Source organism: Blastococcus brunescens (assembly GCF_035320885.1).
Taxonomy (GTDB): Bacteria; Actinomycetota; Actinomycetes; order Mycobacteriales; family Geodermatophilaceae; genus Blastococcus_B; species Blastococcus_B brunescens.
In genome coordinates this window covers 1,426,230-1,534,874 of the sequence record NZ_CP141261.1, presented here as the reverse complement: position 1 = coordinate 1,534,874, position 108,645 = coordinate 1,426,230, and the positions used below count along the sequence as shown (strand labels likewise).

The window sequence follows — 108,645 nt, the reverse complement described above, 5'->3', positions numbered from 1 at the left end:
TGCGGCTGTACCGGACAGCGCTGCTGCCGCGCGCGGCCGTGCTCACCCCGACCTGCGCGAGGCCGAGGTGCTGCTCGATGGCCCGATCCACACCCTCGCCGACCAGCGGGAGGCAGCCCGTGCCCTCGGCGCCCTCGGCCCCGCCACCGTCGTGGTCAAGGGTGGCCACCCGGTCAGCGACGCCGCCGGCGAGGCGATCAACGTCGTGTGGGACGGCAGCTCGGTGCACGAGCTCCGCAGCCCGAGAATCGACACCCGCAACAATCACGGCACCGGCTGCACCTTCGCCGCGGCAACCGCCGCCTGGCTGGCCCGCGGGCTGGACGCGGCCGCGGCACTGCGCGCGGCCAAGGCCTATGTGCTCGATGCCGTGGCCGGCGCGGCCGTCTGGCGCCTCGGCGGCGGGCATGGCCCGCTCGACCACTTCGGCTGGATCGCCACGCAAGCAGAGCCCTAGGTCCGCGACCGTGCCGAGTAGCCGCAGGAAGGGTCGCGTCACACTGCACGCCGCAGCACCTACGACGACAGGAGACCGCCGACCATGAGGATCACCGTGGTCGACGTCCCCAACCTCGCCCGATTCGAACTGCGCATCGAGGACGAGGTGGTCGGGCGGGCCAGCTACCACGTCACCGACGACGCCATGACCCTGCCGTACACCGAGGTCGATCCGCAGCTGCACGGCCGGGGCCTGGGCACCATCCTGGTCCGCGGAGTACTGGCCACGGCTCGCCAGCGCCACCTGCGGGTGCTGCCCTACTGCCCCTTCGTCCGCCGGCATCTGCGCACCCATCCAGAAGAGCTCGACCTCGTCACCGAAGCCGACCGGGCGCTCTTCGGGCTACCGACCGCCCAACCGAACCAAGCCTGACCACATACCCGGAGCCGACGACCGGGAAGACCGAGGGCAAGCAGCCGCCCATCGTTATCCGACCCGGGAAACAGGACCTGGAAGATTCCGATCGACGTCCGCGCCACCGCCGGCGTCGCCTCCGCCTCCGCCAAACCATGCGCCTGCACGGATCCGACCTGTAGACAGCGGCTGGCAAGCACAGCCGCCGTCAGCCAGGCGGACTCAGCTCATCGCCGAAATGGCCTGTCTCCCCGTCCCGGGAACTTCCCGCTTCGTCGAACCTTGGGGCCTGGCCGTGGCCAGACCCCAAGGTTCGACGAACCGCGCTGCTCCTGGCGTGGGGCGCCCACGCCGGTACGGCAGAACGGGAGCGCGGCGCGTGGGAACCGTGGAGGCGATGCCACTCCCGGGGATCACGCCGGCCACGTCGATCGCGACGATCAGCTCGCCAGCCGGCTGGCGAGCATCTGCTTGCCCTGCTCGGCGCCCTTGCGACTCTCGCCCTGGGCGCGGCGGAAGAAGTCGGCGAGCTCGTTGTCCCCGTCCCGCTCAGCGTCTTGGATGTAGGTCTCCAGGCGCAGCGCGTTGCTCAGGCACACCTCGGTGAACCAGATGATGTTGTAGTCCTTGTCCTTGGTACCGGTGACGTCACCGGCTTCGCCGCCGCTGGTCATGGCGCTCCTCCTGTTCGACGGACGATCGCTGCTACTGAGTCAGTGCCCCCGCCGTTCGGCTCCTGCGGCACCTACAGTTGTCAGTCCAGAGCATCAACCGCGCCTTCGCCACACGGCCCATCCGGATTCGTGCTATCCGCCAGCGGCCTCCGGTGCCGCGTGATGGAAGGCCGTGGATCTGCCTGGACTCTGGCCGCGGAAGGCGCCGCCCGGATGTCCGACGCCCTCGCCGACACTGTCTGGGCGCACCGGGCTGGGCGCTGACGTCGCACGCCGCCGTCCTCGCCCGGCACGTGCGGGGCCGATCGGACAACGCCCGGCCGTCGCCTTCGGCGTCCTGGCGCTGAGTCCGGCTGTGTCACACTGCCGGCCGACAGTCCACGGTCACCGTCCACTCGAGCGTCACATGTCCGTGGGTGTCGCTTCGCTTCATCGGACCGACGACGATCAGCGTCGCCCAGTCGGGCATCCCGTCCTCGGCGCAGCTCTGAGCGTCGAGGTCATCCCATGGCAAGAGGAGCGTCGGCCGAAACTGCATGGACAAGGGTGGCGCCGATTCCGGTGGCGCCGGAACGGCGGCGGAGAACAGCTCATCCTGGCGAGTGAGGAGCGATCGGTCCCCAGGGCTGGCTTCCCCAGCCCGGAGGCTGCCTGGCGCGAGCTACTACCCCGTCATCTCGATCCCGCACTTCGGCCGCGCAACACAGCTGCCGTCGTGGTGCGCCGCTGGGCGCGGTGGGCCCGTGCACCTACGGTGTCGGCCCCCAGGTGGATGACTGCCCGCTTCTGCAGTGGGGGTCAGGCAGGGAAACCGCGCAGGGGCTTGGCTCGCGATCGGAGCGATGTGCAGATCACGGAAATATAACGGGAAAGTCTCGACAGCCCACGGCGGTCAGGCGAACATGTGCGGGCACCTCTTCTGGCTTCCCTCAAGGAGAACTGCGTGTCCGACTGGACCGATGCCGAGGAACTCTCCGGCCGCAAGGCGTTCGACATGTGGCGCTTCACGACAGCGGAGACGGCGATCTCCTGGGACTGGGCGGACATGGCAAGACGCGAGAAGCGCCAGTGGATCGACCGCGCCAGGAAGTCGGAACGAGCCGCATGAACTCCACCCGTCGCTGCGTGGGCCATCCGCGAGTCGCAGTGCGCCTACATGCGCACGGTCGGCGGCTCCCGATAGCTGCGCACCGCTGGCCCGCCCGGATCGACCCACCGGAACCCGGAACAGGGGCAGGTAAGCGCGACCGCAGGTGAGGAAGAACCTCCGATCCGGACGCCACAGTGGCCGCCGGTGTTGTCGTGCTCCACGTATCCGTGAGAGCACCCCCGGCAGGGGATCGCCGCCGTGGGTGCGTCGGAGGTCACATCGATAAGGATATGCGGGTTGAAGCGCTCTCCCACATCGAGAACGGGGATATACCGCCCGTGAGCAGCGCAAGGCCCCGGCAAGATCATGCGATGGACGGTGTTCACAACTTCGGGGACGGCCGTGACCGGCCGGCCGTCACCGCCTGGTCCGTCCTCTGTCACCCAATCATCCGGACTGCCACGTGCGCTTCACCGACGGCTGGTGCTACGTCGAAGTGAAGGAAGACCGCGAGACCTTCGTGACCATCCTCCCGGCGGATCAAGTCTCCACCTGAGGTACTTCCACCACGACTTCCCGCCGCTGACAACGAGCGTCTCCGGACAGCAACCCCTGCCATGCCCAGCGGCGAGGCGACTGGCACGGTCAGGGACCGGCCACAGACTGCCGATAAAGCACGCGTGAAGTGGAACCACGCGCAGCCGGACTCGACGGCCGTCTCGCGGGCTCGACACCGTGCCCCTGAACCAGAGCCAGCGCGTGATGACGTCGATGAACTGACCGACACCGTAGCGATCTCACCGCTCTGCCTGTCGTACGGCCAGCACGCCGCCAGCGCGCCGGGCCTGCCGGAGTTGCGCCCACGGACCGGCCTCCGTGCGGTACCCCTCCTGGACGACACGGCCGCAGCCGAGTCCGGCGCCGATACCACAGCTACCGGCCCGCGGACAGCCACCGGTGGCATTGCACGTGTACTCGCCAGTCGCCTGCGCCCCTGGCAGCGATCGGCCTGACTACCGATCGCACCGGCGCATCGGTCACGAGTGCTCGGGCCGCCAGACGATCGTCACCCGAGCCGCGCCCCCGAATCCGGCGGCGATCGTGATGGCCACAGCTCCCCGGCGCACCGCGTCGCAGGCGACCTCCGAAGCATCGCGCGCGTCATCCACGTGACGGTGCTCAATGCGGGCGGCTCGCTCGGACGGGCACGTCCTCACCACCTCACAGATGTTCACGCGGCAGCCGTTGCGACAGTCGAACTCGACGGGGCCCACGAACCGACCGACCTCGCGCCAACCGACCGCCGCTCGGTCCCCACAGCGCGGACACAGCTCCCACGTGATCCACTGACTGTCGATCATCGCCACCCCCGTGGCCACCTCGTCGGGTCTCGCCCTACCCGTCAGACCAAGCCGGACACCTCCTGGTCACTCTTGGCGGCCCATCCAGCACCGCGTAGCCGTGGGCCCGGGCCCAGGCCCAGGCCGGACCGGGCCCCCGGCGCCATGTCGCTGGATGACCGTCCGCCCGCCAAACCTCCGGAACGGTCAACGACCTAGCCCGAGGGGTCAACCTTTGGTCCGCACGGAGTCCGCAGATAGTCCGCAGGACGTCCACAACTGGCCGTCGTCCGCCAACGGCTTCCCATGCCTATAAGCGCAGCTCAGAGGGCACGCTATGAGAGTTTCAGCAGTGAAAGGTTCACCCGGAAGTTTTGTCGGGAATGACTCACAAGAGCCCCTGCAGATGCAGTAAGTGTGCGCTTCTCGATGTTGATGCATCTCCAATGGGTGTGGGACTCGCAAGTCACCGCATCCGTCAGCCCGGCGACGCTGCCAGAGTCGGTGATCCACAGGGGCTGCCCATGCTCGGGAGGCGGGGGCTGCCCCGCGTTCGACGCAGGCAATGAATTTTGTGTCGAACGTCACGGTATGGATACGTACTGGCGCGGCGCGCCGTGTTACAGGAGGGGCTGATGGGATTTTGGTGCCACGGCCCAGCACGGACGGCGTAGGGGCCCGACTCAGTGAGGAGTTGAGTTCGACGATGTTCGAATCTGGATGGTGCTCCGGCGGCAAGCACTTGGCGCCGAAGACCGGGGGTCCTGCCCGTGCGGGATGGTCACTCGCATCCCCGCCCCAAAGCGGCCCGCTGCCGTTCCCCCACCCGAGGTCCTGGCGCTGCTCGCGCGATGCCTGGACGACGGGTCCGAGGGCCTCGATGCGGCGGCCTCCGGGCTGCTCCGCGAGCGGGCCGACCGGCTGCTGGCCGCGCTCACCACAGCCGGACTGCTCAGCGCCGGGGCGGTGGACCGGCTGGCGGCCTGAGCCCTCAGCACTCGTTGAACGTTCGGGCGGGCGCGACGGCCTACGGCCGCTCGCCCGCCCAAATCGAGCAGTGCAAGGCACAGCTGGGCCAGCTGCCCGCCGCGCTCGCATCGCGCGAGCGGAGCCTCCATGGTGAGCCCTCGGCCTCCGAGCCATCCGACGACTTCGGCAGCTCACCTCGCGGGCCTACTAGTAGGCCTAGATTCCGATTGCCACCGGGCCAGCTCAGCGTGATGGTGCGCCATGGAGATCCCCGCGACGAAGACGGTCGAGCACCGCCCGCGTAGCTCGGCGAGAGCCTGCTCGGCCGCGGCGTCGCCGGGTGCCCGGTGTCGATGGGCTACCCGCTGCAGCGCGTCGGCCCTGCGAGGTGAGGACGGATGAGCGCTCCGGAGAGGACCCCCAGGTCCCCGATGCAGTCCGCACTCAGTCCGCACGATGTCCAATCGCACCCCACGTCGGCAAACCCCACCAAACCCCAAACCCGCAGGTCCGCGGCCTAATTGAGCGACAACCAACAATAGCCAAACACGCAGGCAAAGTTCGCGATGTACTACGACATCTGATCTTCACCCGCTGACACCGTGGCCCCCGACCTCCCCGCGAGGTCGGGGCCGCGGCGCGTTCGCCTCACTCCCGGTCGAAGAGGACCTGCCATTCCACGCCTGTGGCGCCGCAGTCGAACCCCTGGACCGTGGACTCCTGGTAGCTGCCGCCCAGCCGTCCGTCCCGGACGACGAGTTCCAGTCGCCACAGGGCACTGCTGGTGGGTGCGCCGCCGCAGGTGGGTGCGGCGTCCGCCGGTACGGGCCCCGAGGCCCGGTGCACCCCGTCCACGAACTGCAGCGGCGGGCTGCCGTAGCGGGGCGCGAACGGCGTGACGGCGCAGCGGTTCCCGGAGCACTCGACGGTCAGGGTGATCGACCGCGTCCCGGAGCAGGCCTCGTCGTCGAAGCCGGCACAGCGGGTCGGCGTCGCCTTCCCGACCCATTCCCCTTCCAGCTCGGACGGCGGTGCCGGAGCACTCATCGACGGCACGCCGCCCGTCGGGACCCCGGGCACCGGGCTGCCGTCGGCCAGGACGACGCCCGCGACGCCGAAGGCGACGACCAGGGCGAGCGCGGGCAGCCCCACGGTGACCCAGCGCGGCGTCGACCCGGCCGGGGCCGATGCACCCGTGCCCTCGCGCGGAGCACGTGGACGTCCAGCTTCTCGATCGGTCACCGACCCACCTCCCGGTGCGGGGCGCGCCCCCTCGGTCGGGAACGTACCCACGCGAGGAGGCGAGGAATGTCACCGCGGCTCCCCGGCCAGGACCCCGACCCGCCACCGGCCCGCTCCTAGACTGGGCACGTGCCCCAGCGGGCACCGACCGGCCACCACGACCGCGTACCGCCGACGGCGGCAGCGCGCGAGGCCCGGCCCCGGCACCGACGCCGATGTCGCAGTGCTGCGATCCCCACGAACTCCCGCCGTACAGCTGTGCGGCGCCACCTCCGGCGACCTCGTCGCCCGACACCACGAGACGGATGGACCACGCATGACCACCACTCGACCGACACCCGTCAACGACGACCACGGCGACCAGTTCCCCGGGGCCCTTCCCGTCCCCGCCGTCGCGCCGGCCAAGGATCGGGTACTCGTCCGCATGCACGCTGCCTACGTGCACAAGGTCAACGCCGTCGTGGCGTCCGGCAACGACGAGCTGGCCCACGAGCTGGCCGACGGCTTCGACGAGGAGTCCGGGGAGGGGCTGGCCGCCGGGGCGCTCCCCGACCGCCGCTCCGCCGGGCGCCACACCCCCGGCAGGGAACCGGGCGGCCGGCCGCCGGGCCGCATGGGCCGGTTCACCCGGCGGTCGCTCGAGCAGTTCGACCGCTACACCCTCGACGTCTTCAACGCCGGTGTCCCCTCCGGCCGCGGGACGACCGTTCGGCCTGACCCGGTTCGAGCGAGGTCCGCGGCCGCTCACCTCGGCGAGGTGAGCGGCCGCTCGCATACCGGCGATCCGACTGGCGCCGGTGACCGGTCGGTCCTCGGCAGCCACCCGTCGACCAGCAGGTCGATCAGCAGGAGCCCCAGCGCGAGCACGACGACGACGGCGAGGTTGCGCAGCGCGACCTTGTAGCCCTGGACGGCCACCGACATGACGTCGTAGGGGTACCAGCCGGTGACCGCGCCCTGGGCGAGGATCCACGCGATCCAGAGCACCGGCCAGACCAGGGCGCGCGCGACCACCGCGCCGGTGATCCGTGGCCGGGGACCGAACAGCAGCCAGCCCAGCACCGTCATCACCGGCGAGACGTAGTGCTCCCCGCGTTCGTCCAGGAGTCGATGCCGCGCGGGTCGTACAAGGGCGCGAGGACGGCGACGTAGACCAGTCCGGTGATCGTGATGCCCAGCAGCGACGCGAGCCGCACCACGCGCCAGACCGGGCCGTCGTGGTCGGGGCCGCGGACCAGTGGCAGGACGGCGGCGAGGACCAGCAGGTTGCTCCGCATCGTGAAGGAGCTGACGAAGCGGACGATCCGCGCACCGATACCCAGGAAGTCGTCCGCGGGATCGACCAGGTGCAGGACGAACCCGACCGACACTGAGACCGCGACCACGGCGAACAGCACGGTCCCACCAGGTTCGGGCGAGGGCGACGCGGTCCGGACGCGGTGGGGTCACGCCGGGCATCACGCCCGGGGGCCCGCACCTCAGCCGTAGCGCGCCACGAAGTTGGCCAGGATCCGGCCCGGCTCGGTGACCGATGACGGCCGCAGGCGGGCGATCAGCTCGTCGCGCTCCTCTGGCGGGAAGTAGCCGGCGTGCTGGTAGACGTGCACCCGCGTGACGATGCCGTCGACGTCCAGCTCCGGGTGGAACTGCGTCGCGTACAGGTTCTGCTTGATCCGGAACATCTGCACCGGGCAGTCGGCCGAGCTCGCCAGCAGCACGGCGTGGGGCGGCAGGACGCTGCAGGCCTCCTTGTGCCCGACGAAGGCGTCGAACTCCGGCGCCATCCCGTCCAGCAGCGGATCGACCAGCCCCGCGTCGGTGAGCCGGATGCGCACCGCGGACACCGGTTCGGCGTACGTCCGGTCGATGAGGCCGCCCTGGTGCACCCCGAGGGTGCCCACGCCGTAGCAGGCGCCCAGGAACGGGAAGTCGCGCGCCACGATCTCGTCGAGCAGCGCCGACAGCTCCCGCTCCACCCGGTGCTGGACGGCGGACTTGGCGTCCTCGGGGTCGCTGGAGTTGAACGGCCCGCCCCCGACGACGATCCCGGCGTAGTCGTCGAGATCGATCCGCGGCAGCGGCCCGGCTTCCATGCGGACGCGCCGCAGCCGCTCGGGCGCCAGTCCGGTGAACCGCAGGATGGCGCCGTACTCGCCGTCGGCAGCCAGGTCCTCGGCGCGCGAGGAGAGCAGGAGGAAGGGCCGCACGGGCGGAAGCCTAGGTCGGCATCAGCCCCAGACCTCCCCGGCGGTCTCCACGATCAACGCGAGCTTGGCCCTCTGCTCGTCGCGGGTGAGGGTGTTGCCCTCGACGGTCGAGGAGAATCCACACTGCCCCGAGAGGGCCAACTGCTCCAACGGCACGTACCTCGCGGCCTCGTCGATCCGCCGCTTGAGGTCGTCCTTGCTCTCCAGCTCCGGCCGCTTCGTCGTCACCAGGCCGAGGACGACACGCTTGCCCGGCGGCACGAATCGCAACGGCTCGAAGCCGCCGGACCGTTCGTCGTCGTACTCGAGGAAGAAGCCGTCGACGTCCAGCCCGCCGAACAGCGCCTCGGCCACGAAGTCGTAGCCGCCCTCGGCCACCCACGAGGAACGGAAGTTGCCACGGCACAAGTGGGTGGTCACGGACAGCGACTCGGGGCGGCCGGCGAGGGCGGCGTTGATCTGCCGGATGTAGCGCTCGTGCAGGTGCTCGGCGTCGCGGCCCTGCGCGGCCAGCTCGGCGCGCTGCTGGGGGTCGTTGAGGTAGGCGAGGCTGGTGTCGTCGAACTGCAGGTAGGTGCAGCCCTGGGCGGCGATCCCCGGACCTGCTGGGCGTAGGCCGCCGACAGGGCGTCCCAGAAGGAGTCCTCGTCGGGGTAGACCGCCGGATCGATGGCCGCCGCTCCCCGCGGTAGTGGACCATCGAGGGCGACGGGATCGTCAGCTTCGCGGTCTGCCCCTCCGCCACCACCGACTGCAGGTAGCCGAAGTCCTCGCCGAAGATGGGCTGCTCGATGCGCAGCGGGCCGTCGACGTGCAGCCCCGCCGGGGTGTAGTCGAGACTCCCGTCGGAGTTCTTGAAGTGGACGACGATGTTCTGGTCGGTGACCTTGGTGATGCCGTCGATCGCGTAGATGAAGTCCATGTGCCAGGAGGCGCGGCGGAACTCCCCGTCGGTGGCCGTCCGCAGGCCGACGTCAGCCTGCATGCCGACGGCGTCGGCGATCGCCTCGTCCTCGAGGCCGCGCAGCTCCGCGGCGTCGATCTCGCCCGCGGCGTACCGGCCTCGGGCGGCGAGCAGGTTCTCCGGGCGGAGCAGGCTGCCGACGTGGTCGGCGCGGAACGGCGGGCCAGAGGTGTCGGTCATGCCTGGCAGCTTGGTCCACGGCGCTCCGGTGCGCAGCCCCTACCCCGGACGTCACGGAGGCTCACGGGACGCGCACCGTCTCGCGCCCGCGCAAACACCGTGTCGTCGCTGAGCACGGGCAGTCACACCACCGGCACTGCCCCGTACCGGACCAGCCACCCGCCGTCGGGGGTGGTGCGGATGGCCAGCGCCGTGAGGGCCGAGCCCAGCAGCAGGACCGCACCGACCATCTCGGTCAATTCCTCCAGGTGCGTCATTACGACGTACCAACGGCTGGGGCCCTGCGCCGCGAGGATCGCGCCGTTCAGTGCCTCGATCCCCAGCGCGGCACCCAGGAAGAGGGCGAGGCCGACCGTCAGATACCGGCGGCTGGTGCCGCGGAGGCGCAGGGCCAGCCGACCGAGGGCCAGCACCACGACCAGACCGAGCACGGCTCCCGGGACCACCCAGGCGAACGGGAAGCTCCCGGCGCCGGCCGCCCGGCCGATGCCCTCGAGCTGCTCGTGCAGCGACGCGGCGTCGTCCAGGGACAGGCCGGCGATGACGAGCGCGCTGACCACCCACAGCCGCCAGTCGGCGAGCTTCTCGCGCCGGGCGGCGAAGGCGGTGAAGAGGTGGGCGCTCGCCGCGAGGGCGAGCACGACGACGCAGAACCAGGTGGGCAGGTTCTGCTCGCCCGCGACCTCGACCAGGCGACGACCCGGTGAGCCGGGATCGGCCAGCACGGGCCAGTCGGTGATGTTCGGGAGCGCCAGGCTCAGCAGGGTTAGCCCGACCGAGGCGATCAGGAGGGCGCCGAGGAGACGGCGGATCCCGCGCGGTGTCCCCTGGCCGGGGCCGTCGAGGGTCCCGGGCCCTCGCTCCCTCTGCATCCGCGCAGGCTAGAGCCCCGAAAGCGCCGCGACCCGCCGACCCGCCGGTGGTGGGACGGCCCGGACCTGCACGTCACCGCCCCGGGCCGCGCGCCTCAGACGCGGCCGGCACCGTCCAGGGCGAGCGAGGCCATCATCGCGTCGAGCACCTCGACGTTGCGCTCGTGGTCGACACCGGGCAGTCCGACGGCGTCGGCCACGAGGACCTCCTCGCCCTTTCGCGCCGGACCGAGGTCGACGACATAGGTGGTGATCGGCGTGCCCTCCGGGTAGAAGCCCGGGCCGGTCACGAGCTCCAGGCGGAGCGCCGGCCGGCCGCCCACCTCGACCGTGCTGCGTGCCGTCTCGTCGGGCAGGCGCGCGGAGAGATCGGAGACGGGCTGCACGGACAGGGCGATGTCGGCGACGCGGACGTCCGACGCCTCCGGCACCGCGAAGGGTTCAGCGGCGAACCAGCTGCACCCCGGCAGGACGTCGCCAGGGTTGACGTGCCAGTCGACGGGGTGCTCGACCCGGTAGCCCTCCGGGCTGGCACAGTGCGCCGTCTCGACGCCGGCCGGAACGTCCGTCCGTGCCGGCGCGGGGTCGGGACCGCTCGACGTGGGCGTTCCCGTGCCCCCGCAGGCGGTCAGGAAGAGCAGCGAGCACGCTCCGGCGAGAAGGTGTCGCATGCAGCGGTCCCTGCTTCCGGCTCGGGGGCGGTCGGTCCCAGCCTCCGTAACCCGATCATCTGGATCCGGAACCCGACCATCCGGAAGACAACGCGATCGTCACATTCGGATGACCAGTTGCTGCGCCGGCGTGGGAGCCACCAGCGCGACCAGCCATTCGGCTGTCCCGTAGATCACCAGCGCCGGCACGATGACCAGCGCCGGCGGCGCACGAGCGGGGCCGCCAGCAGGGTGATCGCGAGGACGCCGGGGGCACTCATCAGCCAGCCGGACCGCCGTCGCTCACTGGTCAGCGCTCCCCACCGCACCCCCGCCCACATGAGCCAGCGTCGCAGCACCGGCACGCCCGCCTCGCGCATCACCCGCCGGAAGATGCCGTCGGCCTCGCGGGAGGTGACCACCCCGAGCCCTCGGTGATCAGCCAGTCGTGCAGGATCGCCGCGAGCGTGAAGGCGCCGAACCGCGGGACGAACCAGCGGACCAGGCCGGGCACGGTCGCGAAGTCGGTGACGAAGCCGGCGGGGACGACGAACCGGTCACGGCGCCCCTGGTAGACGAGCGGGTCCACCAGCTCCCACCGGTCGGCGTCGACGCGGCTGACGGTCAGCGATCCGGGCAGGAAGGGCACGCCGGACCCGGTGCCCGCGCCGGGCGACGGCGAACCACCGACCGGCGCGAGCCTGCGCTCAGCGCTCGTTGCCGCGCGACCGCTGCAGGGCGAAGACGGAGATGCTGCCGTCACCCTCGTTGCTGGTCAGGAACAGATCCCGCTTCGGCAGGGCCAGCAGGCCCTCCGGCTCGTCGCCGGTGGGCAACACCTGCAGCAGCTCGGGCCGGGTCTCCTCGTCGAGGTCGTACACGAGCACGGCGTCCCCGCGCTCGGCGCCGATGAAGGCGTAGCTGTCGCTCCGGAAGGTGTCGACCTCCGCACCCTCGAACTCAGCGCCCTTGTCGTCGCTGCGATCGTCGTCGTAGGCGTACGCCGCGGCGAGGGCCTGCTCGGCGGACGCACCGGCGGTGAACAGCACGTCCCCGGCCGGGCTGAACACCGTCCAGCCACGCCCGCCGCTGGGCTCGGCGGCAAGATCACCCTCGTCGGCGGTGATCAGGTTGCCCGCGGGGGTCCACTGGACGGCGTCCGGCTCCCGGGGAGCCGTCAGGGCGTCGTCGAACGCCACCGTGTCGTCGTCCGCGGTGTCGGCGTCGGTGCGGGTGACCGTACCGGCGGAGAAGGAGCCCAGAACCTCACGCTTCGCCAGGTCGACCAGTGCGACCGCGTTGTTCTCCTGGAGGGTGACCGCCGCGACGTTGCGCCGGTTCACGTCCACGAACTCCGGCTCGGGGTCGCTCGCGTACTCCACGTCGGGCAGGCCGGTGAGCTCGACTCGCGATTCCGTCCAGGACTTCACCGGTCCTTTCAGGTCCACCACGGAGAGGTAGCCGGCGGGCGCCTGCGGCAGCCCGCCCTCGACCTCGTCCACCACGAGTTCCTCGTCGCGCTGGTTCTCGATGGCGACCGCCGCGTAGCGACCGTCCGGGGACAGGGCCACGGAGTCCGGCTGGCCGCCCAGGTCGATGGTGCGGACGACCTGCCGGCTGCGCAGATCGACGACCGCGAGCAGACCGGTCGGGGCGGTGAGGTCGCTGGTGGTGTCCACGCCCACGAGCGCGTGGCGGCCGTCCTTCGTGACCGTCACCGACGTCGGGGATCCGCCCACCGCGACGGCGCCGGCCTGGACCGGGCGGTCGGGCCGGGAGACGTCGACCACGCCGAGCTCACCCCGTGCCGAGTCGGTGTAGAGCAGCGTCCGGCCGTCGGGGGTCGCGGCCAGGATCTCCGCGACCTCGCCCTCGACCACGAAGGTCGCGATCGGCGCGAACGAGGCAGCCCGGCCCCGGTCGTCGCCGTGGGCGGCGGCCGGGCCGGCCGCGCCGGCGAGGAGGGCGGCGGCGAGGACGCCGGCGACGGGGAGGACAGGACGACGGAGCACGGGTCACCTCGGGGTGGGAGCGGATCTGGCCCGCCCACCGTGGTCCGCCGCGCCGACGCGCGGACGACCCCGGGGTGAACTGCGGGGCCCGGCCGGTGATCTCCCGGTTGCCCGGCTCAGGTGCCGGTGATGTGCTCCGGGCGGATCGGCACGCGGCGCAACGGCTTGCCGCAGGCGGCCCGGACGGCGGCGGCGACGGCGGGCCCCGACGAGATGGTCGGCGGCTCCCCACCCCGCGGACGCCGTAGGGCGCGTGCGGGTCGGCGTACTCCAGCACCTTCACCTGCATCGGGGGCATGTCGAGGATGGTCGGGATCAGGTAGTCGGTGAACGACGGGTTCCGCACGTGCCCGTCGGTCACCACGATCTCCTCCATCAGCGCCAGGCCCATGCCCTGCGCCGAGCCGCCGTGGATCTGGCCGACGACGGCGTCGGGGTTGATCGCCTTGCCGACGTCCTGGGCGGTGTCGAGCGCGACCACCTTCACCAGGCCGAGCTCCACGTCGACGTCGACCACCGCGCGGTGCGCCGAGAAGGCGAACTGCACGTGCGCGTCGCCCTGGCCGGTGTCGGGGTCGATCGCGTGGGTGGGCCGGTGCCGGTACTCGACGGTCTCCTCGACCGCCTCCTCCCCCAGGACGTCGGCCAGCCCGGCGAGCACCTCGCCCGAGGCACCGACGATCTTCTCGCCGTCCAGCCGGAGATCCCCGCGTCGCGGCCGAGGAACGTCGCCGCCCGCTCCAGGACGACCGACCGCACGGCCTCGCAGGCCGCCTTCACCGCGCCACCGGTGACGTACGTCTGCCGGGACGCCGACGTCGACCCGCCCGACCCGACGGCGGTGTTCTTCGGGTGCACGACGACCCGCTCGACGCCCAGCTCGGTCCGGCAGATCTGCTGCTCGACGGTGATCAGCCCCTGGCCGACCTCGGCGGCCGCCGTGTGCACGGTGGCGACCGCCTCGCCGCCGGTCATCTCCAGCCGGACGCGGGCGGTCGAGTAGTCGTCGAAGCCCTCGGAGAAGCCGACGTTCTTGTAGGTCACCGCGTAGCCGACGCCACGGACCACGCCCTCGCCGTGCGTGGTGTTGCCGACCGATCCGGGCAGCGAGCGCAGGTCGGCGTCCTCGTCCCGCTCGGCCGGCAGCGGCAGGTCGCGCACGATCTCCAGCAGCTCCGCGACCGGCGCCGCGGAGTCGATGACCTGGCCGGTGATGTTCAGGTCGCCCTCCCGCATGCCGTTGAGCTGGCGGATGGCGACCCGGTCGACGCCGACCACGGAGGCCAGCTCGTCCATCAGGGCCTCGTGGGCGAACGCGGCCTGCACGCAGCCGAAGCCGCGCATCGCGCCGCACGGCGGGTTGTTGGTGAACACCCCGTAAGCGTCGACCGCGACGTTCGGGATCCGGTACGGCCCCAGCCCGAGGGTGCCGGCGTTGCCCACGACGGCCGCCGTCGAGGAGGCGTAGGCGCCGCCGTCGAGGAGCACGGAAGCCCGGGCGTAGACCAGCGTGCCGTCGCGCTCGGCGCCGAACTCGTAGGTCATCCATGCGGGGTGCCGGTGCACGTGGCCGAAGAACGACTCCTCGCGGCCGTAGGACATCTTCACCGGCTTCCCGGTGCGCAGGGCGAGGAGACAGGCGTGCACGTGCACCGAGAGGTCCTCTCGTCCGCCGAACGCGCCGCCGACGCCCGCGAGGTGCAGCCGCACCAACTCGCTCGGCATGCCGAGCGCCAGGCACATCTGCCGCTGGTCCACGTGCAGCCACTGGGTGGCGACGTACAGGTCGACGCCGCCGTCCTCGGCCGGGACGGCCAGCCCGGACTCCGGGCCGAGGAAGGCCTGGTCCTGCATCCCGACCTCGAAGTCCAGCGAGACGACGACCGGCGCGGTGACGTCCTGCTCGCCCCGCCGCAGCTGTAGGTGGCGCACGAGGTTGCCCGGGCGGTGCACCGGCGGGGCGCCCTCGTCCATGGCCCGGCGCGGGTCGGTGACGGCGGGCAGCACCTCGTAGTCGACACGGATCCGCTGGGCGGCCCGGCGCGCGGTCTCGGGGTGGTCGGCCGCCACGAGTGCGACCGGCTCGCCCTCGTAGCGCACGAACTCCGAGGCGAGCACCGGCTGGTCGGCGTGCTCGAGGCCCACCGCGTTCTCGCCCGGGACGTCGTCGGCGGTGAGCACCGCCGTGACGCCCGGGACGGTGAGCGCCTCCGTGATGTCGATACCCCGGATGCGCGCGTGCGGGTGCGGGCTGCGCAGGGTGACGCCCCACACCATGTCGTCGTGCCAGAGGTCGCTGGCGTAGGCGAACTCGCCGGTGACCTTCAGCGTCCCGTCCGGGCGGAGCGGGCTGTCCCCGACCCGGCCGGGCGGTGCCGTCGTGGTGGTCGTCGTCGTCCGCGTGCCGGCGTCGGTGCTCATGCCTGCGCCTGCCGCTGCGCGGCCAGCCGGACCGCGTCGAGGATCTTCTCGTAGCCGGTGCAGCGGCAGAGGTTGCCGGCCAGCGCCTCCCGGATCTCCAGGTCGGAGGGGTCGGGGACCCGTTCCAGGAGGTCGTGGGCGGCGACGACCAGCCCGGGCGTGCAGAACCCGCACTGCACGGCGCCGGCCTCGACGAACGCCTCCTGCACCGGATGGAGCCCGTCTGTGCCGGCGAGTCCTTCGACAGTGGTCACCTCGCGGCCGATGGCCTGGCCGGCCGCCACCAGGCAGGAGCAGACCGGCTCGCCGTCGAGGTAGACGGTGCAGGAGCCGCACTCGCCCTGCTCGCAGGCGTTCTTCGACCCGGGCAGCCCCATGCGCTCGCGCAGCACGTAGAGCAGGCTCTCGCCCGGCCAGACGTCGTCGACCTCGTGCCGGGTCCCGTTGACGGTGGTGGTGATGCGCATGGTCAGGCCGCCTTCCGCAGGTCGTCCCGGTACTGGGACCACGCCCAGGTGGCGGCCCGTCGCGCCATCACCGAGAGGGAGTGCCGCCGGTAGGCCGCGCTCCCCGGACGTCGTCGATCGGTGAGGCCGCGGCCGCGACCCGCTCACCGAACGCGCGGGCCAGCGTGTCCGGCAGCTCGCCGCGGGAGTCCCAGAGACCCGCCGCCTCGAGTTCACCGGCGAGGAACTCCTCTGCGCCCGTCGCCCGGCGCGGCGTGGGCGCCGCCGAGCCGATGCCCGTGCCCACGGCCTTCCGGTCGGGATGCAAGGCGCAGGCGAACGCCGACACCGCGATCACCATCGCGTTGCGGGTACCCACCTTGCAGAATTGCTGCGGTCCCGTCGCCTCCGGCAGCAGCACGGCCGCGATCAGCTCGTCCTCGGCCAGCTCGTTGCGCTTCACGCCCGTGTAGAAGTCCGCCGAGGGGATCCGGCGCGTTCCACGCGCCGCCGACTCCACCTCGACCAGCGCACCGGCCGCCAGCAGCGGCGGGTGCGCGTCACCGGCCGGGGACGCCGACCCGAGGTTCCCCCGACCGTGCCCCGGACGCGGATCTGGGGCGAGCCGACGGTCCGCGCGGCCATCGCGAGCCCGGGGAGCCGGTCGCCCAGGTCGTCGATGATCCGGGAGTACGGCACACCGGCGCCCAGCCGGACCCAGTTGCCCCCACCCACCCCACCGGCGCTGCCCCCACCCACCCCACCGGCGCCGTCGTCGATCGACCACTCGCGCAGCTCGGGTACCCGTCCGAGGTCCAGCAGCGCGCCGGGGCGCCGCCGGTCGAAGTTCAGGTCGACCATGACGTCGGTGCCGCCGGCGATCGGCATCGCGTCGGGCCGCTCGGCGCGGACGGCAAGGGCATCGGCCCACGACGTCGGTTGCAGGAAATCCATCGCTGCCTCTTTCCGATCTCCCGGAAGTCTTCCTGGAGACAACCGTGCCCGGCCGGGTGTGGCAAGGGCGCCAGGGTCTCCGTTCCCGGACCGAGAGGAACCGGCCCGGCCGTGGGTCGCTGCTGCGTCCCCGACCACGGCGTCGGCGCCTCGAGCGCTGGGCACGCGGGACCCGCGGGCGTCCTACCCGTCCGGGCGCTCTTCCCGCGCGGCTGACCGGGGACCACCGGCCGCCGCTTACGATCTCGGCCGTGCGTCAGGGAGGGTTCGCGTGACCGAGGTGGCGGAGGCGCCTGCTGCGCCGCGCCTGGTCGCGGCGGCGCCGGACACCACGCCGGACCTGCGCGAGCCACGCCGCCGGCGCCCGCGGTCGAGGGGCCGCAGGGTCCTGCTGCTGGCGGCGTTCCTGGTCATGGCACAGCTCCTCGTCCGCGCCTGGGTCTCCCTGGCCGGCGTGCTCTCGCAGAACGACCTCGTCGTCGCCGGCCGGTCCGTGCGGCTGCCGCTCCTCTCGTCGGAGTTCCTCGTCGCCGACGACGGCCGCTTCGCACCGCTGGCCGACCTCCTGACCGGGGCCCTGACCCGGATCGCCCCGCTGGAGTACTGGCCGATGGCGGCAGCCCTCGTCGTCCTCCAGGCGCTGGCCTCCCTGGCGGTGCTCCGGCTGCTGCGGCTGCTCCTGGGCGATCGTCCCGTCCTGCTGCTCCCGCTGGTGCTCTACCTCTTCTCCCCCTCGCGCTGGCCGCGTTCGACAACTGGACGATCGCCGTCGGCGCTGTGCCGGTGCAGGCCGGCCTCGCCTGGGTGTGCGGCGACGCGATCGCCCTGCACCGCACCGGACGGGTCCGTTACGCCGTCTCAGGCACGCTCGTCTTCGGGCTCGTCCTCTGCTTCGGCGAGCAGGCGCTGGTCGTCCCGGCGATCGCCTTCGTCGTGCTCGTCCTCGTGCTCCGCCAGTCCGGCGAGGCCGCCCCGTGGTGGCCGGCCTTCGCCGGGCGGGGTGGCTGTGGGCCGGCCTGGTGGCGACGGGGCCGTCCTCGTGTGGCGGTTCGGGTCCGCGGTGCAGCCGCGGACCGTCCCGGCCGAGCAGTCCGGATCGCTGACCACCGCCGTCGACGCCGTGGGCACCACCATCACCGACGGCATCCTGCCCGGCCTCGTCGGCGGTCCGTTGTTCTGGACGGACTTCGGCACGTGGGCGGATCCGCCGACGGCGCTCGTCGTCGGCGCGGCCGCGGTGCTCCTGGCGGCCGGCTGGATCTCGTGGCGACGGCAGACCGGTGGCGTCGTCTGGGTGCTGCTCGTCGGGTACGTCGTGACCAACGTCCTGGTGCTCGTGGTGAGCCGCCTCACCAGCGGGGTGAGCGCCGAGTTCGCGCTCAACCTGCGCTTCTTCCCCGACATCGTGCTCGTCGCCGCGATCGCCGTGGCGCTGGTGGCCCGGGCTCCGGCGCGCGACGCCACCCGGACGCTGCTCGACCGCACGGAGCGCCGGGACGCCGCGGTGCTCCTGACGGTGTTCTTCCTCGGCCTGAGCCTGTGGTCCACGGCGAGCTACAACGAGACCCGCGACAACGGGATGGAACGCGCCTACCTCGCCACCGCCCAGCGGAGCCTGCTGTCGGCCGACGCCCCGGTCCTGGACCACGCCGTGGCCGGCTCCGCCGTGTGGGGCCTGTCCACCCCTACAACCGCGTCTCATGGGTCTTCGCCCCCGTGGGCGTGGAGACGTCGACAAGCACGCACGAGCCCCGGGTCCTCGGCCCCTCGGCACCCTGGTCGACGCCCGCGTCGCCGCCCAGTACGGCTCCGTACCGGGCCCGCGGCCCGACTGCGGCTACCTCGTCGAGCCCCTCGGGTCGTCGCGGATCATCCTGAGCCGGGACGCCGCCGAGGCACAGTGGACGGTCCAGCTGAACTACCTGGCCAGCAGCGACGGCTGGATCCTGGTGACCCCGAGAACGGCGAGGCCGAGGTGGCGCCGGTCCGCGCGGGCGCCAACGCGGTGTACCTGTCGATGCGCGGTGGGGGCGGCCACCTGCGGGTCAGCAGCGAGACACCGGACATGTCGCTCTGCGTGGACACCGCGGCCGTCGGCCTGCTCGAGTCGGCGGACTGACCGCACGCACGCCGGCTGCCGCCGGGAGATCAGCGGGTGCGTCGCTCCACCGACCGGGCCGCGAGACGGCCGATCCCGGCGGCCCGCGCCGAGAGGAGCCGGTCCAGGGTGCGGCCGACCGGCGGCAGCTCCCCGAGGCGGGCCAGGCCGGCCCAGCGGGGGACGGCGACCGTGCGCGAGCGCTGCGCGACGAGACATCCGGCGACCCGGTCTGCGATCCGCTCGGGGGCGATGCCCCGGGAGAGCCGGCCCGCGGCGTCGGCGTCCGACGCGGGCGGGCGGCCGTGCCCGCGGGCCAGCCATTCGGTCTCGACGAAGAACGGGTTGACCGTGTGCACGCGGACGCCGCGCGCGGTCACCTCCCGCCGCAGCCCCTTCACGAAGCCGTGCAGCCCCGCCTTCGTCGCCGAGTAGACCGTCAGTGGGGGCACCTGCGACCACGCGGCGACCGACGAGACGGCCACGACATCGGCCCGGCCGCGGTCCCGGGCGGCGGCGAGCAGATGGGGCAACGCCAGCCGGGTGACCTCGACGGCCCCGGTGAGGTTGACCGCGACGATCCCGTCCACCGCCTCCCCGGCATGTCCTCGAGCAGCCCGGCCCAGCCGAGGCCGGCGTTGAGCACCACCGCGTCGAGCCGACCGTGCTCGTCCACGACCCGGTCGACGAGTTCTATCCGGTCGGCCGCCTCGGCCACGTCGGCGACCACGGACGTCACTCCCGGCAGGCCCCGGACCGCCTCCTCCAGCCGGTCCCCGTCCCGCGCGCACGTGACCACGCGGCACCCTCGGCGGCGAGCCTGCGCACCGTCGCCCGGCCGATGCCGGCGCTACCGCCGGTGACGAGGACGACGCGATTCCACGGACGGGTCATGGCGGGGTACTACCCGCGGGGACATCACATGCCCCGACGCATCGATCCGGGGTCGCTGGGCATGATCGGCACCATGCACCTGCCCGAGCCGCGCGGTCCGCTGAGCGAGGCCCTCTGCCGCGACCTGGCCACCCGCACCACGGTGTCCGCGACGACGATCGAGCGAGCCGACCGGGTCGCATCCGGCGGGGCGTGCGCCCTGACCGACGAGGACCTGCAGATCAGCCTCGCCGTCCTCTACGAGCTGCACTACCGCGGCTTCGACGGCGTCCCCGAGGACTGGGAGTGGGATCCGGCCCTGCTGCGCGTGCGCGCCGGCCTCGAGCGCCGCCACCTGGGCGCCCTGCGGACGCTGGTCGGCCCGGTCGTCGTCGCCGAGGACGCCATCGACCGTCAGCTCGCCGCGCTCATCGCCGCCGACGACGGTCCGTCCCTGTCCTCGTTCATGGCCAAGCAGGGCACGCTGGGCCAGTGGCGGGAGTACCTCACGCTGCGGTCGGTCTACCACCTCAAGGAGGCCGACCCGCACACGTTCGCGATCCCCGGCTCTCGGGCCGGGCCAAGGCGGCGATGGTCGAGATCCAGGCCGACGAGTACGGCGGCGGCTCGGCCGCCCGGATGCACAGCGAGCTGTTCGCCGGGCTGATGAGCTCCCTGGGCCTGGACCCACGCTACGGCGCGCTGTGGAACGAGGCCCCGGCGGCCGCCTTCGCCTCGGTGAACACGATGTCGCTGTTCGGGCTGCACCGCCGGTGGCGCGGTGCCGCGCTGGGGCACCTGGCGGTCGTCGAGATGACGTCGTCGGAGCCCAGCCGGCGCTACTCGGCCGGGCTGCGCCGTCTCGGCTTCGACGAGCGGGTCACCGTCTTCTACGACGAGCACGTCGAAGCCGACGCCGTGCACGAGCAGATCGCCTCGATCGACATGTGCGGGTCGCTGGTCGCCGACGAGCCGGACCTCGCCGTGGACGTCCTCTTCGGGGCCGCCTGCTCGCTGGCGATGGACGGGCTCGCCGCCGTGCACCTGCTCGGTGCCTGGGAGGCGGGGCGGTCCGGCCTGCGGACGGAGCGGACGCTCGCCGCCTGATCCGACATCCCGCACGAGGGGTCGCGTACGACTGGATTCCGCCCGGCCGGTGCCGAAACAGCACACCGAGACGAGCGGTATCGGAACAGCGGGGTACGCACATGTGGGGTCGTCACGGCACGTCCGGGCCAGCGGCGGTCACCGCTGCGCCGCCGAAGGACGTCGAGGCCCTGGAGCGGGTGATCGAGGCTCTCGGCCCCGACGTCGGCGACGAGGTCGTGGCCCACGAGCGCATCCTGCACAGCCTGGTCCAGTCGTTGGACCTGGCCTACGGCGCCGCCTGGCTGCCCGACCACTCGGGCGACTTCGTGCTGCGGGTGACCGAGGGCGAGCTCGCAGCCACGATGGCGGCGGAGTGGGCCGAGAGCACCGTGATGGTGTCCGGCGCGGGCTACGGCGGGGAGGCGCTCCGCGATCGCCGTCCCGTGCTGATGGACGACGCCTCGAGCACCGCCGGCTGCCCGCGGTGGCGGACCGCCGCTGCGTCCGGCGCGCGCCAGGGCTGCTTCCTGCCCGTCGTCGAGGACGGGCAGGTCACCGCCGTCCTCGAGTACTACAGCCGCCGCGAGCTGCCCTTCTTCGGCGGTCGCACGGAGAAGTGGGAGGCCATCGGCCGGTTGGTCGGCCACGCCCGGCGCAGCGCCCTGGCGACGGCGCAGCTGAAGGAGAATCTGGACGACCGCAACGCCGTCACGACCGTCGTCGCGAAGGTCGGCGAGGCCCGGGACGAGGGGACCGCGCTGCGCACCGCGCTCGAGACGGTCCGGACGGCCTTCGGCTGGGCCTACGGCTCGTTCTGGGCGCTGGACGACGTGCAGGGCGTCCTGCGCTTCGACGTCGAGTCCGGTTCGGCCGGCGAGGAGTTCCGGAAGGTCACCCTCAACGCCAGTTTCGCCGAAGGGGTCGGCCTGTCCGGCCGGGCGTGGCGGCAGCGCGACCTGGTGTTCGTCCGCGACCTCGCCGAGGTGACCGACTGCGTGCGCGCTCCTGCCGCCGGGCGGGCCGGGGTCCGGTCGGGCGTCTGCTTCCCGATCACCGCGGGCGGTCGCGTCATCGGCACCATGGACTTCTTCGCGACCACGACCATCGAGCTGTCGGACTCGCGTGCCTCCGCGCTGCGCAACGTCGCGCAGCTGGTCTCGCAGCGGCTGGACATCCTGCGTCGCGCCGAGGCCGACGCCGTGAACTCGCGGGCGCTGCTGGAGACCGTCGACCGGTTGCGCCGGGCGGCCGACGACGCCGGCCGGGTGGCGGAGAAGGCCGTCGCCCAGGCCTCCTCGATGACCGCCGAGGTGGAGGCGCTGGGCACCGCCTCGGCCGCCGTGGACGACGTCATCCGGATCATCGGCGCGATCGCCGACCAGACCAACCTGCTCGCGCTCAACGCCACCATCGAGGCGGCGCGGGCCGGCGAGCTCGGCCGCGGCTTCGCGGTGGTCGCCAGCGAGGTCAAGGACCTCGCCCGCGAGACCGCGGGCGCCACCCAGCGGGTGTCCGAGCAGGTCGCCGGGATCCAGAGCAGCAGCCGTTCGGTCTCCGCCGGCATCCACGCCACCAGCGAGGTGATCGGGGAGCTGGACGCCGTCCAGGCCCGCATCGGCGAGGTGCTCGAGGAGCAGGTGGAGATGGCGAAGGCGTTCGACACCGCTCGCTGAGGTGGGTCTCCCGGTCGGCTACCCGACCGGGAGCTCCGACCCGCGCCGCCGCGAGGTGCGCGTGATCGCCCAGCCGAAGACGGCGGCCACCGGGAACATCAGGACCCCGTAGACCGCGGCGGGTACGGCGAGCTCGACGCTCCCCAGCACGCTGATCGCCACGGCGATCGCCAGCGTGCTGTTGTGGATGCCGATCTCGAACGCGCTGGCGACGGCCTGCCGCTCCACGACACCCAGGGCGCGCGGGACCAGGAACCCCACCAGGAGGCTGAGCGCGCAGAACAGGAGTGCCGGCAGCCCGATGTCGCGCAGGTAGCCGGTGATGTTCTCCCGCTCGGCGAGCATCGTGCCCACGATCACCAGGGCCAGGACGACGGCGGAGAGGATCCGCACGGGCTTGTCCATGCGGTCGGCGAACCGTGCAGCGCGGCGTCGGACCAGCATCCCGATGGCCACCGGCACGAGGACGACGGCGAAGACCTGGACGGTCTTGCCGAACTGGAGGCCGAGCGTGTCGGCGTCGGCGGGGTCGAAGTACCCGATCGCGAGGTTGGTGATGACCGGGAGGGTCAGCACCGCGATCAGCGAGTTGACCGCCGTGAGCGTCACGTTCAGCGCGACGTCGCCGCGGAACAGGTGGCTGAAGAGGTTGGCGGTCGTGCCCCCGGGCGAGGCCGCCAGCAGGAGCATGCCGACGGCCAGGATCGGCGGCAGGTCGAAGGCGAGCACCAGCCCGAAGCAGACCGCCGGAAGCACCAGCAGTTGCAGCAGGAGCGCGATGACCACGGCCTTGGGCTGCCGCCCCACCCGCGCGAAGTCGCCGACGGTCAGGGACAGCCCCAGGCCCAGCATGACGATGGCGAGCGCGGCGGGCAGCAGCACGGTGGCGAGTGGCGAATCCACGGAACCCTCCGATCAGGCGGCGGAGGATCCCCGGGGACGGTCCGCCAGGACGTTGGGTGCATCCTGCGTCATCCGGGTTCCATGTCCCACTGCCGGGCCACGGCCGGGTGAACGCCGTCCGTGGTCACGCCTCGGTGCGGCGCGTACCCCTGAGGATCTGCGCCGCGGGCCGCGGCCGGCTCGGCGCGCTCGGCGCCGAGAACCCGGACCGCTTGTGCGCGCCGTCGCAGAAGGGCTTGATGCCGGACTTCCCGCACCGGCAGAGCGCGATGGTGTCGCGGCCGGGATCGATCTCCGCACCGTCCTGGTCGACCAGCCGGAAGTCCCCGCGCACGATCAGCGGCCCGTCCCGGTACGGCGTGATCGTCGCGCCGTCCCCACGTGCGGGCGCCTCCGGGACGTCGACGTCCTCGGGCGGGTCCGGTTCGACCGACAGTGATCGCGACACGGCACCAGCATGCCCCGCCGCCACGTGCCTACACCCGCCCGGCCGGTGGGCCACCCCACCGGGCGAGACTGCGCGGGCGGGGGCATCCCCACCCGCACCGACTGAGGTTCGCGGTGTGGCAGAGGGGTTCGCCGTCGACCGCGCGTCCCGCTGCCACACCGCGAACCTGAGGTCATCCGTCGCGCACGACGCCCGTACCTGCGCGCGCGGGGCCGGCCCGTGGGTCACCCGTCGGGAAGCGTGACCGTCTCGATCATCCGGTCGAGCACCCGTACGTTGCGGGCGTAGTCGAACTGCGGCAGCCCGACGGTGTTCACCACCAGCGTGCGCGGCCCCTCGTCGCCGGCTCCGAGGTCGACGACGTACGCGGTCGAGCGCACGCCCTCGGGCCACAGCCCGCCGATCGAGGCGCGCTCGATGCGCACGGCCGCCCGGCCGCCGACCGTGGTCTCCGTGCGGCTGAGCTCCTGGTCCGGCCCGGAGCTCGCGACCCGGTCGAGGGGGCCGCCTCCACCGTGGCGGTGACCGCACCCACCCGTGCGTCGGTGCCCGGGGGCACGGTGAACTCCTCCGGCGCGAAGCGGGTGCAGGCAGCCACCGTGTCCCCCGGGTTGACCGCCCACCCTCGAGATAGGCGATGGCGAAGCCGCTCGGGCTCTCGCAGCGCTGCGACAGCGCGACGGGGCTCGCCGGGTCGCCGGCCAGGACGTCGACCACGATCCGCTGGGGCGCGTTCAGCAGGCCCACGGCGAACGGCCGCCGCGCGTCCAGCGCGGCGAAGAACGTGTACCGCCCTCGAAGAGGGTGTCCTCGACGAGGGTGTCCACCACCGCCGCCCCGGGGATCGTCCGCCGGTCCCGGCCCTGCCAGGGGTCTACCCCTCGGGCGCGTCGCCCGGAAGGGCCACGTTGGTCAGGGTGATCTCCAGGGCGGCCGCCCCGGGCACCGGAACCGGCGCCCCGGACCCCTGGGCCCGCGGCTGATCGACGTAGCCGACCCGCCAGCCGGCCTCGCCCTCGCCGGCCAGCTCGAAAACGATGCGGTCGAACCCGTCGTGGCCGCCGAGGCTCACGTCGGTGAGGGTCACCGGTGGCCCGTCACCCACGGCGATGGAGTCGTCGACGCCTCCGGCCGTGATCGGCTCCGGTCCACCCGTGCCCTCACCGGCTTCCGTCGACGGCGCAGCCGTGGAACCGGGCGCGGCCGACGAGCCCGTGCCGGCCGACGGGCCGTCGTCGCCGCTGCATCCGGTCAGGATCAGCGCCGCGCCGATCCCGGCGAGGAGGAGACGCATCGAGGCGACCCCTTTCCGGCTCGGGAACACGTCCTCCTGGTGCCCTTGCCGTTCCGACCGGATCCGAACGCCGCAGGGAGCGAAGCCATGCGATCGTCATACTCGCCGGCGGCCGACGGCTGGGGTCAGTGCCCCTGCCCGGCCGACGGCTGGCCGTAGAAGACCCGCTCCACGACGCTGCGCGCGCGCCGCGAGGTGCGGCGGTAGTCGTCGAGGAACTGCCCCGGGTCCATGTCGGGGCCGTAGCCGCAGGCTCTGGCGACCCCGTCGAGCTCCAGCCCCGGCCGGGGAGCTGGTCGCTGGCCCGCCCGCGCACCAGGAAGATCGCGTTGCGCGCGCGGGTGGCCAGGTCCCACGCCGCCCGCAGCGCGTCGAGGTCCCCTTGCTCCAGCAGGCCGGAGTCCCCGAGGGCGTGCAGCGCCTCGATCGTCGACTGGACCCGCAACGCGGGGCGATCGGCGGCGTGCTGCAGCTGCAGCAGTTGCGCGGTCCACTCGACGTCGGCCAGGCCACCCCGGCCCAGCTTCGTGTGCGTGGCCGGATCGGCACCGCGCGGCAGGCGCTCCCGCTCGACGCGCGCCTTGATCCGGCGGATCTCGGCGACCTGCTCGTCGGTCAGGCCACCCTCGGGATAGCGGATCGGGTCGATCATGGCGACGAAGTCGGCGCCGAGCTCCGGGTCGCCGGCCATGGGGACTGCGCGCAGGAGCGCCTGGACCTCCCAGACCGACACCCACCGCTCGTAGTACTCCCGGAAGGCCGAGAGGCTCCGGACGAGGGCGCCCTGCCGGCCCTCGGGCCGCAGGTCCGCGTCCACCTCGAACGCCGGGTCCGGAGCCGGCTCGCTCAGCAGCCGCCGCATGGTGTGGGCGACGGCGTTGGCCACCGAGGTCGCCTTCCCTCGTCGGCGCCCTCCCGGGGACGGTGGACGAACAGCACGTCGGCGTCCGAGCCGAAGCCCAGCTCGCGCCCGCCGAGCCGGCCCATGCCGATGATCGCCAGGTCCATCGGCAGCTCGGCGGGGTCCATGCCCGCCTCGAGGGCGTGCGCCCGCACCGCCATGTCCAGCCCCACCTGCAGGGTGGCCGCCGCGATGTCGGTCAGCGCCTCCCCAGCCGGACGACGTCGAGCCGTCCGAGCAGGTCGGCCGCGGCGACCCGCAGCAGCTCCTGCCGGCGCAACCCGCGCAGGACGCGGATGCCGGCCTGCGGGTCGGGAGCGCGCCCGGCGGCCTGCCGCCAGGCACCGGCCAGCGTCGCCGCGGCCCGCGGCTCCAGCTGCTCGTCGTCGGCCAGCAGCCGCAGCGCTTCCGGCGTGCGGGTCAGGAGGGAGGCGACGAACTGGCTGGACCCGAGCAGCTGGGCCAGCCGTTCGGCGACCTGGCCCTCGTCCCGCAGCAGCCGCAGGAACCACTGGTTGCCACCGAGGGCCTCGCTGACCTGTCGGTAGGCCAGCAGCCCGGCGTCCGGGTTCGGGCAGGACGCGAACGTCTGGAGCAGCACCGGCAGCAGGTACTTCTGCATGGACGCCGAGCGGGACACCCCGCCGGTGAGCGCGGCCAGGTGCCGCAGGGCGCCGTCGGGATCGGCGAAGCCGAGGGCACGCAGCCAGTCCCCCGCCGCCTTGGAGCCGAGCTGCAGGTGCTCGCCGGGAACACGGGCGACCGCCGACAGCAACGGCCGGTAGAAGAGCTTCTCGTGCAGCCGGCGGACCTCGCGGGTGTGCAGGCTCAGCTCGGCGTCCAGGACGTCGACCGCCTCGCCGCGGTGGTCGGGCTTGTACCCGAGCGACCGCGCCAGCCAGCGCAGCTGCTGCTCGTCGGTGGGCAGCAGGTGGGTCCGGCGCAGCCGGAGGAGCTGGAGCCGGTGCTCGACGGTGCGCAGGAAGCGGTAGGAGGCGATCAGCGTCGCGGCGTCCTCCCGGCCCACGTACCCGCCGGACGAGAGCGCCTGCAGCGCCGGCAGCGTGCCGCCGACGCGCAGCGACTCGTCGACCCGGCCGTGCACCATCTGGAGCAGCTGGACGGCGAACTCGACGTCGCGGAGACCACCACGGCCGAGCTTGAGCTCCCGCTCGGCCTGGGCGGGCGGGATGTTGGCCTCCACCCGGCGGCGCATGGCCTGCACCTCGCCGACGAAGCCCGGCCGGTCACCGGCCTTCCACACCAGCGGCCAGAGCGCGTCCACGTAGGCCCGCCCGAGGTCGGGGTCCCCGGCGGCCGGTCGCATCTTCAGCAGCGCCTGGAACTCCCAGGTGCTGGCCCACTGCTCGTAGTACGCCTGATGCCCGGCCACGGTGCGCACCAGGGCACCGGCCCTGCCCTCGGGGCGCAGCGCGGCGTCGACCTCCCAGGCCGCCTCGTGGCAGATCCGCATGAGCGCGGCCGCCACCCGCGTCGCGCTCGTCAGGGCCGCGCTCTCGGAATCGTCGGGGTCGACCGGCTCGGCCACGAAGACGACGTCGACGTCGCTCACGTAGTTCAGCTCGCGGCCCCCGGTCTTGCCGAGCGCGATCACGGCCAGGCGGCACGGGGCGGCCGAGGCCGGCTGCTCCGCCACGGCCAGGGCCAGACCGGCGGTCAGGACGGCGGCGGCGATGTCGGCGAGCTCGGCGGCGGCCTCCTCGGCCGGCAGCCCCTCCCCAGGTCACGGCCGGCCAGGGACAGGATGGCGCGGCGATAGGCCAGCCGGAGCGCCCGGATCCGCGGCGGGGACGCGTCGGGGGCCGCCTTGCCCAGCCGCACACCCCAGGGTGGGTCGTCGGGATCGGCCCCCACGGCGACGAGCATCCGCCGTTGCAGCTCCGGGGCCGACGGACCGGACGACCCGCGGAAGATGCCCTCGCCGTCGTCCTCGAGCGCCGTCCAGTCCCCCGGGTGTGCCGCGAGGTGGTCGGCCAGACCGGAGCTGGCGCCCAGCACCGACAGCAGCCGGCTGCGCAGCAGACCCGACCCCGCAGGTGGGCCAGGAGCGCGGCGGCGGCCTCCCCGGAGGAGTCGGAGGAGTCCAGCGCCTCCACGAGGCGGTGCAGCGACCGCAGCGCCAGGTCGGGGTCACCGGCCCGGGCCAGTGCGGCCACCACCGGGCCGGCCTCCGGGTCGGCGGGCTCGTTGCGCTCGAGGTCCCAGAGCCCCAGCGCCGGGTCGGACAGGAGCAGCGCCGCCCGGGTGCCGTCCTCGAACCCGAAGCGGACCAGCCGGACGACGGCCCGGCGCGGCACCTCCGCCTCGGCCGCCGTCACGCTGCCTGCTGCGCGTGCGTGCGGACCAGCTCGGCGAACCGGCCGGCGAACGGGGCCCAGGTCTCCTGGATGTGCGGGTGGGCCTCGTCCGACAACCGGCAGATGGTCTCCCGGTCCCACGGGCTGGACGCGACGCCGACGACGTCCCGCCCGGCCCACTCGTGGACGACCTCCGGGGTCGTCTCGATGTGGAACTGCAGCCCGTACACGTGCCGGCCGACGCGGAAGGCCTGGTGGGCGTACATCGGGCTGCTGGCCAGCAGGGTGGCGCCGGACGGCAGCTCGGAGATCTCGTCGTGGTGGAACTGCAGCACGTCGGGCGTCAGCGGCAGGGGCGGAAGACCGGGTCGTCGTCCGCGGCGTCCCGCTTGGCGACCAGCAGCGCGCCCACCTCCGGGCCGTCGATGCCCGTCCGCACCCGGCCGCCGCCGGCCTGGGCGAGCAGCTGGGCACCCAGGCAGATCGCGAGGGTCGGGAAGTCGGCGGCCAGCGCGCGCCGCAGGAGCTCGCGCACCCCGACCAGCTCCGGGCTGGTCCGCTCGTCGTCCAGGGCCGACTGCGGGCCGCCGAGGACGACCATCCCGCCGAAGCCGTCGAGCGTCTCCGGCAGCTCGTCCCCGGCGCCCAGGTGGCGCTCGTCCAGCTCGAGGCCGGCCTCGCGCAACCACTGCCCCAGGCGGCCCGACGGGTCGGTGGGATGCACGACGACGACGAGCAGGCAGGCCACGCGGTCGAGGTTAGTAGAAGGACCTCGCCGCCCTCCGCGCCTCGTGCGCCCGGCCCGGACCCCTGCGACGAGGCCGTCCGGCCGGCGGCTCACCAGCCGGTCATGGCCAGGAGGTCCGGCTCCAGCACCGGTCGGACGGTGCGCATGTACATGGCCGTCACGTGGGCGTCGTCCCGGTACACCCGGACGTTCCCGATCACCGACGGGCACTCGGTGCTCGTGCAGAAGTACGGCCGGGTGTCGAGCAGCTGCACGCCCGGGGGCAGGCCGGCCGCGAGGACGGCGTCGTCGTAGATGTCGGCGGGCGCCACGGCGCACTCGGGCGCCAGATCGCCGAGCTCGGCCACGCAGTCGGGGACGTCGCGCTCGTGCCGGGGGTTGTCCCGCAGGCCGATCACCGGGATGCCGGCGGCCGCGAGCTGCTGCCACGCCTCCACGAAGCCCGCGGGCAGCGCCTCCCGCTCCCCTTCGCGATCCGGGTGCCCAGGGCCACCACCAGGTCCGGGTCCAGGTCGACGATGCGCTCGACGAGTCCGGACCGCCAGGCGTCGCACTGCTCGACCAGCGAGCGATTGGCCCGGAACTCCGACTGCGTGGACAGGTTGCAGCCGGGGTTGATCAGGGACACGAACTGCCAGCCGTGGGCGTCGGCGATCTCGCTCATCGGCTGCTGCCACGAGGCGACGTGCGAGTCGCCGACCAGCACGATGCGCCGCTCGGCGTCGTCGGACCCGCGCACGCAGCTGAAGGGCTGCAGCGGCGAGTCCGGGTCCTCGCCGCCCTCGCGCACGCAGCGGCTGTCCGAGATCCGGGCCCAGTCGTCGCGGATGACCGACAGCGGCGGGACCGCCTCCACCTCGTCGGCCTGCTCCATCAGCTCCGGGCGCAGCATCGCCCGGGCGCCGGGGTAGTCGGGGTCGTCGGCGGCGGGCACGAAGTCCGCCAGCTGCCGGTCCAGCTGGGTGGTGGTGACCGCGCCGGCGACGACGAGCGGCGCCGCGCACGCGATCACCAGCGCCACGGCCCAGGCCGGACGGCGGGAGCGCAGCAGGTCCAGCGCCGGCCGTTCGGCGAGCCGGTGGGTCAGCGCCGCGAGCGCGACGGCGGACCCGATGATCGCCGTCCCCGCGAGCACGGACGGCCGGTCCCCGCCCGTGTGCACCATGGACAGGACGAGGATCGGCCAGTGCCAGAGGTAGATGCCGTACGAGCGCTGCCCCACCCACTGCAGGGAGGGCCGGGACAGCAGCCGGTGCGCGCCGCGGCGGCCTCCCGCGTCTGCCGCGAACAGGATCAGCAGGGCGCAGACCACCGGCCAGGCGGCCTGCCACCCCGGGAACGTGCGGGCGCCGTCGAGCACCGCACCGCACGCCACGAGGCCCAGGACCCCGGCCCAGCCGAGCACGGCGGCGACCAGCCCGCGGGGACGGCGGTCGACCAGCAGGAGCCCGGCCAGCGCACCGGCTCCGAGTTCCCACAGCCGGGGCAGGGTCGCGAAGTAGGCGGCCTGCTGGTCGGCCCGCACCGCGACCAGCGCCCAGGCGAAGGAAGCGGCGGTCCCTGCCCCCACCAGCAGGATCGCCACCCGGCGGCCGTGCCGGGCCAGACCCGTGGCCCGCAGGAGCAGGCCGACCGCGGCCACCACGAACGGCGCGGCCAGCAGGACCTGCACCTGGATCGACAGCGACCAGAACTGCTGCATCGGGCTCGTGGCCGCGTTCAGGGCGGCGTAGCTGACCGACTCGTCGACCAGCCGCAGGTTCTCCGTGAACGTGACCGAGGAGATGAGGTGGACGACGACCTCGCGCCAGCGGGTCTGCGGGGCCACCCACAGGGCCGCGAGGACGGTCACGACGAGCACGACGAACGCGGCCGGCGCCAGTCGGGACAGCGACCGCGCCACGGGACGCAGCGGGTTGAACCGGTCGGTGCGGGCGAACCGCTCTCCCAGGGTGACGGCGAGGAAGAAGCCGGTGAGCGTCAGGAAGACGTCGACGCCACCGGAGACCCGGCCGCTGAACACGTGGTAGACGACGACCAGCGCGACCGCCAGGGCGCGCAGGCCCTCGATCTCGGGGCGGCGGGCACGCGGCTGCGGCGACGACGCCCGCAACTGGTCCGCGACCGGTTCGGCCAGGACCGTCACGGGGCGTGACACCGCCCGAGCCGCCTGCGCACCACGTCGTCCACCCCGCGTCGATTGCCAGCGAGGAAGACTACTGAGCCGCGACATCCCGGTGGCATGCCGCGCCGGGCACGTCACCCGGCCGGATGGCCAGGTGACGCGATGGAACGGCCCCGTCGCGTGGACCCGTGCCGAACGTGCGAGGTGCGAGGTCCTTCCGAGGGTCCTTCTACAGACCGGGGAGGTAGCGGCGCAGCTCGAACGGCGTGACGTTCTGCCGGTAGGAGTTGAACTCCTCCCACTTGTTGCGCAAGAAGTGCTCGAACACGTGCTCGCCGAGCGTCTCGGCGACCAGCTCACTGCCCTGCATCGCGGTGAGCGCCTCGCCGAGGACACGGGCAGGTCCTCGTAGCCGGCGGCGCGCCGCTCGGTGTCGGTGAGCGACCAGACGTCGTCCTCGGCCTCGGGCGGCAGGTCGTACCCTTCTCGATGCCGCGGAGCCCGGCGGCCAGCAGGACGGCGAAGGTCAGGTAGGGGTTGCAGGCGGAGTCCGGGGACCGGATCTCGACGCGGGCCGACTGCGCCTTGCTGGGCTTGTAGGAGGGCAGCCGCACGAGCGCCGACCGGTTGGCCCGGCCCCAGGTCGCGGCGGTCGGCGCCTCGGTGCCGGCCAGCAGGCGTCGGTAGGAGTTCACCGTCTGGTTGGTGACGGCGGTGTACTCGCGGGCGTGGGTGAGCAGGCCGGCGATGAACTGCTTGCCGGTCGTGGACAGGCGCATCGGGTCCGCGGCGTCGTGGAAGGCGTTGCGGTCTCCCTCGAACAGCGAGACGTGGGTGTGCATCGCCGAGCCGGCGAGCTCGGTGAACGGCTTGGGCATGAACGTCGCGTGCACTCCTGGGTGAGCGCGACCTCCCGGACGACGTGCCGCAGCGTCATGATGTTGTCGGCCATCGACAGCGCGTCGGCGTAGCGCAGGTCGATCTCCTGCTGGCCGGGGGCGACCTCGTGGTGGCTGAACTCCACCGAGATGCCCATCGCTTCCAGGGCGAAGACCGCCTCGCGCCGGAAGTCGTGGGCCACGTTGTGCGTGGAGAGGTCGAAGTACCCCCGGTGTCGGCCGGCTCGGGCGGCGACCCGTCGGCGGGCAGGTTCTTGAGCAGGAAGAATTCGACCTCGGGGTGGGTGTAGAAGGTGAAGCCCATGTCCGCCGCCTTTGCCAGCGTGCGCCGCAGCACGTGCCGCGGGTCGGCCCAGGCCGGGGAGCCGTCGGGCAGCGTGATGTCGCAGAACATCCGGGCGGTGTCGCTCGCGCTGCCCTTGGCCGCCGGCATCACCTGGAAGGTGCCCGGGTCGGGCTTGGCGAGCATGTCGGACTCGTAGACGCGGGCGAACCCCTCGATCGCCGAGCCGTCGAAGCCGATGCCTTCGGCGAACGCCGCTTCGATCTCGGCCGGAGCCACCGCGACGGCCTTGAGGTAGCCGGAGACGTCGGTGAACCACAACCGGACGAACCGGATGTCGCGCTCTTCCAGGGTCCGCAGGACGAACTCCTGCTGTCGGTCCATGCTCGGCATGATCGCGTCCGCTCGTTTCCGGTATGTGACGGCACCCGTGGTCTGGCGCAAGCCTGCCCCTTCCGGGGCATCCGTACACAGCCGGACGCGCCGCGGAGGCGTCGCTGCCCGCGATCAGCCGGTGGTGTGCCAGTCCGGCGGAACCAGGACCGCGTCCAGGCGCTGGAGCTCGTCCCGGTGCAGTGCCGCGAGCCGGCCCAGCACCCGCTCCCCTCGCCCGTGAGCAGGACGCGGACCGCGCGCGCGTCCTCGGGGTGCGCTGCCCGCTCGACGAGCAGCTGCGTCTGCGCCCGGTTCACGAGCTCGACGACGCTGTGGTGGCGCAGCTGCAACCGGTCCGCGACCTCGCCGACCGTGGCCCAGTCCCGGCCGGGGAAGCCCTTGAGCGCCAGCAGGAGCTGGTACTGCTGCGGCGTGAGCCCGTGCCGGCGCACGATCTCCTCGCTGAAGCGCAGGTAGCGCCGGATGCCGAACCGGAAGCGGGCCAGCGCCTCGAACTCGCCCTTGGTCAGGGGCGCCGAGCCGACGCTCTCGTCCTCGGCTGCCACGGCGCCCATCACATCACGTGGCCGCGGGAACAGCGCTACCCGTTTCTATCGTGTTGCGATACGTTCGAGTGAGCCCGGGCGCGCTGCGCCCGACGGTCGGCGAGGAGGACCTCGTGCACAGGCTCATCGACGGACCCGCGCGGGTGCAGCGATGAACGTCCGCCCCGCCGTGGTCGTGCAGGTCGACGCCACCTCCGAGGATGCCCTGGACTGGGCGGCGGCCGAGGCATCGGCCCGGGGGCTGCCGCTGCGGCTGGTGCACCCGGTGGACACCCCGCCGTCCGTCGACCCGTGGTCGCTCCTGTCCCCCACGGCGGCCGGGACGCTCGGCGCCGCCCTCGCGCGGGCTCGCGCGGTCGACTCCGGCCTCGCGGTCGAGACGCGCCTCGTGCCGGGCACGGCACGGCAGGTCCTGCTGCAGGAGAGCCGCACGGCAGCGCTGCTGGTGCTCGACACCTCCTCCCCCGCCGCGCTGGGCCGGCTGCTCCCCGGCCGTGCGCCGCTGCAGCTCGCGGCCGCCGCCGCGTGTCCGGTCACGGTGGTGCGCGGCCTCTCCCGGGGTGACGAACCTCGACCCCGTCCACGGGTGGTGGTCGGGATCGACGGCGCACCGTCCTCCGGTGCCGCCCTCGGTTTCGCCGTCCGGGCGGCCCACCGGCGGGCCGTACCCCTCACGGTGCTGCACGCGTGGACCGCCGACCCGCCCGCGGACCTCGAGGGGTCTGCGCCTGCCGCGTCGCGACGGAGGCCGACGCCGTCGGCCTGGTGGAACGGACGCTCGCCCCGTGGCGGGACGAGTTCCCCGACGTGCCGGTCACGGCGGAGGTGCGCTGCGCCGACGCCGCCGCCGCGCTCGTCGCGGCCTCCGACGGTGCCGCGCTCGTCGTCCTGGGGGCTCCGGGCGCCCGCCGGCTCACCAGGGCTGCCGGGTCGGTGGGGCGCCGGGTGCTGGCGCGGGTCGCCGGCCCGGTCGTGATCATCGGGCAGGAGAACCGTGGCACGGTTCCCGACCGGCGCAGGGTGCGGAACATCTCCAGCCGGTGACCCGGCAGACGCCTCCAGACCGTGCGCCCTCCACCTGGCCTTCCCGTCCGCCCGCCGGCCCGGCATGCTCCGGCCATGGCTCGGCAGGTCCCGCTCCGCACGACGGCCAGTCGCGTCGACGTGCGGCGGGCCGGTCCGGACGACGCGTCCGCCGTCCTCGCGATGGTCCGGGAGATCGCCCTCCACGAGGGCACGCCGGACGCGGTCGCCGGCACGCCCGGGACCTGGGCAGCGATGCTGGCCCGGCCGGACGTCGTCGTCCTGCTCGCCGAGCGGGACGGGGAGCCGGCCGGGTACGTGTCCGCCGTCCGCCGGCTGCACCTGTGGCTGGGCCGGGACATCCTCGGCCTGGACGACCTGTTCGTGCGCGAGGGCTACCGGGATGCCGGCGTCGGCCGGCTGCTGATGACCGAACTGGCCGCCCTGGCCGCTCCCGAGCAGCTGGCCGTCCGGTGGGAGGTCCGCGAGGACAACGCGGCCGCCCAGCGTTTCTACCGGCGGCTGGGCGCCGAGCTGCGGACGAAGGTCGTCGCCTTCTGGCGACCGTGATCCGGCCCGTCCCCGCCAGAACGATCAGGTGACCTGACCGTTCCGGGTCCTCCCCACGGTCGACCGTGGGGAGGACCCGGTTGGATCAGGTGACCTGATCAACATCCGCCCCCTGGGCACATGATCACGGCAACGACCAGACTGGGACGGTGAGCGATCAGCTGCAGTTGCGCGTGGGCCTGGCGCAGGTCGACACCCGCGTCGGTGATCTCGCGGGCAACGCGGACCTCGTGACCACCTGGACGGCGACGGCCGCCGAGGACGGCGTCCATCTCGTGGTGTTCCCCGAGATGACGCTCACCGGCTACCCGCCCGAGGACCTGGTGCTGCGCGAGTCGTTCGCGCACGCCAGCGAGCACGCCGTCGCCGAGCTCGCCCGCACGCTGGCCGAGCGGGGACTGGGGACGTCGCCGTCGTCGTCGGGTACCTCGCGCACAACGCCGACGGGGCGCCCGGCCCGGTCGCGCCGACGTCCGACGGCGAACGGGAGGACGACGCCGAGCTGCCGGGCGACGCCAACCCCGCACCGGTGCCCCGCGCAACGCCGCAGCCCTGCTGCACGGCGGCCGGGTGGTGGCGCGCTACTACAAGCGGCACCTGCCGAACTACGGCGTCTTCGACGAGGCCCGCTACTTCGTGCCCGGGACCGAGCTGCCGGTCGTCCGGCTGCACGGCGTCGACGTCGCGCTCACCATCTGCGAGGACCTCTGGGTGGAGGGCGGGCCCTGTGGCGTCGCGGGCCAGGCCGGCGTCGACCTCGTCGTCTCACCGAACGCCTCACCCTACGAGCGGGCCAAGGACGACCTGCGGCTGCCGATGGTGCGCCGGCGGGCGGCCGAGGCGCGGGCGCCGATCGTCTACTGCAACCAGGTGGGCGGGCAGGACGAGCTCGTCTTCGACGGCGATTCGATGGTCGTTTCCGCCGACGGCACGCTCCTGGCCCGCGCGCCCCAGTTCGTGGAGCACCTGCTGACGGTCGACCTGTCCATCGACCCGTCGGTCGTCCGCGAGCGCCGCGCGGGCCGGATCGGGCCGATGACCGTCATCCGGCACGCGGTGTCGGAGGAGCCGGCCCCTCGGTCGAACCGCGCCCCGGCACGGTCGCGGAGCCGCTCGGCGACTGCGAGGAGGTCTGGCGGGCGCTGGTCCTGGGCCTGCGGGACTTCATCGACAAGAACGGCTTCCCCTCGGTCGTGCTCGGCCTCTCCGGCGGGATCGACTCCGCGGTGGTCGCGGTCCTCGCCGTCGACGCGCTCGGGGCCGACCGGGTGCACGGGGTCGGGCTGCCCTCGAAGTGGTCGAGCGACCACTCCCTCGCCGACGCGCAGGACCTCGCGACACGGGTCGGTCTGCACTACTCGGTGGTGCCGATCGCACCCATGGTCGACTCCTTCCACGAGGCCACCGAGCTGACCGGCCTCGCGGCCGAGAACCTCCAGGCGCGGGTGCGCGGCACCCTGCTGATGGGACTGTCCAACCAGCACGGGCACCTGCTGCTGACCACCGGCAACAAGAGCGAGGTCGCCGTCGGCTACTCGACGCTCTACGGCGACTCCGCCGGCGGGTTCGCCCCGATCAAGGACGTGCTGAAGACCCTGGTGTGGGACCTCGCCCGCTGGCGCAACGAGCACGCCCGCACCCGCGGTGAGGTGGAGCCCATTCCCCAGCACTGCATCGACAAGCCCCCGTCCGCCGAGCTCGCTCCGGGCCAGCAGGACTCGGACTCGCTGCCCTCGTACGAGGAGCTCGACGCCGTCGTCGCCGACTACGTCGACCGCGACCTCGGGATGGCCGAACTGCTCGAGCGCGGGCACGACCCCGAGGTGGTGGCCCGCGTCCTCCGTCTGGTGGACGGCGCGGAGTTCAAGCGCCGCCAGTCGGCACCGGGCACCAAGATCAGCCTGAAGGCGTTCGGCCGGGACCGGCGCCTGCCCATCACCAACCGGTGGCGGGAGACCCTGCCCACCGTCCGCGAAGGAGCGGCAACTCGATGACCGAGCTCGCGAGGTCATGCATGAACACAGCAGTGGCGCTCATGGCGCCGACGAGCGCCAGCGAGGAGGCATCATGAGTGAGTCGGTCGTCTACGGCGGGCAGTCCTCCGCCCGCGTGCGCGTGCACCACCTGCAGCAGGCCAAGGAGCGGGGCGACAAGTGGGCGATGCTCACCGCCTACGACACCTACAGCGCGGCCATCTTCGAGGAGGCCGGGATCCCGGTGCTCCTGGTGGGCGACTCGTCGGGCAACGTCGTCCTCGGGTACAGCAGCACCGTGCCGGTCACGGTCGACGACCTGCTCGTCCTGACCAAGGCGGTGACCCGCTCGACGAAACGGGCACTGATCGTGGGCGACCTGCCGTTCGGCAGCTACGAGTCCGGCCCGCAGCAGGCGTTCGACACCGCCGTCCGGTTCCTGAAGGAGGGCGGCGCGCAGGCGGTCAAGCTCGAGGGCGGGGTCCGGGTCGCACCCCAGATCAAACTGCTGCACGACGCCGGCATCCCGGTGATGGCGCACATCGGCTTCACGCCGCAGAGCGAGAACGCGCTCGGCGGCTTCCGGGTCCAGGGCCGCGGCGCCGGCGCCGAGCAGCTGCTCGCCGACGCGCACGCCGTCCAGGAGGCCGGAGCGTTCGCCGTCGTCCTCGAGATGGTGCCCGCCGAGATCGCCGGTCAGGTGACCGAGGAGCTGTCGATCCCGACGATCGGCATCGGCGCCGGCGTCGACTGCGACGCCCAGGTGCTGGTCTGGCCGGACATGGCCGGGCTCAACGGCGGCCGGGTGCCGACGTTCGTGAAGAAGTACGCCGACCTGCGCGGCGAGCTGCTGCGGGCGACCCGCGAGTTCGCCGACGAGGTGCACAGCGGCGTCTTCCCGGGGCCCGAGCACTCCTTCGAGTAGGGCCGCCGGTCTCTGGTGAGAACCGCCGTGCGGGCGGGACAGTGGCTCATGCGCACCGACCAGAACAAGGACGTCGTCCGCCGGCTCATCGAGGACTGCGTGAACACCCACCGCTCCGAGCTGCTCGAGCGATTCGTGACGGAGGACGTGCGTGTCCACCCGGGCACCCCTGGCACGGCTCCGGACACCGCTGGGCTGGACGCGCTGCGGAAGGCGTTCGCCGGCTTCCGGACGACCTTCCCCGACCTGCGCATCACGCCCGACCAGTTCGTGGCCGAAGGCGACCTGGTGAGCCTGCGGTGGACGGCGAGCGGCACGCACTCCGGGCCCCTCGCCGGGATCGAACCGTCGGGCCGGCACGTGACCTGGGCCGGGACGGACACGTACCGGCTGGCCGATGGCAGGGTGGCCGAGTGGTGGCGCAACGACGACGTCGTCTGGCTGCTGCACCAGCTGGGCCGCGACCTCGTCCGTCCAGGCGGTTAGCGGCCACCACTCGTCACGACGCAGGTCCTTCCGGTCCGCGGGGCCGTCGCTCACCCTGAGGCCCATGCGAGTGCTCTTCGTCGCCGCCCCCATGGTGGGGCACGTGCTGCCGCTGCTCCCCTGGCCACCGCCTTCCGGGATGCCGGTCACGACATCGTGGTCGCCACGGGGGCGGACGGCGCCGCGGCCGCCGGCTCCAGCGGGCTCGACGTCCGGGACATCGCCCCGGACGTGCGTATCGGCGCGGTCTTCGTCCCGCGCGTCCTCCTGCATCCCCTGCAGGCGCGCCGCGAGGCGCGGGGCGCCGAGCGGGAGCCCCGATTCGTCGGCGTGCTCTTCGCCGCGCTCGCCGCCCGGATGGCCGGGGGTGTCCTGGCCCTGGCCGACGAGTGGCAGCCCGACCTCGTCGTGCAGGAGCCCTTGGCCGCCGCGGGATCGATGGCGGCGGCACGCCACCGGGTGCCGGTGGTGCTGGTCAACAACACCTTCTTCGACGCCGAGCAGCTGCTCGCCGTCACCACCGCCCACCTCGGCGGGACCGCCCGCCGGTACGGCGTGGCCCGGATCCCGCCGCCGACCGAGGTGCTGCTCACCGCCCCGAGGAGTCTCGTCGGCGAGCAGCACGGGACACCGATGCGGTTCGTGCCGGTGGCGGGCAACGGGTCGGCGCCGGACGACCTGACCCGGCCCGGCGACCGGCCCCGGATCATCGTCGGCCGCAGCACCGTCGCCGATCCCCGCCCGGACCGGCTGATGAGCAGCGTGGTGGCCGCAGCGCAGGGCCTCGACGTCGAGGTCGTCCTCGCCCGGCCGGACCGCCGCGTGAGCCGTCGACCCCTGCCACCGAACGTCCGGACGACGCAGTGGCTGCCCTTCCCGGCCGTCTTCCCGGCCGCGTCCGGGGTCGTCCACCACGGCGGTGCGGGCACCCTCCTCACCGGTCTGGCCTGCGGCGTCCCGCAGCTCGTCGTCCCGGGCGCCGGCGACCGGAGGGTCAACGCCGAGCTGCTGTCCGCGCGCGGGGCGGGGCTCGCGGTGCCCGCCGAGCGGATCTCTGCTGCCGACGTGGATCGCCTGGTCTCCGATCCCGGCCTCGCCACGGCGGCACGTGAGGTGGCCGAGGAGATCGCGGCGATGCCCGCACCGGCCGACGTGGTGGAGGGCCTGACCGCGCTCGCCCGGTGAGCGAGGTCAGACGGCGGCGCGGGCGCGCTGGGCCCGGGCGGCGAGCAGCGCGTAGCCGACGAGGTTGGGCAGGAACGCCACGACGTAGATGCCGACCTGCGTCGACGTCGCCTCGATCGGAAAGCCGAGCGGCTCGGTGATGTAGTGCCCGATGAAGCCACCGCCGTAGCCGGGCTCACCGGCACGCTCGCGCAACGCCAGCTCCCAGGTGGTCAGCGGGCAGTCCGATCCGGTGAGGTAGATGCCGAGGATCGCCAGGCTGAGGGGTACGTGCAGCCACAGCACCTGCGGCCACCGCAGGGCCAGCAGCGAGCCGGTGAGCATGAAGAGGACCGCGGTCGCGTGCAGGACGGCCACCGCGTCGGCGAGCAGCACTCCCCAGTCTCCCACCAGGAGAGCCCGGCTCAGCCCCGGAGCCGGTCGAGCAGGAGCTCGGGCGCGTCGACGAGCGAGGGCCCGTACCAGGTGAGGTGGCGGCCACTGACGAACGCCGGACGGGCCTGCGGCCACGCCTCCGGACCGTCGTCCGGGCTGAAGGCGTAGGGCTCGTCGGGGAACACGACCAGCTCGACCTCGACGGCCGCGAGCTCCTCGCGCGTCAGCTTCGGATAGCGCTCCGAGCACCCGGCGAACACGTTGCGCACGCCGAGGCGGGCGAGCAGGTCGCCGGCGAAGGTGTCCCGGCCCAGCACCATCCACGGACGGCGCCAGATGGGGACGGCCGCCCGCACCTCCGGCAGCCGCGGCGGCGCTGACCACGTCTCGCGGGCGCGCACGAGCCAGCCCGGCCCCGGACGGTCGAGGACGAGGCAGAGCACGTCGAGGGAGTCCAGCGCTTCCGCAACCGTCGCCGGGGCGGTCACCCACACCGGGATCCCGGCGGCCCGCAGCGCAGCGACGTCCTCGTCCCGGTTCTCCTCCGCGTTGGCGACGACGAGGTCCGGTCGCAGCTCCAGCACCCGAGCGACGTCGGGCCACTTGGTGCCGCCGACGCGGGGGACGTCGAGACCGGCCGGATGGGTGCACCAGTCGGTGGCACCGGCCAGCAGCGCGGTATCGGTCGCGGCGATCGCCTCGGTCAGCGACGGCACCAGCGACACCACGCGACGGGGCTTCGGGCCCTCGTAGGCCGTCCCCGGTCATCCCGGAAGGCCCCGTCCGGAGGCTCGTCCCGAGCCTGCGCCGGATGAGGAGGACGGGGTCCCTTCTCAGACGTCGGTGATCCGCACGCCGGCGTGCACCTTGTACCGGCGGTTGACCGAGACGAGGTTGACCGTGAGGGCCTCGACCTGACGCGCGTTGCGCAGCCGGCCGGCATAGATCCCCCGCATGCCGGGCAGCCGGCCGGCGAGGGCCTGGACGGTGTCCATGGAGGCGCGGTCGTCGCCGACCACCATGACGTCGCCGTCGAGGGTGGGCCGGGACAGGTCCTCCAGCAGGGCCGCGGAGAGGTGGTGGAAGGCCCCACGACGTGGCTGTCGGGCAGCAGCGCCGCGGCCTGCTGGGCGACGCTGCCGTCGGCGACGTCGAGGACGTAGGCGCCGAGCTCGTCGAAGCCCATGGGCACGACGCAGTCGACGACGATCTTCCCGGCCAGCGGCGTGGCGAGCTCGGCGAGCGTGGCGGCGTGCCCCGCGTACGGGACGGCGACGATCACCAGGTCCGCGGCACCGGCGACGTCGACGTTCGACCCGCCCTGCACCGAGACCTCGCTGCCCCCGGCGGCGGTGGTGGCCCGCTGGGCGACCTCGGCGGCCACCTCGGACGCGCGCTCGGCGTCCCGGCTCCCCAGCAGGATCCGCTGGCCGGCGGCGGCCAGCCGGACGGCGAGGCCACGCCCCTGGGGGCCGGTGCCGCCCAGCACACCGACGACCAGATCCTCCACAGTGCGCCCGTCAGACACGTCATCCCCTCCACCGGCCCGGACCACCCAGGACCCGCTGCGCGATCATCCCCGGCCGGGCCACGCGCCTTCCACCCGGGCGGGTTCCGCGAGTGGACGGCGTCAGTCGCCTTCCCACTTCCGGTCGGCCTCGTCGAGCTGCTCGTTGCGCTCGGCGACCGACTGCAGCGCGTGCTCGGCTTCCTCGTGGGTCTCGTACGGGCCGAGCCGGTGACGCTCGGCACACCCGTCGCGCGGCTCGACGGTGTGGTGCTTGAGACAGAAGAACCAGGGCCCTCCGGCCATGCGTGCCTCCTCGGTCGGGGTCGGTGGCGGCGGTCTGCGCCGCGTCCCACCCTTCCACCGGCCGGCCGCCGCTGCTCAGCCCTCGACCATCACCTGGTCGTGACGCGCGTAGAAGGCGGTCATCTCCTCGGGCGTCAGGGTGCGGCCACTGCGCCGCAGCTCTGCCATCTCGAGGAAGAACTGCTCACGGGCGATGCCCGGGGCGAACAAGATGAGGAACGAGGCCCACTCGTCGCCGTCGTTGCGGAAGCCGTGCGCACCGCCCTCGTGCACGAGCGCGTAGTCACCAGGCCCGAACGGTTCCCAGGACCCCGCGTGGTAGACGGTCAGCTCTCCCGTCAGGACGTAGAACGACTCAGAGAACGTCCGGTGGAGGTGCGGCGCCGCGCCGGGGCTGTTCGGGGCAAGGTGGTACTCGACCAGGCCGTAGCGTCCCGCCGTCACCGACCCCGGGGCGACCATGCGCAGCTTGCTGCTCTGACCGTTGGACACGAGCGGATGGGCCTCGAGGGTCCGGACGTCGACGAGAGCCGGATCGACATGGGACATGCCGCCACCCTGGCAGCAGGCCGGGCGCCCGTCACCCGTCTCGGGAGCGCCGACCGCGGACACCGAAAGATGTAATGGACACAACCGGTTACAGAATGCCGCTGGTACGGCATCCTTCGGTCATGACCGGCCGGTGGCAGCCCGATCCCGACCGCGGCACCGGCGTTCCCGGCCCCATCCCGCTCGGCCGCGGACCGGAGCACCGGGTCGCTGCCTTCACGTTGGCGACCATGCTCGTCCTCGGCGCTCTCATGGGCGGGATCAACCTGGTCGTCGACGACGTGCTGCGCGACGGCGCCTGGCGCTGGGTCTACGCCGCCACGATGGCGTCGCTGGTCCTGATGGCCGTCCCGCTGGTCATCCGGCAACGGGCCGGTCGCTGGCACATGTTCGGTCTGGTGCTGCTGGGCGACCTGATCTACGTGGTCGTGGTCATCTGCGTCCAGGACCCGGTCCTCTACGCGACGCCCCTCATGTTGCTGTTCCCCGCCTTCGTCGCCGCGTGGTTCCTGGGCGCGTGGGAGCTCGGCGTGAACATGGTGGCCACGACGGTCGCGTGCGGGATCGGCCTCTGGCCGGGCTACGACAACGTCGTCGGTCTCGCCGTCCAGGTCGGGGTCAGCGCCGGCATGCTCAACGCCGTGGCGCTCGGCGTCTTCGTCCTGCGCCGCCGCGTGGAACGGCTTCTGGTGGCCACCCAGACGCTCACCCGGCTGGACCCCTCACCGGCCTCTTCAACCGGCGTTACCTGGTCGAGCAGGCACCGCGCCTGTGGCGCCAGGCCCGTCGGGACGGCAACCGCCTGGCCGCGATGGTGCTCGACCTGGACCACTTCAAGCGCCTCAACGACGACTACGGGCACGCGGCCGGCGACGCCGTCCTGCGCGAGGTCGCCGGAGCACTCTCCGATGCCGTCCGCCCCACCGACGTCCTGGCGCGCACCGGTGGGGAGGAGCTGCTCGTCATCGGCCTGGTCAGCGACCCCGACGAGGCGACCCACCTCGCCGAGCGGCTGCGGGCGGCCGTCGCCGGCAGTCGCACCGCCGAGGGGCACGCGGTCACCGCGTCGATCGGCGTCGCGCTCACCCACCCGATCGACGGCGAGGACCCCACGGACGAGCTGTGGCGGCTGGTCGACCGGGCCGACGCGGCGATGTACGAGGCGAAGCAGCAGGGGCGCGACCGGGTCGTCTCCCTGTGGCTGCCCCGGGCCCGGTCGCCCCTGGCCGACGAGCTCACCGTGGCCGCCCCCAGCGACGTGTAGCAGGAACAGCCCGCCCGGGCGACGGGCGGCAGCCAGGCCCCTTTTCTGCAACGCTCTCGGCATGACGCTGGTCGCGCCCGACCCCACCCGCACGGCGCCGCTGTCGCTGCGCGAGCAGGCCGACGTCCGCGACCGGTGGCTCACCCAACGGCTGCTCGACGTCCTGCCCGGGCTCATGGACCGCGCGGACATCGACCTCTGGCTGGTCCTCGGCCGCGAGTACAACGAGGACCCCGTGCTGGGAACGCTGCTCCCGGCGACGTGGCTGTCCGCCCGCCGGCGCACCGTGCTCGTCCTGCACCGCAGCGACGACGGCGTCACGGCCGCCGCGGTCTCCCGATATCCGGTCGGGCAGTTCGTGCCCGCCTGGTCGCCCGGCGACGCCGCCGGTCTGTCGGCCGAGGAGTCGCAGTGGGCCGAGGTCCGCCGCATCGTGGAGCAGGCTGCTCCCCGCCGCATCGGCATCGACGTCTCCGAGACCTTCGCACTGGCCGACGGGCTCTCCCACACCGAGCACCGGCTGCTGGTCGAGGCGCTCGGTCCCTACGCCGACCGTCTCGTTCCGGCGGAGGACCTCGTCGTGGGTTGGCTGGAGACGCGGCTGCCCGAGGAGATCCGGGCGCTGCACGGCCTCAACCGCCTGGTGCACGACGTCATCCGGGAGGCCTACTCCCCGCCGTGCTCCAGCCGGGGACGACGACGGCGCAGGACCTCGCCTGGTGGTTCCGCCAGCGCCTGCACGACCTCGGCGCCGAGCCGTGGTTCCACCCGAGCGTCTCGCTGCAGCGCGCAGGCGTTCCCCTCGTCGAACAGCAGGGGCGTTGCTGCCCGCCGTGCCCTACGACGCCGTCATCGAGCCGGGCGACCTCGTCCACTGCGACGTCGGGTTGTCCGGCCTGGGGCTGCGCACCGACACCCAGCGCAACGGCTACGTCCTGCGGGGCGGCGAGACCGAGGCGCCGGCCGGGCTGCGGCAGGCGTTGGAGGTGGGCAACCGGATGCAGGACCTGACCACCGACGCGCTGATCGTCGGCCGTACCGGCAACGAGGTGCTCGCCGCCGCCCGCGCGGCCGCCGCGGCAGCCGGGATCGAGGCGGACGTCTACTCCCATCCCGTCGGCTTCCACGGGCACGGGGCCGGTCCGGCCATCGGCACGTGGGACGAGCAAGACGGCGTGCCGGGTGCGGGCGACTACCGCGTCCACCCCGAGACCGTCTACGCCCTCGAGCTGGCGGTCCGCCGGCCGGTCCCCGAGTGGGGCGGGCAGTGCGTGCGGATGGCGCTGGAGCAGGGCATCGCCCTGACCGGCGACGGCGTCGAGTACCTGGCCGGCCGGCAGACCGAGCTGATCCTCATCCCGTCCGGCTGACCGTGATCATGATGTCGCGGTGGCGACACACCGTCTCAGGACCGGTGTGTCGCCCCGCGAACGTCGTGATCGTCGGCGAGGGCACTACTTCGTGCGGGCGTCGGCGGTCTTCTTGGTGTTCGCCTTCTGGATGGCGTCGACGAGCTGCTTCTTCTTCATCTTCGAGCGGCCGGAGATGTCCAGCTTCTTCGCCAACTGGAGCAGGTGGTCCTTGGTCGCGTTGGCGTCCACCCCACCCTTGGTCTTCTTGTCGGTGTTCCGGCCGCCCGCGGCCTGGGCGTCGGAGGGGCCCTTCTTGCCGCCGGCCTTCTTCTCCCAGTGGTCGCCCACCTTCTCGAAGCTGTGCTTGACCGCGGCCCAGGCGACCTGGTTGGCCCGCCTCGCGTCGCCGTACTCGTCGGCCGCCGAGTCGTGCGCCTTCGCGAACGTGCGCTGCGCCTTCTTGGGGGAACGCTGCAGCGTGCTGGGCAGCTCGTCCTTCTTGGCCTTGCCGTTCTTGGTCGTCTTCGGCATGACGTCTCCCTTCGTCGTCGCCGAGGCCCTACCCCGCAGGACGGAGATGATCACATCGACAGGAACGGGACCAGCGCGGCGACCAGCTCGTCCGGGGCGTCCTCGGCCATGTGGTGGCCGCTCTCGACCGGCCCACCACCGCGCAGGTCGGTGGTCCAGGCGGCCCAGATCGCCCGGGGATCGCCGTGCAGTTCCGCCAGGTCGTCGCGCGCCGACCACAGGACCAGCGTCGGGCAGGTGACGCGCCGTCCGGCGGCGCGGTCTTCCTCCTCGGCCGCGCGGTCGACACCCAGACCGGCGCGGTAGTCCTCGAGCATGGCGTGCACCGTCGCGGGATCGCGGATGGCCGCCAGGTGGTCGGCGTGGTTCTCCTCGCCCATCGCGGCGGCCCTGCCCGGGGCCAGGGAGCCGTACCAGGCCTCGGGGTCCGCCGAGATGGCCCGCTCCGGCTTGTCCGGCTGGGCGAAGAAGAACCAGTGCCACCAGGCGGTGGCGAAGCGGGCGTCGGTGCGCTCGAGGTGCTCGACGATCGGCACGCAGTCGAGCACGGCCAGGTGGCTGACGGCGTCGGGATGGTCCATCGCCGTCCGGAAGGCCACGTAGCTGCCCCGGTCGTGGCCGACGACCGCGAACCGCTGGTGCCCCAGCCGGGCCAAGAGGGCGACGACGTCGCCGGCCATGACGCGCTTCGAGTAGGGCGCGTGGGCCCCGGTCGTCGGCGGCTTCGAGGAACGCCCGTAGCCGCGCAGGTCCGGGCACACCACGGTGTGCCCCGCCGCGACGAGCTGCGGTGCCACGCGGTGCCACGTCGTGTGGGTGCGCGGATGCCCGTGCAGGAGGACGACCGGCGGGCCACTCCCCCGATCCGCACCCGGAGCTCGACACCGCTCCCGACGTCGACCCGCGACTCCGCGAACCCGTCGAAGAACCCCATGCTCAGCCCTCCAGGAACGCCGTCCAGTGCTGCCGTTCCTCGTCGGTGAACGCCCGGCTGGCGTCGGTGGCGAAGTCGAAGCGCACCAGGACGACGTCGGCGCGGATGGCCACCTGGCCGTCTTGGACGAGCTCCTGCCGCACGGTGACCGACTTCGTGCCCAGCCGGGTCACCCAGCCGGACACGCAGAGCGGCTCGGCGACCCGGTAGTAGAGCTGCCGGAGGTAGTCGACCTCCAGCCGCGCCAGGATCATGGAGCCGCCCGGCCGCCCGTCGACCATAGCCAGGCGGGCGTCCTCGAGGAGGCTCAGGGCCCGGGCGTGGTTGACGTGCCCGAGCATGTCGGGGTCGGACCAGCGCAGCTGGACCTGGTGCTCGTGCCGCACGTCAGGGCAGGTCGGCGGTGTCCGACGACTGGCGGTGCCCCCTGCGCGTCGTCCGGATCGGCGTGGATCGTCCGCTCCTCGGACTCGGCGAGGATCACCGCGGCCTGCACCTTCGGGTCCAGATCGCCCTGGGCCGGGTCCGGGTGGCCCTCCGCCGCGACCTCCTCGGGCAGCAGCTGGGCCCGCGTCTCGACGTTGTGCTCGGTGACGTTGGCGATCGCCTCGGGCGACGGATCCTTCATCGACGGCATGTCAGAACCGCTGCTGCTCGGTGCCCAGGCCCAGCGCCTCGGTGACGTCCTGGACGTTCTCGAACTGCCGGCCCTCCGGGAGTCGGCGCAACTGCGCCAGGACGGCGTCGGGCGCCGTTCCCTCCTGCGCCTTGGCGACGAGGGTGTCGCGGTCGGCCGGCCACACCTCCTTGCCCAGGACCTCGGCGAGCGCCGCGCGGCGCTCGATGTCCCCTGGTCGGTGCCGGCGGGCGTGGCGGGCTGGTGCGGGTCGGTCACGGGAAACGAGCTCCTTCGGTCGGACGGTCCGTGGGGTCGTGCAGGTCAGGTCGCCGGAGCCGTGGAGGCGTCGGTGTAGCGCAGGACGGCGGCGACGGGAACGCCGTCCGGCATGGCCGAACGGGGGACGACGACGACGCCTGCGCTGCCGGCGACGGCGGCGGCGAGCAGCGCGCGGTCGGCGGGCACGACCTCGCCGTGGATGCCGAGCGCGTCCATGTCGTGCTGGTCCACGCCCAGTTCGGCCGGCGAGCTGCCGACCAGCAGGGTGTCCTCCCCGTGGTCGTCGGCCAGCACGAGCGTCTCGACCTGCCCCTTGCGCAGCGCCTCCACCACCGGTCCGGTGCCGGTGACCGACAGCCCGTGCGCTCCGGCGGCCTGGAGCTGCTCGAGGACCTCGGCGATCGCCCTGCCCTCGTGCTCGGCGACCAGCTCGGCCGCACGTCGCTGCACCGGCTCACGATCGGCACCGGCAGCGCGGCCGCCCTCGTCCATCGAGACGACCAGGTCCGACCACGAGTCGCTCGCCCGGTCGGTGAGGATCTGACGGGCCCGCACATCCCCGGCGACGAGGACGAAGCCCAGCGGGAGCCGCCGAGCCAGCGAGCCGATCTCGTCGGCCACCTGGTCGGCGTTCTCCACCCACTGGTTCTCGGCGGTGTGCATGTAGGTGTTGTGCGCCCAGCCGCCGACCTTGACCTTCCGCATGTGGAAGGTGTCGCCCTCCACCTGCTTCTCCTCCTGCTCACCGAGACCCGGTCCGACCACGGAGATGTCCGCGCCCACCCGGTCGGCGATGACGACCAGGTGCGGCACGCGCCCGGCGAGCTGGCTCAGGACCGGCAGCAGTGCGGGCTGCGGCGACCACTCGCAGGCCTCCTGACGCGGGGAATCGGCCAGCGCCTCGTCGAGCACCACCGTCCCGTCCGCTGCGACGACCACGGCGCGTCCGCGCAGCGTCCCCGCCTGACCGCCGTCGTTGCCCTCGAGCAGCCGGCCGCGGACGGCGCCGACCACGAGCTCGGGGGCGCCCTGCTCGGTGAGCCGCCCGGTGAGCGCGCGCACGCGCAGCTCGAGTTCGGCGTCGGCGTTCTCGGTGGTGTGCGTGACGTCGGCGCAGACGGTGGCGAACGGGCCGGCGGCGGCGAAGACGGGCGACAGGAAGGACACGTCCATGTCGGTGGAACAACTCCTCGGTAGATCGGTCGGTGCCCGGCGCTGGACACCCTCGCCGTCGCCGCCTACCCATCGACCCGGCCCTCACACCCGGTGTCGGGCGCTGGCGGCAGGGGTAGGCGCGACGAGACCGATCCCGAGACCGTCGAGAGGACGAGACGTGCCCGAGCGCGATCTGCCGCTGAAGGACTACGACCATCTGCCCGTGGGATCGCTGGCCAGCCGGATCCGGACCCTGGGCTCCGAGGATCTGGAGACGCTGCTGGCCTACGAGCGCTCCCACGCCAACCGGATCCAGGTGGTCAGCGCCATGGAGCACCGGCTGTCCGGGCTCGCTGACGGCGCACAGCCGTCCGGCGGCGACCCGGCCGCGACCGGCGCGGACAGCCCCCGGCACCCGCGGGAGGATCGCCGGTGTCCGAGGCGACGACCGGGCCGCCGGTCAACCCGCCGTCGCAGGGGATCCGACCAACCCGGCCCAGCCCCGCTGACCGATCAGACGCACGAATGCGACGAACTCGTGGCCATCAGCGCTCGATGACCACGAGTTCGTCGCATTCGTGCCGGGATCGGCCTACATATCGGGATCGGCCTACATATCAGCCGAGGCTGCCCATGAGTCCGAGGACCGCGGGCCCGACGACGGCGATCAGCAGCGCGGGAAGGAAGCACAGCATGAGTGGCAGGGTCACCTTGACCGGGACCTTCATCGCCTGCTCCTCGGCTCGCTGCCGACGCTTGACACGCATCTCCTGCGCCTGCGACCGGAGCACGTCGGCGATGGCGATGCCGTAGGCGTCGGCCTGGTTGACCGCAGCCACGAAGCGCTTGAGGTCGGGCACCTTGGTCCGGCTCACCAGGCCGTTGTACGCCTCCCGCCGGGGCCGTCCGACGGCCACGTCGTGCAGCGTCCGCGAGGCTCGTCGGCCAGCGCACCCTTGCCGTTGGCGGCTGCCCGCTGCAGCGCCGCCTCGAAACCGAGTCCCGCCGCGACGGCGACCGTCATCTGGTCCAGGACGTCGGGCAGCTCGTGCGTGATGGCCTTCTGCCGCTCCTCGCCGCGGCCCCAGAGCACTACCTCGGGCAGCCGGTAGGCGCCGAGGACGGCGGCCGGGACGAGCAGCCAGGTCAGCGGTCCGGCCCCACCGGAGAGCAGGACGAGTCCGATCAGCGCGGCCCCGCCCGCCAGGGCGAGCTTGGCCCACAGGACCCGGGTGAGCGTCAGGCCGCGGGGGTAGCCGGCAACCTCGAGCAGGCGTCGCGCGCGCCGGGCCTCGGAGTCCGGCGTGATGATCCGGAGGAAGGCGCTGGAACCGGAACTACGCGACTCCAGCGAGCCGACCTCCACCGTGGTGGTGGCCAGGCCGCGGGTGAGGTTGCGCCGGGCGATGGCCAGGGCGCGACCGGAGTGGCCCACGACCGTGTAGGTGAGGCTTCCGAGCGCCGCGGCGACCGCCGCCACGCCCAACAGCACGATCGGGGTCATCAGAACTTCACCCTCACGATCGAACGCAGCCACAGGGTGCCGACCACCATCAGTGCTCCCGCGGTGGCGAGCATGGCCAGGCCGGCAGTGGACCTGACGAGCGCGCCCATGTAGTCGGGCGCGACCACGGCGAGCAGTCCGCTCACCGCGAGCGGCAGGGTGAACAGCACGACCCCGATGCGCGTCCTTCTGCGGACAGCACCCGGGCCTGGCGGCGCAACTCGTTGCGCTCGCGGATCGTCGTCCCGACCCCGTCGAGCACCTCGGCGAGGTTGCCGCCCACCTCCCGGTGGATGGCGATGGCCTGCACGACCCAGGAGAAGTCCTCGCTGCCGGTGCGCTGCGCGACCTCCTCCAGTGCCTCCTTGACGTCACGCCCGACCCGCGTCTCGTTGACCACCCGCGAGAACTCCTCCGCGGTGGGCGACTCCGAGTCGCGGGAGACCGCGTCGAGGGCCCGGAGCACGCTGTGCCCGGCGCGCAGGCTGCTGGCCATGAGCTGGAGCGACTCGTCCAGCTGGGCCATGAACGCCGCCTGGCGACGGCTCCGGCGAACACTGATGACGGCGGCGACGACGAGCGGCGCGACGAGCACCAGCAGCAGACCGACGCCGATCCCGCCCAGCAGCAGACCCAGCGCACCAGAACCCAGCACGACGCCGCCGGAGATGACGAGGACCTCCGCCGGACGGGTCTGGATGCCGGCCTGCTCCAGCAGGTTCTGGAGCTGACCTGTGCGTCCCGTCCGCGTGAGCAGCCGGTCGGCGAGGGCGGTGGTGTCCTCGGCCGCGCCCGCGAGCCGGCTGCGCGCGGGGGCGGCGTGCGGATCCAGCCGGCTGAGTGGCACCGTCTTCCGCCGGGGCGAGGCGACCAGCAGCACCACGAGCGCGATCGACGCGGCGCAGGCGAGCGCAGCCAGCCACACGGGGGCGGACATCACGACCGCTTCCCGGCCGGCTGCCGCGTCGCCGCGTGCCCGAAGACGCGCGGGGAGAGGGCGATGCCCAGCTCGGCGAACCGCTCGGTGAAGCGCGGCCGCACCCCGGTGGGCACGGCCTTGCCCAGGAGCCGGCCGTTGAGGTCGGTGCCGGCCGAGTAGTCGAAGGTGAACGCGTCCTGCATGGTGACGGTCTCCCCTCGACGCCCTGCACCTCGGTGACGTGCGTGATCCGGCGGGTGCCGTCGCGCAACCGGGAGATCTGCACGACGACGTCCACCGCCGAGGCGACCTGCTCACGCACGGCGCGCAGCGGCAGGTCCATCCCGGCCATGAGCACCAGGGTCTCCAGGCGCGCGATGGCGTCCCGGGGTTGTTGGCGTGCACGGTCGACAGGGAGCCGTCGTGCCCGGTGTTCATCGCCTGCAGCATGTCCAGGCTCTCGCCGCCGCGGACCTCGCCGACGACGATGCGGTCGGGGCGCATCCGCAGCGAGTTGCGCACCAGGTCGCGGATGGAGACCGCGCCCTTGCCCTCGATGTTCGGCGGACGCGACTCGAGGCGGACGACGTGATCCTGCTGGAGCTGGAGCTCGACGGCGTCCTCGATCGTGATGATGCGCTCGTAGTCGGGGATGAAGGACGAGAGCACGTTGAGCAGCGTCGTCTTCCCCGTGCCGGTACCGCCCGACACGATGATGTTCAACCGCGCCTCGACGCAGGCGCGCAGCAGCTCGGCCATCTCCGGCGACATGGTTCCGAACGCGATCAGGTCGCTGACCTCGAACGGCGTGGCGCTGAACTTGCGGATGGTGAGCGAGGAGCCGCCGAAGGCCAGCGGCGGGATGATCGCGTTCACCCGCGACCCGTCCGCCAGCCGGGCGTCCACCAGCGGCGAGCTCTCGTCGATCCGTCGCCCGACCCGGGACACGATCCGCTCGATCACGCGGCGCAGGTGCGTCTCGGAGGTGAAAGACGTCCCCGTGCGGACCAGTCGGCCCGATCGCTCGACGTAGACCAGCTCCGGACCGTTGACCATGATCTCGCTGACCGTGGGGTCGTCGAGGTAGGGCTGCAGCGGTCCGTGGCCGAGCACCTCGTCGGTGATCTCGGCGATCAGCCGGCGGCGGTCCTCGACAGACAGGGCGCTGCCCTGTTCATTGGCGATCACGCGCTGGAGCTCGGTGCGCACCAGGCCGTGCAGCTGCTCCTCGGGAAGATCCGGGTCGGAGAGCTTGGACCCGAGCCGGTCGAACAGTGCCTGGCTGGCCCGGGCCTTGAGCCGGGCGAGCCCGTCGACCGGTGTCGCTGCCGCCTCAGCCGCCGCTGCCCGCGGGACCGACTTGTCCTCCGACGTCGCCGCCACGGTGGCCACGCGGGTGGCGAGGCGGCCCGCGTCGGCCGCGACAGGGCGCACCGGTTCGGTGTTGAGCGCCTCGTCGCCGCGCGCCTGGGAGAGGCGCTCGCTGAGGTTCACCGGCCACCGGCCTTGATCCGACCGAGCAGCCCGGAGAGACCGGACGAACCGGAACCGGCCGCGTCCGCCTGCTCGGGGAGCAGGCGCCCGAGCAGCGTCTGCAGTCCCCGGGTCACCGCGTCGCGGGCCTCGCTCTCGAGCAGCGGGATGCCGGTGTTGGTCGACAGCGGCACCGCGGTGCTGCGGGGCAGGACGACATCCAGCGGTGCGCCGATCGTGGTGGTCACGTCGGCCATCGACAGAGCGCCGGCGGCGTCGGCCATGTTGAGCACCAGGTGACGACCGGCAGGCACGAGGAGAGCTCCTCGAGCACGTTGAGCTCCTTGCGCATGCCCCGCACACCGGGCACGTCCATGCTGCTGACCAGCACGAGATCGGTGGCCCGCTCCAGCGCCACGAGGGTGTGGTCGGCCAGGCCCGGAGCCGTGTCGATGACGACGTGGCGGAACTCGCGGGACAGCGTGTCGATCAGCTGGGCGACCTGCTGCGCGGTCACCGCGTCGCCCGCGGCCGGGGAGTCGCTACCGGCGACGACGAAGAGACCGCTGGGATGCCGGCCGAGGAACGTCTTGAGCGCCAGCGGGTCGTTGCTGGCCGCGCCGTGCACCGTGTCGGGCAGCGTGTACTCGGGCGCCATGGCCAGCGCGCTGGCGACGTCGCCGAACTGCACGTCCAGATCGACGATGACCGTCGAACCCTGACCGGACCGGGCGAGCCCGACCGCGAGGTTCGTGGAGACCGTGGTCTTGCCGACGCCGCCCTTGGGCGAGGCCACGACGATGACGCGGTGGTCGGACCGGGCCGCGCCTGCCTCGGCGGCCGCCGCGTCCTGCCGCGCACGGGCCAGTTCGGCGGCCCGCTCCAGGACCGCGGCGACGTCCTGCCCCGATGCGTCGGGGCTGAGGACATCCCGGACGCCGGCCCGCATGGCCGCCATCCAGAGCTCGGGGTCGGCGTCCGCCGCGACGAGCACCACGCTCGTGGCAGCCGCGACGTCGACGCGGCCGGCCAGCTCGAAGGCCCGGTCCAACCGGACGTCGGGCCCGAGGACGACGGCCAGGGGCGAGCCTGCCGCCTGGATGCTCTGCAGGAGTCCGCCCGAGGCGAGGGCCGAGGCGTCGACGCTCACGACCTCCCCGCGTGCTGGGCGTCGAACTGCTGGACGAGGTCGGCGCTGACGCCGACGGTCAGGACGGTGCTCACTGGTCGTCTCCCAGGGTGACGGTGGTGGAGGTGTCGACGGTGCTGATCCCGCCGGAGACCGGCGAGGCCTTCTCCAGCGAGAGCCAGACGGCCTGCGACGAGGTGCCCAGGACGAACTGCGCCGCCTGATCGGGCGTGAGAGCCAGGGTGATGAGGTGCATCGCCGCCGGGTCGGCGTCCTCCGCAGGGGCGACGACGCGGGTCACGAGGACGTCTTTCATGACGGCGTAGACGCTGTACGCCGTGACGCCACCTTCGGCGGCGCTCTCGTTGGTGAGCTGGACCCCTACCTTGTCCCCGGCCTCGAGCACGCCACCGACGGCCCGCTGCGCGTCGAGCGCCACGGTGACCTCCACCGTGCCGTCCGGCGCGGCCACGGTGCCGGCCGGCGCGAGGGCGGCCGGGTCGGCGAACCGGCCGGTGACGATCTGCTCCCCGGGCAGCAGGGGCGCGGTGGCGATCTGACCGGAGACCTCGGAGAGGGCGGTCACGGCGCCGGGCGCGACGAGGCGCTCGGGCACCTGCACGACCGACACGCTGCTGCCGAGGTCGTCGGCGGGCGTGCCCGCCGACACCTCGCTGCCGACGACGAACACGTCGACCAGCCGCTCGTCCGCGCGAGCGCGGGTGTCGGCTCCCTGCACCCAGTTGATGAGCACCACGGCGCCCAGGGCGGCGAGGAGGACGGCGGCGGCCGCGGCGACGATTCGGCGTGTCATTTCGTGTCCTTTACTTGTCTGTCAGGAAGACGGCTCGGGCACCCAGGTCGGGCGCGTTCCTCGGAGGGGCGTGGTGTCGTCGACCTGGCGGGCGTAGTAGGTGAAGTAGCCGGTGAGCCGCCCGCCGCCGGTCGTGCTGAAGCCGGTCACCCGGAAGGCGGCGTAGCCGTAGACCCGGAAGTCCTGGCCGTGCGAGACGTCCCAGACCGGGATGACGACGTCCTCGCCCACCAGCGAGCTGATGTAGGCCGAGGAGCACTGGCTGGGCAGCGACCCGTTCTGGAACTGATAGGTGCTCTTCCACACGGTGGTGGTCCCGCACGCGCCACTGTCGGGCCGGGTGAAGTTGATGCCCACGCCGTTCACGTGCTGGCCCTGAGGCGTGTAGCAGCTGCCCCGGGCGTCCCGGAGCCGAGCGTCACGACGTTCTTGCTGCCGAGCGAGGCCGCGTTGGACTTGTAGGTGCAGTACGAGATGGCGAAGGGAGCTCCGACCGCGCCTCGGTGAACGGCGCCCACTCGGCGTAGGAGGACACCGACAGCTCGCCGGTGTCCTCGCCGAGGGCGCCGGCGAAGAAGTGGTTGACGAGCCAGGCCTTCTTCTGGGTCGCGCTGATCTCACGCCCGTTGACGCGGATCCAGCCCTCCCCGGGCCCGAGGTTGGACAGTTTGGCCGCCTCGTCGTTGGCCCAGAACGCGTCCTCGGCAGTCTTCTTGATGTTGCCGCAGTCGTTGCGCGCGCAGTCCATGGCGACTGCGATCACGGCGGCGTCGGCGCCGGTCTGCACCTGCTGCCGCGCGGACCAGACCGCAGCCATGTCGATGCCGAGCGCGGCCGCCCCGAAGAGGATCGGCATCAGCAGGGCAAGCATCACGGCGATGCCGCCGCGCTCCTCGCGCAGCCGGGCGAGCGGGGCGGGTCCGCGAGCGGCCCGGCCGCGGCTCAGCCACCGCATCGCAGGACCGCCTTGCTGGTGATCGGGAAGGCCAGGCCGCCCGCGAAGGAACCCGTGGGCTGGAACTGGTACGTGATGGTGACGACGACGTTCGTCGTCGGCGCCGCGCCGGTGCAGGTCGACGGCGAGATGGACACCTGTCCGGCGCCCAGCGGGACGGACGCCGCGGACGCGGCAAAGACAGCTGCCGAACGCGCCGCGCCGGGGTCGTTCTGGATGGCCATCGCCCGCGCCGCCTCGCGGGCGGCACCGGAGAGCGTGGCCTGCACCTGGAAGGCGCGGCTGACCGAGACGATGCTGAAGAGCAGGACCAGCAGCAGCGGCACGACGAGGGCGAACTCGACCGCGACCGCCCCGCGCTCGCCGCGGAGCCAGCGGGTGCGCCGGCTCGGCCTTGCAGCAGTCATGGCTTGCCTCCTTCCGGTGTTCGGGGTGTGGGTTCGGGCTGTGGCCGGCGGTGCGGTCCCGAGGACCGCACCGCCCAGCCACGACCCGACGCGTCAGATGAGCGCGAGGGTCAGGACTTGGTGCCGCTGATGTTGATGCTGGCGAACAGCCCGGAGAGCTTGTCGCCGAAGGCGCCGATGGCGATGACGAGGACGGCGGCGATGCCGGCGACCAGCAGGGCGTACTCGACGGCGCTGGCGCCCTTCTCCTCGCGCTTGATGCGGTCGGAGACGGTGAAGGCCAGCGTCTGCAGGGCGGTGTAGAGGTTGAGCACGGTGATCTCCTAGGAGGTCCGCCGTCGACTGATCGGGCCGTGGTGACCGGGGTCGCGGCTCACCCAACATCGGGCCTCACCAGCAGTAATGGGAGCCCAACAGGGAGTGCCGTAACCCGGAAGGGGGACCCCCGGTCGGCGTCACGGTGGGTCAGAACGGTCCATCGACGACCCGAACCGGTGACACTCCGTCGCCCGACACGGTGACGCTCGGTGATGACTGAGCGTGGAGAGCCGGTTACCCGACGGCCCAGCCGCCCGAGAGCAGCGCGGCAACCAGCGATCCGAGCAGCAGGGCGGGCCCGAACGGCAGTTCCGTCCGCCTGCCCGCCCTGCGGACGGCCAGGAGGGCAAGTCCGATGACGGCCTGGAGGAGGAATCCGAGGAAGAGCCCGAGCAGCACGGCGGGCCACCCCAGCCAGCCCAGCATGAGCCCCAGCAGCGCCGCGAGCTTGACGTCGCCCATGCCGAGGCCGGCGGGCGCGAGCAGGGCCATGACGAGCAGGACGACGAAGCAGGCGCCCGCCGCGAGGACCGCCCGCAGCAGGGCCGGCCAGGCGTCGTCGAGTGCTGCGGCGAGCACCAGGAGGACGGCCGCGCCGATGCCCGCGGGCAGCAGGATCCGGTTGGGCAGCAGCCGCTCGCGCAGGTCGATGACGGCCAGCAGCAGCCCCGCCGCCGCGAACCAGACCCACGCGGGGAGGTCCGGGGACCAGCCGAACCGAAGGCCGATCACCGCGAACAATCCCGCGGATACCAGCTCGACGGCCGGCGGTCGGACGGCGGTCACCCTCGTTCGACCAGCTGACCGATCCTCGGCGACTCCGGCCATGGATAGCGTCCGGCGGCGCGGTTCGCCAGCGTCCCGACGAGGACCCCGACGACGCCCAGGACGACGGCGGGGAGCACGGACACGGCGGTCACCCTGGCACAGCGGCGCGCACTGACCGGGGAGGCCGCCGGGACGGTGTGATGAGGTCGGCCGGCACCGACGGATGCGGGGACGAGGACACCATGACGAGCAGTCCGGGGCTGGCCCGCCGGCTGGGGACGACGGACGCCGTGGTGATCGGGCTCGGCTCGATGATCGGGGCCGGGGTCTTCGCCGCGTTCGGCCCGGCGGCGCGGGCCGCAGGCACCGGCCTGCTGATCGGTCTCGCACTGGCCGCCGCCGTCGCGTACTGCAACGCCACCGCGTCCGCGCAGCTCGCCGCTCAGTACCCCGCGTCCGGCGGCGCCTACCTCTACGGCCGGGAGCGGCTCGGCCCGTGGTGGGGGTTTCTCGCCGGCTGGGCGTTCGTGGTCGGCAAGACCGCGAGCTGCGCCGCCATGGCCCTGACCTTCGCCGCCTACGCCGTTCCACCGGCGTGGGAGCGTCCCGTCGCCGTCGCGGCGGTCGTGGTGCTGGTCGCGGTCAACTGCCGAGGGGTCACCCGGACGGCGGGGCTCACGCGCGTGCTGGTCGCCGTCGTCCTCAGCGCGCTGACAGCCGCGGTGCTGGCGAGCCTCGTCGCGGGCGGGCCCGACGCCGACCGGCTCCTGACCTGGACCACCGGCGAGCAGGGCTGGTACGGCGTCCTGCAGTCCGCAGGACTGCTCTTCTTCGCCTTCGCCGGCTACGCCCGCATCGCCACCATGGGTGAGGAGGTGCGCGATCCCGCACGGACCATCCCCGGGCCATCCCCTCGCCCTCGGCATCGCGGTCGCCGTGTACGCCGTCGTCGCCGTCACGCTGCTGCTCACCCTGGGCTCCGACCGGATCGCCGGCTCGGCCGCTCCGCTGGCCGACGCCGTCGGCGCAGGGTCCTGGGAGTGGGCCTCCCCGTCGTCCGCGTGGGCGCCGCGGCCGCCGCGCTCGGCGCCCTCCTGGGGCTCGTCGCCGGAGTCGGCCGGACCGGGCTCGCCATGGCGCGCACCGGGGACCTGCCCCGCCGGCTCGCCGCGGTGCACCCCCGCCACCGGGTGCCGCACCGCGCGGAGATCACGCTGGGCGCGCTCGTCTGCGTGCTGGTGCTGACGGTCGACCTGCGCTCCGTCATCGGCTTCTCCTCCTTCGGTGTGCTGCTCTACTACCTCGTCGCCAACCTGGCCGCGTTCACCCAGACCGCCGACCACCGGCGCTGGTCCCGCGCCCTCCAGGTGGCCGGTGCGGCCGGCTGCCTGGTGCTGGCCGCGACCCTGCCGTGGCAGTCGGTGGCCGCCGGAGTGGTCGTGGTGGCCATCGGGGTGCTGTACCGAGGCGTGCGACTGCGCACCGTCGGGTGACTCAGCCGGATCCGTCGTCCCGTCCCGCCCGGACGCGCAGCATCGCCTGACGGCGATTGGACACCTGGAGCTTGGCGAAGATGCTGCTCACGTGGTTCCGGACGGTGATCGGCGAGATGAACAGGGCCCGGCCGATCTCGGCGTTGGACAAGCCGTCCGCCAGCAGCGTCAGCACCTCCCCTCCCGGGCCGACAGCCCGGCAACCATCGCGTCCTCCCGCGGCCTCGGTTCGGCGAAGAACGACAGCAGGCGCCCGGCCAGGCTCGGACCGAAGACGGCGTGTCCCTGCCCGACCCCCGGACGGCGCTCACCACCTGCTCCGGGTCCGCCCCTTCACCAGGTAGCCGCCGGCGCCGCGCGCAGTGCGGCGAGCACGCTCTCGTCGTCCTCGGACATGGTGAGCACCAGGATCCGGGCACGAGCACCCAGCTCCGTGAGCCGCCGGGTCGCAGCGAGCCCGCCGACGTCCGGCATGGCCAGGTCCATGACGACGACGTCGGGGTCGAGTTCGCGCGTCAGCCGCAGGGCCTCCGCGCCGGTGGCCGCCTCACCGACGACCACGAGGTCCTCCTCCCGGCCGAGGACGAAGCGCAGACCCTCTCGGAACATCGGGTGGTCGTCGGCGACCACGATCCGGAGCGGTGGGTTCACCGCGCGACCTCCGGCTCGACCACCGAGCCGGGCAGCCGCGCGGTGACGGTGGTCCCCCGACCGGCGGCGGAGCGCACCTCCAGCGAGCCCGCGAGCTCGTCCGCTCGCTCGCGCATGGCCTGCAGGCCCACGCCCACCGGCCGGTCGCCGTCCACACCGCAACCGTCGTCGGCGACGCGGATCTCGAGATCGCCGGCGTCCATGGTCAGCGACACCTCCGCCGCGGCGACTCCGGAGTGCCGGGCGACGTTGTACAGCGCCTCTGCACCGATGAGGTACGCCGCCACCTCGACCGCGGCCGGCAGGCGGAGCGGCCCGTCGTCGACGAAGCTGACGCTGAGGCCCAGCGACTCCGCCAGCTGCCGGAGCGCCCCGGCGAGCCCCAGCTCGTCCAGTGCAGGCGGCCGCAGCCCGTGGGACACCCGGCGCACCGTGTCGAGGGCATCGCGAGCGGCGTCCTGCAGGCGGAGCAGCCGGTCGGCGGCCGCGTCGGCGTCGTCGTGCAGCAGCTCGTGCACCGCACCGAGCTGCATCGTCAGACCGGCGAGTGTCGGCCCGACCTCGTCGTGCAGGTCGCGACGCAGCCGGCGGCGCTCCTCCTCGCGCGCGACGACAACCCGCTGGCGCCCCGCCCGGAGGGCGTCGGTGAGCAGCACGGCCTGCACGGCCATCCCGCCGTGCCGGCCCAGGTCGGCCAGCAGGCGCAGCTCCTCCCCGCGGAGCGGCCGTCCGGCGACACGGAGCGTTCCGACGCGGGTCGCCCCGGAGACCAGGTCCGCACTCGCCTCGACCGCTCCCCGGGACGGTCGCCCCATGCGCCGACGTGGTCGCTGCTCACCGCCGAGCCCCACGGCATGCGCAGGGAGGTCGCGGCGGTGGCGGCCAGCCCTGCGAGGACAGCGTCCGGCGACGGCGCTCGATGGGTCTGCTCGGCCAGCCGCTGGAGCGCCCGGTACGGGTCGTGGACGTCACCGAACAGCAACCGGTCGACCCGGCGCGCCAGGCGTCGGCGGAGAGGGTGGAGGCCCAGTGCCGTCGCGCCGGCGATCACGGCGACGCCGAACGCGGGGAGGTCCGGCCCCAGCCGCTCCAGGACCACCACCGCGAGCACGGCGAGGCCACCGACGACCACCGTCAGAACCGTGTAGACGAACGCCTGCCGGACGGCGACGGCAACGGCGTGCGGTCGCCGGCCCAGGACGGTGGCGGTCAACTGAGCTGCGAGCAGCGCACCGGCCGCGACGTCGAGGGTGTCGCTGGCCTGCGGCCACCAGGCGTGGCCCAACAGCACGAGCAGGACCAACGTCGACGCGGCCAGCAGCACCCCAACCACCCGCACCCGCTCGTCCGGGCCCGCGCGCCGTAGCCGGACGACGAATGCCGCGAGGCACAGCAGGAGAGGCACCTGGAGGAGGACGGTGTCCAGGCCTTCCAGCACCGGACCCAGCCCGGGCGGCAGGACACCGACCGGGTTGGCCACCTCGAGGGCACGCGCAGGCAGCTCGGAGTCGGGGCCGGCGGCCGGGCCCCGCACCGTTGCGAAGGCACCCACCGCCAAGGACTGGACCCCGACGACGACGGCGACCAGCGGGCGCCACCGGCGAGAGGGCAACCTCCCGTCGGGCAGGAGGATGAGGACCACCCACACCCCGACAGCCAGGAGGGCGCCGAAGCGGTCGGTCGTCCACGCCGCCCATGCGACATCGGCACCGCTGTCGTCCACGCCGCGGCGGATCCAGGCACCCCCGAGGGCCGCGGCTGCGAAGAGCAGCGCCTCACCGAGCGCCAGCCAGCCGAGCGGGTTCCGGGGGCGGGCCAGGGTGATGAGGACGCCGGGGGCCAGCCACACCGCTGTCATCAGGAGCGGCTTGATCGACCCGGCTCCCCCGCGTCGTTCCCGGTCAGCTCGAGCCAGGCCGCCGCCCCGGCGGCGGCCGACGCAACGGCCGCGGTGGACCACGCCACCACGGCGGTCGCGCGCCCGGCTCGCCGGACGGTCGGCTCCATGGTCGGAGTATGGGGTCGGGCAGCCGGTTGACCAGGCCTGTCGGCGTCAGCCGGCCCGGGCACCGCGCCAGACGTCACCGGACATCCGGACGAGGTGGACGCCCAACCAGGTCCAGGCGATGACCAGGAGGATGTGCGCGTCGATCGGGCCGAGCGGCGGCAGGGCGAAGTCCCAGACCACGAACGCGACCAGCAGAGCGACAGCCATCCGCGGGAAGGCGCCGGACCGCCAGGCGGCCACGCTCAGCAGGAGAACGCCGAAGAAGCTGCCGATCAGGTGCGGCACGAGTCCGGTCGCGATGCTGCCCCCATGCTCGCTGAGACCGTCGTTGAGCCGCATGGCCTGGTCGACGCTCAGCACCGAGGGCGCGATCGTGCCCGCCGTGTAGCCCATCGCCAGCACGTTCCCGAAGCCCCACATGCCCCAGATGACCAGCGGTGTGGCGATCGCGGTCAGTACCGGCGCGCGGAAGCGGCAGACGTGCGCCACCCCGAGCAGGCCCAGCGGCATGAACAGGGAGCTGACCACCAGCGCCGTCTGCTCGACTCCATGGGCAACCGGATGGTCGGCGCCCCAGGCGATCTGCTGGCTGAAGGACAGATCACCGGTGAGGAGCTCGCCGGCGAACTGGGACAGGCCGTTGAGCATTCCGGCCAGGATCAAGCTGACACCGGCGGCGATCCGCAGCGCCCGCGAGAAGGGCGGAGCTGTGGCGGTTCGGGGCGTCGCGCCGGTGGCGGAGTCGAGTGCGGTCATGGCATGGCGTCCTCGGGTGCGGGGTCAGGGCGCTGCCAATGCTCACCGTGACCCCGCTCCCGCCACATGGTGCAGATGTCCCATTTCCGGTCCTGGGTCGGAGAGCCCTGTCGCCGCCGGTCACCGCCGTCCACAGTGGTGCGCACGGGGATGCGCTGTCCGCGTCGGCCACAGGAGGCCACAATGAAGGAACTGCAGTGCCGCGACGCAGGCTTCGACTGCGACGCCGTCGTCCGCGCGGAATCCGTGGAGGACGTCCTGGCGCAGGCCGGTCCGCACGCCAAGGAGGCTCACGGCGTGGACGTCACCCCGGAGATGGCCGGGCAGCTGAGGACCTTGGTGCGCGACGCCTGACGCGTCCACGGTCCGAACCCCCGGTCCGGGTGCGCGATGATCGTGCGGTGACCACCGACGACGCTGCCACGCTCCCGCCCGTCCGGTTCGGCCTCGTCGGCTACGGCTTCGGCGGACGGTGGTTCCACGCCCCGCTGCTGGGTGCCGCACACGAGTGCGACTTCCTGGGCGTGGTCACCTCCTCGGCCGAGCGGCAGGGCCTCGTGCGCCGGGAACACCCCGGTCTGTCGACCTTCGCCTCGCTGGAGGAGCTGGCCGCTGCCGGCGCGGAGGCGGTGGCCATCTCCACGCCCGCTGCCACGCACAGCGAGCTCACCGACCGTGCCCTCGAGCTGGGGCTCGCCGTGGTGTGCGACAAGCCGTTCGCCCTCGACGCGGCAGCGGCGACCCGGTCGGTGGAGCTCGCGGAGCGGCTGGGGCTGCCGCTCTCCCCGTACCAGAACCGGCGCTGGGACTCCGACTTCCTGACCGTCCGCCGGCTGGCCGACGAGGGCGCCCTCGGCGAGATCACGCGCTTCGAGTCGCGCTTCGAGCGGCTGGCCCCGACGGCAGGTCCGGGGCCGCCGGTGGCGGCACGCTGCTGGACTTCGGCAGCCACCTGGTCGACCAGGCGCTGCTGCTGCTGGGTCCGGTCGCCTCGGTGTACGCCGAGTGGCGGACGCGGGAGAACGGCCTGGACGACGACGTCTTCGTGGCCCTCACCCACGTCAGCGGGGCCCGGTCGCACCTGTGGGGCAGCTGGAGCCAGGGGGCCCCGGGGCCCCGCTTCCGGGTCACCGGGACGACGGGCAGCTACGTCAACGGCACGCTGATGGACTGCCAGGAGGACCAGCTCCTCGCCGGCCACACCCCGGCGTCCCTGGGCCCGGCCTGGGGAGCCGAGCCGTCGGTGCGATGGGGCCGCGTCCACCGTGGGGAGGACAGCGAGGTCGTTCCTACCGAGGACGGGGCCTGGAGCACGTTCTACCCGGCCTTCGCGCGCGCGGTCCGCGGCCTCGGGCCGGTGCCGGTGGACCCGCGCGACGCGATCGCCTCCTGACCGTGCTCGACGCGGCCCGGCTGAGCGCCACGGAGGGCGGGATCGTCCGGTTCACCGGCTGAGGCTCACCGCAGCCGCTGGGGCAGTCCGGCGGTGACCAGCCAGACCCGCTCCGACGCCGCGGCGACGCGGGCGTTCAGCACGCCGAGCTCGTCGCGGAAGCGCCGGCCCGACGGCGTGCCCGGGACGATCCCCGATCCGACCTCGTTGCTGACGGCGATCACGCGCCGCCGGGTGCGGCTCCAGGCGACGACCACGTCGTCGATCGCGGCGGACAACCTCGCGTCGGAGCCCGGCTCCCCGGTCCAGACCTCGCAGTCGTCCATCACCCGGGCCAGCCAGGTGGTCAGGCAGTCGACGAGGACAGGTGGACCCGGAGTCCCCAGCACTTCCACCAGGTCGACGGTCTCGGTGGTCGTCCACGACGAGGGCCGGCGGACGCGGTGCAGCGCGACCCGCTCGGCCCACTCGGGATCGTCCTCGCCGGGCACCAGGCCGCAGGCGACGTACTCGACGGACCGCTCCCGCGCCAGCAGGCCCTCCGCGTAGGAGGACTTGCCCGAGCGCGCACCCCCGAGCACGAGGACGCGACGCGATCGGCGCCCGATCACGCCGCCGACCTCGCGCCGGCCCGTCCCCGCACCCCGCTCATCTGCCGGAGACCATAGACGAGGGCCGGCACGAGGGCCGGGACACCCACGGACGTGATCCGACGACGCGCCGCTCGCCGCCGACGTCCGGTAGGTGGCGGTCGGCCGGATCGCCCGTGATGCATTCGTGGCCCGACGGTTGCCGGAGGGGGCATCGGGGCATGCCCGAGATCCGTGTACGGAGTCAGCGACAGGACGGACCGGGTGAGGGACGACGAACCGAACGGGCCGGACATCCCGAACCCCGGGTGTGGCGCGGCGCCGTTGTCCAGCACCCCACCCCTCGGTCGACGAGACGAGGGGACCGCGGCGATGAGACTCGCGACCACCGACCTGCCGACGACGGATTTGTACGCGGTCGCGCTGCGCTCCATGGAGCAGCCCGACGGGCACCGCCATTGGTACGCGCGGTACGAGGGCGGCACCCGCCACTCGCTGGCCGAATCACTGCGCCGGTGGTGCGGTACCGCCGACCCCACCGATCGCGACCTGCTCGACCACGCCGATGGCGCCGTACTCGACGCCGGCTGCGGGCCCGGCCGGCTGGTCATCGAACTGGCCCGTCAAGGGCGCGACGCCGCCGGGGTGGACACCTCCCCGATGGCCGTCCGACTGGCCCGGAGCGCCGGCGCGACGGCGCTGGTCCGGTCGATCTTCGATCCCGTGCCGGGCGAGGGTCGCTGGGACACCGTCCTGCTGGCCGACGGCAACATCGGGATCGGCGGCGACCCGGCTGCCCTCCTGGCCCGCTGCCGCGAGTTGGTCGGCCCCACCGGCCGGGTGCTCGTGGAACTCGATCCGCCGGGAACCGGACTGCGGTCCGACCGGGTCCGACTGGAGCGCGGCAGCCAGCGGGGCACCTGGTTCGACTGGGCGCACGTCGGCGCCGACGCCGTCGAGGAACCCGCTGCGGAGGCGGGACTGCGCATCGATCACACGTGGACGCGGTCCGGCCGGTGCTTCGCGGCGCTGGTGCCGCCCACCGACGTCGCGCGGGACGGCTTCGCGGCGCCGGTCGATCTGGCGTCCTGACCGTGCGGATCCTGGTCACCGGTGGGGCGGGCTTCATCGGCTCCCACATCGCGCGCGCCTGCCTGGATGCGGGGCACGAGGTGCGGGTCCTGGACGCTCTCCTGCCCGCGGTGCACCCCGCCGGGATCGAGCCGACCGTGCCGGACGGCGCCGAGATGCTGATCGGCGACGTGCGCGACCGCGCGACGGTGGAGCGCGCACTGGACAGGGTCGACGCGGTCTGCCACCAGGCGGCGATGGTCGGGCTCGGCGTCGACGTCCAGGACATGCCCGAGTACGCAGGCATCAACGAACTCGGGACGGCGGTGCTGCTGGCCGCCATGGCGCGCGCCCGGATCGGCCGGCTGGTCCTCGCCAGCTCCATGGTGGTCTACGGCGAGGGCCGGTACGAGTGCCGCGAGCACGGCGTCGTCCCCGCGGCCCCGCGGCGGCGGAAGGAACTGGACGAGGGCCGGTTCGAGCCGCCCTGCCCGCGCTGCGGGCGCGCGCTGACCTGGGACACGGTGCCCGAGGAGGCCGCGCCGGACCCGCGCAACACGTATGCCGCCACCAAGCTGGGGCAGGAGCACCTGGCGTCGGCCTGGGCGGCATCGACCGGCGGCGGTGTGGTCGCCCTGCGCTACCACAACGTCTACGGGCCGCACATGCCGCGTGACACCCCGTACGCCGGCGTCGCCGCGATCTTCCGGAGCGCGCTGGAGGCCGGTCGGGCACCCCGCGTGTTCGAGGACGGTGGGCAGCAGCGCGACTTCGTGCACGTCACCGACGTCGCCGACGCCAACCTGCGGGCGCTGGAGGCGGAGCCACCCGGGTCGTCCCTGCGTGCCTACAACGTCGCCTCGGGGACCCCGCACACCGTGGGCGACATGGCCCGGGCGCTGGCGGAGGCGTTCGGGGGCCGCAGCCGGAGGTCACCGGGGAGTACCGGATCGGGGACGTGCGGCACGTCGTCGCGAGCCCGGTCCTGGCCGAGGAGGAACTCGGCTTCCGTGCCCGGGTCGCGTTCGAGGACGGCATGCGCGCGTTCGCCACCGACCCCTGCGGCCCGCCCCTGAAACTTCGTCACCAGGGCGTGCGGACGACGACCTCCACGAGGATCGCCAGCGCGGCGGCGAGCGACAGCCAGAGCCGCTGGGAGGCCTGCGGCAGCGTGGCCGTCGCCGGGAGCAGCCAGACGAGGAACGGCAGCCAGATCCGCTCGGTCTCCCCAGCACCAGCCCTGAGAGGTCGCTGACCGCCATCCCGGCCAGGGCCGCGACGGTCAGCCAGCCCGGCCGCCCCCGGACGCCGGCCAGGCCGGCGACCACGGCCGGACCGGCCGCGATCGCCCCGGCAGCGACGTTGCCCGCGAGGAACCAGGAGGACTCGGCGGCCCGGTCCCCGTAGGCCGCGCCGTCACGGACCCGTTGGGCGTCCACCGCGATGCCCTCGAACCACCAGTAGCCCTCGGCGGTGAAGACCGCGAACACCACCAGCACACCCACCGCGGCGACGGCCAGGATGCGCACGATCCCACCCCAGCCGAGCCGGTCCTTGCGCACCAGCACGACGGCCAGGGCCAGCAACCCGGCTGCCGTGAGCCCGAAGGACAGGAAGAGGCTGAGCCCGAGGAGCACCCCGGCGGCCCCCGCCCGCACGAAGCCGGCCGGCGACGGCCCCGTCCCGCCGCCACCGCCAGGAGGGCCACCCCCAGGCGAGGACGCCGGCGAAGAACGCGTCCGCGGTCGTGGCGATCCACACGGCGCCCGGGAAGAGGATGGCGAACGGGGCCACCGCCCGTGCGGCGGCCTCGTCGGCGATGGCGCGGACGGTGACCAGCACGGCCGGCACCGCCAGCGCTCCCCGGCGATGCACAGGACGGCGGCCCAGCCGGCACCGCCGAGACCGATGCGGTCCAGGAGCACGAAGGCCAGCAGCGCCCCGGGTGGATGGCCCGAGACGTGCGTCACCCAGGGGTCGGCGGAGTCCACCGGTACCGAGTCGATGAAAGTGTCGATGAAGGTCCCGATGCCCTCGACCCGGCCGACGTCGGCGACGTACTCGTGCTTGCTGGCCATGGGCTCGGCGAGCCGGTCCCAGCCGCCGTTCACCGCCAGGGCGACGGCCCAGCCGGCGGCGCCGCCGGCGCTTCCGGCCAGCAGCCACGGCCAGGACAGCCGTCGGGCGAGCGGCGGCCCCACAGCACGCCCGCCACCGCGAACAGCAGCGCCAGGAGGACCCCGGGCGTCAGGACCGGGTCGAGCCCGCCGACGAGCACGTAGCCGCCGGACAGGTGCAGGTCGCCGCCGTCCTCCGTGATGGCGCGGCCGAGCAGCCAGACGGCGACGACGCCCGCGGTTACGAGGAGGACGAGCGCCACCCGCGCGGCGCGTCCGGTCGTCGACGCCGGCGCGGTGTCGACGTCGGCAGGCGCGGGGATCATCGTCGCCGAGCGTAGGTGCCGCGATCGACCGGTGCTCCGTACGGTCGGCGGGCGAACCGGCTCGCTCTTCGGTACGAATACCGATCATGACGACTTCCGAGGGGCCGCCGTCGGTCGACGTCGTCCTCCCCTGCCTCGACGAGGCGGCCTCGCTGCCGTGGGTGCTGTCACGGCTGCCGGAGGGCTACCGGGCGATCGTCGCCGACAACGGGTCGACCGACGGCTCCGCCGAGGTCGCCGCCGCGCACGGCGCGACCGTCGTCCCCGTGCCGCAGCGTGGCTTCGGTGCCGCCGCCCACGCGGGCCTGGAGATCGCGACCGCCGACGTCGTCTGCTTCTGCGATGCCGACGGGTCGATGGACCCCGCACAGCTGCCCCGCGTCGCCGACCCGGTAGCCGCGGGGCAGGCCGACCTCGTGCTCGGCCGGCGTCGCCCGGTCCGCGGCGCGTGGCCGCTGCACGCCCGGGTGGCCAACCTGGCCCTGGCCCGCATGCTGCGCAGGCGCACCGGCCTGCGGCTGCACGACCTGGGCCCGATGCGCGCCGGGCGGCGGAAGGCGCTGCTCGACCTCGGCATCACCGACCGCCGCTTCGGCTACCCGTTGGAGATGGTCACCCGGGCCTCGGACGCCGGCTGGCACGTCCGGGAGGTCGACGTCGACTACGGACTCCGGACCGAGGGCAGCCGCTCCAAGGTCACCGGCACCGTGCTCGGGACCGTGCGCACCATCCGCGACATGCACGGGGTGCTGGCCCGATGAGGCAGACCCAGGTGCTGGTCATCACGAAGGCTCCCGTCCCGGGGCGGAGCAAGACACGCCTGAGCCCGCCCTGCTCGCCCGAGCAGGCAGCCGCGATCGCGGCCGCGTCCGTGGCCGACACCCTGGACACGGTGCGCGCGGCGCCGGTGGCCCGCCGGGTCGTCGCCCTGGACGGCCGCCCGCGCGATCTCGACCTCGACGGGTTCACCGTCGTCCCCCAGCCGGACGGCGACCTCGGGGCGCGGCTGGCGGCGGCCTTCGCCGACGCCATGGACGGCAGCAGCAGGCCTACGCTGCTCATCGGCATGGACACCCCGCAGGTGACACCGGAACTGCTGGACCGCTGCGCGGGCACGCTGGAGACCGCCGGTCCAGGGACCGCCGTCCTCGGCACGGCTCCGGACGGCGGATGGTGGGCGCTCGGGCTGCACTCCGCGGAGCCGGCGGCCGTGCTGGCCGACGTGCCGATGTCCCGGGACGACACCGCCGTGCGCACCCGCGAGGCGCTCGAGGCGACCGGCCTGACCGTGCACGACCTGCCCGAGCTCACCGACATCGACCACTTCCCCGACGCGCTGGCCGTCGCCGCCGAGTGCCCGCCGGACAGCCGCACCGCGCGCGTCGTGGGGTCCGTCGCCACGGCGCTGGGGCTCGCATGAGCAGCCGGCTCGACCGGCTCCTCGGCGCCCGCCTCCCCGGGCCGCCCGGGGCCCTGCGTCGCGGCCCGTTCCGCGCGGGCGCCTTCCCGAGCCCGTTGCACAGCGAGCGGCGGTCGGCGCGGGTCGGTGTGTGGTTGGGCCTGGCGTTCCTGGTCTGCTTCGTCACCGGCCTAATCAGCCACCTGATCCAGAACCCGCCGGGCTGGTTCGTCTGGCCGGCGTCCCCGGCCTGGCTCTACCGGGTGACCCAGGGCCTGCACGTGGCCACCGGCCTCGCGGCCATCCCGCTGCTCCTGGTCAAGCTGTGGGCGGTCTACCCCAAGCTGTTCGAGTGGCCGCCGGCCGGTTCGGTCTCCCGGGCCGTCAGCCGGCTGTCGATCCTGGTACTGGTCGGCGCCGCGGCCATGCAGCTCCTCACGGGGCTGTTCAACATCGCGCAGTTCTACCCGTGGAGCTTCTTCTTCCCGACGGCCCACTACTGGACCGGCTGGGTGGCCATCGGCGCCGTGCTCGTGCACGTGGGCGCCAAGGCGCCGGAGATCCGGCGGGGCCTCGCGCGCCGCGGGTCTCCCGGGACGGCCGCCGGCCTCACGGAGGAGCAGGCCGCGGAGCGGGCCGAGGTCGACACCGCGGCCGAGCACCAGCCGGTGTCGCGGCGGGCCTTCGCGCTCGCGGCCGGGCTGGGAGTCGGGGCGGTCACGCTCACCACCGTCGGCCAGAGCTTCTCCCCGCTGGGGGCCGTCTCGGTCCTGGCTCCGCGCAAGCCCGGTGTCGGACCGCAGGACCTGCCGGTACGCCAGACGGCGGAGCGCGCCGGGGTGACCGACGTCGGTGCGGACTACCGGCTCGTGGTCGACGGGCCGAACCGGCTCGAGCTCTCCCTCGACGACCTGGCCGCCTTCCCGCAGCGCACCGAGCGGCTGCCCATCACCTGCGTCGAGGGGTGGAGCGCGTCGGCCACCTGGACCGGCGTCCGCCTCGGAGACCTGCTGGAGGAGGCCGGCCTTCCCCGGGACACCGAGGTCACCGTCGAGTCGCTGCAGGAGGGCGGGCTCTACCGGGTGTCGACCGTCGCCCCGCCGCACGCACGGAGCCCGCGCACCCTCCTCGCCACCGGGCTGAACGGCGCACCGCTGGTGCCCGACCATGGTTATCCGGTGCGGCTGATCGCGCCGAACCGGCCGGGGGTCATGCAGACCAAGTGGGTCGCCACGGTGCGGCCGGCATGAGCCTGTCCGACGAGGCCACCACCGGGCGGGACGACCGCGCGGCCGCCCGCGTACCGGAGGACCCGTACGCCTCCGATCCCGCCCGCCCGGTCACCTCGGCGCGGCGACCGTGGTGGCGATGGCTGTTCCTCCTGCCTGGCCTGGCCGCGGTCGCCTACGGCGCGATCGGGCTCGTGACCGCCGGCAGTCGCGTGCCGCTGGGCTCGTGGGCCACCTGGTTCGTCGGCAGCGCACTGCTGCACGACCTGGTCCTGGCCCCCGTCTGGATCGGCCTCGGTTGGCTGGCCGCACGGGTGCTCCCCGCGCCGGCCCGCGGACCGGCCGTCGTCGGCGCGGCGGTGACGGGGCTGCTGACGCTCGTGGCCATGCCCTTCGTCCTGGCGCCGGGGTACAACCCGGACAACCCGTCCTTCCTGCCCCACGAGTACGGCCGGAACCTGCTGCTGATCAACCTCGCCGTCCTTCTCCTGGTCGCCCTGTGGGGCACCGTCGCGACCCGGCGCCACCGCTCGGGCCCGGAGACCGACGGCTGAGGGCCGTTCCCTCATCGGGCGCGGACGACCGCCCGGAGCCCTCGGGCCACGACCGCCGACCGAACGGCGCCGACGGCGTTCGCCACCACCCGCCGCGTCGACGTCCTGCCCAGCTGCGCCTCGACCTCGGCCAGGCGGACCTCGAGCTCGTGGATGCGCCGCCGCTCGCCGGTCCCCGCCTCGTCCGTCCTCGACTGCGCGGCCATCTCGGCGAGCCCCTCGGTGAGGCCGACCGTCAGCCTGGCCACGTCGGCGGGCAGGAGCTGCGCGGTGCCGACGCAGGTGCCGCCCTTCCAGAGGCTCAGGTTCAGCAGGCCGACGTCGACGTGCGCCGAGATGCGAACCCCGCGGCCCTCGCCGCGCAGGTCCCAGGCCCATCGCCCGTGCCGGGGAAGCGGGATCACCGTCATGTGCCGAGGTTGGGGACCCGCGCACCCGGTGTCAAGACGGACACGTACCGCAACCGGCCTGCCTGGCGGCCGGGACTGCCGTCACGATTGGGCATCGACGCTGGTCAGCGCCCGGATCCCGGGCCTACCGTCCGAACCGTGAGGCGCCGCATGGGCACGGCAGCCGCGGCGCTGGCCGTGGCGCTCCTCGTCGGGTGCACCGGCCCCGGTGCCGAATCGGGCAGCGCCGACCGCGGTGCCAGCGGAGGTGGCGCTCCTGCGCCCATCCCCGGGGATCCCCAGGCCGTCCCCGACGACGCCGACTCCGACCGGCAGGTCATCACCACGGCCTCGGCGGTCCTCGCCGTCGAGGAGCCCATCGAGAGCGCGCAGCAGGTCAGCGAGCTGGTGGAGTCCGCCGGTGGCCGGGTCGACGAGCGCACCGAGCAGGCGAGGCAGAACGGGGCCGAGGGCGCTGTCGCCGACCTCGTCGTGCGTGTGCCCGCGGAGGAACTGACCGGCGTGCTGGCCGACCTGGCCGACCTCGGCGACGTGGAGAGCGTGTCGGTCTCCGGCTCCGACGTCACCGACACCGCCGTCGACCTCGACGCCCGGATCTCGGCGCTGCAGACGTCGGTGACGCGGCTGCAGGCCCTGATGGATGCCGCCGCCAGCACCGAGGCGCTGCTGGCCGCCGAGGCGGCTCTCTCCGAACGGCAGGCGGAGTTGGAGTCGCTGCAGTCGCGGCGGGCGTCGCTGGCCGACCAGGTGGAGCTCTCGAGGCTCCACGTGCACCTGAAGCCCTTCGGCGTGGCGCCGGTCGGTGGGCCGGACGGTTTCGGTGACGGGCTCGGCACCGGGTGGCGGGCCCTGGTGGCCGTCCTCAGCGGCGCGGTCATGGTGGTCGGCGTCCTGCTGCCCTGGGTGGCGGCGGGCGGGCTGCTGGCCGCGGCCGTGCTGGTGCCGATCCGCCTGGCCCGGCGGCGGTCCGCCGGGGAGGTGGCGGCGCCGCCCGAGGCGTGAGGGACTCGGGCTGCCGCGCACCAGCGGGAGGACGACGGACGAGTCGACCTGTACGCCGGGTTCGTCCAGTGCTCCCGCCTGACCTGCACTGATAGCTGAGAATGGCCTCTGGCCTGCGGAGACGCTGCTCGATGTTTCCCGTCCCCTGCTGGCTGATCTCGACGTTTCGTGCCCCGATGTGCCCCCACGACAAGCCTCCGCACCCCGGACCGTCGGCAGGTGAACGACCGCCACGTTTGCGCCGGAGAACGTCAGATAGGCGGAGTCCTACCGACCGTGGACGAACTCCCGACCTATGGTCGCCGCCCCTGGCGGCGGCGCGGGGTCGAGGCGAAGGTCCCGCAGTCCCGACAGATCGAGACGCCGGGCGTGGCGGCCAACTCGGTCACGCTCCGTCGGCGGAACACGCCGCCACAGCAGCCGCAGCGCAGCAATCCGGGGATGGCGGCGAACGGTGTAGGTAGCGCCACGAGGCTCATTGCTTGTGCCTTCCGCGCAGCGTCCGTCCGACGACCCAGGCGGCACAAGTACGGCAGATGTAGACCCCCGGCGTGCCACCGAGTTCATGGGCAGCCCTCAACGGGCGTTCCCGTTCGCAGCAGCCACAGGTCACCATCTCGCCAGTGGTCGAGCGGCGGAGGAGCTTCACGGAGTACTCCGATCAGTTGCCGGACAGTCGGCGAGCCCGCGAGACCGTCGTCCGTCCGATACACACGGCAGGACAGCCCGACCGGGCTTTCCCGGTTCAAGAATGGATCGTGCCCGTTGATCAGCACCGTCGGGGAGCCTCGGAACTCAACTGCGTCCGCTTCGTCGGGTGTGCTGACGGTGCGGTGCTTGACCGGCACGCCTCCGGCACCCACCTCCACCAGAGCCTCCCGCAGGCGCGCGTCAGTCACCTGCCAGTTGGGGCAGCCGTCGAAGTAGAGCAGGACGACGTCCATGCACCCAGCATGACGGGCGACAGAGCCCGCCGGAGGTGGACCTATCTCCGGCGGGCTCTGTTCATGCTCTGACTCCGGCGCTGGAGCGGCCTACCGCAAGGGCGCGGTCACGGGCCGTACATCGTTCCGGCGAGCGACCTGCCGCGCTCGTCGGCAGGTCCCGGTGACGTTGACGCTGTGCCAGGTGGTCGATCAGCTCGCGGCGAGCCGGATCCGCACCAGGGCGGCGGTGTGCGGGAAGCCGAAGCCGACCCGGCAGGTGGCCCGGACGGCGACGCGGTCGCTGGTGAAGAAGACGGACCGGTCGGCCTTCACTTCGGCGTCGCGCCGGACCACGGTCGTGACCCGCGTGGCCGACATGCCCCAGATCGTGCCGACCGGTGCCTCCGGAGAGGTCACCAGCGGCACGCCGAAGATCACCCGCCGGGTCGGCTGGCTGGGATCCGCGCCGAGCAACGGCTTGCCCGAGCCGGTGGCCTCCTTCATGTTGGCCGAGACCAGCGCGGTCGTCGGGTTGGCCACGAAGGACGTCAGCTCGGCACCGACGTTCCCGCCAGCATCTGCGCCTGGGCGAAGGCGTCCAGGGACGTCGGCGCGATCCCGGCGGCGATGTCCTGCACGTTGCTCTCGCCGACCGTCAGGCTGGCCAGGCCGGACGGGGTGTTGGCGGCGACGCCGCCGAAGAATGCGGCATCGATCTTCCGGGCGATGTCGCGGGCCAGTCCGGCACCGACCTCGGTGCTGGCCGCCGGGGAGGAGTCCGCGGCCAGCTCGGAGGTGATAACGCTGAGCCCGGCCACCTTGGACGGGACGACGACCAGCTCGTTGGTCGTGAGGTCGCTGACAGGGATCTCCGCACCCTCGGCCACCCACGCGGCCGACGGGTCGGCGGTGACCTTCGGGATGCGGTACGTCGACCCGGTGAGCCGGACGACCGTGGAGACCAGCGGGTTGAGGGCCACGGACGCGGCCAGGACGGGGAGGACGAGGAGGTTTTCGACCTGCTCGGGGGTGAGCAGGGGTCCGGCGGTGCCGGTGGTCAGGGTCATTGCTTGCTGGCTCCGAAGAGGTCAGCCCCGGTGTTGATAGGGGTGATCCCTTGGGCCGCAGACCCTCAGGTGCGCCGCTGGCGCTGTAGCTGGTTGGAACATCGGGCCTCAGGCCACGACATCAGACCAGTTACATGGATTATGCCATGCGAGGGAGATTGAGGCTGGGGTTAGTCACGCTTGCGCGCTGAGTCGCCCGAATCTCCTGTCAGGGCTTGCCGAAGCGCATCAATGATGGCGTCGACACCCGACCAGTCATGACTCAACGTTGCCGAAGTGCCGTTTCTCGCGTCCTTGACTTTCTGGAGGAAGCGTTCCTGTATCTGCTTCTTGTGCATCAGTTCCCCTTGATACGACCGCACCCCTCCAGATAGGAGCGCCACTGCACGGGCGTCAGGTTGCCGTCCTCATCCGCCAACACATCTGCACCCAGATACATCTCCACGCTTGCTGCTAGTCCGTTGACATCCATGATGGATATCCCCGTCGGCCCAAGCGTCGGATATTGCTCGGCCAAGGCGAGGCGGGGGTAATAAATCGCCGTATAGTGCGCGGGCAGTGGCGTTCTGAGAGATCGCACAGCGTCTCGGGCTGCAGAGTCGTTGTCCAGCAACAGGACGACGCGGTTGGAGATCCCGGCCGCAGCGAAGCTCTTCAGCGTTCGGACTCCTGCCGCCGCGCTCCCTTCCGCTCCATCACCGAAGTCCAAGAACTTGATGTATGACACAAGGTGCGGGTAGCGGACATCTAGCGCAGCTTGCAGGAACCGAGCATCAGTGCTGCCTTCGGTAATGACCACTGCGGGGGTCCCGTTGGTCATCGCGTAGCTGAAGTGATCTATCGCTTCCATTTGCGGATCGAAAGGCTCGTCGATCCACCCGCCCGCGAGTAGGTCTGAGATGTCGAGCCGAACTTCCTCACCCGGATCAAGAGCCATTAGTAGGGCTCGGAACAGGAGTCGCGGGTCGTCGTCTCGCCACAGCTCCAGTAGAGCGGCCAACGACTTGGGATTGGCCCAACGATCTCGACGCGTCAGTTCCGGATCGCTGAGCGAATCGGCCACCAGGCCAACCCAACTTGACAGTTGCAGACCTGTCAGTAGTTCGATCTCAGACTGCACGGGCTCAGCCCGGCCAGGGGCGGGATAGTTATAGCGGCGGAAAGCGACTCCTCAACATTCCGCCGAAACGCTATCTCGGTAGCCGACGCGCCTATCCCGAGGAAGTCGAGGCGGTCAGCGAGTGCACCCGCCGTCGAGACCAGGACAGTCGCGTGGCTATCTGAGTAGTCGTCCACATCCTCCGGCGGGCGTGGCTCTCGGACAACTTCCGAGCGCGTGTAGAGGAAAAGGAACGTGGGATCGACGCTATTTTTCCAACTGAATGCATCGAAGCCACGAACACTGAGGTTTGCGATACTGCCCATTGCCTTCCAGCATATGGCGCACCGCCCCGCACGGCTGTGCGGCCCGTGATCCAAGGGGCGCGACACCGGCCGCACGTGTGCTGGCGAGCATCAGGACCAGGTCGTGGACGTGGGGTCCAGGCGTCAGGTAGCCGCGCATCTCCCGGTCGTCCTCGCAGGCGGCCACTGCTGGCAGGTCGCGGTCGAGGCATGCGGGCTGCCGCGCGGCACCCGGTTCCACGACCTGCGCCACTTCTACGCCTCAGCGCTGATCGGTGCCGGGCTGCACCCGAAGGCCATCCAATCGCGGCTGGGGCACGCCACCATCGCCGAGACGATGGACACCTACGGCCACCTGTTCCCCGACGCCGAGGACCACGGGCGTGGGGCGCTGGACAGCCTGTTCGGTGAGGCTGCCGTGCCCCCAGAGTGCCCCGAAAGGGTCGCTGAATAGCGTTTCTGCAGGTCAGGCGGGGGCGACGGACGAGTCGGCCTGTACGCCGGGTTCTGTCCACGGGCGCCTCGCGGCCTCCCGATGGGCGGTCATCCATCTAGGCCTGCCGTTGCCGGCAGGCTCGAGCGGTCTACCCGCAGGCATCGGGCGGGCCGCCCTCAAGCGCCTGCGCGGGACGGCGGCGAACCGCCGTCCTTTCTTGACCTTGCTCCGGGTGGGGTTTACCGAGCCACACCGGTCACCCGGTGTGCGGTGGTCTCTTACACCACCGTTTCACCCTTACCAGTGCGAGCACTGGCGGTCTGTTCTCTGTGGCACTGTCCCGCGGGTCACCCCGGGTCGCTGTTAACGACCACCCTGCCCTGTGGAGCCCGGACGTTCCTCGGCGACGGGGTCTCCCCGCCGACGCGACCGCCCAGCCGACTCGTCCGTCGTGCCGGTCAGTCTAGGCGGTGATGGTCACGGGGAGGACATCCCGGCGTCGTCACCGGCTCACGCGGGGCGCGTGCCGACCAGCGTCGCATAGGCGACGATGTTGTCCTCGTAGCTGCGGTTCACCGGATCGAACTCGCCACCGCAGGTGATCAGCCGCAGCTGCGGATCGGCGGTGTTGCCGTACACCTCCAGGGTCGGGAAGTCGACCTTGGTGTAGCGCTCGACGCGATCGACGGCGAACACCGCCACCGTCCCGTCCTCCCGGGCCACCTCCACCTCGGCGCCGGGCGCCAGCCCGCCGAGCTCGAAGAAGATGCCGGGGCCGTACTCGGCCGAGTCGACGTGGCCCAGCAGCACGGCCGGGCCCACCGCGCCGGGTGCGGGCGATTCGCGGTACCAGCCCGCCTGGTCCACGGCGCTGAGCGGAGGCACCTCCACGGTGCCGTCGTCCTGCAGCCCGAGTTCCAGGAGGTCGCTGCTGACGCCGAGAGCCGGAACCCGCAGGCTCACCGGTTCGGCGACCTGGACGGGTGCGGGCTCCACGGCCGCGGGTGCGGGTGTCGTGGGCTCTGCGGTGTCCGCCGGGACGGAGGACTCCGCCGTCGGTGCGCTCACCGGGGGCTGGGGCGCGCGCTGCTGCCCGGCGAGTGCGATGCCGACCGCGACCGCGGCCACGACGGCGAGGCCGACGGCCAGCGCCGCCCAGGTACGAGGGGTCGGGCGGCGACGCGATGGGTCGGTCACGGACGTTTCCTCCTGAGGGTGCTCGTGACGGCCGGGGTCACGGGCCGATGGTGAGCCAGGCCGCGCCGGGCAGGTGATCCCTGCCCGGCGCGGCCCCGATCAACGTCGATCAGGCCTGGTCGGTGGCCTGGCGACGGCGGTAGGCGACAGCACCGGCGGCAGCCGCACCGACGGCGGCGAGGGCGCCGACACCGATCGCGGCCTGGTTCTCGATGCCGCTGGTGGCACCGGCACCGGTGTCCGCGCCGCCGGCGGGCATGGTGCCCATCTGCGAGACGGTCAGGGGACCACAGGCGGCGGGGGCGGTGGCCTCCATGGGCAGCGACGGGTCGAGCTCGCTCATGACGTCGCCGTCGTAGGCGCCGCTGCCGTCCTTGTCGATGCCGTGGACGACCAGCACCGCGGTCCCGGCCGCGAACGACTCCTGGACGTCCTCGGTGATCGTGAAGGTGCGCTCGTAGGTGTAGGAGCCGCCCTCGGCGGTCGGGAACCGGTCGACGGCCAGGCCGCTGTCCGGGCTGGTGTCGCCCTCCGTGGTCAGCGACGTGCCGATGGCGCCGTAGTACTTCGCGGCCTCGGTGACGCTCACGAAGCCGTCGCCGTCCGCGTCGTCGCTGAGGTCGTTGGAGGGGCAGGTGCCCTGTGCGCCGATGTGGAAGTGCTGGGCGTGCGGCGAGCCGGCCAGCAGACCCGAGGCCTCCACGGTGACGGTCGCCTGGTCGCCGGCGAGCGTGACCATGCCGGTGCCCGAGACGCCCGACGTGTTGACCGCCCCGAGCGTCGCCTGGTAGCTGCCGTCGTGGTCGGCCAGCGCCGTGCCCATGGTGAGCAGCGGGAACGCGGCGGCGGCGATGGCGACGGTCGGAAGTGCGAATGCCTTGCGCATGGAGACTCCTTCGTCTCTGGGGTCATGCCTCGCCGCAGGGGCGGGCATCGGGCGCGGTGGGTAACCGGCCCCCGTGGGCGAACGGCGCATCGGTGCACCGGTCGGTGGAACGGGTCGGGGAGGACCCTGGTGTGGCGCGATCGGCGAGCACGTCGATCCGTGCGCGCCGAGCCCTGCAGAGGGCCTTCGCATCCGGTGCCCGGAGCGGTTCAGTTCGAATCGCGCGCAACTCGATCGGGTGCATTACGGTCTCATGACACGCCGCTGCGACCTGCGACGACGCCGTCGACAGGGGTAACGCGGGAGGCGTCCGGTCGTCAGCCCCAGAAGAGGCGGAATCCGACCCGGCGGCGTCCGTCCTCGGTGAGTGTCGACATGTCGACGACCTGACGTGCCTGCACGTCCACCGGGTCGTCGGACAGCAGCTCCAGGTACCGGCGGTGCTCGGTGAGCGACGCGACGGCCTGCTCGACCGTGCCGCTGACGTCCACCTCGTGCGGTGGGTCCGTCATCTCTCCGACGGCGATGTACTGCACGCCCGACCATCTCTCCTCGGGCAGGTCGGGGAAGATCCACTCGTTCCCCGCATCCGCGACCGCATCGATCACCGACTGCCCGAGCGCCCGGTGGTCGGGGAGTTCACGTAGGCAGGCGACACCCCGGGCGGGGTCCAGGTCGCGCCGAAGTAGCCGGTGACGACCAGCTCCGGACGGTGGCGTCGGATGGCGGCCGCCAGGTCACGGCGCAGCTCGGGGCCCTCGACCAGCACCCCGTCGCGGTGGTCGAGGAACTCCACCTCGGTCACGCCGACGACGGCGGCCGAGCGCCGCTCCTCCTCCTCCCGCAGCGGACCGGCCTCGGCCGGCGGGACGCCCGCCATCCCGGCCTCGCCACGCGTGGCCAGGAGGTAGTGCACCTCCTTGCCCTGGGCGGTCCACACCGCCACGGCCGCGGCCAGGCCGTACTCGATGTCGTCGGGGTGCGCCGCGACGACGAGGGCGCGTTGCCAGTCGTCGGGCAGAGGGGTCGGCATGGGCGTCAGTCTGCCGCGCCGGCCGACCGCGCGGCGGGCTGCCCGACCTCGCGGTCCCCCGCGGGGTCGGGGGCCGAACCGCGAGGTCGAGCGCTCACCGCTCCCGCGCGACCCGGAGCGCCGCGGCCACCAGCGGCACCTGGAGCGGCAGGCGCACCGCCGCGACCGTCAACGGCAGCGGCCTCCTCGGCACGACCCGGAACGTGTGCAGGTGCGCGGGCACGAACGCGACCAGCAGCGCCGCCGCCGCCCACCCGCCGGTCCGCCTGGTGACCGATCCCGCCAGCAGGGCGGCCGTACCCAGCTCGGCGAGGCCGCTGGCCGTCACCCAGGCGCGGGCGTCCCCGAGCTCCGGCGGCACCAGCCACTCGTAGGTCCGCGGACGCACCAGGTGCAGCACCCCGATCCACCGAGCAGTGCCGCCAACGCCGTCGCCCTGCCCGGTGTGCGCATGCGAGCACCGTAGGCTCGGCCCTCGTGCCCGCCGTCGACCTGGTCATCGCCGCGGCCGTCGCGTTCCTGGCCGGGGTGGTCAACTCGATCGCCGGTGGGGGCTCGCTCATCCTCTTCCCGACCCTGGTGGCGCTCGGCCTGCCCACGATCGCCGCGAACGTGACCAACTCGGTGGCCCAGTGGCCGGGCTACCTCGGCGGCGTCGCCGGGTTCCGCCGGGAGTACGTCGGCCAGCGCGGCCGGCTGCTCCGGTTCGGATCGGTCGCGCTCCTCGGCGGGACGGCGGGCAGCGTCCTGCTGCTCACCACGCCCTCGGACGCCTTCGACGTCGTCGTCCCCGTGCTGGTGCTGCTCGCCACGCTGCTGCTGGCCGTGCAGCCGGTGCTCACCCGCCGGCTGCAGGACGAGGAGGGCGCCCCGCGACGTGACCCCGCGTGGGTGTACCTGGCGCTCTTCGCCGCCACGGTCTACGGCGGCTACTTCGGCGGCGCCCTCGGCGTGATCCTCGTCGGCGTCCTGGGGATCGCGCTGCACCGGCTGAAGCTGGCCAACGCCCTCAAGTCGGCGCTGTCGGCGATCACCGCGACCGTGACGGTCGTCGTGTTCGGCCTCTTCGGGGACGTGCACTGGGACGTCGTCGCGGTCGCCGCACCGACCAGCCTGCTCGGCGGCTTCGTCGGCGCGCGCATCGCCACGCGCATCCCGGTCACTCCCTGCGCGTCTTGATCGTGCTGTTCGGCGTAGCGGTGTCGGTCTACCTGTTCGTCCAGATCTGAAACGGCCCGAGGCTGACCCCGAGGGGTGATCCGCCGTGACTGGCATTCACCCCGTCCCGCCCTCGGCCGATGTCCCCGCCATGGCTGGTCGCGCGCGCTCCCGGCTGCTGCCCGGTGCACCGCGGTGGCTGCTGGCACTCATCGCGTTCGTCGCCGTCCCCTCCTGGCTGCTGGCCACGTTGCGGGTGCTGGACCCGGAAGCCGTGGGAGGCATCAGCCCGCGCACCGACGTCCCGCTGCTCCTCGCCATGCACGTGCTGCTGCTCGGCCTGCTCTGGTGGCGGGCCCGCGCCGTGGCGAGCGAACGAGCGGTCTGGTACCGCCTGGCCCTCGGTGCAGCGGTCTTCGCCGTCATGATCTCGGCGTCGGTGGTCCTGGACCTGGTCCCGGCCACCCGAGCCGTGGCCCTGGCCCCGCTCTACTGGAGCGGCGCGGCCGTCTTCCCCTTCTGGTACGGCGCCCTGGTGCGCTGGAACCGCCACAGCACCAGCATCGCCGACCCCAACGACGTGCTGAACGGGCTCGCCGCGGTGCTCGCAGTCGTCGGCATCCTCAACCTGGTCCTGCCCCGTGGCGGCGGAGCGCTCGCGGAGCTGCCCTGGTGGGAGCTCCAGGCGGTCTTCGTCCAGCTCGCCGTCGGCTTCGTCCTCCTCGGCACGGCGCTGACCCTGCCATCCCTGGGCGGGATGGGCCGCGACCCGCGCACCTGGCTGGTGGCCGGCTCCCAGGCGCTCTGGGTCGTCAGCGGCATCGCGACATTCGCCGAGGGCGGTCACCGGTTCGGCTGGGGTCCGGCCGTCCACCCCCTCGTCATCCTCTGCCTGGCGACCGCGGCCACCCTCCGCTCGCGCCGGTCGGCGCCGCGGCCGGCCGATCCCGGCGCGGCCACGATCGGCGCCTTCGTCGTCATCCTGGCGTCGATCGGCATGCTGGTCGTCGGCGCGCTCATCGATGCCCCGGCGGTCGCCGTCTGGTGCGCCGGCCTCGCAGCCATCGGCTCCGGGGCGCGGATGGCCATCAACGTGCGCGAGCTCGCCCAGCTGGCGGTCACCCGGCGCGAGGCCCTGACCGACGAGCTGACCGGCCTCGCCAACCGCCGCGCGGTCCTGCGCCGGGTCGAGGAGCTGTGCGCCGAGCAGACCCCGTTGGCGCTCGCACTCCTCGACATGGACAAGTTCAAGGAGGTCAACGACGCTCTCGGCCACGCCACCGGCGACGACCTGCTGCGCATGGTGGCCACCCGGCTCGAGGCCGTGCTGCGTCCGGGCGACCTGCTCGGCCGCCTCGGTGGCGACGAGTTCGCCGTCGTCGCCCTGATGGATGCCGACGTCACGGTGCAGGACGCCGCCCGCGCCGTCGGCCGCCGGCTCCACGACCGGCTCGCCGAGCCGTTCGTCATCGGCGGGATGGCCATCCACGCGGCGGTCAGCGTCGGGGTCACGACGTCGACCAGCGATCCGGACGATCAGGGCCAGGCACCGACCCAGCTGCTGCGGGAGGCCGACGTCGCCATGTACGACGCGAAGCGGTCCGGCACCGGGGTGTCCCTCTACGACAGCTCCCGGCACGCCGACAGCAGCGGCCACCTGGCCCTCGTCGAGGAACTGCGCACGGCGATGTCGAGCGGTCAGCTGGTGCTGCACCACCAGCCGCAGCTGGACATCGCCACGGGTACCGCCGTGGGCGTCGAGGCCCTCGTCCGCTGGCAGCACCCGGTGCGCGGGCTGCTGTACCCGGGCGACTTCCTGCCGCTGGCGGAGGTGCACGGCCTCATGGGCACCCTCACCGAGGTGGTCCTCGCCCAGGCCGTCACCCAGGCCGCGGCATGGCACGCCGACGGGCTCGACCTCCCCGTCTCGGTCAACCTGTCCGCGAGCAACCTCCTGGACGCCGCCCTGCCCGGACGGGTGGCCGACCTGCTCGCCGACCGCGACCTGCCACCGGAGCTGCTCGTCCTCGAGGTCACCGAGAGCGTCCTGCTCACCGATCCCGACCGCAGCCTCGCCGTGGTCCGCGCGCTCGCCGACCTCGGCGTGACGGTCAGCATCGACGACTTCGGCACCGGCTACTCGTCCCTGGCCTACCTGCGCGACCTCCCGGTCAGCGAGCTCAAGCTCGACCGCTCCTTCACCGTCGACCTGCTCACCGACACCCGCACCGAGGCGATCGTGGCCAGCACGATCGCGCTCGCCCACCAGCTCGGCCTGCGCGTGGTCGCCGAAGGGGTGGAGGACGACGCGACGCTGCACCACCTGCGCTCGCTGGACTGCGACACCAGCCAGGGCTACCTGCACTCCCGCCCGCTGCCCGCCGACGAGGTGCGCACCTGGCTCGCCGGGCACAGCACCCCGCTGGCCACGGTCAGGGCCTGAGGGTCAGCCGCATCCTGATCCAGGGCTCGGGCCCCGGGTCGACTCCTTCGCCCACGTCCAGGTAGCCCAGGCGCCGGTACAGCGTGGCCGCCCGCGGGTTCGCCTGGGCCACGCCGAGCTCCACCACCCGGTGCCCGCTCATGGCGAGCTGCCGGTGGCCCTCGGTCAGCAGACCGGTCCCGATCCCCTGCCCGCGGTGCTCCGGGTGCACCTCCACCAGCCAGAGCCACGGGACCGTCCGGTCGCGCCACGGCGGGAGGTCCACCGCCAGCACGCCGACCAGCCCCTCCGCACCGCCCTCCGCGAGGACCAGCGACCGGCCGGCGCCGGCGGCCTCGGCTGCGGCGACGCCCGTCCGGGTCCCGTCGTCGAGCCAGTCCAGCGCCGCCACGTCGGCGGGAACGACCCGGCGGACGGTCATGTCAGCGCAGGTGCGCGGTGTCGTTCACCAGCCGGACGGAGCTGCGCCCGTCCGACGACCAGGCGACCGAGCACAGCGACGCCGCCTCCAGGAACACCCGGTGGACCACCTCGTCGCCGGCGCCCAGCGCGGCCGCCAGCATCAGCTTGATCGGGGTCACGTGGCTGACGACCAGCACGGTCCGGCCGGCGTGCTCGGCGAGGATCCGCCGGCGTGCCCGGGCGACCCGGCCGCTGACGTCGGCTATCGACTCGCCCTTCGGAGCGGGCACCGTGACGTCGTCGAGGAAGCGCCGGGCGGCGAGCGGGTGCCTGGCGCGGGCCTCGTCGAAGGTCAGGCCCTCGAGGTCGCCGAAGTCGAGCTCGACCAGGTCCTCGTCGAGGGTCACCGGCAGGCCCAGGGCGTGGCCGACGATCTCGGCGGTCTCCCGCGTGCGCCGCAACGGGGAGGCGAGCACGACCTCGATGCCGAGTCCCCTGGCCCGCTCCCCGGCCGCCTCCACCTCGGCGCGGCCGGTGCGGGACAGGGGCAGGTCGTTGCGGCCGCTGAACCGTCGCTCCGGGGTGTGCTCGGTCTGCCCGTGCCGCAGCAGGTGGGTGACCGTGGTGACGACGGGCGCCGGCTCCCCGCTCGGCTGGACGTCGTCCTCGAGGACGACGGCCTCCGCGGCCGGGTCGCGGTGCACCGGCTTGCCGTCCATCGCGCTGTTGGCCAGCGCGTCCGCAGCGCCGTTCTGCGCACGGGGCACCCACGTGTACCGGACGTCGCCCAGCTGCCGCGCGATCTTCTGGGCCTGCACGGCGAGCTGCTGCATGTCGGGGTGCTTGATCTTCCAGCGGCCCGACATCTGCTCGACCACCAGCTTGAGTCCATCCGGACCTCGACGCTCGCGGTGGGATCGAGGTCCAGCACCGCCTGCAGCCCGGCCACGAGACCGCCGTACTCGGCGACGTTGTTGGTGGCCCGCCCGACGGAGGCCGCGCGCTCGGCCAGCACCCGTCCGGTGTCGGCGTCGCGGACGAGCGCGCCGTAGCCGGCCGGGCCGGGGTTGCCCCGCGACCCGCCGTCCGCCTCGACGATCAGCCGGCGGGTCACTGCTCGACTCCGGTCTCGATCCGCTCCTCGGTCGCTAGCGCTCCCTGCGATGCTCCCTCGACCGTCGTTCTCGCGGAACTCACAGCCCCGACTCGGCGGTGCGCACCAGGATCCGGCCGCAGTTCTCGCACCGGACGACCTCGTGCGGGTCGGCGTTGCGGACGGCGGCCAGCTCGTTGCCGTAGAGCTCCAGCCGGCAGCCCTGGCAGGCCCTGGCCCGCAGCATCGCCGCGCCGGTGCTGCCGGTCGACGTGCGGATGCGGTCGTACAGCGACAGCAGCGGCGCGGAGATCACCGTCGCGACCTCCGCGCGCGCGGCCTCGTGCCGCTTCGTGCCGTCGGCGATGTCGGCCAGCGCGTCGTCACGCTGCTGCTCGGCCCGCTCGCGATCGGCGCGCGACTGCTCGTGGCCCTGCTGCGCGGTGCGCAGCGTGGTCTCGGCGTCCTCGAGGCGCTGCATGAGCTCGAGCTCCTGGTCCTCGAGGTCGGACTGGCGGCGTTTCAGCGACTCGAGCTCGTGCTGGAGGTTGGTCATCTCCTTGGGCGAGACGCTGCCGGACTCGAGCAGCCGCTGGTCCTTGGTCTCCCGGGCCCGCACCGTCTCCACGTCGGACTCCAGGCGCTTCACCTCGCGGCCCAGGTCGCGCACCTCGGTCTCGGCCCGGACGACGTCCGCGGACAGGGCCCGCTCGGCCTCCTCGGCGGCGGCCACGGCGGCGACCTCGGGGAGGTTCCGCTGCCGGTGGGCCAGCTGGGTGAGTGCGACGTCCTCAGCGGCAAGGTCCAGCAGCTTCTGCTGCTCGAAGTGGTCGGCCTTCACCCTGCCAACCTACCTGTGCACCTACCTGCCTCCGGCCCCCGTGCGGGGCCCCGTCCGGGCCGACAGGTCACGCGTGGACCTCGCTGACCCGTTCGGCCGGCCGCGCGAGCCGACCGGGAGGGTCACCGCACGGCGAGCTCGGCCTCCACCGCCGCGACCGCGTCCTCCGGCGCCGGCAACCCGCCCGAGGCCAGCACCGCACCGTCGACGATCAGCGAGGACACCGCGAGCCCGGACCGGACCGAGCGCCCGAGCGCCGCTCCCCGCAGGCCACGCCGGCGCCCGCCCCTGACCAGCTCCGGGAGAAGCCAGAGCCAGTTCGACGGCGAGACGATCTCGACCGCGACGTCACCGGGCAGCGCGGCGCGCAGGTGCCGGTACACCGGCCCGACGTCGTCGGCGGGGTCGTCCGGCCGTGGATGGCAGTGCGAGCCGCCCTCGTCGAACGGCCGCACGTCGCCGCTGCAGCAACCGCCGGAGGCGGACGCGGCGCGCGAGCCGCGCACGAGGACGACCCGCGACCTCACCGCCGATCGCCGTCCGACGGCCCGCCGAGCGGACGGTCGGACGTGGCCACGTCCGAGGTGGTCGCGTCCGTGTTCGCCTTCGCCACCGCGTCGGCGTCCCCGGCGTCGGTCGTCCCCACCAGGTCCCGCTCGCTGAACGCCTTCCGCAGCGACATGGCCGCCTCTGCCATGAGCCAGATCGCCAGGACGAAGATGATCGCGTCCAGCGGGGCCAGCACCCACTGGTCAGCCTCGATGAAGTTCCTGAGGTTGAGGATCAGCGCCCACGTGGTCATCACCAGCAGGAAGCCGAGCGGGATGAGGACGGCGATCGGGTTGCGGCCGCTCCGGGTGACCCAGACGGCGATGACCGAGAGCGCCAGGCCCGCGGTGAGCTGGTTCGTCGTCCCGAACAGCTGCCACAGGACGCCGAACGTGTACCCGGCCTCCCCTCGCCGGGGATCAGCGCCATGGCCAGCGGGATGACGACGGCGACGGTGGTGGCCACGCTCAGGTTGCGGGCCAGGACGCGGACCTTGATCAGCTCGCCGATCTCCTGGACGACGTAGCGCTGCAACCGGACTCCGGTGTCCATCGTGGTCGCCGCGAAGCTGATGACGACGACGGCGGCGAAGATCGTCGCCAGGTCGAGCGGGATCGCGAGGTTGTTGGCGAACTCCGCGGTGCCCCGCACGAAGTTGCCGACCGCGCCCCCGACGCCGTGGCGAAGTCGGGGTACAGCGCCTCCCAGTCCGCTCGGGAGGCGGCGACGCCTGCCGTCGCGGCCAGGACCGCGCCGGTGGCCAGCGAACCCTCGCCGACGGCGCCCATGTAGCCGACGTAGCGGGCGTCGGTCTCCTTGTCGAGCTGCTTGGAGGTCGTCCCCGAGGACACCAGGGAGTGGAAGCCGGAGATCGCTCCGCAGGCGATGGTGATGAACAGGAACGGGAAGAAGCTGGGCGATCCCTCGGGCACGTCGTTGATCACCGGCGCCTGGATCTGGTTCATGCCGACGATGACGCCGAGCCCGATCACGCCGAGGGCGATGAACAGCTGGTGGCTGTTGATGTAGTCGCGCGGCTGCAGCAGCACCCACACCGGGATGCGGGAGGCGATCCAGGTGTAGACGAAGAGCAGGACCACCCAGACGTTGCGGGTCTGCTCGACCCCGAGCGCGTCGGCCAGGCCGTCCAGCGAGATCGGGAAGGCGTTGCCGACGAGGATCAGCGCGTACAGCACGATCACGCCGACGATCGACGGGATGAGCGCCGACGAGCGCGTCCGGTAGATGTACATGCCGATGAAGATCGCCAGCGGGATCTCCAGCACGATCGGGATGACCGCGCCCGGGTTGGCGACGAAGAGGTTGCCGATGACGACGGCGAAGACCGCGTTCACCAGCGTCAGCAGGAAGAAGATGATGGCCAGGAAAAGCATCCGCGCCCGGCCGTTGATGACGTCACCGGCCAGCGTCCCGATGCTCTTGGCCTTGTGCCGCACGGACACCGCGAGAGCACCGAAGTCGTGCACCCCGGCGGCGAAGATGGTGCCCAGCACGATCCAGGTCAGCGCCGGGCCCCACCCCCAGAACACCGCGATGGCCGGGCCGACGATCGGGGCGGCGCCGGCGACCGAGGTGAAGTGGTGGCCGAAGAGGACGTGCTTGTTGGTCGGCACGAAGTCGTTGCCGTCGTTGAACTGGTGGGCCGGCGTGACGTACGCGGGGTCGAGCGCGTACACCTTCGTGGCCAGGTACGTGGAGTAGTAGCGGTAGCCGAGGAAGAACAGCACCCCGACCACTGCCGCAACGACGAAGGCGGGCACGGCGACTCCCAGGAACAAGGGCGGCTCCGTTGCCGCCGTCGGAGGGAGTAGACAACCAGGTGAATGAGGTCACAAGGGTGCGAGCCGCATTTCACGCTGCCGGTGTAGCCGAACTGTTATGGCGGACCGGGGGCGGACCGCCCGGCGCGATCGGCGTGGTGCCGCTCCTGCTCGGTGAGCGACCGGCCGTGGCCCTCCCGTGGGTGCACGCCGGCACCGCGCGCGCGGCCGCCGCTGCCGACGTCGCCGCGCTGGCGCTCTCCGACCCCCGGCTGACCGGGTCGGCCTGGGAGCCGCTCGCCGCCGTCGGGCGGTTCACGCTGCTCGAGGACGGCGACGGCAGCGTCTTCACCGAGTCACTGCTCGACCAGGAGCTGCGCAAGCACCCGCCGTCCCGGGCGCTCGCGGATTCGCACATGCTCCGCCGGGAGCACTGGTGGTACCTGCCGCGGCTGGTCCTGGTGCTCGACGTCGACCACGTCGCTCCCATCGGCCGGCGGGACGGTCCGGGCGACGTCGTCCTCGCCGTGGACGACGACGGGCTGCGCGTGTCGACGGTCCACGTCGCGGACTGGTCCGCCCCGGAGATCGGGCTGCAGGGGGCCCTTCCGGACGCCGCGGGGCCGGCCGTGCTCATCGGCCAGGAACTGTCGGTCCCCGACGTGGAGCGCTGGACGGTGCACACCACGACCGGCCGGTACGCCGACCGTCGTCTCTCCGACGTGCAGCCGGCCGCGAGCCGCGATCTGGAGCCGATACCGGGTCTCCTCACCCGGATCCGCCGTCAGCGCGCGCTCGAGCGGGGTGCGTGGCAGCGCTGCGAGCAGCCGGCCACGCGTAGCGGGATCAGCCCCCGCGTGCCACGTCCACGGATCGGTCCGCAACCGCGACACTGCCACCTCGACCTGCCCGGCCAGGTCGCTCCGCAGCACCTCGGCCGCCACCGGCAGCCAGGGCCACTCGGAGGCGTAGTGCGCGACGTCGCACAGCGCGGGGCCGGGGACCTCGCCGGCATCGGACACCGGGTGGTGCTTGAGGTCGCTGGTGAGCAGCACGTCGGCACCCGCTGCCGCTGCCGCGCCGAGCAGCGATCCCCCGCTGCCCCCGCAGACGGCGACCCGGCGGACGACCCGGTCGGGATCCCCGGCCGCGCGCACGCCGCCCACCGTCTCGGGGAGCACCTGCGCCACGAACGACGCGAAGGCCCTCAGTGTCGTCGGCTCCGGCAGGTCCCCCACGCGGCCCAGCCCGGCCCGCGGATCGTCGCCGGCGGGTTCCAGCGGCACGGCACCGGTCAGGCCCAGGAGGTCCGCGAGCGCCGCGTTCACCCCCGACCCCGGGGCCCGGTCGGCGTTGGTGTGCGCGACGAACAACGCGGCGCGGGCCCGGACGAGCCGGTGCACCACCCGGCCCTTGGGGTCGTCGGCGGGCACGCCGTGCACGGGGGTGAGCAGCAGCGGGTGATGGGTCACCAGCAGATCGGTGCCGGTGCCGATCACCTCGTCGACCACGGCGGTCGTGGGATCGACGGCGAACAGCACCCGCCCCACCGGCTCGTCGGGATCGCCGCACACCAGCCCGACGGCGTCCCAGCTCTCGGCCAGCGCGGGGTCGTACCGGGCATCGAGCGCGGCGATCACCTCGCGCAGGGGCACTGCCACGGCTCAGGACTGTAGGTGCCTCCCCGTCCCACGGCTCCGGGGGCGTCGGTGACAAGCTCTGGGCGTGAAGGACCGCGCGCCCCGGGAGCGCGTGCTGCGGGCACCCTCCTGGCTCGAGGAGCTGGTGCGCACCACACCGCCGCCGGTCCCCTGGCGCGACGTCGTCCGGTTCGCCGTCACCATCCCGGCCCCGCTCGCCGTGGCCGTCGCCGTGCAGGGCGGGGTCGAGGCGGGACCGGTCCTCGGGGCCGGCGTCTTCGCGACCACGGGTGCGCTCGCCGCCAGCCTCGCCCCGCAGTCCGGGCCCCTGCGCGACCGGTTGCGACGTACCGCCGCCGCGGTCGGATTCGGCGCCGTCGGGCTGGTGGTCGGGTCGTACGCCACGGGCGGCGGCTGGATGCCCGTGCTCCTGATCGCCGTCCTCTCGGCGGTGGCGGCGCTGATCAGCTCGGTCAATGCGGCCCTGTCCCTCGGGGCGTTGCAGCTGCTGATCTACACCGCCCTCTCCTCGGGGCTGGTCACACCGCTCTCGCTGCCCGTGGAGGTGGCCTTCTTCTTCGCCGGCGCCGCTTGGGCCACCGCCACGATCCTCGTCCAGGCCCGGACGGAGGCCCTCGATCCCGACCGGTCGTCGGTGGCCGCCGTCTTCCGCAGCGTCGCCGAGCTGCTCGAGGCCAGCGGCACCGACCGCTCGGACGACAGCCGCCGGGCCATGACCACCGCGCTCAACGCCGCCTACGACCGCGTCATCCGCAGCCGCAGCCACTCCGCCGGGCGGATCCAGGAGCTCTCCGAGCTGGCGGGCGTGCTGAACGCCGCCGCTCCGCTCGTGGAGGGCGCGGTCGCCGCCGCGCGCGCCGCCGTCCCGGCCGACCCGGACGACATCGCCGCCGTCCGGGCGCTGGCCGCGGCCCTCGAGGGCGACGGCGAGCTGACCGACGAGCGCCTGCCACCGCTGGAGGACGCGCCGCCCGGCCGGCGCGCGGTGCGGCACGGGGTGCGGCTGGTGTGGAACGTCGTCGGCGACCCCGAGGAGCGCGCCGGGGCCGCCGCCGAGCGTCCGGAGGTGGACCTCCGGACCCGGTTGCGCGAGCTGGCCGACCGGACGCTGGCCAGCACCGACAGCCGCGCCTTCGCCGTCCGGCTGGCGCTGTGCATGACGGTGGCCGAGATCGCCCGCCAGTACCTGCCGATCGAGCGCCCCTACTGGGTGCTGCTGACCGTGGCGATCGTCCTGAAACCCGACTTCGGGTCGGTGTTCACCCGCGCGGTCCAGCGCGGCGCCGGAACGCTGCTCGGGGTCCTCATCGGGTCGGTGCTGCTCGCCGTCCTCCCGCGCGACGCCTGGGTGCTGGTCGCCATGTCGGCCTCCGCGGCGCTGCTCCCCTGGGCCCGCAACGCCAACTTCGGCCTGTTCTCGGTGTTCCAGACGCCGGTGATCATCCTGCTGCTCGACCTCGCGCTTCCCGGCGGTCCCGGGGTGGTGGGTGCCCGGCTCACCGACACCCTCATCGGCTGCGCCATCGTGCTCGTCTTCGGCTACCTGCTGTGGCCCCAGACCTGGCGGGCACCTCTCGACGAGGCGCTGCGCGCCGCCGCCCTCGCGCTGGACGCCTTCGTCGAGGCCGCGTTCACCGGCAGCCCCGCCGACCGCCGTCGCGCGCGGCGGCGCAACTACCGCGCCCTCACCGAGCTGCAGACCCAGCTCCAGCGCCGGCTCGCCGAGCCCCCGCCGATCAGCAACCGCGCCGCCGCCTGGTGGCCGGTCATCGTCCAGCTCGAGCGGACGTCGGACGCCGTCACCGAGGCGGTCATCGCCCAGCGGATGGGCGAGCCGGCCCCTGACCTCGCCCAGGTCGCGGTGCTGCGGAAGGCCATCCGGCAGCTGGAGGAGGACGTCCGGGCCCACCGCGCACCCGACGACGCGGAGATCCACGCGGACGGCGTGCTGGGCCCCGTGGCCCGGGAGGTGGACACCGCGCGACGGCTCGTCCGGGAGAACGCCCCGGGACGCCGCAGCCCCTGAGTCGCGCTCCCGGTTGCGGGGTCCCGGGCGGAACCCTGGGATGGCGGGGTGCCCGAGGAGCTGCCGCCGTCCCTGCCCGCCCCGACCGGTCCACCGCCGCCCGCCTCCCGCGTCGTCGAGACCGACGACGGGGTGCTCCTGCACGTGGAGGTCGACGAGCCCGGTGCCGACGGGGGCACGACCGCTTCCCTCACCGTGGTCTTCTCGCACGGTTTCACCGCGCGCCTCGCCGAGTGGGAGCTCCAGCGGGCGGCGCTGCGCGGGCGGGCGCGACTGGTCCTCTGGGACCAGCGCGGCCACGGCCGGTCCGCGGCCACCCCCTGCCGGACGCGACGATCGACCGCACCGGCCGCGACCTCGGGCAGGTGCTCGACGCCGTCGTCCCCGCTGGGCCGGTGCTGCTGGTCGGCCACTCCATGGGCGGGATGAGCATCATGGCGCTGGCCCGTCAGCGCCCCGAGCTGTTCGGCACCCGCGTCGTGGGAGTCTTTCTCCTCGCCACCTCCGCCGGCGGACTGGTGGAGACCGGTGTCCTGGGCTGGGTGATCAAGGCCATCCGCGGGTTGCGGCTGCTCCCGGTCTACCTGCGGGTGCTGCAGCTGATCGCGCCCCTGCTCGAGCGGTTCCGGTGGCGCGGCAGCGCCTTCGGCCGGTGGTTCACCCGCCGGCTCCTGTTCGGCCGCGACGACGCCGACCCGGGCAGCGTCCGGCTGGTCCAGCAGCTGCTGGAGGAGACGCCGTACCCCGTGGTCATGGCCTTCTACGCGACGTTCCTGGACCACGACGAGACGGCGTCACTGGAGGTGCTGCGACGGGTGCCGGTCACCGTCGTCGCCGCGACCCACGACCGGCTCACCCCTGTCGACCACGGCCGCCGGCTGGCGGAGATCATCGGCGACGGCGCGGAGCTCGTCGTCGTCCAGGGCGCCGGGCACAGCGTCAACCTCACCCGTACCCGGATCGTCGATGACGCGTTGAACGCCCTGATGGACCGCGTGGCCACCGCCCGGAGAAAAGCCGGTTGACCGGGCTGCCCACGGGGCACGGCAGTGTGGCGACCGCCACAACGGCCATGTTGCAGTAACCCACAGACACGCATAACTTCAGCGGCCACCCGACGACGTGGAACGGCCCCGGTCCGAGAACCGCGACCAGGGGCGGCGAGGAGCAGAACGTGGACCGGATGAGCGCCCTCGATGCGGGCTTCTTCTACGCGGAGAGCGAGAACACCCCGATGCACGTGGGGTCGGTGGCCGTCTTCGACGGGCCGGCCCCCACCTACGGCGACGTCGTACGGCTGATCCTCAGCAAGCTGCCGAAGGTCCCGCGGTACCGGCAGCGCGTGCGCCCGGTGCCGATGCAGCTCGGCCGGCCGCTGTGGGTGGACGACCCGCACTTCCAGATCCTGTACCACGTGCGGCACACCGCGGTGCCGAAGCCGGGCAGCGACGAGCAGCTGCGCAATCTGGCCGGCCGCGTCCTCGGTCAGCGCCTGGACATGGCCAAGCCCCTCTGGGAGCTGTGGCTGGTCGAGGGCCTGGCCGACGACCGCTGGGCCCTGATCTCCAAGGTCCACCACTGCATGGTCGACGGCGTCGCCGGCACCGACCTGATGCAGCTCATGTTCGACCTCGACCCCGCGGCGACGCACGAGGCCGTGCAGGACTGGACGCCGCGACGCAGTCCCTCCACCGTCGAGATCATGGCTGCCTCGGTCACCGAGGGGCTGACCCACCCGGTGCAGCAGCTGGCCAACGCCCCCACCATCGGCAGTCCGGTCCGCGTGGTCAAGGATCTGGCGGCGACGGGGAAGACGCTGGCCCAGACGGTGCCCTCCATCGCCAAGCAGGCAGTCACGCCCACGGCCAGGTCGCTCAACGGCCCGATCGGCCCGCACCGGCGCTGGGCCTGGACCGAGGGCAGGTTCGAGGAGTTCAAGGCCGTCCGGACGGCGTTCGGCGGCACCGTCAACGACGTCGTCCTCACGGCCATCACCAGCGGGTTCCGTGACCTGCTCAAGGCCCGGGGCGAGCTGTCGTCGGAGAAGCTCGTCGTCCGGTCGATGGTGCCGGTGTCGGTCCGCCGGGCGGACCAGAAGGGCAGCCTGAACAACCAGGTCTCGGCGGTCTTCGTCGACCTGCCGGTCGGGCTGTCCGATCCGATCGACCGGCTCGCCGCCATCCGCGGGCAGATGGACGAGTACAAGCGCGCCATGCAGGCGGTGGACGCCAACTCGATCATCGCGATGGGCAACTTCGTCGCGCCGACGCTGCTGTCCATGGGCGTGCGGGCCGCGCTCCAGGCCGGCCAGATGTGGTGCCAGGCGGTGACCACGAACGTGCCCGGCCCGCGCGTCCCGCTCTACGTCCTCGGCAAGCGCATGGTCAGCGCGACCGCGTACGTGCCGATCGCCGGCGGCACCCGGTGCTCGATCGGGATCTTCTCCTACCTGAACACGATGACCTTCGGGATCAACGCCGACTTCGACGGCTACCCCGACGTCGACGTCCTCTCCGGCGGCATCCGTCGCGGCATCGAGCAGCTCCTCACCCTGGCGAAGAAGCACACGGAGCAGGAGATCGCCGACGAGGCGGACGCCGACGCGGCGAGGGAACAGGCCGGGCCGGCGCCGCGGAAGGCTGCTGCCAGGACCACCGCGAAGAAGGCTCCGGCCCCGTCCAAGCGGCCCGCCAGGAAGACGACGTCGGCAGCCGCCCGATGACCCCTGCGAAGCGACGCGGCGCCGGTGCTCTCGGTACGGGGCCGCGGGGGCTCGAGGACACCGGTGACACCGACCGCGAGCTCACCGTCGCCGTCACCGGGCCGACCGGCACGTTCGGCGCCGGCCTGGTCCCGCTGCTCCAGGACGACGACCGCATCGGCCGGGTGATCGGCATCGCCCGGCGTCCCTTCGACCCGGCCGAGCGCGGCTGGACGAAGATGGAGTACCGGCAGGGCGACGTCCGCGACGCCGCAGCACTGGAGGCGGCGTTCGACGGCGTCGACGTCGTCGTGCACCTGGCGTTCCTGATCACCGGCAACGCCTCGCGGGAGACGACCCGTTCGATCAACGTGGACGGCACCCTGAACGCCTTCCGCGCCGCGGCCGCGGCCGGCGCCCAGCGGTTCGTCTACGCCTCGTCGGTCGCCGCGTACGGCTTCCACGCCGACAACCCGGAGCGGATCGACGAGGAGTGGCCCACCCGGCCCGCCTCGCGCCTGTTCTACGCGCAGGAGAAGGCCGAGCTCGAGGAGCTGCTCGGCGAGGAGGCCCGCGCGCATCCCGACCTCGCACTCTTCCTGCTGCGCCCCCGGTCGTGCTCGGGCCGAACGTCATCGGTGGCAAGGACGTGCTGCCAGGACCGCTGGCACCGCTGGGCCGGCAGCTGTTCGGCCGGCCCCGGCGGCTCCCCGTCCCCGTGCCGGTGTTCGTCCCCGAGCTCCCGGTGCAGTTCATCCACGAGGAGGACGTCGGCCGGGCGCTGGTGCAGTGCATCGTCGGGGCCGGTCCGCCCGGGGCCTACAACATCGCGGGCGAGGGGTCCTGACCGCGACGGACGTGGCGCGGGAGTTCGGCGCCCTGCCGATCCCCCTGCCGGCCGCGCCCGCCCAGGCGGCGGCCCGCGCGTTCTCCCGGCTGCCCTTCCTGCCCCCGCCGCGGAATGGGTCGAGGCGGCCAGCCGGCCCGCGATCATGGACACCACGAAGGCCCGGGAGAAGCTGGGCTGGCGACCGCGGTACAGCGGCCTGGAGGCCCTCCGGGACACCCTGGACGGCTGATCCGCGGGTGGTCCCGTCAGGCGGTCGCGCGTGTCTCGGCCGTCTCGTCGAGCCAGCTCGCGACCACCTCGGCGAGGCGGTCGGGCACCTGGAGCTGCGGCACGTGCCCGATCCCGGGCAGCTCGAGGTAGGTCCATGCCGGGTGTCGCAGCGCGGCCTGGCGCGCCGCGGCCACGGGGACGAGCCGGTCCTGGTCGCCGTGCACGAGCAGGACGGGCACCCGGATCGACGCCATCGCCCGGCGCAGCAGGCGCGGGTCGAGCAGCAGCAGGAGCAGCGAGCGCGCCGCGGTGAGGAAGGCCCGGTCCATCCCGGCGACGTCCTGGCGCTGGTCCACCAGCTCGATCGAGCGGTCGATGAGGCGGGGCGGCACGTCGTCCTCCGCCAGCCCGCAGAGGGCGAGGGTGTCGAGGACGGTGGCCCGCGCACCGCGCCGGCGGCGCCGCGCCGCGAGGAAGCGCTCTCCCACACCGGGAACGGCGAACATGGCGAAGTTGGCCGCGACCCGGGCGTCGAGCTTCTGCCGGGGGCCGGGCACCGCCGGGTCCACGAGCACCAGCCCGGTCACCGTCTCCGGTCGACGGGAGGCCTGCAGGATGGAGATCATCCCGCCCATCGAGTTGCCCACCAGCACGGCCGGCGTCCCGGCGACCTCCCGCAGGAACCGGTCGAGCACCGTGACGTTGTTCTGCACGGTCGCCAACCGGTGCCCGGGCTCGCTCAGACCGAAGCCCGGCAGGTCGACGGCGAGGATGCGGGCGTGCTCGCGCAGCAGCGGCGCGAACAGGTCCCAGTTGAGGTGCGAGCCGCCCAGCCCGTGCACGAGGACGACCGTGGGGGCCTCGTCAGGACCGCCGAAGTCGACGTAGTGGACGGGACCGCCCAGGTCCACGGTCCTGCTCTGCCCGTCCTGCGCGCGCTGCTCGGTCACCCGTGCATCCTCCCCGGCCCGTTGCGCGATTCCCGCAGGGTGACCTGTCCGTCATTCGCCCGCGACCCACCTGCCTCATGGGGCGCCCATTATCAGCGGAACGTGAACGGCTGATATGACCCAGGACACATTTAGGCAACATGTGCCCGCACTTCGTCTCGACGGAGTGTGAGCCAGGCCCCATCTTGGTAGTCGTCGGTACCAATGGCGGTCGGCACCAGGAGGACGACAGTGGCAGCACAGCACGACGACGGGCCCGCACTCCCGCTCTACCTCACCGAGCCCGGGCGCGCCGTCGGCGACTACGGCCTGTACCTCGCCGCCAAGCCACTGATGTCCCGCCTCCCCACGGCGACGGCCACCCCGTCCTCGTCCTGCCGGGCCTGCTCGCCGACGACATGTCGACCCGTGCGCTGCGGGCGGTGCTGCGGAAGCTCGGGTACGACGCGCACGGCTGGGGGCTCGGCCGCAACATCGGCCCGACCGCCAACTGCGTGAAGGGCACCCGCGACCTGCTCGACCACCTCAGCGACAAGCACCAGCGGCCCGTCTCGCTCATCGGCTGGAGCCTGGGCGGCATCTTCGCCCGCGACCTCGCCCGCCGATCCCCCGAGTCGGTGCGCCAGGTGGTCACCCTGGGCAGCCCCTTCCGCCTGGCTCGGCACAGCCAGAGCCGGGCGACGAAGGTCTTCGACCGCTTCTCGCACCTGCATGTCGAGCACCGCACCCTGCCGCTGGAGTCGGAGAACACGCCGCTGACCGTGCCGGCCACGTCGATCTACTCGCACTACGACGGGATCGTGCACTGGCAGACCTGCCTGGACACGCCCGGCGAGCGCTGTGAGAACATCGCCGTCATGGCCAGCCACCTGGGCCTGGGGCACCACCCCGCCTCGATCTGGGCGGTCGCGGACCGGCTGGCCCAGCGTGAGGGCGAGTGGAAGAAGTTCCGGGCGCCGCTGTTCCTGCGTCCCGCGTTCCCGAAGCCCGCGACGCCCACCGCGGCCGATCCGGTCGCCGCGCACGACACCGCCGCCTGAGGACGGACCACCTCCTCCCCGCCCCTGGCACGCGCGGGGCGGTGCGCTGGAGGGGGCCGACGGCCGTGGACGACCCGCGACTACCGTGAGGGCCATGCCGCTGATCTCGCACTGGGGCGGCCCCCGCCACGGTGAGGTCGACGAGGTGCCCGCAGAGCAGCTCGCGTCCTCCGTCCTCGTCTACGACGGTCCCCGCTGGTTCGGCGTCTACGAGCGCTTCGAGCCCCGGCAGCTCCAGGACACCTCCCGCGGTCCCGCGGAGGTCTGGGTCGTCCGCGAGTAGCGGCGCCGGACGAAACGCCGATCGACGGCTCTCACGGCGTCGATGCGGAGTGGGCGCGGCAGGGATCGAACCTGCGACCGCTCGCTTGTAAGGCGAGAGCTCTCCCGCTGAGCTACGCGCCCCGCGCGCCCAAGGTACGCACCCCGGGCGGCGAGTTCAGGCGGCGAGCGCGCCGATGGCGTCCTTCCAGCCCGACTGCTCGCGGACGTCGCCGGGCGAGTTGACCTCGGCGAAGGCGACCTTCCCGTCGGCGTCGACCAGGAAGGTCGCGCGCAGGGCCATGCCGGCCTTCTCGTTGAACGCGCCGTAGGCCTGTGCGGTGGCGCCGTGCGGCCAGAAGTCCGACAGCAGCGGGAAGTCGAAGCCCTCCTTCTCGCGGAACGCCTTGAGGCTGAAGACCGGGTCGGTGCTGATCGCCAGCACCCGGACGCCCGCATCGGTGTAGACCGACAGCTCGTCGCGCAGCTGGCAGAGCTCTCCGGTGCACAGACCGGAGAAGGCGAAGGGGTAGAAGACGAGCAGGGCCGGCGCCCCGCGCAGCTCGGCGAGGGAGACGACCTGCTTGTCCTGGTCGGGGAGGCTGAACTCGGGCGCGACGTCACCGACGGAGAGGCTCATGCCCCCGATCGTGCCGCACGCATGGCGAGGGCCTGGAACGGCCCCTCGTCCGGCCCCGTCCAGAGGCTCGTCCCGAGCCTGGTGACGGGCTGGAACGGCCCCTCGCAGGGGCCCGCGCCCCGGCCCCGTCCAGAGGCTCGTCCCGAGCCTGCGAGGGATGAGGAGGACGGGGTCCTTCGACTTCGTCAGCGTCGGGAGCGGGCGGCCTTCGGGGTGACCAGCCGGATGCCCGACCAGTCCTTGGCCGCGGAGATGCTGCTCGTCTGCGAGAGGCCGGCCGTGGGCGCGACCTCGGTGACGTCACCGGGCTCCACGTGGCCGGGGCGGCCGGACTTGGGCACCAGCAACCAGACGACGCCCTCGTCGGCCAGCGAGGTGATCGCGTCGGTCAGCGCGTCGAAGAGGTCACCGTCGTCCTCCCGCCACCAGAGCACGACGACGTCGGCCACCTCGTCGGTGTCCTCGTCGACCATCTCGCCGCCGGAGACCTCGATGATCGCGTCGCGCAGGTCCTCGTCGGCGTCCTCGTCCCACCCGAGCTCCTGCACGACCATGCCCGGCTTGATGCCCAGCCGGGCCGCCATGCCGGTGCTGTCGACGCTCATCCCTGCTGATCCTCCATGGAGTGGTCTGCTGCTGGCCGTTCGTGGGATGGATGGTGCCCTGTCACGGCGCCGAACGCGCGCGGACGCGTCACGGTCACCGGTTCCCGCGATCCGGAAGAAGAAAAATGCTGTGCAGCCGCGGATACGCCGCGGCTCCAGCGGGGTCGTCGGAAGGAGTGGCGCACGAAACGGACACGACCGGCGGGTGGTTTCCCCGCTGCCTGGTCATGTCACCCCTCTCGCTCTCCGACGTCGGCCGCCCGGAACGACTCCGGGCAGCGGTGCGGAAGTCGTTGCGTCCGAGCCACCGCTGGCGGAAGCGTAGGGCATGACACGGCTGACGCAAGCCGCCCGTGCTGGACCGGCACCCGTGGCGGACGATCAGCCCAGGACGCGCGACTCGGCACACAACCCGCGGGTAGGCGTGACGATCATGGGCCTGACGGGAGACGATGGACGCATGAGCGCACCGCAGCAGTCGGACGGCGACCCCGCCCGCGACGCAGGCACGCCCCGCGCGGTCATCACCGACGGGCTGCCGAGCCAACTCCCCGACACCGATCCCGACGAGACCCAGGAGTGGCTGGACTCCCTCGACGCCGTCGTCGACAACGCCGGCCGTGAACGCGCCCGGTACGTGATGCTCCGGCTGCTCGAGCGCAGCCGGGAGCAGCAGGTCGGCGTCCCCGCCCTGCGCAGCACCGACTACATCAACACCATCGCGCCCTCGCGCGAGCCGTGGTTCCCCGGTGACGAGCACGCCGAACGGCGTATCCGCGCCTACATCCGCTGGAACGCCGCGATCATGGTGCACCGCGCGCAGCGGCCCGGGATCGCCGTCGGCGGGCACATCTCCTCCTACGCCAGCTCCGCCTCCTCTACGAGGTCGGCTTCAACCACTTCTTCCGCGGCAAGGACCACCCCGGCGGCGGCGACCAGATCTGGTTCCAGGGGCACGCCTCCCCGGCATCTACGCGCGCGCCTTCCTCGAGGGCCGGCTGTCGGAGGACCAGCTCGACGGCTTCCGGCAGGAGGTCAGCCACCCCGGTGGCGGACTGTCCTCCTACCCCCACCCGCGGCTCATGCCGGACTTCTGGGAGTTCCCCACCGTCTCGATGGGCCTGGGCCCGCTCAACGCGATCTACCAGGCCCGGTTCAACCGCTACCTGCACGACCGCGGCTTCAAGGACACCTCCGACCAGCACGTCTGGGCCTTCCTGGGCGACGGCGAGATGGACGAGCCGGAGTCGCTGGGCGCGATCGGCATCGCCGCCCGCGAGGAGCTGGACAACCTCACCTTCGTCATCAACTGCAACCTGCAGCGGCTGGACGGCCCGGTGCGCGGCAACGGCAAGATCATCCAGGAGATGGAGTCGTTCTTCCGGGGCGCGGGCTGGAACGTCATCAAGGTCATCTGGGGCCGCGAGTGGGACGCCCTGCTCTCCGCCGACCGTGACGGCGCCCTGGTCAACCTGATGAACCAGACGCCGGACGGTGACTACCAGACCTACAAGGCCGAGGACGGCGCCTTCGTCCGCGAGCACTTCTTCGGCCGCGACCCGCGCACCCGCAAGCTCGTCGAGAACATGAGCGACAAGGAGATCTGGGGCCTCTCCCGCGGCGGGCACGACTACCGCAAGGTCTACGCGGCGTTCAAGGCGGCGCAGGAGCACAAGGGCCAGCCCACGGTCATCCTCGCCAAGACCATCAAGGGCTGGACGCTGGGCAGCCACTTCGAGGGCCGCAACTCCACGCACCAGATGAAGAAGCTGACCGCCGAGGACCTCAAGCTCTTCCGCGACCGGCTCTACCTCGACATCCCCGACTCGGCGCTGGACAAGACGCTGCCGCCCTACTTCAAGCCGGATCCGAAGTCCGACGAGATGCAGTACATGCTCGAGCGCCGCAACCAGCTCGGCGGCGCGGTGCCACGCCGCCGGGCGGAGGCCAAGTCGCTCAAGGCCCCCGACGACAAGGCGCTGGAGGTCCTGCGCAAGGGATCGGGCAAGCAGGAGGTGGCGACGACGATGGCGTTCGTCCGCCTGCTGAAGGAGCTGCTCAAGGACAAGGAGCTCGGCCCGCGCTTCGTGCCGATCATCCCCGACGAGGCCCGCACCTTCGGCCTGGATTCGCTCTTCTCGTCGCACAAGATCTACAACCCGGCGGGACAGCGGTACACGTCGGTCGACCGCGAGCTGATGCTGGCCTACAAGGAGTCCGAGCAGGGCGTCATCCTGCACGAGGGCATCAACGAGGCCGGCTCCACCGCGTCGTTCACCGCTGTCGGCAGCTCGTACGCCACGCACGGCGAGCCGATGATCCCGATCTACATCTTCTACTCGATGTTCGGGTTCCAGCGGACCGGTGACGGCTTCTGGGCGGCCGCCGACCAGATGACCCGCGGGTTCATCCTGGGCGCCACCGCCGGGCGGACGACGCTCAACGGTGAGGGGCTCCAGCACGAGGACGGGCACTCGCTGCTGCTCGCCCACACCAACCCCGCGGTGGTGTCCTACGACCCGGCGTTCTCCTTCGAGGTCGCCCACATCACTCGGGACGCCATCGTCCGGATGTACGGCGACGACCCGGGCGCCCCGCTCGGCGGGCACCGCGCACCCGACGTCATGTACTACCTGACGGTCTACAACGAGCCGTTCGTCCAGCCGGCCGAGCCGGAGGACCTCGACGTCCGAGGGCTGCTCGCCGGCATGTACCGCTACGCCGAGGGGCCGCGGACCGAGGGGCCGAAGGCCCAGGTCCCGCCTCCGGCGTGGCCGTGCCGTGGGCGCTGCGGGCGCAGGAGCTGCTGGCGAACGACTGGAACGTCTCCGCGGACGTGTGGTCGGTGACGTCCTGGGGCGAGCTGCGCCGGCAGGCCGACGAGGTCACCGAGCACAACCTCCTGCACCCCGAGGAGGAGCCGCAGATCCCCTACGTCACCTCGCGGCTGCAGGACGCCGACGGTCCCGTCGTCGCCGTCTCGGACTGGATGCGTGCGGTGCCCGACCTCATCGCGCCGTACGCACCGCACGGGCTGTACTCGCTCGGCACGGACGGATTCGGCCTGTCCGACACCCGCCCGGCCCTGCGCCGGCACTTCCACGTCGACGCCGAGTCCATCGTCGTCCGCACGCTGGCGTCGCTGGCCGACTGGGGACAGCTCGACCGGTCGGTGGTCGTCGACGCGGTGCAGAAGTACCAGGTCCGCGAGGTGCAGGCCGCTCCGGCCGACGACCGCTCGGACCCGAGCCCGGCGACCTGAGCCAGGGGCCGGGACCGTGGTGACCACGGTCCCGGCGCCGTGGTCGGTCGTCCCGACGGGGCACGGGTCCAGCCGCTCCACGCGACCTCCAGCCGCGCCGTGACGCGGCTGGAGGTCAGGAGAGGGGCTCCAGCCGGCCGGACGGGCCGAGCCGGGAATGGTCGCCGGCCTCGACCGGTACGCCGGCTACCGCCGCGCGCTCCAGGCCGGAGGCCGGACCCCGATCCGGCGCTCGTCGCCGAGGCGCCCTGCGCGCGGCCGGCCGACGCGTCCCCGACGACGTCGCCGTGGTCGGTTTCGACGACGACGCGGCCGCGCAGACCTGCGACCCGCCGCTCACGACCGTGGCGCAGCCGCTCGGCGACATGAGCGCGCTGTTGCTGGAGCTCCTGCTGCACCGGATCGACGCCCCCGACGCCGAGGTCGAGACCCGCGTCTGCGACACCCGCCTGGTCGTCCGCGACTCTGCCTAGCAGGGAGGAGGAGTCATCCGGCGAGCGCGCGCAGCGCCATCGCCGCGTACAGCGCCGCCCCGGCCGGCAGCGGCTCCTCGTCGAAGACCACCAGGTTCGAGTGGTTGGCCGGCGCAGTGGCGGGATCCAACCCCGGCGGGCAGGCCCCGAGCCAGGCCATGGCGCCCGGAACCTCCTGCAGCACGTAGGAGAAGTCCTCGGCCCCCATGAGCGGAGCGGGCGACAGGGTGCTCGCCCGCTCCCCGAGCAGCTCGCGGGACACCTGCAGGACCATGGCCGCCGCGCCCGGGTCGTTGACCGTCACCGGGTAGCCCTCCTCGTGCTGGAAGTCGACGTCCAGGCCGTGCGCCGCACCGATGTGCGTGGCCACCCGCCGGACCGAAGCCACGACGTCGGCCCGCCGTTCGGCCGACAGCGTGCGGATCGTCCCCTCCAGGAAGGCGGTGTCGGGGATGACGTTGTTGGTGGAGCCCGCCCTGATGTGCGCGACCGTCACCACCGCGGGGTCGAAGACGTCGACCCGCCGGGTCACCATCGACTGCAGGGCCAGCACGATCTCGGCGGCAACCGGGATCGGGTCGGCGGCAGCGGACGGGTCGGAGGCGTGCCCGCCGCGGCCCTGCACCGTCATCGTCCACTGGTCGGCTGCGGCCATCATGGGCCCGGGACGGACGTTGACCGTGCCGCTGGGCAGCGTCGAGCCGATGTGCAACGCGAACGCCCCGCTGACCGGCGCCTCGGGAACGACGTCCAGCAACCCCTCCTGGAGCATGTAGCGGGCGCCGTGGAAGCCCTCCTCCCCGGCTGCACCATGAAGACGACCTGCCCGGCCAGCTCGTCCCGGCGCTCGGACAGCAGCCGCGCGGCGCCGAGCAGCATCGCCACGTGCGTGTCGTGCCCGCAGGCGTGCATGGCGCCGGGGTGCTCGGAGGCGAACGGCAGTCCGGTGTCCTCGTGCACCGGCAGCCCGTCCATGTCGCCGCGCAGCAGGTACGTGGGCCCGGGGCGAGCGCCGCGGAGCACCGCCACCACCGAGCTGGTCGACGTCCCCGTCGTGATCTCGACCGGGAGGTCGGCGAGAGCCTCGAGCACGAGCTCCTGGGTGCGCGGCAGGTGCAGGCCCACCTCGGGACAGCGGTGCAGCCGACGGCGCAGGTCGATGGTGCGATCGGCGTCGTCATAGGCGGCGGAGAGCAACGAGGAGACCCCTCGCCCCCGCCGAGGCAGCCGGTTCCATGCTCACGACTCTGCCCACGCGGGGCGGGTCGTGTCCAGTTGCCAGACGAGCAGCGCACCAGGCCCCGCCACCGTCCGGCCCGTCTGCTGCTCGACGACGACGCCGTCCCGGCTCCGCAGGACGAGGAGTCCGGCTGGCACCGCGACCTCCTCCCCGGGCGCCGCGCGGCCCACCCAGAGGCGGGCGTCCGGCCGGGCGAGGTCCACCCAGCCCGACGCCGCACGATGCACCGCGTGGCCCGGAACGGCGCCCGGATCGGCGCTGCGCAGGTAGCACTGCAGCACCCGGGCACCGTCGGCCCCGGCGACCTCGTCGTGCTCGAGCCCGGCACCCGCGCGCAGCACCGCGACGTCGCCGGCGGCCACCTCCGCGCCTGCCTCCCAGCGGTGCCGCAGCGACCCTGCGAGGACGATCGCCACGACGTCGACCGCCCGGTGCTCGTGCCGGCCGTAGCCCGCGTGCGGGTCCAGCCGGTCATCGGCCACCCGCAGCAGCGGACCGAGCGACCCGTCCTCCGGGGCCAGCACGACGCGCTGGACGAGCCCGCTCACCGCAGCGCCGCCCGCCCACCGGGGAGGGCGCCGAACAGCAGCGCCGTCCCCAGCGTCCACGCCAGCCCGAACGACCATCCGCCGACGACGTCGGAGAGGTAGTGCACGCCGAGCCACATGCGGGTCAGCCCCACCAGCAGCACGAGGGCCACCCCTCCGGCGAGCGCGCGGCGCCGGGCACTGCTGCCGAGCAGCGGCCAGGCGAGCACCAGGGCGACGACGACGAGCGCCGCGATGCCCGACGAGTGGCCGCTCGGGAAGCTCAGGGTCTCGTACCGCGCTCCCCTCCTCGAACGCCGGGCGGATCCGTCCGACGTACTCCTTCAGCAGCGTCGTCAGCGGCGCCACGAGGACGACGGCGGTGAGGACCCACCCCGTCGTCCACCACAGCCGCTGCAGGACCAGCCAGACGAGGACCGGGAGGAAGACGACGATCCGGACCCACGACAGGCCGGGCGCCGTCAGCACCTCGAGCAGCCCGTCCCAGGCGGCCGCCCGGTCGTCGCCGGCGTAGAGCGCCTCGCTGACGACCGCATCCAGGCGCAGCTGCGCCCCGAATCCGCTGCGCACGCCGGCGCCGACCAGCGCGAGGAGCACCAGGCACCCGGCGACCACACCGACGGTGAGCGGCGCCGTGCGCGGGGCACGCGTCCGGGTGAGGACGGAGCTGCCGTCCGGGGAACCTCCACCGCCCCACTCTCCCCGACGGTGTGCACCGTGACACGCTGACCGGGTGAGGAGCCGGGTGAACCACCGCCCGCCGACCGAGGCGACGATCCGTCGGCTGGAGCGTTCCTCCGGCGCGCTCGCGACCCGCGCGGTGGCGCGGATGGACGACCAGCTCTCCTGGTTCCGGGCGATGCCCGCCGACCGCCGGTCCTGGGTGACGCTCGTGGCCCAGCGGGGATCTCCTCCCTGGTGGAGTGGTGCCGCGACCCCGGGCGCCCGCCGCGGCTCACCGGGGACGTGTTCGGCGCGGCGCCGCGGGAACTGGTCCGCGTCGTGGCGCTCAAGCAGACCGTCGACCTGATCCAGGTGGTCGTCGACGTCCTGGAGGACCATGTCGCCTCGGTCGCCGAGCCGGGGGACGAGGACGCCCTGCACCTCGCCGTCCTGCAGTTCAGCCGCGAGGTCGCCTTCGCCACCGCGCAGGTGTACGCCAGCTTCGCCGAGAGCCGCGGCGCCTGGGACGCCCGGTTGGAGGCGCTGGTCGTGGACGCCCTCGTCCGCGGGGAGCGGTCCGAGGAGCTCTCCGGACGGGCCGCTGCGCTGGGCTGGGCGACGAGCACGCCCGTCGTCGTCCTCGTCGGCTCGACCCCGACCGGCGTGGAGGACCCGCACGCCGCGGTCCGCCGCACCGCCCGGTCGCTGGGCACCGAGGTCCTGGTCGGGGTCCACGCCGAGCAGCTGGTCGTCGTCCTGGGCCGGCCCGACGACCTCGTCGACGTCGCGGAACGGGTCAGCGACGAGTTCGGCAAGGGTCCGGTGGTCACCGGGCCGGTGGTGGACGGCCTCGGCCGGGCCGGTGAGTCCGCGGCCGCCGCCCTCGCCGGGCTGCGGGCCGCGCGTGCCTGGCCCGAGGCACCCCGTCCCGTGGCCGCCGACGCGCTGCTGGCCGAGCGGGCACTGGACGGCGACCCCTGGCCCGCGCGGCGCTCCACGAGCGGGTCGCCGCACCGCGCGGGCCGCGGGCGGCGAGGTGCTGGAGACGGTGCGTGCGGTGCTCAACAGCGGCGGGAACCTGGAGGCCAGTGCGCGCGCGATCTTCGTGCACCCGAACACCGTGCGCTACCGCCTCAAGCGGGCCGCGGAGATCACCGGCGTCTCGCCCACCGACCCCCGCGGCAGCTGGACCCTGCAGGTGGCGCTGGCACTGGCGGAACTGGATCGGGACCGCTCGCTCTGGCACTGATGAGTGCATTTCCCACGACTCCCCGTCGCGAAGGGGCCGTGACGGAGCGGCAAACTTGTCGGGTTCCCACAAAGATCAGCGGTGTGCTTTCGTGCCGCGCACCGCCGCGCCGACGCATGATCACTGGCACGGTGAGGGGTGCTGGCCGTACTCGCCCCCGGACAGGGCGCGCAGAAGCCCGGAATGCTCACCGACTGGCTCGACCTCCCCGGCGCCGAGGCCTTCTTCCGCTGGGCCGGGGCGATCGCCGATGCCGACCTGCTGACGCTCGGCACGACCGGCGACGCCGAGGCCATCACGGACACCGCGGTCACCCAGCCGCTCGTCGTCGCGATGAGCCTCTTCGTGGCGCGCGAGCTCGGCGGGCTGCCCGGTCCGGTGAACCACAGCCCGCACGCCGGCCGCGACGTCGTCATCACCGGGCACAGCGTCGGCGAGCTCACCGCCGCCGCGCTCGCCGGCGTGCTCTCCGTCGAGGCCGCGATCGCGCTGACCGCCGTGCGCGGCCGGGCGATGGCCGCGGCCTGCGCGCAAACCCCGACCGGCATGTCCGCCGTCCTCGGTGGCGAGCCCGACGAGGTGCTGGCCGCGATCGAGGAGCACGGCCTCACCCCCGCCAACATGAACGGCGCGGGGCAGATCGTGGCGGCCGGTGCGCTCGACGGCCTGGCCGCGCTGAAGGCAGCCCCGCCCACGAAGGCCCGCATCATGCCGCTCTCCGTCGCCGGCGCCTTCCACACCGAGTACATGGCGTCGGCACGAACCGAGCTCGAGGGGCTCGTCGGCGGGCTCTCCCCGCCGAGCCGAGCCGCCTCCTGCTCTCCAACGCCGACGGCTCCGCCGTCCCGAGCGGCGCCGAGACGGTCTCCCGGCTCGTCAGCCAGGTGACCAGCCCGGTGCGCTTCGACGCCTGCCTGGCCACCATGCGCGAACTCGGCGTCACCGCCGTCATCGAGCTACCCCCGGCCGGCGCACTGGCCGGCCTCGCGAAGCGGGGTGGAAGGGTGCCGGCATCGAGATCCTCGCCCTGACCGGCCCGGCCGACCTCGACCGTGCCCGCGAGCTCATCGGCGCCGAGCGCGGCCGCCCGGAGGCGGAGCACCTGCCCGACTGGCGCGTGGTCGTCTCCCCGCGCGCGGCACGATCAGTCCGGCCGAGATCGCCGAGGGGACGCACCTGCCGGCCGGGACGCCCCTGGGCCTGGTCCGCAGCCGCCGCGACGAAGTCCATGTCTCCGCCGCCTACGACGGGGTACTGGCCGAGTGGCTCGTCCACGAAGGCGACCTCGTGGACGCCGGAGATCCGATCGCCCGTCTCTATCCGGAGGTCTCGGCATGACCGCTCTGCAGGTGCCGGACGGCTCGCCAGGCGCACGCATCCTCGGGTTCGGCAGCTACCGGCCCCGCCGCCGGGTCACCAACCACGAGTTGGCCGAGCGGATGGACACCAACGACGAGTGGATCCAGTCGCGGGTCGGCATCGCCGAGCGCCGGTGGGCCGAACCCGACGAGACGCTCGTGGAGATGTCCGTCGCCGCCGGGGGCAAGGCGCTGGCCGACAGCGGGCTCGGTGCGAACGACATCGACCTGGTGCTCCTGGCCACCACCAGCCCGCCCAAGGCGATCCCCGGGCTCGCTCCGCGGATCGCGTACCAGCTCGGTGTGCCCCGTCCCGGCGCTTTCGACGTCAACGCCGGCTGCGCCGGCTGGTGCTACGCCCTGAGCGCGGCCGCCGACGCCATCCGCACCGGGTCCGCGCGCAACGCGCTGGTCATCGGCGGCGAGCGGCTCACCGACTACACCGACCTGGACGACCGGTCGACGGCCGTGATCTTCGCCGACGGCGCCGGCGCGGCGGTCGTCGGCCCGTCCGACGAGCCGGCGGTGGGCCCGGTGGTCTGGGGCAGCGACGGCGACCTGCACGAGGCGATCGCGATCCCCGAGAACGAGACGGGCATGAGCATGGCCGGCCAGGCGGTCTACCGCTGGGCGACGACCAAGCTCACCGACACCCTCGCGGAGGCCATGCGCCGCGCGGGCGTCGGCCCCGACGACATCGACGTCTTCGCCCCCACCAGGCCAACCTCCGCATCATCGAGCTCATGGCCAAGCGGCTGAAGCTGCCGGCGCGGACCGTCATCGCCCGCGACGTCGTGCGGTCGGGCAACACGTCGTCGGCGTCCGTGCCCCTGGCGCTCTCGGCCCTGCTGGAGAGCGGCGAGGCCAAGAGCGGCGACCTCGCCCTGCTGCTGGGCTACGGCGCGGGCCTCACCTTCGCCGGTCAGGTCGTCGTGCTCCCTTGAGCGCCACCACCCCCGTGGGCGGCGTTCCGGCGAACAACCCCACCCCTAGATCCCCGGGACACCGCGTCCCGGACGTCGGCGGCTCCCCGCCGCCCCATCCGGAGAGAGGACCCGCCCCGGGTGAGTGAGCTCGCGAACGAACCAATGAGCACAGCAGCAATGCGAACGCAGCCGACGAGCGCCAGCGAGGAGACGAAGTGAGCAGCACCCAGGAGATCCAGACCGGGTTGGCCGAGATCCTCGAGGAGGTCGCCGGGGTGACCCCGCCGACGCGACTCCCGAGAAGTCGTTCACCGACGACCTCGACGTCGACTCGCTGTCGATGGTCGAGATCGCCACCGCCGTCGAGGACAAGTTCGGCGTCGCGATCCCCGACGACGAGCTCGGCAACATCAAGACCGTCGGCGACGCGATCAGCTACATCGAGAAGAACCAGGGCTGAGTCCCTCGGGCCCTGCCGCCTCCGCGGCGGCGGGGCCCGCCCGCATCCCCGGCCAACCGGCCGATGTCCCAGGAGGAGCCACCATGAGCACGCCCGTCACCGACGTCGTCGTCACCGGACTCGGTGCCACCACGCCTCTGGGCCGCGACGTCGCCAGCACGTGGGACGCGCTGCTCGCCGGGCGGTCGGGAGTCAGCCGGATCACCGACGACTGGATCAAGGAGTACCCGGCGCAGCTCGTCGCCCGCCTGGCCGTCGACCCGGCCGAGCAGATCGACCGCGTCCGTGCCCGGCGCCTCGACCGCAGCCAGCAGGTGGCCGTGATCGCCGCAGAGGAGGCCTGGCGCGACTCGGGGGCCGGCGATTCCGGCGTCGCCGCTGAGCGCATCGCCGTCGTCGTCGGCACCGGTATCGGGGGCGCGCTGACCCTGCTGGGCCAGGACGACGTCCTCGAGGAGAAGGGCCCCAAGCGGGTCTCCCCTTCACCATCCCGATGCTGATGCCCAACGGTCCGGCTGCC

Annotated in this window: 126 protein-coding genes, 1 tRNA gene, 1 other RNA gene and 16 pseudogenes (2 of these 144 running past the window's edge); 53 read left to right on the top strand and 91 right to left on the bottom strand. The window is 73.1% G+C overall.

Translation table 11 applies throughout. The annotated features are described in order from the left end of the window. On the top strand, window positions 1-457 hold the 3' portion of the coding sequence (locus U6N30_RS10220) for a bifunctional hydroxymethylpyrimidine kinase/phosphomethylpyrimidine kinase (protein WP_324277206.1). 149 nt of this gene lie to the left of the window's left edge; only the last 457 of its 606 coding nucleotides appear in the window; its start codon lies off the left edge, out of view; the stop codon is at window positions 455-457. A gap of 84 nt (window positions 458-541) precedes the next feature. Continuing rightward, a complete protein-coding gene (locus U6N30_RS10215) occupies window positions 542-871 on the top strand; it encodes a GNAT family N-acetyltransferase (protein ID WP_324277205.1) in 330 nt (109 codons plus the stop codon). Between the two features lie 422 nt (window positions 872-1,293). Here the strand turns inward: U6N30_RS10215 and U6N30_RS10210 are convergent, their stop codons facing one another. Next, window positions 1,294-1,527, bottom strand: a complete 234-nt coding sequence (locus tag U6N30_RS10210; protein ID WP_324277204.1) for a hypothetical protein — start codon at window positions 1,525-1,527, stop codon at window positions 1,294-1,296. A 943-nt stretch (window positions 1,528-2,470) separates the two neighbouring features. Between U6N30_RS10210 and U6N30_RS10205 the strand changes: the two genes are divergently transcribed. Next, window positions 2,471-2,635 (top strand): hypothetical protein, encoded by a 165-nt coding sequence (locus U6N30_RS10205; protein ID WP_324277203.1) that lies wholly within the window; start codon window positions 2,471-2,473, stop codon window positions 2,633-2,635. Between the two features lie 1,019 nt (window positions 2,636-3,654). On the opposite strand, the gene U6N30_RS10200 is transcribed toward U6N30_RS10205, so the two are convergent. After that, window positions 3,655-3,984: a hypothetical protein gene (locus U6N30_RS10200; RefSeq protein ID WP_324277202.1), complete on the bottom strand. Its 330-nt coding sequence runs from the start codon at window positions 3,982-3,984 to the stop codon at window positions 3,655-3,657. 750 nt (window positions 3,985-4,734) lie between these two features. On the opposite strand from U6N30_RS10200, the gene U6N30_RS10195 reads away from it, so the two are divergent. Then, a complete protein-coding gene (locus tag U6N30_RS10195; RefSeq protein ID WP_324277201.1) occupies window positions 4,735-4,944 on the top strand; it encodes a hypothetical protein in 210 nt (69 codons plus the stop codon). 630 nt (window positions 4,945-5,574) lie between these two features. Here U6N30_RS10195 and U6N30_RS10190 read toward each other — a convergent pair. From U6N30_RS10190 to U6N30_RS10120, 15 genes and pseudogenes are all read right to left on the bottom strand, one after another. Beyond that, window positions 5,575-6,168: a hypothetical protein gene (locus U6N30_RS10190; RefSeq protein WP_324277200.1), complete on the bottom strand. Its 594-nt coding sequence runs from the start codon at window positions 6,166-6,168 to the stop codon at window positions 5,575-5,577. A 744-nt stretch (window positions 6,169-6,912) separates the two neighbouring features. Then, the gene (locus U6N30_RS10185) at window positions 6,913-7,236 is read right to left on the bottom strand and encodes a Pr6Pr family membrane protein (protein ID WP_324278233.1); all 324 of its coding nucleotides are present in this window, start codon (window positions 7,234-7,236) and stop codon (window positions 6,913-6,915) included. Continuing rightward, the gene (locus tag U6N30_RS10180; protein WP_324277199.1) at window positions 7,236-7,565 is read right to left on the bottom strand and encodes a hypothetical protein; all 330 of its coding nucleotides are present in this window, start codon (window positions 7,563-7,565) and stop codon (window positions 7,236-7,238) included. The genes U6N30_RS10185 and U6N30_RS10180 overlap by 1 nt, the downstream gene beginning before the upstream one ends. An 81-nt stretch (window positions 7,566-7,646) precedes the next feature. Next, entirely contained in the window at window positions 7,647-8,375 is a 729-nt protein-coding gene (locus U6N30_RS10175) for a glutamine amidotransferase (protein WP_324277198.1), read from the bottom strand. A gap of 21 nt (window positions 8,376-8,396) precedes the next feature. Further along, complete coding sequence (locus U6N30_RS10170; protein ID WP_324278232.1) at window positions 8,397-8,945, bottom strand: uroporphyrinogen decarboxylase/cobalamine-independent methonine synthase family protein; 549 nt, start codon at window positions 8,943-8,945, stop codon at window positions 8,397-8,399. A gap of 696 nt (window positions 8,946-9,641) precedes the next feature. After that, the gene (locus tag U6N30_RS10165; protein ID WP_324277197.1) at window positions 9,642-10,391 is read right to left on the bottom strand and encodes a hypothetical protein; all 750 of its coding nucleotides are present in this window, start codon (window positions 10,389-10,391) and stop codon (window positions 9,642-9,644) included. Window positions 10,392-10,486: 95 nt separating this feature from the next. Further along, window positions 10,487-11,062: a hypothetical protein gene (locus tag U6N30_RS10160; RefSeq protein WP_324277196.1), complete on the bottom strand. Its 576-nt coding sequence runs from the start codon at window positions 11,060-11,062 to the stop codon at window positions 10,487-10,489. Window positions 11,063-11,235: 173 nt separating this feature from the next. Beyond that, complete coding sequence (locus tag U6N30_RS10155) at window positions 11,236-11,421, bottom strand: hypothetical protein (protein ID WP_324278231.1); 186 nt, start codon at window positions 11,419-11,421, stop codon at window positions 11,236-11,238. Next, entirely contained in the window at window positions 11,421-11,690 is a 270-nt protein-coding gene (locus U6N30_RS10150; RefSeq protein ID WP_324277195.1) for a DUF1353 domain-containing protein, read from the bottom strand. Before U6N30_RS10150 ends, U6N30_RS10155 begins: the two co-directional genes overlap by 1 nt. A 58-nt stretch (window positions 11,691-11,748) precedes the next feature. Next, on the bottom strand, window positions 11,749-12,921 hold the full coding sequence (locus U6N30_RS10145; protein ID WP_324277194.1) for a hypothetical protein: 1,173 nt from the start codon (window positions 12,919-12,921) through the stop codon (window positions 11,749-11,751). Continuing rightward, window positions 12,839-13,714 carry a molybdopterin cofactor-binding domain-containing protein gene (locus U6N30_RS10140; protein WP_324277193.1) on the bottom strand — a complete coding sequence of 292 codons (876 nt, stop codon included), beginning with the start codon at window positions 13,712-13,714 and terminating at the stop codon, window positions 12,839-12,841. Before U6N30_RS10140 ends, U6N30_RS10145 begins: the two co-directional genes overlap by 83 nt. 110 nt (window positions 13,715-13,824) lie before the next feature. After that, a pseudogene (locus U6N30_RS10135) lies at window positions 13,825-15,330 on the bottom strand (molybdopterin cofactor-binding domain-containing protein); the annotation flags it as partial. Between the two features lie 140 nt (window positions 15,331-15,470). Next, on the bottom strand, window positions 15,471-15,941 hold the full coding sequence (locus U6N30_RS10130) for a (2Fe-2S)-binding protein (protein WP_324277192.1): 471 nt from the start codon (window positions 15,939-15,941) through the stop codon (window positions 15,471-15,473). A 67-nt stretch (window positions 15,942-16,008) separates the two neighbouring features. Further along, window positions 16,009-16,383: an FAD binding domain-containing protein gene (locus U6N30_RS10125; protein ID WP_324278670.1), complete on the bottom strand. Its 375-nt coding sequence runs from the start codon at window positions 16,381-16,383 to the stop codon at window positions 16,009-16,011. A 3-nt stretch (window positions 16,384-16,386) separates the two neighbouring features. After that, window positions 16,387-16,874 (bottom strand): annotated as a pseudogene (locus tag U6N30_RS10120) (FAD binding domain-containing protein); the annotation flags it as partial. A gap of 271 nt (window positions 16,875-17,145) precedes the next feature. Here U6N30_RS10120 and U6N30_RS10115 point away from each other — a divergent pair. Further along, a complete protein-coding gene (locus tag U6N30_RS10115) occupies window positions 17,146-18,993 on the top strand; it encodes a hypothetical protein (RefSeq protein WP_324277191.1) in 1,848 nt (615 codons plus the stop codon). 29 nt (window positions 18,994-19,022) lie between these two features. Here U6N30_RS10115 and U6N30_RS10110 read toward each other — a convergent pair. Beyond that, window positions 19,023-19,741: pseudogene (locus tag U6N30_RS10110) on the bottom strand (SDR family oxidoreductase). Between U6N30_RS10110 and U6N30_RS10105 the strand changes: the two are divergent. From U6N30_RS10105 to U6N30_RS10095, 3 genes are all read left to right on the top strand, one after another. Further along, window positions 19,637-20,512 (top strand): hypothetical protein, encoded by an 876-nt coding sequence (locus tag U6N30_RS10105; protein WP_422678176.1) that lies wholly within the window; start codon window positions 19,637-19,639, stop codon window positions 20,510-20,512. The pseudogene U6N30_RS10110 and the gene U6N30_RS10105 overlap by 105 nt on opposite strands. Then, a complete protein-coding gene (locus tag U6N30_RS10100) occupies window positions 20,437-20,952 on the top strand; it encodes an iron-containing redox enzyme family protein (protein WP_324277189.1) in 516 nt (171 codons plus the stop codon). The genes U6N30_RS10105 and U6N30_RS10100 overlap by 76 nt, the downstream gene beginning before the upstream one ends. 179 nt (window positions 20,953-21,131) lie before the next feature. Beyond that, window positions 21,132-22,607, top strand: coding sequence for a GAF domain-containing protein (locus U6N30_RS10095; RefSeq protein WP_324277188.1), 1,476 nt, complete (start codon window positions 21,132-21,134; stop codon window positions 22,605-22,607). Between the two features lie 18 nt (window positions 22,608-22,625). On the opposite strand, the gene U6N30_RS10090 is transcribed toward U6N30_RS10095, so the two are convergent. The 16 genes and pseudogenes from U6N30_RS10090 to U6N30_RS33675 all read right to left on the bottom strand — a co-directional run. Next, window positions 22,626-23,510, bottom strand: coding sequence for a bile acid:sodium symporter family protein (locus U6N30_RS10090; RefSeq protein WP_324277187.1), 885 nt, complete (start codon window positions 23,508-23,510; stop codon window positions 22,626-22,628). A 124-nt stretch (window positions 23,511-23,634) separates the two neighbouring features. Further along, window positions 23,635-23,958 (bottom strand): CDGSH iron-sulfur domain-containing protein, encoded by a 324-nt coding sequence (locus U6N30_RS10085; RefSeq protein WP_324277186.1) that lies wholly within the window; start codon window positions 23,956-23,958, stop codon window positions 23,635-23,637. 224 nt (window positions 23,959-24,182) lie between these two features. Continuing rightward, complete coding sequence (locus U6N30_RS10080; protein ID WP_324277185.1) at window positions 24,183-24,383, bottom strand: hypothetical protein; 201 nt, start codon at window positions 24,381-24,383, stop codon at window positions 24,183-24,185. A gap of 449 nt (window positions 24,384-24,832) precedes the next feature. Next, window positions 24,833-25,045: an AMIN-like domain-containing (lipo)protein gene (locus tag U6N30_RS10075; protein ID WP_324277184.1), complete on the bottom strand. Its 213-nt coding sequence runs from the start codon at window positions 25,043-25,045 to the stop codon at window positions 24,833-24,835. Window positions 25,046-25,118: 73 nt separating this feature from the next. Further along, window positions 25,119-25,904 carry a [protein-PII] uridylyltransferase family protein gene (locus U6N30_RS10070; protein ID WP_324278230.1) on the bottom strand — a complete coding sequence of 262 codons (786 nt, stop codon included), beginning with the start codon at window positions 25,902-25,904 and terminating at the stop codon, window positions 25,119-25,121. A 63-nt stretch (window positions 25,905-25,967) separates the two neighbouring features. Continuing rightward, window positions 25,968-26,314 (bottom strand): annotated as a pseudogene (locus U6N30_RS10065) (bifunctional [glutamine synthetase] adenylyltransferase/[glutamine synthetase]-adenylyl-L-tyrosine phosphorylase); the annotation flags it as partial. 38 nt (window positions 26,315-26,352) lie between these two features. After that, window positions 26,353-27,834, bottom strand: coding sequence for a bifunctional [glutamine synthetase] adenylyltransferase/[glutamine synthetase]-adenylyl-L-tyrosine phosphorylase (locus U6N30_RS10060; protein WP_324278229.1), 1,482 nt, complete (start codon window positions 27,832-27,834; stop codon window positions 26,353-26,355). After that, entirely contained in the window at window positions 27,831-28,172 is a 342-nt protein-coding gene (locus tag U6N30_RS10055) for a hypothetical protein (protein ID WP_324277183.1), read from the bottom strand. Before U6N30_RS10055 ends, U6N30_RS10060 begins: the two co-directional genes overlap by 4 nt. Window positions 28,173-28,488: 316 nt before the next feature. Beyond that, complete coding sequence (locus U6N30_RS10050) at window positions 28,489-28,806, bottom strand: type 1 glutamine amidotransferase (protein WP_324277182.1); 318 nt, start codon at window positions 28,804-28,806, stop codon at window positions 28,489-28,491. A gap of 8 nt (window positions 28,807-28,814) precedes the next feature. After that, complete coding sequence (locus U6N30_RS10045; RefSeq protein ID WP_324277181.1) at window positions 28,815-29,219, bottom strand: glutamine amidotransferase-related protein; 405 nt, start codon at window positions 29,217-29,219, stop codon at window positions 28,815-28,817. A gap of 89 nt (window positions 29,220-29,308) precedes the next feature. Beyond that, entirely contained in the window at window positions 29,309-29,656 is a 348-nt protein-coding gene (locus U6N30_RS35395) for an SGNH hydrolase domain-containing protein (RefSeq protein ID WP_324277180.1), read from the bottom strand. Continuing rightward, window positions 29,614-31,377, bottom strand: a complete 1,764-nt coding sequence (locus U6N30_RS10035) for an acyltransferase family protein (RefSeq protein ID WP_324277179.1) — start codon at window positions 31,375-31,377, stop codon at window positions 29,614-29,616. The genes U6N30_RS35395 and U6N30_RS10035 overlap by 43 nt, the downstream gene beginning before the upstream one ends. A 196-nt stretch (window positions 31,378-31,573) precedes the next feature. Continuing rightward, on the bottom strand, window positions 31,574-31,714 hold the full coding sequence (locus U6N30_RS10030; protein ID WP_324277178.1) for a hypothetical protein: 141 nt from the start codon (window positions 31,712-31,714) through the stop codon (window positions 31,574-31,576). Next, a pseudogene (locus U6N30_RS10025) lies at window positions 31,701-32,425 on the bottom strand (glutamine synthetase family protein). Before U6N30_RS10025 ends, U6N30_RS10030 begins: the two are co-directional and overlap by 14 nt. 107 nt (window positions 32,426-32,532) lie before the next feature. Beyond that, window positions 32,533-32,910: pseudogene (locus U6N30_RS10020) on the bottom strand (glutamine synthetase beta-grasp domain-containing protein); the annotation flags it as partial. 305 nt (window positions 32,911-33,215) lie between these two features. Continuing rightward, window positions 33,216-33,476 (bottom strand): annotated as a pseudogene (locus tag U6N30_RS33675) (MarR family transcriptional regulator); the annotation flags it as partial. On the opposite strand from U6N30_RS33675, the pseudogene U6N30_RS10010 reads away from it, so the two are divergent. The 9 genes and pseudogenes from U6N30_RS10010 to U6N30_RS09975 form a co-directional block, all read left to right on the top strand. Beyond that, a pseudogene (locus U6N30_RS10010) lies at window positions 33,385-34,188 on the top strand (universal stress protein); the annotation flags it as partial. The pseudogenes U6N30_RS33675 and U6N30_RS10010 overlap by 92 nt on opposite strands. Further along, window positions 34,155-34,511: a universal stress protein gene (locus tag U6N30_RS33670; RefSeq protein WP_422678058.1), complete on the top strand. Its 357-nt coding sequence runs from the start codon at window positions 34,155-34,157 to the stop codon at window positions 34,509-34,511. The pseudogene U6N30_RS10010 and the gene U6N30_RS33670, both read left to right, overlap by 34 nt. 75 nt (window positions 34,512-34,586) lie before the next feature. Then, window positions 34,587-35,060, top strand: coding sequence for a GNAT family N-acetyltransferase (locus U6N30_RS10005; RefSeq protein WP_324277175.1), 474 nt, complete (start codon window positions 34,587-34,589; stop codon window positions 35,058-35,060). Window positions 35,061-35,209: 149 nt separating this feature from the next. Beyond that, a pseudogene (locus U6N30_RS10000) lies at window positions 35,210-35,386 on the top strand (nitrilase-related carbon-nitrogen hydrolase); the annotation flags it as partial. A gap of 244 nt (window positions 35,387-35,630) precedes the next feature. Further along, window positions 35,631-35,987: pseudogene (locus U6N30_RS09995) on the top strand (nitrilase-related carbon-nitrogen hydrolase); the annotation flags it as partial. A gap of 266 nt (window positions 35,988-36,253) precedes the next feature. Then, complete coding sequence (nadE, locus tag U6N30_RS09990; RefSeq protein ID WP_324278228.1) at window positions 36,254-37,054, top strand: NAD(+) synthase; 801 nt, start codon at window positions 36,254-36,256, stop codon at window positions 37,052-37,054. Window positions 37,055-37,127: 73 nt separating this feature from the next. Then, entirely contained in the window at window positions 37,128-37,958 is an 831-nt protein-coding gene (panB, locus tag U6N30_RS09985) for a 3-methyl-2-oxobutanoate hydroxymethyltransferase (protein WP_324277174.1), read from the top strand. Window positions 37,959-38,006: 48 nt separating this feature from the next. Continuing rightward, on the top strand, window positions 38,007-38,444 hold the full coding sequence (locus U6N30_RS09980; RefSeq protein ID WP_324277173.1) for an ester cyclase: 438 nt from the start codon (window positions 38,007-38,009) through the stop codon (window positions 38,442-38,444). 120 nt (window positions 38,445-38,564) lie between these two features. Next, window positions 38,565-39,629: a glycosyltransferase gene (locus U6N30_RS09975; protein WP_324278227.1), complete on the top strand. Its 1,065-nt coding sequence runs from the start codon at window positions 38,565-38,567 to the stop codon at window positions 39,627-39,629. Window positions 39,630-39,635: 6 nt separating this feature from the next. On the opposite strand, the gene U6N30_RS09970 is transcribed toward U6N30_RS09975, so the two are convergent. From U6N30_RS09970 to U6N30_RS09945, 6 genes and pseudogenes are all read right to left on the bottom strand, one after another. Beyond that, on the bottom strand, window positions 39,636-40,019 hold the full coding sequence (locus U6N30_RS09970) for a DUF2784 domain-containing protein (RefSeq protein WP_324277172.1): 384 nt from the start codon (window positions 40,017-40,019) through the stop codon (window positions 39,636-39,638). 14 nt (window positions 40,020-40,033) lie between these two features. Next, entirely contained in the window at window positions 40,034-40,732 is a 699-nt protein-coding gene (locus U6N30_RS09965) for a helical backbone metal receptor (protein ID WP_324277171.1), read from the bottom strand. Window positions 40,733-40,837: 105 nt separating this feature from the next. Beyond that, window positions 40,838-41,026 (bottom strand): Rossmann-fold NAD(P)-binding domain-containing protein, encoded by a 189-nt coding sequence (locus U6N30_RS09960; RefSeq protein ID WP_324278669.1) that lies wholly within the window; start codon window positions 41,024-41,026, stop codon window positions 40,838-40,840. 224 nt (window positions 41,027-41,250) lie between these two features. Continuing rightward, window positions 41,251-41,493: pseudogene (locus U6N30_RS09955) on the bottom strand (NAD(P)-binding domain-containing protein); the annotation flags it as partial. Window positions 41,494-41,634: 141 nt separating this feature from the next. Then, complete coding sequence (locus U6N30_RS09950; RefSeq protein ID WP_324277170.1) at window positions 41,635-41,817, bottom strand: hypothetical protein; 183 nt, start codon at window positions 41,815-41,817, stop codon at window positions 41,635-41,637. A 75-nt stretch (window positions 41,818-41,892) separates the two neighbouring features. Continuing rightward, entirely contained in the window at window positions 41,893-42,366 is a 474-nt protein-coding gene (locus tag U6N30_RS09945) for a cupin domain-containing protein (protein ID WP_324277169.1), read from the bottom strand. Here U6N30_RS09945 and U6N30_RS09940 point away from each other — a divergent pair. After that, complete coding sequence (locus tag U6N30_RS09940) at window positions 42,365-43,630, top strand: GGDEF domain-containing protein (protein ID WP_324277168.1); 1,266 nt, start codon at window positions 42,365-42,367, stop codon at window positions 43,628-43,630. The two genes, U6N30_RS09945 and U6N30_RS09940, sit on opposite strands and share 2 nt — an antisense overlap. Before the next feature lie 821 nt (window positions 43,631-44,451). Next, window positions 44,452-45,000: a M24 family metallopeptidase gene (locus U6N30_RS09935; RefSeq protein WP_324277167.1), complete on the top strand. Its 549-nt coding sequence runs from the start codon at window positions 44,452-44,454 to the stop codon at window positions 44,998-45,000. Window positions 45,001-45,084: 84 nt separating this feature from the next. Here the strand turns inward: U6N30_RS09935 and U6N30_RS09930 are convergent, their stop codons facing one another. The 6 genes from U6N30_RS09930 to U6N30_RS09905 form a co-directional block, all read right to left on the bottom strand. Further along, window positions 45,085-45,513, bottom strand: a complete 429-nt coding sequence (locus U6N30_RS09930) for a ChaB family protein (protein ID WP_324277166.1) — start codon at window positions 45,511-45,513, stop codon at window positions 45,085-45,087. Between the two features lie 50 nt (window positions 45,514-45,563). After that, window positions 45,564-46,310, bottom strand: a complete 747-nt coding sequence (locus U6N30_RS09925; protein ID WP_324277165.1) for an alpha/beta fold hydrolase — start codon at window positions 46,308-46,310, stop codon at window positions 45,564-45,566. A gap of 139 nt (window positions 46,311-46,449) precedes the next feature. Further along, window positions 46,450-46,788, bottom strand: coding sequence for an acyl-CoA thioesterase (locus U6N30_RS09920; protein WP_324277164.1), 339 nt, complete (start codon window positions 46,786-46,788; stop codon window positions 46,450-46,452). After that, window positions 46,755-47,075, bottom strand: coding sequence for a hypothetical protein (locus U6N30_RS09915; RefSeq protein ID WP_324277163.1), 321 nt, complete (start codon window positions 47,073-47,075; stop codon window positions 46,755-46,757). The genes U6N30_RS09920 and U6N30_RS09915 overlap by 34 nt, the downstream gene beginning before the upstream one ends. A gap of 10 nt (window positions 47,076-47,085) precedes the next feature. Then, window positions 47,086-47,250, bottom strand: a complete 165-nt coding sequence (locus tag U6N30_RS09910; protein ID WP_324277162.1) for a DUF2795 domain-containing protein — start codon at window positions 47,248-47,250, stop codon at window positions 47,086-47,088. Window positions 47,251-47,387: 137 nt separating this feature from the next. Next, window positions 47,388-48,518, bottom strand: a complete 1,131-nt coding sequence (locus U6N30_RS09905; RefSeq protein ID WP_324277161.1) for a baeRF2 domain-containing protein — start codon at window positions 48,516-48,518, stop codon at window positions 47,388-47,390. A gap of 160 nt (window positions 48,519-48,678) precedes the next feature. Here U6N30_RS09905 and U6N30_RS09900 point away from each other — a divergent pair, with 160 nt between their 5' ends. After that, window positions 48,679-49,059 carry a DUF8129 domain-containing protein gene (locus U6N30_RS09900; protein ID WP_324277160.1) on the top strand — a complete coding sequence of 127 codons (381 nt, stop codon included), beginning with the start codon at window positions 48,679-48,681 and terminating at the stop codon, window positions 49,057-49,059. A 58-nt stretch (window positions 49,060-49,117) separates the two neighbouring features. On the opposite strand, the gene U6N30_RS09895 is transcribed toward U6N30_RS09900, so the two are convergent. The 13 genes from U6N30_RS09895 to U6N30_RS09835 all read right to left on the bottom strand — a co-directional run bounded on the left by U6N30_RS09895 (window position 49,118) and on the right by U6N30_RS09835 (window position 56,930). Continuing rightward, window positions 49,118-49,417 (bottom strand): type II secretion system F family protein, encoded by a 300-nt coding sequence (locus tag U6N30_RS09895; protein WP_324277159.1) that lies wholly within the window; start codon window positions 49,415-49,417, stop codon window positions 49,118-49,120. Then, the gene (locus tag U6N30_RS09890) at window positions 49,372-50,004 is read right to left on the bottom strand and encodes a hypothetical protein (protein WP_324277158.1); all 633 of its coding nucleotides are present in this window, start codon (window positions 50,002-50,004) and stop codon (window positions 49,372-49,374) included. The genes U6N30_RS09895 and U6N30_RS09890 overlap by 46 nt, the downstream gene beginning before the upstream one ends. Then, complete coding sequence (locus U6N30_RS09885; protein WP_324277157.1) at window positions 50,004-50,174, bottom strand: hypothetical protein; 171 nt, start codon at window positions 50,172-50,174, stop codon at window positions 50,004-50,006. Before U6N30_RS09885 ends, U6N30_RS09890 begins: the two co-directional genes overlap by 1 nt. Continuing rightward, window positions 50,147-52,417, bottom strand: coding sequence for a TadA family conjugal transfer-associated ATPase (locus tag U6N30_RS09880; RefSeq protein ID WP_324277156.1), 2,271 nt, complete (start codon window positions 52,415-52,417; stop codon window positions 50,147-50,149). Before U6N30_RS09880 ends, U6N30_RS09885 begins: the two co-directional genes overlap by 28 nt. Further along, window positions 52,414-52,653 (bottom strand): hypothetical protein, encoded by a 240-nt coding sequence (locus U6N30_RS09875; RefSeq protein WP_324277155.1) that lies wholly within the window; start codon window positions 52,651-52,653, stop codon window positions 52,414-52,416. Before U6N30_RS09875 ends, U6N30_RS09880 begins: the two co-directional genes overlap by 4 nt. Beyond that, the gene (locus U6N30_RS09870; RefSeq protein WP_324277154.1) at window positions 52,641-53,546 is read right to left on the bottom strand and encodes a CpaE/TadZ family protein; all 906 of its coding nucleotides are present in this window, start codon (window positions 53,544-53,546) and stop codon (window positions 52,641-52,643) included. Before U6N30_RS09870 ends, U6N30_RS09875 begins: the two co-directional genes overlap by 13 nt. Window positions 53,547-53,616: 70 nt before the next feature. Then, window positions 53,617-54,339 carry a Flp pilus assembly protein CpaB gene (cpaB, locus tag U6N30_RS09865; RefSeq protein WP_324277153.1) on the bottom strand — a complete coding sequence of 241 codons (723 nt, stop codon included), beginning with the start codon at window positions 54,337-54,339 and terminating at the stop codon, window positions 53,617-53,619. A gap of 21 nt (window positions 54,340-54,360) precedes the next feature. Next, window positions 54,361-54,705, bottom strand: coding sequence for a hypothetical protein (locus U6N30_RS09860; RefSeq protein ID WP_324277152.1), 345 nt, complete (start codon window positions 54,703-54,705; stop codon window positions 54,361-54,363). Between the two features lie 52 nt (window positions 54,706-54,757). Then, entirely contained in the window at window positions 54,758-55,294 is a 537-nt protein-coding gene (locus tag U6N30_RS09855) for a TadE/TadG family type IV pilus assembly protein (RefSeq protein WP_324277151.1), read from the bottom strand. Continuing rightward, window positions 55,282-55,701 carry a TadE/TadG family type IV pilus assembly protein gene (locus U6N30_RS09850; RefSeq protein ID WP_324277150.1) on the bottom strand — a complete coding sequence of 140 codons (420 nt, stop codon included), beginning with the start codon at window positions 55,699-55,701 and terminating at the stop codon, window positions 55,282-55,284. The genes U6N30_RS09855 and U6N30_RS09850 overlap by 13 nt, the downstream gene beginning before the upstream one ends. Window positions 55,702-55,811: 110 nt before the next feature. Further along, a complete protein-coding gene (locus U6N30_RS09845) occupies window positions 55,812-56,015 on the bottom strand; it encodes a Flp family type IVb pilin (RefSeq protein WP_324277149.1) in 204 nt (67 codons plus the stop codon). Between the two features lie 238 nt (window positions 56,016-56,253). Then, window positions 56,254-56,805, bottom strand: a complete 552-nt coding sequence (locus tag U6N30_RS09840; protein WP_324277148.1) for an A24 family peptidase — start codon at window positions 56,803-56,805, stop codon at window positions 56,254-56,256. Next, on the bottom strand, window positions 56,802-56,930 hold the full coding sequence (locus U6N30_RS09835; protein ID WP_324277147.1) for a hypothetical protein: 129 nt from the start codon (window positions 56,928-56,930) through the stop codon (window positions 56,802-56,804). The genes U6N30_RS09840 and U6N30_RS09835 overlap by 4 nt, the downstream gene beginning before the upstream one ends. Window positions 56,931-57,029: 99 nt before the next feature. Here U6N30_RS09835 and U6N30_RS09830 point away from each other — a divergent pair, with 99 nt between their 5' ends. Further along, the gene (locus U6N30_RS09830) at window positions 57,030-58,280 is read left to right on the top strand and encodes an APC family permease (protein ID WP_324277146.1); all 1,251 of its coding nucleotides are present in this window, start codon (window positions 57,030-57,032) and stop codon (window positions 58,278-58,280) included. 1 nt (window position 58,281) lies between these two features. Here the strand turns inward: U6N30_RS09830 and U6N30_RS09825 are convergent, their stop codons facing one another. The 5 genes from U6N30_RS09825 to U6N30_RS09805 all read right to left on the bottom strand — a co-directional run bounded on the left by U6N30_RS09825 (window position 58,282) and on the right by U6N30_RS09805 (window position 61,695). After that, complete coding sequence (locus tag U6N30_RS09825; RefSeq protein WP_324277145.1) at window positions 58,282-58,455, bottom strand: helix-turn-helix transcriptional regulator; 174 nt, start codon at window positions 58,453-58,455, stop codon at window positions 58,282-58,284. A gap of 158 nt (window positions 58,456-58,613) precedes the next feature. After that, window positions 58,614-58,931, bottom strand: a complete 318-nt coding sequence (locus tag U6N30_RS09820) for a response regulator (protein ID WP_324277144.1) — start codon at window positions 58,929-58,931, stop codon at window positions 58,614-58,616. After that, entirely contained in the window at window positions 58,928-59,470 is a 543-nt protein-coding gene (locus U6N30_RS09815) for a sensor histidine kinase (protein WP_324278226.1), read from the bottom strand. Before U6N30_RS09815 ends, U6N30_RS09820 begins: the two co-directional genes overlap by 4 nt. Next, complete coding sequence (locus U6N30_RS09810) at window positions 59,467-60,789, bottom strand: hypothetical protein (protein WP_324277143.1); 1,323 nt, start codon at window positions 60,787-60,789, stop codon at window positions 59,467-59,469. Before U6N30_RS09810 ends, U6N30_RS09815 begins: the two co-directional genes overlap by 4 nt. 195 nt (window positions 60,790-60,984) lie before the next feature. After that, entirely contained in the window at window positions 60,985-61,695 is a 711-nt protein-coding gene (locus U6N30_RS09805; RefSeq protein ID WP_324277142.1) for a hypothetical protein, read from the bottom strand. A 183-nt stretch (window positions 61,696-61,878) separates the two neighbouring features. Here U6N30_RS09805 and U6N30_RS09800 point away from each other — a divergent pair, with 183 nt between their 5' ends. From U6N30_RS09800 to U6N30_RS09790, 3 genes and pseudogenes are all read left to right on the top strand, one after another. After that, window positions 61,879-62,049 carry a DUF1059 domain-containing protein gene (locus tag U6N30_RS09800; protein ID WP_324277141.1) on the top strand — a complete coding sequence of 57 codons (171 nt, stop codon included), beginning with the start codon at window positions 61,879-61,881 and terminating at the stop codon, window positions 62,047-62,049. Window positions 62,050-62,078: 29 nt separating this feature from the next. Continuing rightward, window positions 62,079-62,420 (top strand): annotated as a pseudogene (locus U6N30_RS09795) (Gfo/Idh/MocA family oxidoreductase); the annotation flags it as partial. Beyond that, a complete protein-coding gene (locus U6N30_RS09790; RefSeq protein ID WP_324278225.1) occupies window positions 62,399-63,088 on the top strand; it encodes a Gfo/Idh/MocA family protein in 690 nt (229 codons plus the stop codon). The pseudogene U6N30_RS09795 and the gene U6N30_RS09790, both read left to right, overlap by 22 nt. A 65-nt stretch (window positions 63,089-63,153) precedes the next feature. Here U6N30_RS09790 and cobU read toward each other — a convergent pair whose 3' ends face one another. Continuing rightward, complete coding sequence (gene cobU, locus U6N30_RS09785; RefSeq protein ID WP_324277140.1) at window positions 63,154-63,699, bottom strand: bifunctional adenosylcobinamide kinase/adenosylcobinamide-phosphate guanylyltransferase; 546 nt, start codon at window positions 63,697-63,699, stop codon at window positions 63,154-63,156. 351 nt (window positions 63,700-64,050) lie between these two features. Here cobU and U6N30_RS09780 point away from each other — a divergent pair, with 351 nt between their 5' ends. Both U6N30_RS09780 and U6N30_RS09775 read left to right on the top strand, forming a co-directional pair. Continuing rightward, on the top strand, window positions 64,051-64,770 hold the full coding sequence (locus tag U6N30_RS09780; protein ID WP_324277139.1) for a class I SAM-dependent methyltransferase: 720 nt from the start codon (window positions 64,051-64,053) through the stop codon (window positions 64,768-64,770). 2 nt (window positions 64,771-64,772) lie between these two features. Continuing rightward, entirely contained in the window at window positions 64,773-65,825 is a 1,053-nt protein-coding gene (locus U6N30_RS09775) for an NAD-dependent epimerase/dehydratase family protein (protein WP_324277138.1), read from the top strand. A 1,031-nt stretch (window positions 65,826-66,856) separates the two neighbouring features. Here U6N30_RS09775 and U6N30_RS09770 read toward each other — a convergent pair. Further along, window positions 66,857-67,192 carry a hypothetical protein gene (locus U6N30_RS09770; RefSeq protein WP_324277137.1) on the bottom strand — a complete coding sequence of 112 codons (336 nt, stop codon included), beginning with the start codon at window positions 67,190-67,192 and terminating at the stop codon, window positions 66,857-66,859. 86 nt (window positions 67,193-67,278) lie between these two features. Between U6N30_RS09770 and U6N30_RS09765 the strand changes: the two genes are divergently transcribed. From U6N30_RS09765 to U6N30_RS09750, 4 genes are read left to right on the top strand one after another with little or no spacing between them, the layout of a single operon-like run. Beyond that, the gene (locus U6N30_RS09765; RefSeq protein ID WP_324277136.1) at window positions 67,279-67,953 is read left to right on the top strand and encodes a glycosyltransferase family 2 protein; all 675 of its coding nucleotides are present in this window, start codon (window positions 67,279-67,281) and stop codon (window positions 67,951-67,953) included. Further along, a complete protein-coding gene (locus tag U6N30_RS09760; RefSeq protein ID WP_324277135.1) occupies window positions 67,950-68,612 on the top strand; it encodes a TIGR04282 family arsenosugar biosynthesis glycosyltransferase in 663 nt (220 codons plus the stop codon). The genes U6N30_RS09765 and U6N30_RS09760 overlap by 4 nt, the downstream gene beginning before the upstream one ends. Then, window positions 68,609-69,841 carry a molybdopterin-dependent oxidoreductase gene (locus U6N30_RS09755; protein ID WP_324277134.1) on the top strand — a complete coding sequence of 411 codons (1,233 nt, stop codon included), beginning with the start codon at window positions 68,609-68,611 and terminating at the stop codon, window positions 69,839-69,841. The genes U6N30_RS09760 and U6N30_RS09755 overlap by 4 nt, the downstream gene beginning before the upstream one ends. Beyond that, window positions 69,838-70,374 (top strand): hypothetical protein, encoded by a 537-nt coding sequence (locus U6N30_RS09750; RefSeq protein WP_324277133.1) that lies wholly within the window; start codon window positions 69,838-69,840, stop codon window positions 70,372-70,374. Before U6N30_RS09755 ends, U6N30_RS09750 begins: the two co-directional genes overlap by 4 nt. Window positions 70,375-70,385: 11 nt before the next feature. Here the strand turns inward: U6N30_RS09750 and U6N30_RS09745 are convergent, their stop codons facing one another. Beyond that, entirely contained in the window at window positions 70,386-70,784 is a 399-nt protein-coding gene (locus tag U6N30_RS09745) for a hypothetical protein (protein WP_324277132.1), read from the bottom strand. Between the two features lie 150 nt (window positions 70,785-70,934). Here U6N30_RS09745 and U6N30_RS09740 point away from each other — a divergent pair, with 150 nt between their 5' ends. Further along, entirely contained in the window at window positions 70,935-71,786 is an 852-nt protein-coding gene (locus U6N30_RS09740) for a DUF4349 domain-containing protein (protein WP_324277131.1), read from the top strand. 563 nt (window positions 71,787-72,349) lie between these two features. On the opposite strand, the gene U6N30_RS09735 is transcribed toward U6N30_RS09740, so the two are convergent. From U6N30_RS09735 to U6N30_RS09720, 4 genes are all read right to left on the bottom strand, one after another. Beyond that, entirely contained in the window at window positions 72,350-72,730 is a 381-nt protein-coding gene (locus tag U6N30_RS09735) for a thioredoxin family protein (protein WP_324277130.1), read from the bottom strand. 192 nt (window positions 72,731-72,922) lie between these two features. Continuing rightward, the gene (locus tag U6N30_RS09730; RefSeq protein ID WP_324277129.1) at window positions 72,923-73,252 is read right to left on the bottom strand and encodes a phage major capsid protein; all 330 of its coding nucleotides are present in this window, start codon (window positions 73,250-73,252) and stop codon (window positions 72,923-72,925) included. 8 nt (window positions 73,253-73,260) lie between these two features. Continuing rightward, window positions 73,261-73,779 carry a phage major capsid protein gene (locus U6N30_RS09725; RefSeq protein WP_324277128.1) on the bottom strand — a complete coding sequence of 173 codons (519 nt, stop codon included), beginning with the start codon at window positions 73,777-73,779 and terminating at the stop codon, window positions 73,261-73,263. Between the two features lie 337 nt (window positions 73,780-74,116). Continuing rightward, entirely contained in the window at window positions 74,117-74,899 is a 783-nt protein-coding gene (locus tag U6N30_RS09720; protein WP_324277127.1) for a hypothetical protein, read from the bottom strand. Between the two features lie 408 nt (window positions 74,900-75,307). Between U6N30_RS09720 and U6N30_RS09715 the strand changes: the two genes are divergently transcribed. Next, window positions 75,308-75,637, top strand: coding sequence for a tyrosine-type recombinase/integrase (locus U6N30_RS09715; protein ID WP_324277126.1), 330 nt, complete (start codon window positions 75,308-75,310; stop codon window positions 75,635-75,637). A gap of 26 nt (window positions 75,638-75,663) precedes the next feature. On the opposite strand, the gene rnpB is transcribed toward U6N30_RS09715, so the two are convergent. From rnpB to U6N30_RS09685, 6 genes are all read right to left on the bottom strand, one after another. Then, window positions 75,664-76,064: RNase P RNA component class A (gene rnpB, locus U6N30_RS09710), an RNA gene on the bottom strand. Window positions 76,065-76,129: 65 nt separating this feature from the next. Next, a complete protein-coding gene (locus U6N30_RS09705; protein WP_324277125.1) occupies window positions 76,130-76,816 on the bottom strand; it encodes a class F sortase in 687 nt (228 codons plus the stop codon). 109 nt (window positions 76,817-76,925) lie between these two features. After that, entirely contained in the window at window positions 76,926-77,702 is a 777-nt protein-coding gene (locus U6N30_RS09700; RefSeq protein WP_324277124.1) for a hypothetical protein, read from the bottom strand. Between the two features lie 317 nt (window positions 77,703-78,019). Then, window positions 78,020-78,310 carry a hypothetical protein gene (locus tag U6N30_RS09695; protein WP_324277123.1) on the bottom strand — a complete coding sequence of 97 codons (291 nt, stop codon included), beginning with the start codon at window positions 78,308-78,310 and terminating at the stop codon, window positions 78,020-78,022. Continuing rightward, a complete protein-coding gene (locus tag U6N30_RS09690) occupies window positions 78,307-78,735 on the bottom strand; it encodes a PIG-L deacetylase family protein (protein ID WP_324277122.1) in 429 nt (142 codons plus the stop codon). Before U6N30_RS09690 ends, U6N30_RS09695 begins: the two co-directional genes overlap by 4 nt. Before the next feature lie 94 nt (window positions 78,736-78,829). Beyond that, window positions 78,830-79,135: a DoxX family protein gene (locus tag U6N30_RS09685; RefSeq protein ID WP_324277121.1), complete on the bottom strand. Its 306-nt coding sequence runs from the start codon at window positions 79,133-79,135 to the stop codon at window positions 78,830-78,832. A 77-nt stretch (window positions 79,136-79,212) separates the two neighbouring features. Between U6N30_RS09685 and U6N30_RS09680 the strand changes: the two genes are divergently transcribed. Together U6N30_RS09680 and U6N30_RS09675 are read left to right on the top strand one after the other, a co-directional pair. After that, window positions 79,213-79,914 carry a sulfite exporter TauE/SafE family protein gene (locus tag U6N30_RS09680; RefSeq protein ID WP_324277120.1) on the top strand — a complete coding sequence of 234 codons (702 nt, stop codon included), beginning with the start codon at window positions 79,213-79,215 and terminating at the stop codon, window positions 79,912-79,914. Between the two features lie 130 nt (window positions 79,915-80,044). Beyond that, complete coding sequence (locus U6N30_RS09675) at window positions 80,045-82,336, top strand: putative bifunctional diguanylate cyclase/phosphodiesterase (RefSeq protein ID WP_324277119.1); 2,292 nt, start codon at window positions 80,045-80,047, stop codon at window positions 82,334-82,336. Here U6N30_RS09675 and U6N30_RS09670 read toward each other — a convergent pair. The 8 genes and pseudogenes from U6N30_RS09670 to U6N30_RS09635 form a co-directional block, all read right to left on the bottom strand. After that, window positions 82,326-82,757, bottom strand: a complete 432-nt coding sequence (locus tag U6N30_RS09670; protein ID WP_324277118.1) for a GNAT family N-acetyltransferase — start codon at window positions 82,755-82,757, stop codon at window positions 82,326-82,328. The two genes, U6N30_RS09675 and U6N30_RS09670, sit on opposite strands and share 11 nt — an antisense overlap. A gap of 1 nt (window position 82,758) precedes the next feature. Next, a pseudogene (locus U6N30_RS09665) lies at window positions 82,759-83,852 on the bottom strand (bifunctional RNase H/acid phosphatase). Between the two features lie 79 nt (window positions 83,853-83,931). Beyond that, the gene (locus tag U6N30_RS09660) at window positions 83,932-84,672 is read right to left on the bottom strand and encodes a zinc ribbon domain-containing protein (RefSeq protein WP_324277117.1); all 741 of its coding nucleotides are present in this window, start codon (window positions 84,670-84,672) and stop codon (window positions 83,932-83,934) included. Between the two features lie 122 nt (window positions 84,673-84,794). Then, entirely contained in the window at window positions 84,795-85,199 is a 405-nt protein-coding gene (locus tag U6N30_RS09655; RefSeq protein ID WP_324277116.1) for a hypothetical protein, read from the bottom strand. Next, complete coding sequence (locus tag U6N30_RS09650) at window positions 85,196-85,561, bottom strand: hypothetical protein (protein ID WP_324278224.1); 366 nt, start codon at window positions 85,559-85,561, stop codon at window positions 85,196-85,198. The genes U6N30_RS09655 and U6N30_RS09650 overlap by 4 nt, the downstream gene beginning before the upstream one ends. Continuing rightward, entirely contained in the window at window positions 85,474-85,836 is a 363-nt protein-coding gene (locus U6N30_RS09645; protein ID WP_422678102.1) for a carbon starvation CstA family protein, read from the bottom strand. The genes U6N30_RS09650 and U6N30_RS09645 overlap by 88 nt, the downstream gene beginning before the upstream one ends. Continuing rightward, window positions 85,719-87,002: a carbon starvation CstA family protein gene (locus U6N30_RS09640; RefSeq protein ID WP_324277114.1), complete on the bottom strand. Its 1,284-nt coding sequence runs from the start codon at window positions 87,000-87,002 to the stop codon at window positions 85,719-85,721. The genes U6N30_RS09645 and U6N30_RS09640 overlap by 118 nt, the downstream gene beginning before the upstream one ends. A 356-nt stretch (window positions 87,003-87,358) precedes the next feature. Next, window positions 87,359-88,663 (bottom strand): Nif3-like dinuclear metal center hexameric protein, encoded by a 1,305-nt coding sequence (locus tag U6N30_RS09635; protein ID WP_324277113.1) that lies wholly within the window; start codon window positions 88,661-88,663, stop codon window positions 87,359-87,361. A gap of 64 nt (window positions 88,664-88,727) precedes the next feature. On the opposite strand from U6N30_RS09635, the gene U6N30_RS09630 reads away from it, so the two are divergent. The 5 genes from U6N30_RS09630 to U6N30_RS09610 all read left to right on the top strand — a co-directional run bounded on the left by U6N30_RS09630 (window position 88,728) and on the right by U6N30_RS09610 (window position 94,469). Further along, window positions 88,728-90,689, top strand: a complete 1,962-nt coding sequence (locus tag U6N30_RS09630; RefSeq protein ID WP_324277112.1) for an FUSC family protein — start codon at window positions 88,728-88,730, stop codon at window positions 90,687-90,689. Between the two features lie 48 nt (window positions 90,690-90,737). Then, the gene (locus tag U6N30_RS09625) at window positions 90,738-91,118 is read left to right on the top strand and encodes an alpha/beta fold hydrolase (protein WP_324277111.1); all 381 of its coding nucleotides are present in this window, start codon (window positions 90,738-90,740) and stop codon (window positions 91,116-91,118) included. Further along, window positions 91,055-91,714, top strand: a complete 660-nt coding sequence (locus tag U6N30_RS09620; RefSeq protein WP_324277110.1) for an alpha/beta fold hydrolase — start codon at window positions 91,055-91,057, stop codon at window positions 91,712-91,714. Before U6N30_RS09625 ends, U6N30_RS09620 begins: the two co-directional genes overlap by 64 nt. A 158-nt stretch (window positions 91,715-91,872) precedes the next feature. Further along, on the top strand, window positions 91,873-93,411 hold the full coding sequence (locus U6N30_RS09615) for a WS/DGAT/MGAT family O-acyltransferase (protein ID WP_324277109.1): 1,539 nt from the start codon (window positions 91,873-91,875) through the stop codon (window positions 93,409-93,411). Further along, the gene (locus U6N30_RS09610) at window positions 93,408-94,469 is read left to right on the top strand and encodes an NAD-dependent epimerase/dehydratase family protein (RefSeq protein WP_324277108.1); all 1,062 of its coding nucleotides are present in this window, start codon (window positions 93,408-93,410) and stop codon (window positions 94,467-94,469) included. Before U6N30_RS09615 ends, U6N30_RS09610 begins: the two co-directional genes overlap by 4 nt. 16 nt (window positions 94,470-94,485) lie before the next feature. Here the strand turns inward: U6N30_RS09610 and U6N30_RS09605 are convergent, their stop codons facing one another. Then, window positions 94,486-95,400 carry an alpha/beta fold hydrolase gene (locus tag U6N30_RS09605; protein WP_324277107.1) on the bottom strand — a complete coding sequence of 305 codons (915 nt, stop codon included), beginning with the start codon at window positions 95,398-95,400 and terminating at the stop codon, window positions 94,486-94,488. Between the two features lie 398 nt (window positions 95,401-95,798). Between U6N30_RS09605 and U6N30_RS09600 the strand changes: the two genes are divergently transcribed. Further along, entirely contained in the window at window positions 95,799-96,440 is a 642-nt protein-coding gene (locus U6N30_RS09600; RefSeq protein WP_324277106.1) for an alpha/beta hydrolase, read from the top strand. 94 nt (window positions 96,441-96,534) lie between these two features. Next, complete coding sequence (locus U6N30_RS09595; protein WP_324277105.1) at window positions 96,535-96,723, top strand: hypothetical protein; 189 nt, start codon at window positions 96,535-96,537, stop codon at window positions 96,721-96,723. Window positions 96,724-96,773: 50 nt separating this feature from the next. Here U6N30_RS09595 and U6N30_RS09590 read toward each other — a convergent pair. From U6N30_RS09590 to U6N30_RS09580, 3 genes are all read right to left on the bottom strand, one after another. Continuing rightward, window positions 96,774-96,845: transfer RNA gene (locus U6N30_RS09590), tRNA-Val, on the bottom strand. A 34-nt stretch (window positions 96,846-96,879) separates the two neighbouring features. Next, the gene (locus tag U6N30_RS09585) at window positions 96,880-97,341 is read right to left on the bottom strand and encodes a peroxiredoxin (protein WP_324277104.1); all 462 of its coding nucleotides are present in this window, start codon (window positions 97,339-97,341) and stop codon (window positions 96,880-96,882) included. A gap of 185 nt (window positions 97,342-97,526) precedes the next feature. Continuing rightward, window positions 97,527-97,946, bottom strand: a complete 420-nt coding sequence (locus U6N30_RS09580) for a DUF3052 domain-containing protein (protein ID WP_116452339.1) — start codon at window positions 97,944-97,946, stop codon at window positions 97,527-97,529. A gap of 749 nt (window positions 97,947-98,695) precedes the next feature. Here U6N30_RS09580 and aceE point away from each other — a divergent pair. The 3 genes from aceE (at window position 98,696) to U6N30_RS09570 (ending at window position 101,681) form a co-directional block, all read left to right on the top strand. Next, window positions 98,696-100,795: a pyruvate dehydrogenase (acetyl-transferring), homodimeric type gene (gene aceE / locus U6N30_RS09575; protein ID WP_422678057.1), complete on the top strand. Its 2,100-nt coding sequence runs from the start codon at window positions 98,696-98,698 to the stop codon at window positions 100,793-100,795. Next, entirely contained in the window at window positions 100,717-101,208 is a 492-nt protein-coding gene (locus tag U6N30_RS33665; RefSeq protein WP_422678056.1) for a transketolase-like TK C-terminal-containing protein, read from the top strand. Before aceE ends, U6N30_RS33665 begins: the two co-directional genes overlap by 79 nt. 287 nt (window positions 101,209-101,495) lie before the next feature. Further along, window positions 101,496-101,681, top strand: coding sequence for a substrate-binding domain-containing protein (locus U6N30_RS09570; protein WP_324277103.1), 186 nt, complete (start codon window positions 101,496-101,498; stop codon window positions 101,679-101,681). 13 nt (window positions 101,682-101,694) lie between these two features. Here U6N30_RS09570 and U6N30_RS09565 read toward each other — a convergent pair. Beyond that, window positions 101,695-102,656 (bottom strand): annotated as a pseudogene (locus U6N30_RS09565) (M20 metallopeptidase family protein). Between the two features lie 264 nt (window positions 102,657-102,920). Further along, window positions 102,921-103,547: a pirin family protein gene (locus U6N30_RS09560; RefSeq protein WP_324278223.1), complete on the bottom strand. Its 627-nt coding sequence runs from the start codon at window positions 103,545-103,547 to the stop codon at window positions 102,921-102,923. An 840-nt stretch (window positions 103,548-104,387) separates the two neighbouring features. Here U6N30_RS09560 and U6N30_RS09550 point away from each other — a divergent pair. From U6N30_RS09550 to U6N30_RS33660, 9 genes and pseudogenes are all read left to right on the top strand, one after another. Next, window positions 104,388-104,972 (top strand): annotated as a pseudogene (locus U6N30_RS09550) (PucR family transcriptional regulator); the annotation flags it as partial. A 217-nt stretch (window positions 104,973-105,189) separates the two neighbouring features. After that, window positions 105,190-105,381: a helix-turn-helix domain-containing protein gene (locus tag U6N30_RS09545; protein WP_324277102.1), complete on the top strand. Its 192-nt coding sequence runs from the start codon at window positions 105,190-105,192 to the stop codon at window positions 105,379-105,381. 138 nt (window positions 105,382-105,519) lie between these two features. Beyond that, the gene (locus U6N30_RS09540; protein WP_324277101.1) at window positions 105,520-106,269 is read left to right on the top strand and encodes an ACP S-malonyltransferase; all 750 of its coding nucleotides are present in this window, start codon (window positions 105,520-105,522) and stop codon (window positions 106,267-106,269) included. Further along, window positions 106,266-106,412: a hypothetical protein gene (locus U6N30_RS09535; RefSeq protein ID WP_324278668.1), complete on the top strand. Its 147-nt coding sequence runs from the start codon at window positions 106,266-106,268 to the stop codon at window positions 106,410-106,412. The genes U6N30_RS09540 and U6N30_RS09535 overlap by 4 nt, the downstream gene beginning before the upstream one ends. Next, window positions 106,378-106,719, top strand: a complete 342-nt coding sequence (locus tag U6N30_RS09530; RefSeq protein ID WP_324277100.1) for a biotin/lipoyl-containing protein — start codon at window positions 106,378-106,380, stop codon at window positions 106,717-106,719. The genes U6N30_RS09535 and U6N30_RS09530 overlap by 35 nt, the downstream gene beginning before the upstream one ends. After that, window positions 106,716-107,498, top strand: a complete 783-nt coding sequence (locus U6N30_RS09525; RefSeq protein WP_324277099.1) for a beta-ketoacyl-ACP synthase 3 — start codon at window positions 106,716-106,718, stop codon at window positions 107,496-107,498. Before U6N30_RS09530 ends, U6N30_RS09525 begins: the two co-directional genes overlap by 4 nt. Next, complete coding sequence (locus tag U6N30_RS09520) at window positions 107,483-107,683, top strand: 3-oxoacyl-[acyl-carrier-protein] synthase III C-terminal domain-containing protein (RefSeq protein ID WP_324277098.1); 201 nt, start codon at window positions 107,483-107,485, stop codon at window positions 107,681-107,683. Before U6N30_RS09525 ends, U6N30_RS09520 begins: the two co-directional genes overlap by 16 nt. A 322-nt stretch (window positions 107,684-108,005) precedes the next feature. Then, on the top strand, window positions 108,006-108,125 hold the full coding sequence (locus U6N30_RS35390; protein ID WP_479690592.1) for an acyl carrier protein: 120 nt from the start codon (window positions 108,006-108,008) through the stop codon (window positions 108,123-108,125). 83 nt (window positions 108,126-108,208) lie between these two features. Then, a pseudogene (locus U6N30_RS33660) lies at window positions 108,209-108,645 on the top strand (beta-ketoacyl-[acyl-carrier-protein] synthase family protein); its annotated part runs 243 nt beyond the window's last position; the annotation flags it as partial.

Bases quoted from the DNA above. Each gene is read 5' to 3' on its own strand.
- U6N30_RS09940 (WP_324277168.1), top strand. From the start codon at position 42,365: ATGCCGCCACCCTGGCAGCAGGCCGGGCGCCCGTCACCCGTCTCGGGA.
- U6N30_RS09610 (WP_324277108.1), top strand. From the start codon at position 93,408: ATGACCCCTGCGAAGCGACGCGGCGCCGGTGCTCTCGGTACGGGGCCG.
- U6N30_RS09595 (WP_324277105.1), top strand. From the start codon at position 96,535: ATGCCGCTGATCTCGCACTGGGGCGGCCCCCGCCACGGTGAGGTCGAC.
- U6N30_RS10130 (WP_324277192.1), bottom strand. From the start codon at position 15,941: ATGCGCATCACCACCACCGTCAACGGGACCCGGCACGAGGTCGACGAC.
- U6N30_RS09520 (WP_324277098.1), top strand. From the start codon at position 107,483: ATGGCCAAGCGGCTGAAGCTGCCGGCGCGGACCGTCATCGCCCGCGAC.
- U6N30_RS10160 (WP_324277196.1), bottom strand. From the start codon at position 11,062: ATGCGACACCTTCTCGCCGGAGCGTGCTCGCTGCTCTTCCTGACCGCC.
- U6N30_RS09770 (WP_324277137.1), bottom strand. From the start codon at position 67,192: ATGATCCCCGCGCCTGCCGACGTCGACACCGCGCCGGCGTCGACGACC.
- U6N30_RS10100 (WP_324277189.1), top strand. From the start codon at position 20,437: ATGGTCGAGATCCAGGCCGACGAGTACGGCGGCGGCTCGGCCGCCCGG.
- U6N30_RS10185 (WP_324278233.1), bottom strand. From the start codon at position 7,236: ATGACGGTGCTGGGCTGGCTGCTGTTCGGTCCCCGGCCACGGATCACC.
- U6N30_RS09760 (WP_324277135.1), top strand. From the start codon at position 67,950: ATGAGGCAGACCCAGGTGCTGGTCATCACGAAGGCTCCCGTCCCGGGG.
- U6N30_RS10210 (WP_324277204.1), bottom strand. From the start codon at position 1,527: ATGACCAGCGGCGGCGAAGCCGGTGACGTCACCGGTACCAAGGACAAG.
- U6N30_RS09675 (WP_324277119.1), top strand. From the start codon at position 80,045: ATGGCTGGTCGCGCGCGCTCCCGGCTGCTGCCCGGTGCACCGCGGTGG.
- U6N30_RS09950 (WP_324277170.1), bottom strand. From the start codon at position 41,817: ATGGCCGGAGGGCCCTGGTTCTTCTGTCTCAAGCACCACACCGTCGAG.
- U6N30_RS09525 (WP_324277099.1), top strand. From the start codon at position 106,716: ATGACCGCTCTGCAGGTGCCGGACGGCTCGCCAGGCGCACGCATCCTC.
- U6N30_RS09690 (WP_324277122.1), bottom strand. From the start codon at position 78,735: ATGCCGACCCCTCTGCCCGACGACTGGCAACGCGCCCTCGTCGTCGCG.
- U6N30_RS09805 (WP_324277142.1), bottom strand. From the start codon at position 61,695: ATGACCGCACTCGACTCCGCCACCGGCGCGACGCCCCGAACCGCCACA.
- U6N30_RS09700 (WP_324277124.1), bottom strand. From the start codon at position 77,702: ATGCGCAAGGCATTCGCACTTCCGACCGTCGCCATCGCCGCCGCCGCG.
- U6N30_RS10215 (WP_324277205.1), top strand. From the start codon at position 542: ATGAGGATCACCGTGGTCGACGTCCCCAACCTCGCCCGATTCGAACTG.
- cpaB (WP_324277153.1), bottom strand. From the start codon at position 54,339: ATGACACGCCGAATCGTCGCCGCGGCCGCCGCCGTCCTCCTCGCCGCC.
- U6N30_RS09855 (WP_324277151.1), bottom strand. From the start codon at position 55,294: ATGCGGTGGCTGAGCCGCGGCCGGGCCGCTCGCGGACCCGCCCCGCTC.
- U6N30_RS09600 (WP_324277106.1), top strand. From the start codon at position 95,799: ATGTCGACCCGTGCGCTGCGGGCGGTGCTGCGGAAGCTCGGGTACGAC.
- U6N30_RS09945 (WP_324277169.1), bottom strand. From the start codon at position 42,366: ATGTCCCATGTCGATCCGGCTCTCGTCGACGTCCGGACCCTCGAGGCC.
- U6N30_RS10030 (WP_324277178.1), bottom strand. From the start codon at position 31,714: ATGCAGGGCAGTGAGCTGGTCGCCGAGACGCTCGGCGAGCACGTGTTC.
- U6N30_RS09915 (WP_324277163.1), bottom strand. From the start codon at position 47,075: ATGAAGGATCCGTCGCCCGAGGCGATCGCCAACGTCACCGAGCACAAC.
- U6N30_RS09830 (WP_324277146.1), top strand. From the start codon at position 57,030: ATGACGAGCAGTCCGGGGCTGGCCCGCCGGCTGGGGACGACGGACGCC.
- U6N30_RS35390 (WP_479690592.1), top strand. From the start codon at position 108,006: ATGGTCGAGATCGCCACCGCCGTCGAGGACAAGTTCGGCGTCGCGATC.
- U6N30_RS09755 (WP_324277134.1), top strand. From the start codon at position 68,609: ATGAGCAGCCGGCTCGACCGGCTCCTCGGCGCCCGCCTCCCCGGGCCG.
- U6N30_RS10195 (WP_324277201.1), top strand. From the start codon at position 4,735: ATGGTCACTCGCATCCCCGCCCCAAAGCGGCCCGCTGCCGTTCCCCCA.
- U6N30_RS09765 (WP_324277136.1), top strand. From the start codon at position 67,279: ATGACGACTTCCGAGGGGCCGCCGTCGGTCGACGTCGTCCTCCCCTGC.
- U6N30_RS09850 (WP_324277150.1), bottom strand. From the start codon at position 55,701: ATGACTGCTGCAAGGCCGAGCCGGCGCACCCGCTGGCTCCGCGGCGAG.
- U6N30_RS09735 (WP_324277130.1), bottom strand. From the start codon at position 72,730: ATGGACGTCGTCCTGCTCTACTTCGACGGCTGCCCCAACTGGCAGGTG.
- U6N30_RS09890 (WP_324277158.1), bottom strand. From the start codon at position 50,004: ATGACCCCGATCGTGCTGTTGGGCGTGGCGGCGGTCGCCGCGGCGCTC.
- U6N30_RS09740 (WP_324277131.1), top strand. From the start codon at position 70,935: ATGGGCACGGCAGCCGCGGCGCTGGCCGTGGCGCTCCTCGTCGGGTGC.
- panB (WP_324277174.1), top strand. From the start codon at position 37,128: ATGAGTGAGTCGGTCGTCTACGGCGGGCAGTCCTCCGCCCGCGTGCGC.
- U6N30_RS09920 (WP_324277164.1), bottom strand. From the start codon at position 46,788: ATGCTCGGGCACGTCAACCACGCCCGGGCCCTGAGCCTCCTCGAGGAC.
- U6N30_RS09800 (WP_324277141.1), top strand. From the start codon at position 61,879: ATGAAGGAACTGCAGTGCCGCGACGCAGGCTTCGACTGCGACGCCGTC.
- U6N30_RS09960 (WP_324278669.1), bottom strand. From the start codon at position 41,026: ATGGTGGTCGGCGACGACCGCGCCTCCATGGACACCGTCCAGGCCCTC.
- U6N30_RS09560 (WP_324278223.1), bottom strand. From the start codon at position 103,547: ATGGTCGTTCGGGCTGGCGTGGACGCTGGGGACGGCGCTGCTGTTCGG.
- U6N30_RS09580 (WP_116452339.1), bottom strand. From the start codon at position 97,946: ATGAGCGTCGACAGCACCGGCATGGCGGCCCGGCTGGGCATCAAGCCG.
- U6N30_RS09585 (WP_324277104.1), bottom strand. From the start codon at position 97,341: ATGAGCCTCTCCGTCGGTGACGTCGCGCCCGAGTTCAGCCTCCCCGAC.
- U6N30_RS09750 (WP_324277133.1), top strand. From the start codon at position 69,838: ATGAGCCTGTCCGACGAGGCCACCACCGGGCGGGACGACCGCGCGGCC.
- U6N30_RS09905 (WP_324277161.1), bottom strand. From the start codon at position 48,518: ATGGACGTGTCCTTCCTGTCGCCCGTCTTCGCCGCCGCCGGCCCGTTC.
- U6N30_RS09810 (WP_324277143.1), bottom strand. From the start codon at position 60,789: ATGACAGCGGTGTGGCTGGCCCCCGGCGTCCTCATCACCCTGGCCCGC.
- U6N30_RS09615 (WP_324277109.1), top strand. From the start codon at position 91,873: ATGAGCGCCCTCGATGCGGGCTTCTTCTACGCGGAGAGCGAGAACACC.
- U6N30_RS09670 (WP_324277118.1), bottom strand. From the start codon at position 82,757: ATGACCGTCCGCCGGGTCGTTCCCGCCGACGTGGCGGCGCTGGACTGG.
- U6N30_RS10155 (WP_324278231.1), bottom strand. From the start codon at position 11,421: ATGCGCGAGGCGGGCGTGCCGGTGCTGCGACGCTGGCTCATGTGGGCG.
- U6N30_RS09780 (WP_324277139.1), top strand. From the start codon at position 64,051: ATGAGACTCGCGACCACCGACCTGCCGACGACGGATTTGTACGCGGTC.
- U6N30_RS10070 (WP_324278230.1), bottom strand. From the start codon at position 25,904: ATGATCGACCCGATCCGCTATCCCGAGGGTGGCCTGACCGACGAGCAG.
- U6N30_RS09930 (WP_324277166.1), bottom strand. From the start codon at position 45,513: ATGCCGAAGACGACCAAGAACGGCAAGGCCAAGAAGGACGAGCTGCCC.
- U6N30_RS09745 (WP_324277132.1), bottom strand. From the start codon at position 70,784: ATGACGGTGATCCCGCTTCCCCGGCACGGGCGATGGGCCTGGGACCTG.
- U6N30_RS09725 (WP_324277128.1), bottom strand. From the start codon at position 73,779: ATGACCCTGACCACCGGCACCGCCGGACCCCTGCTCACCCCCGAGCAG.
- U6N30_RS10005 (WP_324277175.1), top strand. From the start codon at position 34,587: ATGGCTCGGCAGGTCCCGCTCCGCACGACGGCCAGTCGCGTCGACGTG.
- U6N30_RS09875 (WP_324277155.1), bottom strand. From the start codon at position 52,653: ATGGCCGACGTGACCACCACGATCGGCGCACCGCTGGATGTCGTCCTG.
- U6N30_RS09980 (WP_324277173.1), top strand. From the start codon at position 38,007: ATGCGCACCGACCAGAACAAGGACGTCGTCCGCCGGCTCATCGAGGAC.
- U6N30_RS10165 (WP_324277197.1), bottom strand. From the start codon at position 10,391: ATGCAGAGGGAGCGAGGGCCCGGGACCCTCGACGGCCCCGGCCAGGGG.